The organism is Bacillus sp. T17B1, assembly GCF_026796395.1.
Classification (GTDB): Bacteria; Bacillota; Bacilli; order Bacillales; family Bacillaceae; genus Bacillus; species Bacillus spizizenii_A.
This window is the reverse complement of the sequence record NZ_JALAYA010000019.1, coordinates 57672-170889: the sequence shown is the minus strand read 5'-3', so window position 1 is coordinate 170889 and position 113218 is coordinate 57672. Positions and strand designations below refer to the sequence as shown.

The following is a 113218-nucleotide window of genomic DNA, read 5'->3' as shown; positions in this document are numbered from 1 at the left end:
ATGAAATTAAAAAAGCTTATCGAAAGCTGTCAAAAAAATATCATCCTGACATTAACAAAGAAGCCGGATCAGATGAAAAGTTTAAAGAAGTCAAAGAAGCATACGAAACGCTGTCTGACGATCAAAAGCGGTCTCATTACGATCAATTTGGCCATACTGATCCTAACCAAGGCTTCGGTGGCGGCGGTTTTGGCGGCGGCGATTTCGGCGGTTTTGGTTTCGATGATATTTTCTCAAGTATTTTCGGCGGTGGCACAAGACGAAGAGATCCAAACGCACCGCGCCAAGGTGCAGATTTGCAATATACGATGACCTTGTCGTTTGAGGATGCCGTTTTCGGTAAAGAAACAACGATTGAAATTCCGCGCGAGGAAACGTGTGATACATGTAAAGGCTCAGGTGCAAAACCTGGAACAAAACCGGAAACGTGCTCGCACTGCGGAGGATCCGGCCAGTTAAACGTGGAGCAAAATACGCCGTTTGGAAAAGTTGTGAACAGACGGGTTTGTCACCACTGTGAAGGTACGGGAAAAATTATTAAAGACAAATGTGCGGATTGCGGCGGCAAAGGAAAAATTAAAAAACGCAAAAAAATTAACGTGACAATTCCAGCCGGTGTAGATGACGGGCAGCAGTTGCGTCTCTCAGGACAGGGTGAACCAGGCGTAAACGGGGGCCCTGCCGGGGATCTATTTGTCGTGTTCCATGTGCGAGCCCACGAATTCTTTGAGCGTGACGGAGATGATATTTACTGTGAAATGCCGTTAACGTTTGCTCAAGCCGCTCTTGGAGATGAAGTGGAAGTTCCGACGCTTCACGGGAAAGTGAAATTGAAAATTCCTGCCGGTACACAAACAGGAACAAAATTCAGATTAAGAGGCAAAGGCGTTCAAAATGTCAGAGGCTATGGTCAGGGTGACCAGCATATCGTCGTCCGTGTTGTCACACCGACAAACCTGACAGATAAACAAAAAGACATTATCCGCGAATTTGCCGAGGTCAGCGGAAACCTGCCTGACGAACAGGAAATGAGTTTCTTTGATAAGGTAAGACGCGCGTTTAAAGGCGATTAATTATTGGATGAGGAGTTGGTAGTTTTGAAATGGTCCGAATTAAGCATTCACACAACACATGAAGCGGTCGAACCTATCTCAAATATATTGCATGAAGCTGGTGCGAGTGGGGTTGTGATAGAGGACCCGCTTGATTTAATTAAAGAACGTGAGAATGTGTACGGGGAAATCTACCAGCTCGACCCCAATGATTATCCGAACGAGGGTGTCATTGTCAAAGCATATCTGCCGGTCAACAGCTTTCTTGGAGAAACGGTAGAGGGCATTAAAGAAACAATTAATAATCTGCTCCTTTATGATATTGATTTGGGCAGAAACCATATTACGATTTCCGAAGTGAATGAAGAGGAATGGGCGACTGCTTGGAAAAAGTATTACCACCCTGTGAAAATTTCTGAAAAGTTTACGATTGTACCAACGTGGGAGGAATATACGCCGGTCAATACAGATGAACTGATTATAGAAATGGACCCTGGTATGGCTTTCGGCACAGGCACACACCCGACAACCGTACTCTGCATTCAGGCGCTTGAACGCATTGTGCAAAAGGGTGATAAGGTGATTGATGTCGGTACAGGTTCCGGAATTTTAAGTATTGCGGCTGCAATGCTTGAGGCTGAATTGGTCCATGCTTATGATCTTGATCCCGTGGCTGTAGAAAGTGCACGCCTCAACCTCAAGCTGAACAAAGTGAGCGATATTGCTCAAGTAAAGCAAAACAATTTGTTAGACGGGATTGAAGGGGAACATGATGTGATTGTTGCCAACATTTTGGCTGAAGTCATTCTTCGCTTTACCTCACAAGCGTACAGCCTGTTAAAAGAAGGCGGCCATTTTATTACGTCGGGAATCATCGGGCATAAAAAACAAGAAGTTAGAGAAGCACTGGAACAAGCTGGCTTTACCATTGTAGAAATTCTTTCAATGGAAGATTGGGTCAGCATTATTGCGAAAAAATAACAGTTAGTAGGTGTCACAGCGTATGCAACGATATTTTATCGAGCTCACGAAGCAGCATATGGAGGAAGCGCCGGCTTTTTCGGTTACCGGCGAAGATGTTCATCATATTGTGAACGTGATGAGAATGAATGAGGGAGATCAGATTATCTGCTGCTCTCAGGACGGCTTCGAGGCAAAATGTGAACTTCAATCTGTTTCCAAAGATAATGTGTGCTGCCTTGTGGTAGAATGGACGGATGAAAACAGAGAGCTTCCGATAAAGGTCTATATTGCGAGCGGCCTCCCGAAAGGAGATAAGCTTGAATGGATTATCCAAAAGGGGACAGAGCTCGGAGCTCACGCCTTTATTCCTTTTCAAGCCGCGCGTTCTGTTGTTAAGCTGGATGACAAAAAGGCAAAGAAAAAGCGGGAAAGATGGGCGAAAATTGCAAAGGAAGCGGCTGAACAATCGTACCGTAACGAAGTGCCGCAAGTGTTGGATGTCCATTCTTTTCAGCAGCTTCTTCAACGGATGCAAGATTTCGATAAATGTGTCGTTGCATACGAGGAGTCATCGAAGAAAGGTGAAATAAGCGCATTCAGCGCAGTTCTAAGAAGCCTTCGGAAAGGATCATCCCTTTTGATCGTATTTGGTCCCGAAGGCGGTTTAACAGAAGCGGAGGTTGAACGGCTCACAGAGAAAGACAGTATGCCGTGCGGCCTTGGACCGAGAATTTTAAGGACAGAAACCGCTCCGCTATACGCGTTGAGTGCGATTTCTTATCAAACAGAGTTATTAAGAGGTGATCAGTAATGGCAACCGTTGCTTTCCATACGCTTGGCTGTAAGGTCAACCATTATGAAACAGAAGCAATCTGGCAGCTTTTTAAAGAAGCGGGCTATGAAAGAAGAGACTTTGAACAAACAGCTGATGTATATGTCATTAATACATGTACGGTAACAAATACGGGGGATAAAAAAAGCCGCCAAGTGATCAGACGCGCCATTCGTCAAAATCCTGACGGTGTCATCTGTGTCACAGGCTGCTATGCGCAAACCTCGCCTGCTGAGATTATGGCGATCCCTGGTGTCGATATTGTAGTCGGAACGCAGGACCGGGAAAAAATGCTCGGCTACATCGACCAATACCGTGAAGAACGCCAGCCGATTAACGGTGTCAGCAACATCATGAAAGCAAGAGTGTATGAAGAGCTTGATGTTCCTGCATTCACTGACCGCACAAGAGCTTCATTGAAAATACAGGAAGGCTGCAACAATTTCTGCACATTCTGTATCATTCCGTGGGCGCGCGGCCTACTTCGCTCCCGTGACCCTGAAGAAGTCATTAAACAAGCGCAGCAGCTCGTCGATGCCGGATATAAAGAAATTGTTCTTACAGGTATTCATACAGGCGGCTACGGCGAAGATATGAAAGATTACAACTTCGCAAAGCTCTTAAGCGAATTAGACACTCGTGTTGAAGGCGTGAAACGAATCAGAATTTCTTCAATTGAAGCCAGCCAAATTACAGACGAAGTGATCGAGGTCTTAGACCGATCAGATAAGATTGTGAATCATTTGCACATTCCTATTCAATCCGGGTCCAACACAGTGCTTAAACGGATGAGACGTAAATATACGATGGAGTTTTTTGCAGACCGTTTAAACAAACTGAAAAAAGCACTGCCAGGCTTAGCTGTTACTTCTGATGTTATTGTAGGCTTCCCTGGCGAAACAGAAGAAGAATTTATGGAAACCTATAACTTTATTAAAGAACATAAATTCTCTGAACTGCATGTCTTCCCTTACAGTAAACGTACAGGAACGCCAGCCGCGCGAATGGAAGACCAAGTGGATGAAAACGTAAAAAATGAACGTGTACACCGCCTGATTGCTCTATCTGACCAGCTTGCGAAGGAATATGCATCTCAGTATGAAAGTGAAGTCCTTGAGATCATCCCTGAGGAAGCGTATAAGGAAACGGAAGAAGAGAACATGTTTGTCGGTTACACAGACAACTATATGAAGGTTGTTTTCAAAGGGACGGAAGATATGATCGGCAAAATCGTGAAAGTCAAAATCCTAAAAGCAGGCTATCCTTACAACGAAGGGCAATTTGTCCGTATTGTTGAGGATGAAATTACTGAACACATGCGTTTGTCTTCTTAATCTAAAACCGGTGCATCTACATGTACCGGTTTTTTATTTAGCTGGAATAAGAAAGTGAATCAAGCGGTAAAACAAGTTTGTAAGCGGAAGAAATAAAAGAGCTGTCACCACGTTAAATAAAAGGCTGAAATGGGCGATCCTTTGTGCGGGATCAGGTGATAACCGTTCTACAAAGCCGGTCGCTGCCGCCAAAAAAGGAAACAAAAGAGCTACGCCCAGCACGTTAAACACCACATGGGCATACGCTGTCTGTTTCGCCGCATATCCGCCGGATACAGCAGCCATGACAGCTGTAATGCATGTCCCGATATTTGAACCAAGCACGACGCTCATCGCCTGTGCCAGTCCGATCATACCTTCATTCATAAAGCTCATCAAAATGCCGATACAGGCAGAGCTTGAGTGGATGATTGCAGTTAGCACCATACCGATAAACAAGGCGGACCAGTTTGAATCGTTAACATGGTATAGAACATCAGCTCCCGTTTTCAGCTTTGTGAGCGGTCCTGCTAGATGGCTGAACCCGCTGATGCAAAAAAAGATGATGCCGAGACCGAGGAAGCTCGTTCCAAGCTGTTTCAAAGGATACCTGCCAGTCAGAAAAAACAATAAACCGCCTATCAAAAGAATCCAAATCAAAACATCCATTTTGATAGCAATAAATTCAGTTGTAAAGGTAGATCCGACATTTGTTCCGAGTATCATCGGTATCGAACGCTTAAAAGAAAGAACGCCCGCACTGACAAAGCCGATGACAATAACCATAAAGGCTGAACTGCTCTGAAGAATCCCTGTAAATACAATGCTGATTAGAAACGCTTTTAACGGATGGTCCGTAAATAAAAGCAAACGTTCTTCAATTTTTGAGTATGCCATTGAAATTAAGCCTTTTCGAAGCATGTTCATGCCTGCGAGAAAGAATAATATAAGAGCAGTAAAGCTAATAAGAATAGACATCCTATTCACCAACCCCTTTCTATCATTATATAGACAGGCAGTCCCACACATGACGGAAAAGTGAATTCACTTAGTTGACCTGACTGATGGCTTATATTATAATGTCAAAGTACATGTTTATATGTGTAACTTAAAGGTAGTCGATTGGTGTATTCGGAGGGAGGGAAAGAGAATGTCAAAAACGGTCGTTAGAAAAAACGAATCGCTTGAAGATGCTCTTCGTCGCTTCAAACGCAGTGTATCAAAGACAGGTACTTTGCAAGAAGCAAGAAAGCGCGAATTTTATGAAAAACCTAGCGTAAAGCGCAAGAAAAAGTCTGAAGCTGCTAGAAAACGCAAATTCTAAAAGAGGGTGGATTTATGAGTCTTCTTGAGCGTCTTAACCAGGATATGAAGCTATATATGAAAAACCGTGAGAAAGACAAACTGACTGTCGTTCGAATGGTTAAGGCTTCACTTCAAAATGAAGCAATTAAGCTTAAGAAAGACAGTTTGACCGAGGATGAGGAACTCACTGTCCTTTCTCGTGAACTTAAGCAACGTAAAGACTCCCTCCAGGAATTTTCAAACGCTAATCGTTTAGATTTAGTAGATAAAGTTCAAAAAGAGCTGGACATTTTAGAAGTTTATTTACCCGAGCAGCTGTCAGAAGAAGAACTGCTTACAATCGTAAATGAAACCATTGCTGAGGTTGGTGCGAGCTCAAAAGCGGACATGGGAAAAGTAATGGGTGCAATTATGCCTAAAGTAAAAGGTAAAGCTGACGGAAGCTTAATTAACAAGCTTGTCAGCAGTCAATTGTCTTAAATGGCGTAAAAAAGGACATCTTTCTAAGAGAGATGTCTTTTTTTATATATAAAAAAATGAAACCTTTGATACATTTGTTACGTATGAAGAAAAGGCACCTATTAAAAATGGAAGGAGGGATACACCGCCCTTGCTTCAAACCAAAGGATTCCGTGCTGCTCTATTGAGTATATTTTTACTTTCTTTATTAGGCGTACAGCTGAACGCCAAAGCAGAAAACCAAACGGTTTATGTGATCCCGGTTGAGAAAAATGTCGAACAGGGCCTCGCCTCGTTTTTGTCCCGTTCGTTACAGGATGCAAAAGAAGCACATGCAGATCATATTATTCTTGATATCAATACGCCGGGAGGATTGGTCAAATCAGCTATTGATATAGCGGACTCGATAACCGAAAGCGAGATACCCGTAACTGCATATGTAAACAAACGTGCATTGTCAGCTGGTGCATATATTGCCCTGCAAGCCGATAACATTTATATGGCGCCCGGCGGAAAAATGGGAGCCGCCGCGATTATTGACGGTAAAGGCAATGCCGCTGACCAAAAAGCTGAATCACTTTGGCTGGCAGAGCTGGAAGATGCCGCAGTGAAAAATAATCGCGATCCAAAATATGCTCTTGCAATGGCTGACCCGGATATAGATGCCAAGGAAGCTGGCGCGCCGAAGGGAGATCTGCTGACACTTAACGCTGATAAGGCAATTGATGTAGGTTATACAGAAGGCACGGCTGACAATTTATCTGTGCTCGTTAAGAAGCTTGGATTCGAAAAGGCGGAAACCATCTATGCAAAGGAAAGCTTTGCAGAAAAGACAGCAAGGTGGCTGACGAACCCGGTTATTGTTCCTATACTGCTGACAATTGCTTTTTTAGGTCTGACAGTAGAACTTTTTTCCCCAGGCGTCGGCATTCCTGGGACGGTTGGATTTATCGCCTTGTTGCTGTTCTTTTACGGGCATCTTGCAGCCGGCTTTGCCGGATACGAGACAGTTCTTCTCTTTATAGCAGGGGTAATCCTCATCCTGCTTGAGATATTCCTTCCGGGAGGAATCATTGGATTACTGGGCTTAGGAGCGATTATTGCGAGCCTGTTTTTAGCAGCGGGGAGCTTCACTGTCATGGCGGTTTCTCTCTTGATCGCCTCAGCTGTTTCTATTACAGCTTTCATCTTACTGACAAGGGTGTTGGGAAAGCGTATGAAATTCTTTAAGAAATTTGTATTAAATGATTCAACAAATACGGAGAGCGGCTACGTATCAAATCAAACGCGCATGGACTTAATAGGCAAAGTAGGTGTAACCTGTACACCTTTGCGTCCTGCCGGTACCGTTATTATTGATGATGAACGCCTTGACGTTGTTTCAGAGGGATCGTTTACAGAAAAGGATAAGAAAGTAAAAGTAGTTAAAGTGGAAGGCTCACGCATCGTCGTGAGAGAAATTTAAACAGAAACGAGGAGAATAGATATGGATCCATCAACACTTATGATTCTGGCTATTATCGTAGTAGGGATCATTGTTTTAGCTGTATTTTTTACATTTGTGCCTGTTATGCTTTGGATTTCAGCATTAGCAGCCGGAGTGAGGATTAGCATATTCACTTTAATCGGAATGAGGCTTCGCCGCGTTATACCAAACCGAGTGGTGAACCCATTGATTAAAGCGCATAAGGCTGGGCTTAATGTTGCCACCAATCAGCTTGAAAGCCATTATCTCGCCGGAGGAAATGTTGACAGAGTCGTCAACGCGCTGATTGCTGCTCAGCGAGCCAACATTGAACTATCATTCGAACGCTGTGCCGCTATCGATCTTGCCGGCCGCGACGTATTGGAAGCCGTTCAAATGAGCGTTAATCCTAAGGTAATTGAAACACCGTTTATTGCTGGTGTGGCTATGGACGGGATTGAAGTAAAAGCGAAAGCAAGAATTACAGTAAGAGCGAATATCGACCGTCTCGTTGGGGGAGCAGGGGAAGAAACCATTGTGGCTCGTGTCGGCGAAGGGATTGTCTCGACAATTGGTTCATCGGAAAGTCACAAAAAAGTGCTTGAAAACCCTGATATGATCTCTCAAACAGTGCTTGGAAAAGGATTGGACTCAGGAACTGCGTTTGAAATTCTTTCGATCGATATTGCGGATGTTGACATTGGCAAAAACATCGGAGCGATTTTACAAACCGATCAGGCCGAGGCTGATAAAAACATCGCGCAGGCAAAAGCGGAAGAACGCCGTGCGATGGCTGTCGCTCAAGAACAGGAAATGCGCGCTCGCGTAGAGGAAATGCGCGCGAAAGTGGTAGAAGCCGAAGCGGAAGTGCCGCTTGCGATGGCAGAAGCTTTGCGTGAAGGGAATATTGGCGTCATGGACTACATGAATATCAAAAACATCGATGCTGATACAGAAATGCGTGATTCATTCGGCAAGTTGACGAAAGATTCGTCTGATGAAGATGGCAAATCATAATCTCTCTAAGAAGGGAGAAATCTGATGGAAGAGATACTGACCAATCCGCTCATTATCGCAGCGGTTATCGGAATCATTTCTATGATTTTCGGTAAAAAGAGCAAAGAGGAAAATAAAAACAGCCAAAACAGAAATAATCCTCAGCAGGTGAAAACTGCTTCTCCTCAACAGAAGCAGTCAAAAGAAGAAGCTCCTATACCTATTCCTAACCGAATAGAACAGGTAAGACGGGAAGCGGAAGAAAGACGCAAGGAAACAGAAAGAAATCTGAAAGGGCTGGAACGTGATCTTACTGCAGTTAAACAAAAAGCAGTATACACAAAACAAAAAATGCTCCAGGTTAATAAAGACACTGTGGTACAGGGAATCGTCTTAGGAGAGGTATTCGGACCTCCAAGGGCAAAAAAACCTCACCATACGATGCGCTCGGCCCGTAAAAATTAAAGTGTTAGAACCTCCTTTCAAATCATACATATGAGATGAAAGGGGGTTCTTTTTGTATGGGGCAAAGAAAGAATCGTATGAAAGCTTGGCTGACAAGAGCATTGGAAATTCCCCCGGACGTTATGATGGATCTGCCGCGGATTACAATGGTTGGCAGACTTCATATCTACATAGAAAACCACAGAGGCCTTTTGCTTTTCAGTGAGAATGAAGTGAGGCTCATGCTGAAGCAGGGCCAGTGCATCATATCTGGTAAAAATTTTGTCATCAAGGCGATTCTTCCGGAAGAAATTCTTTTGGAGGGTACGATTGATGTCGTTCGATATGTTGAGTCATAAAGCCGAGGGGGAAATGTTGTGAAAAATAAATGGCTGTCTTTTTTTTCGGGGAAGGTCCAGCTTGAATTGACGGGAAGAGGTATTGAACGGCTCCTTAATGAATGCACAAGACAGGGAATCCCGGTCTTTCTTGTCAAAAAAAAGAAAGAAGCCGTATTGTTATATATACAGCTTCAGGATGTACATGCCTTTCGGCGGGTGAGAAGAAAATTCGAATGTAAAGCCCGATTTATCAATCGGCAGGGTTTTCCTTTCCTGTTGCTGAAATCAAGGCTGAATATAGGGTTTACGATTGGTTTTGCAATGTTTTTCATCCTTTTGTTTTTGCTTTCCAATATGGTGTGGAAGATTGATGTGACAGGCGCTAAGCCTGAAACGGAACATCAAATGATGCAACATCTTAATGAAATCGGCGTCAAGAGGGGGCGTCTGCAGTTTTTAATGATGTCGCCTGAAAAAATACAAAAATCATTAACCAATGGAATAGACAATATCACCTGGGTCGGAGTTGATCTCAAGGGGACGACTATTCATATGAAAGTCGTGGAGAAAAATGAGCCCGAAAAAGAAAAGTATGTTAGCCCCCGCGATATTGTCGCCAAAAAGAAAGCAACCATTACAAGAATGTATGTGCAAAAAGGTCAGCCGATAGCCGCAATCCACGATCATGTGGAAAAGGGACAGCTGCTTGTTTCGGGACTGATCGGCAGTGAAGAGCATCAGCAGGAAGTCGCCTCAAAAGCAGAAATTTACGGAGAAACCTGGTACAGATCCGAAGTGACGGTCCCTCTTGAGACATTATTTAACGTCTATACGGGCAAAGTAAGGACAAAGCACAAGCTTTCTTTTGGTTCTTTGGCAATCCCAATCTGGGGAATGACGTTTAAAAAAGAGGAAATGAAGCACCAAAAAACAGAACAAGAAAAGCATTCCCTGAATTTTCTTGGATTTAAGCTCCCTGTATCCTATATCAAAGAGCAAACGAGAGAAAGTGAAGAGGCTTTGCGAAAATATACAAGAGAAGAAGCAGTTCAGGAAGGCATTAAATTGGGTAAACAGGATGTAGAGGGTAAAATAGGCGAAGACGGCGAAGTGAAAAGTGAAAAAGTTTTGCACCAGACTGTTGAGAATGGTAAAGTAAAGTTGATTATTCTCTACCAAGTTATAGAAGATATCGTTCAAACCACACCTATTGTCAGGGAGACTGAAGAATGACAGAACATTTACTTGCGATGAATCAAAAACTGAAAAGCCCGGACGAGGCGCTTTCACTGTTCGGGAACCAAGATTCTTTTTTGAAATTGATGGAGAAAGATCTGAATGTAAATATCATTACGCGCGGCGAAACGATTTATGTTTCAGGCGATGAAGAATCGTTTCACATTGCAGACCAGCTGCTGGGATCGCTCCTCGCTTTAATTCGCAAGGGGATAGAGATCTCTGAACGTGATGTGATTTACGCCGTCAAAATGGCAAAGAAGAATGAACTTGAATACTTTGAAAGCATGTATGAAGAAGAAATTACAAAAACCGCAAAAGGCAAACCAATCCGTGTAAAAACGATGGGGCAGCGGGAGTACGTGGCCGCTATGAAGCGGAATGACCTTGTATTCGGCATCGGTCCGGCGGGAACTGGGAAAACGTACCTGGCTGTCGTAAAAGCAGTCCATGCTTTAAAAAATGGACATATCAAAAAGATCATTTTAACAAGGCCTGCCGTAGAAGCCGGTGAAAGCCTCGGTTTTCTCCCAGGTGACCTCAAAGAAAAAGTAGATCCTTATTTGCGCCCGCTGTATGACGCTCTTCATGATGTGCTTGGGGCAGATCATACAGAACGTCTGATGGAAAGAGGCATTATTGAAATTGCTCCGCTGGCATATATGAGGGGACGGACGCTTGATGATGCTTATGTTATACTTGATGAAGCACAGAACACTACGCCTGCTCAAATGAAAATGTTTTTGACGAGACTGGGTTTTGGCTCTAAAATGATCATTACAGGTGACGTTAGCCAAATTGATCTGCCGAAAGGCGTCAAATCGGGACTTGCAGTAGCGAAGGAGATGCTGAGAGGAATAGAGGGCATTTCTATGATTGAGCTAGACCAGACAGACGTGGTCAGACATCCGCTTGTTGCGAAAATTATTGAAGCATACGATAAGCAAAATTAATGCTGAATGACCCGATCGCGCGTTATCGGGTCATTTTTATGATTGCTTATGGGCTTGATGTTTCAAGAGGAGGTTCTTGTGTTGAAAAAGAAGGGGAAGACCAAAAGCAGCTCAAAAAAATGGAGCAGCTTTAAAAATGCCCGCTCCATGCATGTACTGCTGTATCTTCTGCTGGCTGCCATTATGTTTGCTTTGCTCTTTGTACATGTTAAGCCGGAAACACTTGATTTAGACCTATTTTCAGTCAGCGACAAGACCATTTATGCTCCGGCAACCGTGGAAGATCAAAAAGCCACAGAGGAAAAAAAGCAAGCCGCTGAGGACGCGGTTGAAGATCAATATACCTTAAAAAAAGAATATACAGACAATCGGATTGACCTTGTGACATCTATATTTGACAGTATCAGCGAAGTGAAAAAATCATCAGAAGAAGACAGTAAATCACCATCGGAAAAAGCAATGGTTAAGTCTGTGAAGAACAAATTAACGTCAGATGTGAATGATTCCATATCAGAGGATTCCATCAAGACATTGCTGAAAGCAAACAGTGAAGACTTTTCTTTTGTCAGAGATACGGTCATCACAGCAGTGAATACGGTCATGAGCAGTGAAATCTCATCGGATAAACTATCTGATGCAAAGGATAAAGTGGAAAAAGAGCTAAAGGGCAATTCTATCCCATCTAAATACTTGGGAGCTGCGACAGAAATCGGGCGTTTTGCTATTATCCCGAATTACGTCTTCGATCCAAAAGCGACAGAGGCAAAGCGGCAGGAAGCGTCAGACAATGTCCAGCAGGTTCAGATCAAACAGGGGCAGGTGCTCGTGGAAGAAAATGACCTCATTGATCGAGAAGTGTACAGAAAACTTGAGCTGACCGGGTTATTAAATAACTCAAATCTCTTTAAACCGATCAGCGGCCTATTGATTATGATCGGACTTTTCATTGCAACGCTTGTCTATTATTTTGAAAAACAGAAACAAAACCTAAAGTTTAAAAACCAATCCATCCTGCTGTTCTCCATTATCACAACGCTTTTGCTTGTTATTATGGAGGTTGTCAGTTTGTTCCAGAAGATGGAATATCATAATATCGGCTATCTGGTCCCCATTGCGGCCGGCGCGATCTTAATCAAACTGCTGATGAATGAACGCATTGCCATTTTAGGAAGTATCATTCTTGCGATTTGCGGAAGTATGATGTTTAATCAGGGTGTGACAGGAACATTCAATTATGTCATAGGGATTTATTATTTGATCAGCGGGATTTCAGGTGTTTTATTTTTAGGAAAACACAATGCAAGATCTAAGATTTTGCAGACTGGGCTTTTCGTAGCGTTTATTAATATGATTGTCGTTCTTTCCTTGTTATTGATCCAAAACACTGCGCTATCAGGACTTGAAATCGGCACGCTAATGCTGATGGGCGTCGTGTCGGGATTTGCTTCTTCTGTATTGATCATCGGCCTGATGCCGTTTTTTGAGACAGGCTTTGGCATTTTATCCACTATGAGGCTGCTTGAGCTGTCTAATCCTAACCACCCGCTGCTGCGAAAAATATTAACAGAAACACCAGGTACATATCATCACAGTGTAATGGTCGCCAATTTGTCAGAGGCAGCCTGTGAGGCTGTTGGAGCCAATGGTTTGCTTGCAAGAGTCGGCGCGTATTATCATGATCTTGGAAAAACAAAGCGTCCGCAATATTTTATTGAGAACCAAATGAATATAGACAATCCGCATGACAAGCTGTCTCCTCAGTTGAGTAAAAATATCATCATTTCTCATACCACTGACGGTGCGAATATGCTGAGAAGCTATAAATTTCCGAAGGAGCTTGTCGACATTGCTGAGCAGCATCATGGAACGTCGCTTTTAAAGTTCTTTTATTATAAAGCGAAGGAAAAAGGAGACCAGATTACTGAAGAAGAGTTCCGTTATCCAGGACCAAAGCCGCAGTCAAAGGAAGCCGCGATTATATCAGTTGCTGACAGTGTTGAAGCGGCCGTCAGATCCATGCATAATCCAAATCCTGAACGAATTGAAAAGCTTGTCCGGGGTATTATATCCGATAAGCTTCAGGACGGACAGTTCAGTGAATGCGATCTGACATTTAAGGAGCTGGATACAATCGCAAAAACGCTCTGTGCAACATTAAAAGGAATTTTCCACTCCCGGATTGAATATCCGGAGGCTACTAAGAAGGTGAAATAGATGAGTTTACTGATTGATATCGTTGATGAAACGGGGAGTGTCTCTGAAGAGATGCTCAAAGAAGTAGAAAAGCTGCTTCAATTTGCCGCTGACCGTGAAGGCGTTCAGGATCAGGCTGAAGTTTCTGTCACGATTGTTACCAATGAAGACATTCAGCAGATCAATAAAGAATACCGAGGAAAGGATACGCCGACAGACGTCATCTCATTTGCTCTTGAAGAAGAGGGAGAAGACGAGGTTGAAATCGTGGGCGCAGAAATGCCGCCGGTTTTAGGTGATATTATCATCAGTGCGGATCGCACAAGGGAGCAGGCAGAGGAGTATAATCATTCTTTTAAAAGAGAGCTCGGATTTCTTGCCGTGCATGGATTTCTGCATCTTTTAGGATATGACCATATGACGAAAGAGGAAGAAGAGGAGATGTTTACTAAGCAAAAGGATTTGCTGGACGCCTATGGACTCAAGAGATCATAGAAATGAGCTGCAGCGGTTCTTCAAAAGCTTCGTGCATGCAGGCCGGGGCATCTGGGAAACAGCGCGGACGGAGCGGAATTTCCAATTTCATCTCGCAGCCGCCTGCGCTGTTCTTATTTGCGGCTTCCTCGTGGAGCTCAGCCCGATTGAATGGGTGATTATTTTCTTTTTGATCGGAGGAATGTTTTCGCTGGAGCTTTTAAATACAGCCGTTGAGCATACGGTTGATTTAATTACAGACAAACATCACCCTCTTGCTAAAGCGGCTAAGGACGCTGCCGCCGGGGCTGTTTGCGTTTTTGCCGTCATTTCGGGTATCATTGGCTTACTTATTTTTTTGCCAAAGCTGTAATGGCTGAAGATTCTTACATTTATTTTACATTTTTAGAAATGGGCGTGAAAAAAAGCGCGCGATTATGTAAAATATAAAGTGATAGCGGTACCATTATAGGTAAGAGAGGAACATGTACACATGAACAAACAAGAATTAATAACAGAAGCTTTAAAAGCACGTGATATGGCATATGCGCCGTACTCCAAATTTCAAGTAGGAGCCGCTCTTCTTACCAAGGATGGAAAAGTGTACAGAGGCTGCAACATCGAGAACGCGGCATACAGCATGTGCAATTGCGCTGAGCGTACCGCTTTGTTTAAAGCTGTTTCCGAAGGAGATACAGAGTTTCAGATGCTGGCCGTTGCGGCTGACACCCCAGGACCGGTATCTCCGTGCGGAGCCTGCCGCCAGGTGATTTCTGAGCTTTGCACAAAGGATGTTATTGTTGTACTGACTAATTTAAAAGGACAAATAAAAGAAATGACTGTGGAAGAATTATTGCCAGGCGCATTTTCATCGGAGGATTTACATGACGAACGAAAGCTTTAAATCAGGATTTGTATCCATTATCGGAAGACCAAACGTAGGAAAATCTACATTCTTGAACAAAGTCATTGGACAAAAAATCGCAATTATGAGCGATAAGCCCCAAACGACGAGAAACAAGGTGCAAGGAGTTTTGACGACAGGCACATCACAAACGATTTTTATTGACACACCAGGGATTCATAAACCTAAGCATAAGCTTGGGGACTTTATGATGAAAGTGGCGCAAAATACATTAAAAGAAGTTGATTTGATCTTGTTTATGATCAACGCCGAGGAAGGCTACGGGAAGGGCGACGAATTCATCATTGAGAAATTGCAGAAGATGTCTACGCCTGTATTTTTAATCGTAAACAAAATTGACAAAATTCATCCCGATCAATTGCTTCTGTTAATTGACGAATACCGCGGACGTTATCCTTTTAAGGAAATTGTTCCGATTTCTGCTTTAGAAGGAAATAATATCGAAACATTGCTCGCTCAGATTGAAGCATATTTGCCGGAAGGGCCGCAATTCTATCCGAGTGATCAGGTAACCGACCACCCAGAGCGCTTTATCATTTCTGAATTAATCAGGGAAAAGGTACTGCATCTGACGAGAGAAGAAATCCCGCACAGCATTGCGGTAGCCATCGGATCCATCAAAGCACAGGACAACGGTTCTGTGCACGTAGCGGCAACGATTGTGGTCGAACGGGATTCCCAAAAAGGCATTGTGATTGGAAAAAAAGGAAGCCTGCTGAAAGAGGTTGGAAAAAAAGCGAGAGCGGATATTGAAGCACTGTTAGGCTCCCGTGTCTACCTTGAATTGTGGGTCAAAGTGCAGAAAGACTGGCGTAATAAAATGTCCCAGCTTCGCGATTTTGGCTTTAAAGAGGACGAATATTAATCTCCTTGCTGTGTCATTTTCTCACAGCAAGAGGGATACATTAGCAAATATTGTTTAACATGAAATGGAGGACATCTGGTCAAGATAAAGGTAAGAATTTGGAATTTAGGTAAGCTAGTTTAACTACAGAAAGGTGGGTTTCTTGTGTTGAATTTTACCTGGAACGTATTTTCTCAAACAGGAAATGTTGATACGTATCTTCTTTTTAAAGAACTGGAAAAAGAGAACATGGAAAGACCCGAAGAACTAGAAGATGAGCTAGCCCGATTTGATTATCCAATTTTATAAACCTCTTGGCCGCTCCTGCTTTAGGAAGGTGCGGAAATGCTGACAAAATGTGAAGGAATCGTTCTTCGCACAAATGATTACGGAGAGACGAATAAAATCGTTACATTACTGACAAGAGAACACGGAAAAATAGGTGTTATGGCAAGAGGCGCCAAAAAACCGAACAGCCGTTTATCAGCAGTCAGCCAGCCCTTTTTGTATGGTTCGTTCCTAATGCAAAAAACATCGGGCCTCGGAACCCTTCAGCAGGGTGAAATGATCCTCAGCATGAGAGGCATCAGGGAAGATTTATTTTTAACAGCATATGCTGCGTATATTGCTGAGCTAGTGGACAAAGGCACAGAAGAAAAGAAGCCAAACCCTTATTTGTTTGAATTTATTTTAGAATCGTTTAAACAGCTGGATGAAGGAACAGATCCGGATGTCATCACCTTCATTGTTCAAATGAAGATGCTCGGTGTCATGGGGCTGTATCCTGAGCTGAATCACTGTGTGCTTTGCAAAAGCCAGGACGGGACCTTTCATTTTTCTGTTCGTGATAACGGTTTTATTTGCCATCGCTGCTTTGAAAAAGATCCTTACAGGGTTCCAATTAAACCGCCAACGGCAAGGCTTTTGAGACTGTTTTATTACTTCGATCTGTCTAGGCTGGGCAATGTGTCCTTAAAGCAGGAAACAAAAGCTGAGTTAAAGCAAGTAATTGATTTATACTACGAAGAATATTCAGGGTTATATTTAAAGTCAAAGCGCTTTTTAGATCAAATGGAAAGCATGAAACATCTAATGGGTGAAAACAAAAGTTGACATCTGGTCCATCTTTTTATATGATCATTTATTATAAAATATGTTGCAGTGAGAGAAAGAAGTACTTGCGTTTACCTCATGAAAGCGACCTTAGGACGGTGTAAGCTAAGGATGAGCACGCAACGAAAGGCATTCTTGAGCAATTTCAAAAAAAGAGGCTGGGATTTTGTTCTCAGCAACTAGGGTGGAACCGCGGGAGAACTCTCGTCCCTATGTTTGCGGCTGGCAAGCATAGAGACGGGAGTTTTTTGGTTGCTGCCGCAGTCATTTTATGAAGGAAAAGTGGAGGTGCTTGAAATGAATATTCAAGACATGATTCTAACATTGCAAAAGCATTGGTCCAGTCAGGGCTGTGTGCTTATGCAGGCTTACGATGTAGAAAAAGGGGCCGGCACGATGAGCCCGTATACGTTTTTGCGCAGTATCGGTCCGGAGCCGTGGAAAGTGGCTTATGTAGAGCCTTCCAGACGCCCTGCAGACGGCCGCTACGGGGAGAACCCGAACAGACTGTATCAGCATCATCAGTTTCAGGTCATTATTAAACCGTCTCCTGACAACATTCAAGAGCTGTATTTAGATTCCTTGCGCGCTCTTGGAATTGATCCCCTTGAGCACGATATTCGCTTTGTTGAAGACAATTGGGAAAACCCATCTTTAGGCTGCGCAGGTCTTGGCTGGGAAGTATGGCTTGACGGAATGGAAATCACACAATTTACGTATTTCCAGCAGGTCGGAGGACTAGAGTGTAAACCGGTTTCTGTAGAGATTACGTACGGAATTGAGCGTCTCGCGTCTTATATCCAGGATAAAGAAAATGTTTTCGACTTGGAATGGACGTCAGGGTTTACAGTAAAAGATTTATTCATGATGGCGGAATACGAGCATTCCGTTTATACGTTTGAAACGTCAGATGTTGATATGCTGTTCCAATTGTTCAGCACGTATGAAAAAGAAGCGATTAAGCAAATGGATAACGGACTTGTTCATCCTGCATATGACTATGTGCTGAAATGCTCGCACACCTTCAACCTGCTTGACGCCAAAGGTGCGATCTCTGTTACCGAACGGACAGGCTATATTGCAAGAGTGCGAAATTTAGCGAGAAAAGTAGCAAAAACCTATTATGAGGAACGAGAAAAACTAGGGTTCCCAATGCTTAAAGGGGAGGGTTCTTCTCATGAGTAAACAGGATTTACTTTTAGAGATCGGTTTAGAGGAAATGCCGGCGCGCTTTTTAAATGATAGCATGGTTCAGCTTGGTGAGAAGCTGACAGGCTGGCTTAAAGAAAAAAATATCACACACGGTGAAGTGAAGCTCTTCAATACACCAAGACGCCTTGCTGTCTTCGTAAAGGATGTAGCAGAAAAGCAGGATGATATAAAAGAAGAGGCGAAAGGGCCTGCGAAAAAAATTGCCCTTGATGCAGACGGCAACTGGACAAAAGCGGCAATCGGCTTTTCAAAGGGCCAAGGCGCAGACGTTAAAGATCTGTACATCAAAGAAGTAAAAGGCACAGAGTATGTATTTGTGCAAAAGTTCCAAGCCGGCCAAGAAACGAAATCGCTTCTGCCGGAACTGAGCGGTTTGGTTACTAGCTTACATTTCCCGAAAAACATGCGCTGGGGAAATGAGGATTTGCGTTATATCCGGCCAATCAAATGGATTGTCGCTTTATTTGGACAGGAGGTCATTCCATTTTCGATCACAAACGTTGAGTCTGGACGGACAACACAAGGACACCGTTTCCTTGGACATGAAGTGTCAATTGACTCACCTTCAGCTTATGAAGAGCAGCTGAAAGAACAGCACGTTATTGCTGATCCAAACGTCCGGAAACAAATGATTCAATCTCAGCTGGAAGCGATGGCTGCAGAAAACAATTGGAGCATTCCAGTTGACGAAGATCTTCTTGATGAAGTGAATCATTTAGTAGAATACCCAACAGCTCTTTACGGTTCATTTGAATCTGAGTTTCTGTCCATTCCTGAGGAAGTGCTTGTCACGACAATGAAAGAGCATCAGCGCTACTTCCCAGTCAAAGACAAGAACGGAGAATTGCTCCCTCACTTTATCACAGTCAGAAACGGGAACAGCCACGCGATCGAAAATGTGGCCCGAGGCAATGAAAAAGTGCTGCGTGCGCGTTTATCTGATGCTTCATTCTTCTACAAGGAAGATCAGAAACTAAACATTGATGCAAATGTGAAGAAGCTTGAAAACATTGTTTTTCATGAAGAGCTTGGTTCTCTTGCTGATAAGGTTAGAAGAGTTACTTCAATCGCAGAAAAGCTTGCCGGCCGTCTACAGGCTGATGAAAATACATTAAAACATGTGAAGCGGGCTGCTGAAATTTCTAAATTCGACCTCGTTACGCATATGATATACGAATTCCCTGAGCTTCAAGGAATTATGGGTGAAAAGTATGCGAGAATGCTTGGCGAAAATGAAGCTGTGGCTGTGGCAGTCAACGAACACTATATGCCTAGATCAGCAGGCGGAGAAACGCCCTCTACTTTCACCGGAGCTGTTGTAGCAATGGCGGATAAGCTAGACACAATCGTTTCATTCTTCTCTATCGGTGTTATTCCGACCGGTTCTCAGGATCCTTATGGGCTGCGTCGCCAAGCGAGCGGTATTGTTGCGATTCTTCTTGACCGCAACTGGGGAATTTCGTTTGAAGAGCTGCTTACTTTTGTACAAACGGATAAAGAAAATGAACTGCTTGATTTCTTCACTCAGCGTCTGAAGTATGTCTTAAATGCTGAACAGATCAAACACGATGTCATCGATGCCGTGCTGGAAAGCTCTGAGCTTGAGCCGTACTCAGCGCTGCATAAAGCACAAGTTCTGGAACATAAGCTTGGTGCACCGGGATTTAAGGAAACAGCTGAAGCATTAGGCCGAGTGATCTCTATCAGTAAAAAAGGAGTCCGAGGAGACATTCAGCCTGATTTGTTTGAAAATGAATACGAGGCCAAACTGTTTGATGCCTACCAAACAGCGAAGCAAAACCTGCAGGAAAACTTCAGCAAAAAAGATTATGAGGCGGCACTTGCTTCACTTGCAGCCTTAAAAGAACCGATCGATGCTTACTTCGATCATACAATGGTTATAGCAGATAATGAGACATTAAAGGCAAACCGTTTGGCGCAAATGGTAAGCTTGGCGGATGAGATCAAGTCCTTTGCGAATATGAATGCCCTTATTGTAAAATAAAGATAGAAAAGGCGGTTGCTGTGTAATCGGTAATCGTCTTTTCCCCATTTATAAGTTTTTTGTTTGATTACAAGATATTTACGATATAATATGGATTATTATTTCTTTACATAGATATGAAGTAAAAAGGTGGTGAGTACGATCGAACTAAATAAACGGCAAGAACATATTTTGCAGATTGTAAAAGAAAACGGGCCGATTACAGGGGAGCATATTGCAGAAAAGCTGAACCTAACCAGAGCAACATTGCGTCCGGATTTAGCCATACTCACCATGTCAGGATTCCTTGAGGCGCGTCCGAGAGTCGGTTATTTCTACACTGGAAAAACCGGAACACAGCTTTTGGCGGATAAACTCAAAAAGCTTCAGGTGAAAGACTTTCAATCTATCCCCGTCGTGATTCATGAAAATGTTTCTGTGTACGATGCGATTTGCACCATGTTTTTAGAAGATGTAGGTACTCTGTTTGTGGTGGACCGTGATGCTGTATTAGTCGGGGTGCTTTCACGAAAAGACTTGCTGAGAGCGAGCATAGGCCAGCAGGAGCTTACATCTGTCCCTGTTCACATCATCATGACAAGGATGCCGAATATTACGGTGTGCAGACGCGAGGATTATGTGATGGACATTGCAAAGCATTTGATAGAAAAACAAATTGATGCACTGCCTGTCATCAAAGATACCGATAAAGGCTTTGAAGTAATCGGGAGAGTGACAAAAACAAATATGACAAAAATACTTGTCAGTTTATCTGAAAATGAAATCCTATAAGATCGCAAACTAACGGGGGGATAATATGAATAACCGCATCATCTATGTTGTATCGGATTCCGTCGGTGAAACAGCTGAATTGGTAGTAAAAGCAGCGCTCAGCCAATTTAACGGTTCAGCGGACGATACACATGTCAGAAGAATTCCTTATGTTGAAGATATAGGCACTATCAATGAAGTGATTTCACTTGCAAAGGCAGACGGCGGCATTATCTGTTTCACACTAGTTGTGCCCGAAATCAGAGAATATTTGATTGCCGAAGCGGATAAAGCAAATGTTTTATATTATGATATTATCGGCCCGTTAATTGATAAAATGGAAACAGCCTACGGTTTAACGGCGAAATACGAACCGGGGCGGGTGCGCCAGCTTGATGAAGACTATTTTAAAAAAGTGGAAGCGATCGAGTTTGCAGTTAAATATGATGATGGACGTGATCCAAGAGGGATTTTAAAAGCTGATATCGTTTTGATCGGGGTATCCAGAACGTCTAAAACCCCGCTGTCTCAATATCTCGCCCACAAGCGCCTGAAGGTTGCAAATGTTCCGATTGTTCCCGAGGTTGACCCGCCGGAAGAACTCTTTAACGTTGATCCGAAAAAATGCATTGGCTTAAAGATTAGCCCAGATAAACTGAATCATATCAGAAAAGAACGGTTAAAATCACTTGGGCTTAATGACAAAGCGATCTATGCAAATATCAACAGAATCAAAGAGGAACTGGAATATTTCGAAAAAATTGTGGACAGGATCGGGTGCCAGGTTGTTGATGTTTCAAATAAAGCGGTTGAAGAAACAGCAAATATTATCCATCATCTCAAAACAAAAAATATGTAACTCAGGACGCTCTATCCTGGGTTTTTGGCTATGCAAATAGGGAATAATGAAAAATAATAGCATCTTTGTGAAGTTTGTATTATAATAAAAAATTGTGATAAAATGATTAATTTTAGGTTTAAGGTTCGTGTGATACGAATAAACTATTATGGGTAAGATGTCAAGAATTTCTCCCGGAAATTTTTCGACAAATTCATATACGTCCGCATTGATAAAGGATGTGCGATTTTGCTTGCTTTTATGCAGGAGTTTAATGGAGGGATGGAGAATTACTCTTCTTAATGAACAAGAAAAGACGATTTTTGTCGATGCAGATGCTTGTCCGGTAAAAGATGAAATTTTACAAACAGCATCTGAGTATGAAGTTGAAGTTCTTTTTGTCGCTTCATTTGAACATTATCAGCTTTCCAGAAGCAATGAAGAAAAATGGAAATATGTTGATCCTCATAAAGAAGCTGCTGATTTATATATCGCAAATCACGTAAAACCGGGAGATATTGTTGTGACGCAGGACATCGGGTTAGCATCCCTGCTGTTGAACAGAAATGTCTCCGTCATGTCGGAAAGAGGGCGTCTTTACAAAGAAGGCACGATTGATTTTGCTCTTGAGAGCCGTCATTTTTCCGGCAAACAAAGGAGAAAAGGCATATACGCCAAAGGGCCTAAAAAATTGAATAAAGAAGATCGAGAACGATTTATTACTCTGCTGCAAAAAATCCTGTCGAATGATGAAGGGATTTTGCACTAAAGCATCGAATAATGTACGACGGAGTGTTATAAGATGGGAAATCGGATACCAGATGAAATTGTGGATCAGGTGCAAAAGTCGGCAGATATCGTTGAAGTCATAGGTGATTACGTTCAATTAAAGAAGCAAGGCCGAAACTACTTTGGACTCTGTCCTTTTCATGGAGAAAGCACACCTTCGTTTTCCGTATCGCCCGACAAACAGATTTTTCATTGCTTTGGCTGCGGAGCGGGCGGCAATGTTTTCTCTTTTTTAAGGCAGATGGAAGGCTATTCATTTGCCGAATCGGTTTCTCACCTTGCTGACAAATACCAAATTGATTTTCCAGATGATATAACAGTCCATTCCGGGGCCCGGCCAGAGTCTTCTGGAGAACAAAAAATGGCTGAGGCTCATGAGCTCCTGAAGAAATTTTACCATCATTTGTTAATAAATACAAAAGAAGGTCAAGAGGCGCTGGATTATCTGCTTTCAAGAGGCTTTACGAAAGAGCTGATTGATGAGTTTCAGATCGGCTATGCTCTTGATTCTTGGGACTTCATTACGAAATTTCTCGTAAAGAGAGGCTTTAGTGAGGCGCAAATGGAAAAAGCGGGTCTCCTGATCAGACGAGAAGACGGAAGCGGATATTTTGACCGTTTTAGAAACCGCGTCATGTTTCCAATCCATGATCATCACGGAGCTGTTGTTGCTTTTTCAGGCAGGGCTCTTGGCAGCCAGCAGCCTAAGTATATGAACAGTCCTGAAACACCGCTCTTTCATAAAAGTAAACTGCTTTACAATTTTTATAAAGCCCGCCTTCATATCAGAAAGCAGGAAAGAGCGGTCTTATTTGAAGGATTTGCCGATGTCATATCGGCTGTAAGCTCGGGTGTAAAAGAAAGCATAGCTACAATGGGAACGTCTCTGACAGATGATCATGTCAAGATCTTGAGAAGAAATGTCGAAGAAATCATTCTTTGCTATGACTCTGATAAAGCCGGTTATGAAGCCACTTTAAAAGCTTCAGATCTTCTGCAAAATAAAGGCTGCAAAGTCAGAGTTGCAATGATTCCTGACGGATTGGACCCTGACGATTACATCAAAAAGTTCGGCGGGGAAAAATTTAAAAACGACATTATCGACGCCAGTGTCACCGTAATGGCGTTCAAAATGCAATATTTCCGCAAGGGAAAGAACCTGTCTGATGAAGGAGACCGCTTAGCTTACATTAAAGACGTACTGAAAGAAATCAGCACGCTTTCAGGGTCCCTTGAGCAGGAAGTCTACGTAAAACAGCTTGCTTCAGAGTTTTCGCTTTCACAGGAGTCTTTAACCGAGCAGCTGTCTGTTTTCAGCAAGCAAAATAAACCTGCTGACAATGGCGGTGAAACGAAAACACGGCGAGCGCATCTGACGACAAAAGCAAGGCAAAGACGTCTGCGTCCGGCGTATGAAAATGCAGAAAGGCTGTTACTCGCCCATATGCTTCGAGATCGGAGCGTTATCAAAAAAGTGATCGACCGCGTAGGCTTTCAATTTAACATTGATGAGCACCGCGCATTAGCCGCCTATCTTTACGCTTTTTATGAAGAAGGTGCCGAGTTGACGCCTCAGCATCTGATGGCCAGGGTGACGGATGATCAAATTAGCCAGCTCTTGTCAGATATACTAATGCTTCAGATTAATCAAGAGCTCAGCGAAGCCGAGTTATCAGATTATGTAAAAAAAGTGTTGAATCAAAGAAATTGGTCAATGATAAAAGAAAAAGAGGCGGAAAGAGCCGAAGCCGAAAGACAAAAAGATTTTTTAAGAGCTGCTTCTCTGGCTCAAGAAATCGTTACATTGAACCGATCTTTAAAATAACTGAAAAACCGGTGAGGAGCATTTATTGGCAATGATTCCTTGCGGAGGAGCAAATAGATCGCTTAACCTCATCATGAATTGTCATTTCATTATTCGCACATTATTAAAGGCAGTTCACATAGAAAACGCCTGAATGGACCGAATAAGAATCATACCGCTTATAGAATTCGTTGCAAGCTTTGGAAGGAGGGATCCATAATGGCTGATAAACAAACCCACGAGACAGAATTAACATTCGACCAAGTGAAAGAGCAATTAACAGAGTCTGGTAAAAAACGTGGCGTTTTGACATATGAAGAAATTGCCGAGCGTATGTCCAGCTTTGAAATTGAATCAGACCAAATGGATGAGTATTATGAATTTTTAGGTGAACAAGGTGTTGAATTAATTAGTGAGAATGAAGAAACAGAAGATCCTAATATTCAGCAGCTTGCCAAAGCCGAAGAAGAATTTGACCTTAATGACCTAAGTGTACCGCCTGGCGTCAAAATCAATGACCCAGTTCGTATGTATCTAAAGGAAATCGGCCGGGTTAACCTTCTTTCTGCAAAAGAAGAAATCGCCTACGCTCAAAAGATTGAAGAGGGTGACGAAGAATCTAAACGCAGATTGGCTGAAGCGAACCTACGGCTTGTTGTCAGTATCGCAAAACGGTATGTCGGACGCGGAATGCTGTTTCTTGATCTGATCCAGGAAGGTAACATGGGTCTGATGAAAGCCGTTGAAAAATTTGATTACCGTAAAGGTTATAAATTCAGTACGTATGCTACATGGTGGATCAGACAGGCGATTACTCGCGCCATTGCCGATCAGGCGAGAACGATCCGGATTCCCGTTCATATGGTTGAAACCATTAATAAATTAATCCGTGTGCAGCGTCAACTGCTACAAGATTTAGGCAGAGAGCCAACACCTGAAGAAATTGCGGAAGATATGGATTTAACACCTGAAAAAGTACGTGAAATTTTAAAGATCGCACAAGAGCCGGTATCGCTGGAAACACCGATCGGTGAAGAAGATGATTCGCATCTTGGTGATTTCATTGAAGACCAGGAAGCAACTTCACCATCAGACCATGCCGCATATGAGCTATTGAAAGAGCAGCTGGAAGATGTACTTGATACGTTAACTGATCGTGAAGAAAATGTATTGCGTCTTCGATTCGGTCTTGATGACGGCCGTACAAGAACATTAGAAGAGGTCGGCAAGGTATTTGGAGTAACGAGAGAGCGTATTCGACAAATCGAAGCCAAAGCGTTGCGGAAACTAAGACATCCTAGCAGAAGTAAACGTTTGAAAGATTTCCTCGAATAAGATGGAACGGGTCTTGCAGATCCGTTCTTCTTTTTTTCAAAAATGTATATGGATAATATGCCTTTATTTTACTGAAAAATGATGTCATTTGCAAATGGACAATGTGATGAAAAATTTCAAATATGATTCCATATTTTCTATTGTAAGCGTATACAATGCATTATACAATAGAATAAGATGGATATCAGAGAAATAGGCATGTTTCTATTCAATTTTGTATAAATTGTGAATAAAAAACTTTTGAATAGCAATCCATTTACTTTTTGTAAAAATAAGTTAGAATTAGAAGTGTTTACATAGGGGGAAGGATCAAAAAGGGGGAAGGGAAATGAAATGGAACCCGCTTATTCCATTTTTATTAATCGCTGTTTTAGGAATTGGTCTAACTTTCTTTTTATCAGTAAAGGGGCTTGATGACTCTCGGGAGATTGCAAGCGGCGGAGAAAGTAAATCTGCTGAAAAGGAAGATGCAAACGCTTCACCGGAGGATATTTACAAGGCAAACTGTATCTCGTGCCATGGTGAAAATTATGAAGGTGTTTCCGGTCCGAGCTTAAAAGGTGTAGGGGATAAAAAAGATGTCAGTGACATTAAAACAAAGATCGAAGAAGGTGGCAATGGAATGCCTTCCGGTCTTGTTCCGGCTGATAAGCTAGATGATATGGCAGAGTGGGTGTCAAAAATTAAATAAAAAATCTACCTTTCTCCTAATACGTTCTCAGGCCGCCGAGATGTTCTCGACAGCCTTTTATTTTTGTCTGCGTATGTAGACACACATGAAAAGAAAAGACTGAAAATCGTTCGCTCAGCTTGGATTCCGGGCTGATTTTTTATATGATAGTATAGGAAAAAATGATTGAGAAAAGTTGTGATGAAAAGTGAACGAATTAAATTTATCTAAACGGTTGCAAACAGTAGCGAAATACATACCGAATGGAGCGGTGATGGCCGATATCGGGTCTGATCACGCTTACCTTCCTTGTTATGCAGTGCTGAATCATAAAGCCAGCGGGGCAATTGCGGGAGAAATAACAGACGGCCCGTTTTTGTCTGCCAAGCGGCAGGTTGAAAAATCAGGTTTAAGTACGCACATTTCTGTAAGACAGGGAGACGGCCTGGAAGTCATTAAAAAAGGTGAAGCCGATGCCATTACGATTGCAGGAATGGGCGGTTCTTTAATCGCTCACATTTTAGAAGCGGGTAAAGACAAATTAACGGGGAAAGAACGTCTTATTTTACAGCCGAATATTCATGCTGTTCATATCAGGGAGTGGCTTTATAAAGAAGGATATGCGCTGACAGATGAAGCGATCTTGGAAGAAGACGGAAAGTGCTATGAGGTGCTTGTCGCTGAAGCGGGAGACAGAGATGCGGCTTATGCCGGTATTTCTTTATCAGCTGGTATGCTCGTCGGCCCTTTCTTGGCAAAAGAAAAGAGTGCTGTCTTTTTGAAAAAATGGACACAAGAGCTTCAGCACACGCAAAACATATATGAACAGATCAGCCGAGCTGCAAGTACAGAGCAAAATAAAGAGAAATTAAAGGAGCTCGCCGATCGAATGCAACTGCTAAAGGAGGTTATCAATCATGGCTAAAAGCGAAAATGGACAGCAGATTATCCAACTGTTTGAACAATTTTCCCCGAAAGCCTATGCGGTCGAAGGCGATAAAATCGGCCTGCAAATCGGCACTTTAAATAAACCGATTAAAAATGTGATGGTTACACTTGATGTGTTGGAGAGTGTTATTGATGAAGCGATTGAAAAAGAGGTTGATTTGATTATTGCACACCATCCTCCTATTTTCAGGCCGCTCAAGCATATTTCAACAGATCAGCCTGCAGGTAGGTTAATTGAAAAGTGTTTGAAGCATGATATCGCTGTTTATGCAGCCCATACAAATTTAGACATTGCGGACGGCGGCGTAAATGACTTGCTTGCTGAAGCATTAGAGCTGAGTGAAACGGAGGTGCTGGTTCCTACTTATACTGATCCTCTGAAAAAGCTGGCCGTATACGTGCCGAAGGAATATGAAGAGAAGGTCAGAACAGCGCTTGGAAATGCGGGAGCCGGCCATATCGGCGAATACAGCCATTGCGCATTCTCATCTGAAGGAATCGGCAGCTTTAAGCCATTGGACGGCGCTAAGCCTTTTATCGGTGAAGTGGGAGAGCTTGAGCTTGTTCATGAAGTTAGGCTAGAGACTGTGTTTCCTAAAAGCATCGAAAAAGCTGTTATAAAGGCAATGATAAAAAGCCATCCATATGAAGAAGTCGCTTACGACATCTATCCTGTCGAACAGTCTCCTGCCGAAAAAGGGCTCGGCCGTGTCGGAACACTTAAAAATGAGATGACGCTTAAGGAATTCGCTTTATTTGTAAAAGACAAGCTTGAAGTGAATGGCGTCAGAATGGTGGGTGAAGCTGACAGCTTGGTGAAGAAGGTAGCTGTTCTAGGCGGAGATGGGAACAAGTATATTCATCATGCGAAACGAAAGGGCGCCGATGTTTACGTCACAGGAGATTTATACTTCCATGTTGCTCATGATGCGATGATGCTAGGCCTAAATGTTGTTGATCCGGGCCATTATGCGGAAAAAATCATGAAAGAAGGCGTCACGAGAAAATTGACGTCAATGTGCAAGGATAAAAAGCTGGACGTAAATATCTTTGTTTCTGAAACAGATACAAATCCATTTGCATTTCTATAAAAAAACTGAGGCTTATATAGCCTCAGTTTTTTGCTTTTACTTTCGGGAGTATTTTTTTGAGCGGTATATTGTGTTCCGTTGTCCAAGTTGATGGATCTTCATGCTTATATTGCTCTAAAAAGCGAATGACTTCTTTTGTGATCGGAGTTGGTGTTGAAGCCCCCGCAGTAACTGCAACGGTATTAACGCCTTTCAGCCATTCGAGCTTTAATTCGCTTAGGTCGCCGATTCGGTATGCTTTTGTGCCGGCTATTTCCTCTGACACTTGAGCGAGCCTATTTGAATTGTTGCTTTTCGGATCGCCGACAACGATTGTTAAGTCAGCTTTTTTCGCTTGTTCTGATACAGCTTCTTGCCGTACTTGAGTAGCGAGGCAAATCTCTTGATGATATTCGACATGAGGATATTTCTCTTTGACAAGCTCCATGATGTCGTGAACATCCCATTGAGACATCGTTGTCTGATTGGTCACGATTAATTTCTCTGCTTTGATATCAAGGTTTTTCACATCTTCTTCTGTTTCAACTAAGTGAACGATCTCAGGCGCTACACCAACGGCTCCTTCAGGCTCTGGATGCCCTTTTTTGCCGACATAGATCACGTGGTAACCTTTATCTTTCATCTCTAGAATTAAATTGTGAGTTTTTGTCACATCTGGACATGTAGCATCAATTGCGACTAATCCTTTTTCCTCAGCGATTCTTCTGACTTCGGGAGAAACACCATGCGCAGTGAAAATAACAGTTCCTTTTTCAACCTGCTTCAGGATGTCCAGACGGTTAGCACCGTCCAAAGTAAAGATTCCTTCCTCTTCAAACGCATCAGTGACGTGTTTATTATGAACAATCATCCCGAGTATATAGATGGGCCTTGGCAAGCTTTTATCTAGTGACGCGTTTTTGGCAATGACCATAGCATCAACTACGCCATAGCAATAGCCGCGCGGCGAAATTTTTATTACGTCCATTTCCGGTTGTCCTCCAATACTGAAGTGAGTAAAGGCAATATAAAAAGCCGTAATCAAACGGCTCTATTCTTGCATTCTTCTAATTTCATTATAGCCAATCTTACTTCAGATATCAAAGAATGTTAAATATATAATCTTGGCTTTGAACTGCTTGATGTTCTTTTCGGAGAAGGAGAGGCATCTTCATTTTTCTTCGGAGCAGATGTTTTTGATTTCTTAGATAGAGAAGAACTTTTAGATTGTGATTTTTTGTTCCCATCTGAGATTTTGGCTTGAACCTCGTTCTCTGTTTTTGAGGTTTCTTGTGAATCTGTTTGATTTTCATTTTCCACATTGTTCTCAGTATCATCACTTTTACTTAATTGGCTGTACAGCTTCATCATTGCCGGCAGATTGCGGACTAATGGGCCGTACTGCTGAATCATGGGGGTGACTTGCTGTGCCATGCCGAGCACTTTTTGCACATTCCCAAGCATACTGGATAAAGATGCAGGATTGGCGATATTTTGAATGCTTTGCAGACCTGTTCCCCCGCTCGCTGCTGCGCCTGCTCCTGGTGCTCCGGCGCCGCCAGCGCCTCCTCCGCCGGGTAAGAACCTTGACAGCATCCCCTTTAAGCCTCCGCCGGCACCATTTCTCGCCCCGGCATTTGCCTGAGGAAGAAATTGTCCGGATTGCTGAAAACCTTGCTGCTGCGGTCTAAATGAAGGTCTTGGCATATTAGGCGGTCTTCTGCCCATCATTTGCTGATTTGGCATGGGGCGGGGCGGTCCAGGCTGCGGATAATTTCTCATCGGCTGCTGCGGTGAAAACATACTTGTACCTCCTTTCAGCTCTCTCTGCTATTAGAATATGCATGGGCTGCGGTATTTGCTTTACATAACTGAATAAAACAAACGCCTTGCAAACGTGGTGTTTTTAAGCAAAATCGGGTATAATGTGATGATGGACACATAATGTGCCGCTTTAAGGAGCTGGGAAAAATGAAAGAAACGAAATTTGAACTTTATGAATTGAAACCATTTATTATAGATGCAGTACACCGTCTAGGTTTTTACGAACCGACTGATATTCAGAAAAGGCTGATTCCTGCAGTGTTAAAAAAAGAAAGCGTCATCGGCCAGTCACAGACGGGAACTGGAAAGACGCACGCTTATTTACTTCCTTTAATAAACAAAATTGATCCTGGCAAGGATGTCGTTCAGGTTGTCATTACGGCTCCGACTAGAGAGCTTGCCAACCAGATTCATCAGGAAGCGCTTAAAATCACACAGGGTGAGGAAGGCAGCCAGATTCGCTCGAAATGTTTTATCGGAGGCACAGATAAACAAAAATCGATTGATAAATTGAAGACACAGCCGCATCTTGTAGTCGGTACACCCGGCCGGATTGCCGATTTAATCAAGGAACAGGCGTTAAGTGTTCATAAAGCAGAATCTCTCGTCATTGATGAAGCGGATTTAATGCTGGACATGGGATTTATTGCAGATGTAGATTATATTGGTTCCCGCATGCCTGAGGATCTGCAGATGCTTGTGTTCTCAGCAACGATACCGGAAAAGCTGAAACCATTTTTGAAAAAATATATGGAAAATCCGAAATACGCCCACGTGGAGCCGAAACAGGTGACTGCTGCGAAAATCGAGCATATTCTCATTGCTTCAAAACATCGTGACAAGGACAAGCTCCTTTTTGACATCATGTCTCATCTGAATCCATACTTGGGCATTGTGTTTGCCAATACGAAAAACACTGCTGACCATATCGCTCAATATTTAACTGGTAAAGGTCTGAAAATCGGGCTGCTGCACGGCGGACTAACGCCTCGTGAACGAAAAAAAGTCATGAAGCAAATCAATGATTTGGAATTTACTTATGTCATTGCAACTGATCTTGCCGCAAGAGGCATTGATATTAAAGGTGTCAGTCATGTTATCAACTATGAGCTGCCGGATGATCTCGATTTCTATATTCACCGTGTGGGCAGAACGGCTCGCGCCGGTTCATCAGGACAAGCGATGACCATTTACGAGCTTTCTGATGAGGATGCATTAGCCAGACTTGAGAAAATGGGCATCGAATTTGATTACTTAGAGCTTGAAAAGGGCGAGTGGAAAAAAGGCGATGACCGCCAGCGCCGCAAAAAACGCAAAAAAACGACGAACGAAGCGGATGAAATTGCACATCGTCTTGTGAAAAAGCCGAAAAAGGTAAAGCCTGGATATAAAAAGAAAATGAGCTACGAGATGGAGAAAATCAAGAAAAAACAGAGAAGAAACCAATCTAACAAAAGAAAGTAGGGGAACCTGTTGCTGAGAATAGGCTCACACGTCTCTATGAGCGGAAAACATATGCTTCTTGCAGCTAGCCAGGAAGCAGTCTCTTATGGAGCAAACACGTTTATGATCTATACGGGCGCACCGCAAAATACGCGCCGAAAGAAAATTGAAGACTTAAATATAGAAGCTGGCCGGGCACATATGCAAGAAAACGGCATTGACGAGATTATTGTACACGCGCCTTATATTATTAATATTGGCAACACGACAAATCCGTCCACTTTTGAGCTAGGTGTCGATTTTCTTCGTTCTGAAATTGAACGGACAGCGGCCATCGGAGCGAAGCAAATTGTCCTTCATCCTGGCGCTCATGTGGGAGCGGGAGCTGAAGCAGGCATCAAAAAAATTATTGAAGGTTTAAATGAAGTGATTGATCCGAATCAAAATGTCCAAATTGCATTAGAAACAATGGCAGGAAAAGGATCAGAAATCGGCAGAAGCTTTGAGGAGCTTGCACAGATTATCGATGGCGTTACGCACAATGAGCATTTGTCAGTATGCTTTGACACGTGCCATACACATGATGCCGGATATCAAATTGTCGAAGACTTTGACGGAGTGCTGAATGAGTTCGATAAAATCGTTGGTATTGACCGTATTAAAGTACTTCATATCAATGACAGCAAAAATGTCAAAGGTGCAAGAAAAGACCGCCATGAAAACATTGGCTTTGGCGAAATCGGATTTGATGCACTGCAATATGTTGTTCACCATGAGCAGTTAAAAGACATTCCAAAAATTCTTGAAACGCCGTATGTCGGTGAAGATAAAAAGAATAAAAAACCGCCATACCGTTTTGAGATTGAAATGCTGAAAGAAAAACAATTTGATGACACATTGCTTGAAAAGATTTTACAGCAATAAAAAATGGGGGAGCTATCCCCCATTTTTTAGGTTGTAAATTGTTTGAATAGTTCATTAACAGTTTGGGCTGTTTCTTTTGATGTAATTGCCTCTACTTGTTTCAGCAGCCGCATTCGTTCACTCTCATTAAAAATGTTCACATTTTTTCCGTATAACAGGTTTGCTACTTCAATGGCCTGCGGTCTTGTTAAACTGATTCCGTATTGTTTTGAGTACTTGAGCAAATCGTCAGCAGTAGCCTGATTAAGCCGCTGCAAAATAATTCTTTGAAATAAAATCATCGACCATTCCACCTCCAGACTTAATGTATGGGCAAAACAATAAAATGTGTCAGTGTTTAATGGTAAAATAGATTTATAATGTATTTAAAATAGTTATTGCAGGAAAGGAGATTTTATGACCCCAACAAAACAACATAAGAGAGAAACATTTTCCCACTTTATTTTCAGGGTTTTCATGGTTCTGGCAGGAGCTGCATGTGCGGCTGTAAGTATAGAATTATTTTTAATCCCCAATGATTTTATTGATGGCGGGATCATCGGTGTATCACTAATTTTAGACCACCTCTTTAAGTCAACCCCAATTCTGAATTTCGCTTTATTTGTTGTCATGTTAAACATTCCTTTTATGATCTTCGGATATAAATATATCGGTAAGACCTTCCTTGTCTCTACGATGATTGGGATTGTTGGGCTTGCCGTTATTGAATCATCGCTTCACCATGTAGAAGCCATTACAACTCAGCCTATTTTGGCCACTGTATTCGGAGGTCTTTTACTCGGCTTTGGAGTCGGGCTCGTTATTCGAAACGGAGGTTCAATGGATGGTACAGAAATTCTCGGTATTTTGCTGACGAAAAAGCTGCCGTTTTCAGTAGGTGAGTTCGTTATGCTCATCAATGTATTCATTTTCATTTGGGCTGTTTTTGTGTTCGGTCCTGAGCAAGCAATGTACTCTTTCATGACATATTATATAGCGATGAAAACAATTGATGCCGTCATTCAGGGGCTTGATGAAACAAAAGCTGTTATGATAGTATCAGATCAGTATGATGAGATTTCCGACGCGATTTTGCACCGTCTCGGTCGCGGGACAACCAAGCTGAAGGGGAAAGGCGGATATACGGACGAAGAAAAGGACGTGATTTACGCGGTTGTCACAAGGCTGGAAGTGACTAAGCTAAAATCGATCGTATTTGAAGTCGATCAAAATGCTTTCATAACAATTATGAATACTCATGAAACGAGAGGCGGGAAATTCAAAAACGCAATCCACTAGGCTTTCATTTACTTTTATTCATTTTATGGGTATAATTTTATCTACAGTAGAGAAAATGGCTTGCTGGTCAGACAGCTGCCATTTTCTTTTTCATACATGTGATACGTTCTTAAGAGCATAGCGAAAAGGGGGAACCTTCATGAACGTACAAGAAGCGCTGAACCTATTGAAAGAAAATGGATATAAATATACAAACAAACGGGAGGATATGCTGCAGCTTTTTGCTGATTCAGACAGATATCTTACCGCTAAAAACGTACTATCTGCATTAAATGATGATTATCCTGGCTTAAGCTTTGATACAATCTACAGGAATCTTTCTTTATATGAAGAACTTGGTATTTTGGAAACAACCGAGCTGTCGGGTGAAAAACTCTTCCGATTTAAGTGTTCATTTACCCATCATCATCATCACTTTATCTGTCTTGCCTGCGGTAAAACAAAGGAAATTGAATCATGCCCGATGGACAAGCTTTGTGATGATTTGGATGGCTATCAGGTCAGCGGGCATAAATTTGAGATTTACGGCACATGCCCTGATTGTACAGCGGAAAATCAAGAAAGCACGACTGCGTAATTGCAATGAGAAAAGGAGCCCAGTGTGGCTCCTTTTTCAGTTCCTGACCCGTATGAAGTGATGTTTGTTTTTATTGATCCATTGAACGGCTTCTAGCCAGTTGTTTACTCTGATGATGTTTGAATCAATCGGAAGCTGATTATAAGGGGAATTGAATAAAATGACCGGTATACCGGCTTCTTTCGCGATCATCATCGCGTTTCCGTGATGATCCTCAAAAAACAAGTCGATGTTATGATTTTTAACTGCCTCAACTTTATGATGACCGCCAACGAGTTCGATGTGGTCATAGTGAATGTTTTGCCTCTCAAACCATTCATAGGTAATATCAGTTAAATGAGTCCGTCTCGCTGTAATATAAATAAGCTTGTGCTCCTCTTTGAGGAGGTCAAGTGACTGTTTTGCATGCTGTGCAAGCAATGCTTCCTTATATATGGTTGCTTCATTTTGATTCATCCATTCCCAAAATTCTTCCTGCGAAATGTTTAACAGCTTTGTTAAATCATAATCCGTCATATCGTTTAATGAAATGGAAAGATTAAACGAGCGGTTTAAATATGGGACGAATGTATCCTGAGCCGTAATTGTGCCGTCAATATCTATTCCTAAGCGTAACATGCCCACACTCCTTCAGTTTCATCCCTTCAAGTGTAACATAAACAATTGACATTAACAGAAAAGTTTAGCAAACATGAATCAGGCGAAATAGATCAAACTATAAAAGCTCCTTTAATAAAAACAGAAGGGGGAATTGAAGGTGGCAAACGATTACGAAAAACGTGATAACAACGGTTACTATGTTGATCAAGGTTCTGAAGGAACAAATATAACCCGCGACAATGATGGTTTTTTTGAGGAAACGGCAGCTGAAGTCGCCGAACCTTACCGTGCTGCTGACCGCAGCAATGACCGAGACAATGACCGCAGCGGCGGCAATGTCAATGAAGGACGGGGAATAGGGTATATTGCTCTAGCCTTGTCCATTATTTCATTGTTTGTACTGCCTGTTTTATTGGGAGCTGCCGGTATTATTGTCGGCTATATCGCAAGAAGAAGAGGTGCCCAAGGCCTTGGAGCTTGGGCGATGGGTATCGGTGTCATCTCATTAGTGCTTGGAATATTTATTATTCCTTTCTTCTAACACAAAAAAGCTTGACGGGTTCCCGTCAAGCTTTTTGTGTCTCTTCTGATTTTGCTTTTTCAGCTTCAAGCTTTGCATAGTGTTCCTCAGCAAGAATGTCGATTTCTTTCTTGAGTTCCTCTACCATTGTTTCCTCAGGGACCTTACGGACAATTTTCCCCTTCCGGAACAGCAGCCCTTCGCCGCGAGCTCCGGCGATGCCGATATCAGCTTCTCTTGCTTCACCAGGTCCGTTTACGGCACAGCCGAGAACAGCAACTTTAATCGGTGCTTTTATCTTAGAAATATATTCTTCCACTTCATTGGCAATGCTGATTAGGTCAATCTCAATACGGCCGCAAGTCGGACATGAGATGAGCGTGGCAGCATTGGAAGCTAAACCGAAAGATTTCAGAAGCTCTCTTGCTACTTTTACCTCTTCCACAGGATCTGCGCTTAATGAAATGCGCAGGGTATTCCCGATGCCCTTGCTTAAAATCGCGCCAAGTCCTGCTGCGCTCTTTACTGTGCCGGCAAACAGTGTTCCTGACTCGGTGATCCCGAGATGGAGCGGATAGTCAAATGCTTTCGCCGCTTTTTCATAAGCCTCGATTGCAAGGTTCACGTCAGATGCCTTCATGCTGACAATAATATCGTGAAAATCAAGATCTTCAAGAATTTTAATGTGATGAAGTGCGCTTTCTACCATTCCGTCAGCAGTCGGATAACCGTATTTTTCTAAAATCCGTTTTTCAAGTGAACCGGCGTTTACTCCGATTCTGATCGGAATCCCTTTTTCTTTCGCCGCTTGAACGACCGCTTCGACTTTTTCGCGGCGGCCGATGTTGCCGGGGTTGATTCGGATTTTATCTGCGCCACCTTCAATGGCTTTTAATGCAAGTTTATAATCGAAATGTATGTCAACAACGAGCGGAATGGAAATGCGTTTTTTAATATCCGCAATGGCGTTTGCCGCCCGTTCATCCGGACATGCTACCCGGACGATTTGGCAACCGGCTTCAGCCAAACGGTTAATTTCCGCCACTGTTGCTTCTACATCATGTGTTTTTGTTGTTGTCATGCTTTGGATGACAACTTCATTGTTGCCGCCTATTGTTAAAGGTCCCACTTTGACGGGACGCGTTTTTGTACGATGTGTGATTTCACTCACTTGAATCGCTCCTTCATTGTAGTTGCCGCTTCTAGATATAACAATTCTAGTTTATGTGAATATAGTTTACAAATTATATTGTAACAGTGTCTTCGCCAAACTGACAAGAAATTAACGTTAATTAAGGGTAGACCGGGAATTTGTACGCTGTTCCTGCTTGAATGGCGTTAGCTTTCACATTCGGATTCAGTGCTTCGAAATCCTTTACAATGTCGTCTGGAGAACCTGCTGTTCCGACAATCGACATAACTGTATCACCCGGGTTTACCTTTACTGTTTTATATGATGGTTCTTGTGCCGCCGTTTTTGCTGATGCTTCGTAGACAGGGAGGTCCTGAATGGGTATCGTTCCAATTTTAAGATCATAAAAAAGAATAAAAAGAATAAAAACAAAGCTGCTTACAAAAGTGAGACGCTTCATCGCTTTTCCTCCCGCATACGAAATTTTATACCATAGTATGCTTGTCCAATTAGATTCATGACAAAAGAAAAGAGACTGCCAAGGCAGTCTCGGATTATACAGCAGCTTTTTTGGAAGGAATTTCTTTTAAAACAAGAAACAGGATGACAAAGTTGACAAACCAGTTCAGCAAAAATTCACTAGGAACTGTCACTTCTAACGCACGCATAATCGTAAAGAATACAGTTGAAAGAGTGATGGAATAAGCAGAAAGCTTCCAGAGCTGATGGTAAGACAGATGTTTTTTCTGTGAATTCTTAATGATTACCCCGATAAGCGCTAAAAAGGAAACTTCAATAAATTTCCCTGCGGCTGTTACGAGGAAAATGAGAGCCGAGAGAATAGTTACGATCATCGTTTTATTTTGATTTAAACCAGCAATGATATCTTTTTTCTTTAAATCTGACGGGATCATTGAGTAAGGCATCTCTTGGGCTTGTCCGTCAATGGCTAAAACAAATTTGTTCTGAAGGAGGCCGATCGCGTTTTGCTTTGCTTCAATTTGTTCAGTGCCGTAGGCGTCTGTCGGATCAAACACGATAACGAAACCATTTGCCTGCGATTCCATGGCTTTTTTCTCATCCGTTTGAAGTTTGCCGTTTGAAATTGTGAAATCAGGGAAATCTTTGTTTAAAACGGTTTTAAAGCCGTTCATCGATTTTATGGTCCCTGAGCTTACATAATAAGCGGTTGGTATTGCAAAAAGGACAGAGAGCAAAAATACATAAAGAATCGCTTTTCCGATTCCTTGAAATCTTGTTTTTGCAATATCACGGGGAGAGTATGTACTTTTGATGAAAAGCTGAAATACATTCATTATCTTCACTTCCTAGCTATACTAATATATGTTGCTTATTGTATCGTTGCCTGCGTGTGAATACAAGGAAGACATGAGGGAGATGGATGTAAAAAGGGAGGATGGATGTCATGGAATGGTTGTATTGGCTGGTGATTGCGGCGGTATTTATCATCGCTTTTATCGGACTGGTGTATCCCGTTATTCCAAGTGTAGTATTTATCGTTGCCGGGTTTGTATTGTATGGATTTTTGTTTTCATTCGGTCCGTATTCTTATATATTCTGGCTTATTGAAGCTGTTTTTGCCGCAGTATTATTCGCCGCAGATTACGTGTCTAATCTGCTCGGCGTCAAAAGGTTTGGCGGAAGCAAAGCCGCTATATGGGGAAGCACGATCGGTTTATTAATCGGGCCTTTTGTCATTCCGGTTGCGGGGATTATCTTAGGGCCGTTTATCGAGCGGTTTGTGCAGAACTTATCGTCCATCAAAAGGACTTAAAGTCAGCGTTTAAAATCGGTCTCGGCTCGCTCATAGGCTTTTTAACAGGGGTTATTGCAAAAGGCATCATACAGCTCTTGATGATCGGGTATTTTTTATGGACTGTCCTATAAGAATTGTAGTCGGCAGGTTTAATGGGGCGGATTATCGGTTAAAGTGAAATATGTCCGCTGAAATGAGCCAAAATGTGAGCATTTTCATTGATTACAAAGCATTCTTTTGTTACATTGAATGAAGAAAGGCTTGCTGTGAAGCGGCATTTCAGTACATATATATTAAGGAGGAATTATCATGGCTTACGAACTTCCAGAATTACCTTATGCGTACGATGCTTTAGAACCGCATATCGACAAGGAAACTATGACTATTCACCATACGAAACACCACAACACATACGTTACAAATTTAAACAAAGCGGTTGAAGGAAACACTGCTCTTGCAAACAAATCAGTTGAAGAGCTTGTTGCAGATCTTGATTCTGTTCCTGAAAACATCCGCACTGCAGTCCGCAACAACGGCGGCGGACACGCGAACCACAAATTATTCTGGACACTTTTATCTCCAAACGGCGGTGGCGAACCGACTGGCGCGCTTGCTGATGAGATCAACAGTGTATTTGGAAGCTTTGACAAATTCAAAGAACAATTCGCAGCTGCAGCAGCTGGACGCTTCGGTTCTGGCTGGGCATGGCTTGTTGTGAACAACGGCAAACTTGAAATCACAAGCACGCCAAACCAAGATTCTCCGCTTTCTGAAGGCAAAACGCCTATCTTAGGTCTTGATGTTTGGGAGCATGCATACTACCTTAATTATCAAAACCGCCGTCCTGACTACATTTCTGCGTTCTGGAATGTTGTAAACTGGGACGAAGTGGCTCGTCTATACAGCGAAGCAAAATAAATGACACAAGCAAGGTCCTCAATATAGGGCCTTGTTTTTTTATGTCTTCTTTTTACATATCTCGGTTTGAGTGAGACAGACTAAGGGATAGTAAAGGGGAGTCAGTAATGAACAAACTAAAAAAAGTGATTGGCGATGTAGACGTAAACAAAGGGTTACTCTTTCTGCTGACCATTGGCGGGCTTTACTCGCTGGGAATTGCACTGTCCAACACATTTGTTAATGTGTATCTTTGGAAGCAGTCAGGGAAATTTATTGATTTGGCGATATATAATTTATCGATTGTGACAATGCAGCCGATAACCTTTTATTTCGCTGGACGATTAGCCAAAAAAATAGACAGAGTGTTCATTTTAAGGTTCGGTGTGATTTTTTTAGCTGCCTTTTATTTAAGTGTTCTTTTAGCCGGAGAAACGGCGGCCAGCCGGCTTGTGCTGATCGGTGCGGTGCTCGGAGTGGGCTATGGCTTTTATTGGCTTGCGTTTAACGTGCTGACCTTTGAAATAACAGAGCCGGATACCCGGGACTTTTTCAACGGATTTATGGGCATTCTGTCTTCCTCTGCAGGAATGATCGGTCCGATTGTAGCGGGATTCGTAATCTCGAGGCTTGAAAATAATACGGGTTATACAGTGATTTTCAGTCTCTCCCTGAGTTTATTTGCCTTGGCTGTTGTGATGAGCTTTTTTTTAAAGCGGAGAGAATCAAAGGGCCGATTTATGCTGAGCAAAGTATTTGGAGAGCGTCATAGCAATATGAACTGGCGGAGAATTACGAATGCGCATTTTTTTCAGGGTTTGAGAGAAGGGATTTTTATCTTTTTAATCAGCGTATTTGTATTTATTGAGACAAACAGCGAACTGGCCCTCGGCACATTTGGTCTCGTCAACTCAGCTGTTTCCTTCTTTGCCTACTACTTTGCATCCAGGCTGATTAAGAAAAAAAACAGAAAAAAATCAATTTTGCTGGGCGGACTTATTCTGTATGGAGCGCTGTTTTTGATTCTGTTTCATATGAGTTTTACGACATTATTGACGTACGGCGTATTTATTGCTATAGGCTATCCACTTTTGCTCGTGCCATATGTATCACTTACATATGATGTGATAGGTAGGGCGAGGCATGCCAGAAAAGCAAGAATTGAATATATCGTGCTGAGGGAATTGTATTTAAATGCCGGCAGGATCGTCTCTATTTTATGTTTTCTCCTCATTATGGCCTTGCTGAAAGAGGATGTGGGAATTCCTTTGTCACTTGCGATATTGGGCATAGGACATCCGCTGATTTATTATTTTATCAAGGATATCCGTTTTAAGGAGAAAGAAGAGGAAAATGAAACCATGGAAGAAGACGGCCAAAAACGGGTAACTGAACCGAATCTTTTAAAAGGAGAAAGATAATTTTTTGTCAAAAAGGGGTTATCTGTAGAAAAAAGTCGAAAAAACCTTTAGAATGAAAACTGGCACTCTTACTTGAGTGTCTTTTCTTTCTGTAAATAGAAAAAGGTGATGTTATGAGGAGAAATAAACCAAAAAAGCAACATAAAGAGAAAAAGAAGTCGCTTCCGATCCGGCTGAATATTTTATTCTTGGCTGCCTTTGTCATATTTACCTGGATCATTGTGGAACTGGGCATCAAGCAGATCGTGCAAGGCGATGATTACAGAAATCAAGCTAATAAGCAGGAACAAAGTGAAGTTAGCTCGGCGGTGCCGCGCGGGAAAATTTATGATCGAAACTTTAATGCAATTGTGACAAATAAGGCTCTAAATGCAATTACATACACCAGATCTAAATCGACCACGCAAGAGCAGCGTTTAAAGATCGCTAAAAAGCTGTCTGAAATGATTAAAGTTGACACGAAAAAAGTAACAGAACGGGATAAAAAAGATTATTGGATTTTGACTAGACCGAAAGAAGCGAAAAAGCTGATTACCTCTAAAGAAAGACAGCAGGTTGAAGACAAAAAATTATCCGATGACGATTTATATCAGCTGCAGCTAAAACGCATTACTGATAAGCAGCTCAATGAACTGACCGATAAAGACATGCAGATTCTCGCTATCAAAAGACAGATGGATTCAGGATATGCATTAACCCCTCAATATATCAAAAACGAAGATGTATCAGCGAAAGAAATGGCAGTAGTGAGTGAACATTTAGACGAACTGCCGGGTGTTGATGTCACGTCCGATTGGGAACGTGAGTATCCGTATAAAAACCTTCTTCGCTCAGTGCTCGGAAGTGTTTCCAGCTCTGATGAAGGATTGCCGTCCAACTTGCTCGACCATTATCTGTCTCTTGGTTACAGCCGAAATGACAGGGTTGGAAAAAGTTATTTGGAATACCAATACGAAAGCCTTCTGCAGGGCCAAAAAGCAAAAGTTGAAAATATTACAGATTCAAACGGAAATGTGACGGGAACAAAAACGGTTTCTGAAGGAAAAGCCGGTAAAGATCTCGTGCTTACGATTGATATCGATCTACAAAAAGAAGTGGAAAAAATTATTGAGAAAAACCTCAAATCTGCTAAAGCAAGACCAAGCACTCAACTGTTAGACCGGGCATTCGTCGTCATGATGGATCCAAGAAACGGTGAAGTGCTGACAATGGCGGGCAAGCAAATTAAAAGAGAAAACGGAGCATACAAGTTTGATGATTATGCGTTAGGAAATATGACTTCATCCTATGCCATGGGATCAGCTGTCAAAGGTGCAACTGTTTTGACCGGCCTGCAAACCGGCGCTATTAATTTGAATACGGTTTTTCAGGATGAACCTTTGTATATCGGACAAGATAAAAATGGTAAAAAGTCATGGAAAAACTTAGGTTACGTTGATATTCAAAGAGCTTTAGAGCAGTCTTCTAACGTATTTATGTTTAAAACTGCAATCGCGCTCGGAAAAGGCGAATATAAACCGCATCAAGCTTTACCGATTGATACTACGGCCTTTGATACATTCCGGAATTACTTCAGCCAATTTGGATTGGGTGTCAAAACTGGTATTGATCTTCCGAATGAAATGACAGGCTATAAAGGAACAAACAGATTGACGGGATTCTTGCTTGATTATGCGATCGGCCAGTACGATACGTATACACCGCTGGAATTGGCGCAATACGTATCAACGATTGCAAACGGAGGCTACCGCTTGAAGCCTCAGCTTGTAAAGGAAGTCAGAGAACCTAATGCTGAAAAAGGGATAGGTGCTGTCGTGCAATCCGTTCAGCCGGAAGTGCTGAATAAAATCGACATGAAGAGTGAATACATTAAAGAAGTACAGGCTGGTTTCAGACGAGTGATGACAAAAGGAACAGCAGCCAGCCAATTTGCTTCAGCATCATATCAGCCTGCGGGCAAAACAGGAACAGCACAATCCTTCTATGATGGGCCTGATAAATCAAAAACAGGAACAGGGACTTATAATACGACACTTGTCGCTTATGCGCCGGCTGATAATCCTGAGATTGCGATCTCTGTCGTAGTACCTTGGGCTTATATTGATTATGGCGCTAAATATACCATTACCAACGAAATCGGCAGAGAGGTATTGGATAAATATTTTGAGCTGAAATCGAAGCAGGACAAAGAAGATACACAGCAAAAGAATAAAGATAAAATCAAAGAGAATGCAGAAAACACAACGTCTTCTGATAACTAAAAGAAACGCTCACATGATGTGGGCGTTTTTTTATACAAAAAAACGCATTGATTTACAAAACCTTAACATCCGATTCAAACCCTTTTTACACAGAACCTTTACTCTAGACGTGTAGGACAAATTACACATTATACGCAGGGGGAATTCAAGAAATGAAAAAAAACAAATTGGTGCTTATGCTTCTGATGGCTGCTTTTATGATGATTGCAGCTGCATGCGGAAATGCAGGAGAAAGTGAAAAATCGAATGGCGATTCTGCAAAAGGAGAAGGAAAGGCATCAGGTTCTTTAACCATTTCTGGTTCATCGGCTATGCAGCCATTAGTACTTGCAGCCGCAGAAAAATTTATGGAAGAAAACCCTGATGCAGATATACAGGTACAAGCTGGTGGTTCTGGAACAGGGCTTTCTCAGGTCTCTGAAGGAGCTGTTCAGATCGGGAATTCAGACGTTTTTGCTGAAGAAAAAGAAGGGATCGATGCAAAAGCGCTTGTCGATCATCAAGTCGCAGTAGTTGGCATGGCAGCAGCTGTAAACCCTGATACTGGTGTAAAGGATATTTCAAAAGATGAATTGAAAAAAATCTTCACTGGCAAAATCAAAAACTGGAAAGAGCTTGGCGGCAAAGACCAAAAGATTACACTTGTAAACCGTCCTGATTCTTCTGGTACACGTGCAACATTTGTGAAATATGCGCTTGACGGAGAAGAACCTGCAGAAGGCATTACTGAAGATTCTTCCAACACAGTGAAAAAGATCATTGCTGACACTCCGGGAGCAATTGGATATCTTGCATTCTCATATTTAACAGATGACAAAGTAACTGCTCTATCTATTGACGGCGTAAAACCTGAAGCGGAAAATGTTGCAGCTGGCGAGTATCCGATCTGGGCTTATCAGCACTCTTACACAAAAGGTGAAGCGACAGATTTAGCTAAAGAATTTCTTGATTATCTAAAGAGTGAAGACATTCAAAAAAGCATTGTTACTGACCAAGGCTACATTCCGGTTACTGATATGAAAGTGACACGCGATGCCAACGGGAAGCAAAGCTGATCTTAATATAAAGAGGAGTGCGGGGACAACCGTTTCTCCTCTTAACACATTCATAGGAGTGTAAAACAATGATAAACAATAGAGAAAATATGTCTGTGAGCGAGCGTTTGATCAGCTCAAGGCAAAATCAGCAATTGGATGAAGTCCGAGGAAGAATGATTGTGACAGCTTGTGCGCTTATTATGATTGCGGCATCTGTTGCGATCACTATTTTCCTCGGCGTTAAGGGGCTGCAATCTTTTCTTGTAAATGGTGTAAGCCCAATTGAATTCTTAACGAGCCTAAATTGGAACCCTACAGATTCCGATCCGAAATATGGCGTGCTGCCATTTATTTTTGGATCATTTGCAGTAACGATTCTTTCTGCTCTCATTGCGGCGCCGCTTGGCATTGCAGGTGCGATTTTCATGACAGAAATTGCGCCGAATTGGGGAAAGAAAGTGCTGCAGCCGGTAATTGAGCTTTTAGTCGGCATTCCATCTGTTGTTTATGGATTCATAGGTCTTACAGTATTGGTACCATTTATCGCCCAGTTCAAATCGAGCGGAACAGGGCACAGTTTATTGGCGGGAACGATTGTTCTTTCTATCATGATTCTGCCGACCATCACATCGATCTCTGCTGATGCGATAGCTTCCCTTCCGAAGAGCTTAAGAGAAGGTTCTTACGCCTTAGGTGCGACTAGATGGCAGACGATCAGAAAAGTATTAGTGCCTGCAGCCTTTCCAACATTAATGACGGCTGTTGTGCTTGGTATGGCACGGGCGTTTGGTGAAGCTTTGGCTGTTCAGATGGTCATTGGAAATACAAGAGTATTGCCAGAAAGCCTGTTTGACACTGCTGGAACACTGACAACGATCATCACGCTGAATATGGGCCACACCACATACGGCAGTGTTGAAAACAATACGCTGTGGTCAATGGGGCTTGTGCTTCTGGTAATGTCATTCTTGTTCATCTTGCTTATTCGCTACTTGTCATCTAGGAGGAAAGTGTAATGAACCGCAAAATAACAGATAAACTGGCGACTGGAATGTTTGGGTTGTGCGCAGCCATTATCGCTGCAATTCTAGTAGGCTTGTTCTCCTATATTATTATAAACGGTGTTTCTCAGCTCAGCTTCGACTTTATTACGACAAAATCGAGCGCCATTGCAGCTGGAGGAGGAATACGCGACCAGCTGTTTAATTCCTTTTATATTTTGTTTATTACGATGCTGATTACAATCCCGCTCGGTGTGGGCGGCGGAGTGTTCATGGCTGAGTACGCGCCTAATAACAGAGTGACTGATTTCATCAGAACATGTATAGAGGTGCTTTCATCTCTTCCGTCTATTGTCATTGGGATGTTTGGATTATTGATGTTTGTCAACTTAACAGGCTGGGGATATACGATCATAGGCGGGGCGCTTGCGTTAACTGTTTTCAACCTCCCTGTCATGGTGCGTGTGACTGAAGATGCGATCCGTTCAGTCCCTAAAGATCTGAAGGAAGCCTCTCTTGCTTTAGGTGTATCACGCTGGCATACCGTAAAAACGGTTTTAATTCCAAGTGCGATTCCTTCTATCATCACAGGAGCAATTTTAGCGTCAGGAAGGGTGTTCGGGGAAGCGGCAGCATTATTATTTACAGCCGGTTTGACAACGCCGCGTCTTAATTTTACGGAGTGGAACCCATTTTCTGAAACATCGCCGCTTAATATTTTCAGGCCAGCTGAAACACTTGCGGTCCACATTTGGAACGTAAATACGCAAGGAATCATTCCGGATGCTGAAGCAATTGCCAACGGAGGTTCTGCGGTGCTGGTGATTTCTGTTCTAGTGTTTAATCTCGCAGCAAGATGGCTTGGCACAATGATCTACAAAAAGCTTACGGCAAATTAGAACGGAAAGAGGCGACAAAACATGTCTGTACAAATGGTAATAGAAAAGCCTGAGCGTACTGTATTCGTTCCGAAACAGCGCCACGTGCTCGAAGTGAAAGATCTGTCTATTTTTTACGGCACTAAACAAGCGGTACACCATGTGAATATGGATATTGAAAAGAATGCGGTGACCGCTTTAATTGGGCCGTCAGGATGCGGAAAGTCAACTTTTTTGAGAAATATTAATCGAATGAATGACTTAATTCCGTCTGCAAGAGCTGAAGGTGAAATCCTTTATGAAGGATTAAATATACTGGGTGGCAATATTAACGTTGTCAGCTTAAGAAGAGAAATCGGAATGGTTTTCCAAAAACCGAATCCCTTTCCGAAATCGATCTATGCGAATATCACACATGCATTGAAATATGCCGGGGAGCGGAATAAGGCTGTTTTAGATGAAATTGTGGAAGAAAGCTTAACAAAAGCTGCGCTCTGGGATGAGGTGAAGGATCGTTTGCATTCATCTGCACTCTCGTTATCAGGCGGCCAGCAACAGCGTTTATGTATCGCGAGAACACTTGCGATGAAGCCGGCCGTTCTTCTGCTGGATGAACCAGCTTCAGCGCTAGATCCGATTTCAAACGCAAAAATAGAGGAATTAATTACAGAATTAAAAAGAGAATACTCGATTATTATTGTCACGCACAATATGCAGCAGGCTCTGCGGGTTTCTGACCGGACAGCATTCTTTCTAAACGGCGAGCTTGTAGAATACGGGCAGACTGAACAGATTTTCACCAGTCCGAAGCAGCAAAAAACAGAGGATTATATAAACGGGAAATTCGGATAGGAGGGCAGCAATGAGTATTGCTACCGAAGCTGTAATAAAACAGGAAGTCTATCAAGTCAATGGAATGAATTTATGGTATGGACAGCATCATGCTTTGAAAAATATCAATTTGAGCATTCATGAAAACGAGGTCACGGCGATTATCGGACCATCAGGATGCGGGAAATCGACCTTCATTAAAACATTGAATTTAATGATTCAAATGACGCCGAATGTAAAACTTGCAGGTGAACTAAACTATAATGGCAGCAACATTTTAAAGGGTAAAGTGGATATCGTGGATTTACGAAAAAATATCGGCATGGTATTCCAAAAAGGGAATCCGTTTCCGCAATCTATCTTCGATAATGTCGCTTATGGGCCGAGAGTCCACGGCATTAAAAATAAAAAAAAGCTTCAGGATATTGTGGAGAAGTCATTAAAAGACGTGGCGTTATGGGATGAAGTGAAGGATCGTTTGCATTCATCAGCCCTTTCGCTATCAGGCGGCCAGCAGCAGCGCCTTTGTATTGCCAGAGCGCTTGCGACAAATCCTGATATTTTGCTGATGGATGAACCGACATCTGCGTTAGATCCAATTTCAACGAGAAAAATTGAAGAACTCATTCTTGAGCTGAAAAATAAATATACGATTGTTGTCGTTACGCACAACATGCAGCAGGCAGCACGGGTTTCTGATCAAACCGCCTTTTTCTACATGGGCGAGCTTGTTGAATGCGACAATACCAATAAAATGTTCTCTAACCCGCAGGATCAAAGAACTCTCGATTATATTACAGGAAAATTCGGATGAAAAAAACAGGCTGACAGTCAGCCTGTTTTTTATCGTGTTAACGTTTTTACGATCTTTTTGAAACTCATGTCAGATTTTACTGTAAAGTTGCCGGCGCGGATTTCTTTGTGATAGCCGGCATCAATGACATAGTCGTTAAAGTCTTGAGCCGAGGAGATAATGCCTTCTTTTTCAAGAATAGCAGATACATCTGCAGTGCTCATGCCGTCTTTAATAGTAAGCTTGTACGTTTTGACTTTTTCTGTTTTCGTGTCTGAGCTGCTGTCATCGTTCAAGGATTTCTCTTTTGAATCGAGAAGTTTTTGATATTCATCACGGTTAACAGAAACCATTTTTTTAGAATCAAGGTAATTGTTCACGTCTTGTTCGGTTACTGTTTTATTTTCTTTTACTGCAACGGCTTGATCTTCGTCTGTCAGATAAAAAACAGCTGCAAGAACGGCAGTCGCTAAAATGATGCCGCCAGCAAATGCCTGAATGCCCCGTTTTGTCATACGAGCACCTTCTCGTTATCTTTGATAATCGTATTCACGTCTTCTACTGATACATGCTCAGCTTTAGCAATGGCTTCTGCGGACATGCCGTTATTATATTTAGAAAGTATTTGTTTAGCGATCTTTTGATTAATGTCGCTATGCTTTGATTTGCGGATGACAAGGTTTGTTTCCAGTAATTCTTCCTCAAGCACTGTCATTTTCTTTTTGAGCTTGTAGATTTCCTGCATCGCAGAAAGCTGCAGTGTTTCGAGCTCCTGTTCTACATCTTTCATCGGATCTCTTTGAGAATATGAGAATGCAATTAGCGCTATACTGACGATAAACAACGCAATAATAGCAATTTCCACGTTTCATCACCTTCTATTCTTTTTTTATCCTTCTTTTTTATACCATAAAACCAATGGATTCTAAAGGCATTCGCGAAAAAAACGAGATTTTGTCGAGAAATCTTTCTTTGCTTCGCCTCAATGTAATGGTTTAATAGGAGCACTGAGTGAACGATAGAAAGGAGAATGTTAGAATTCCATGGATAAATACCCATTTCCCTATAATATACGACATAAGCTTTCTTTTTTTAGGGACACATTCGACATGATCATTCAAAACGCTTACACCCTGACTGTAAGCTGGGAAATCTCGGAAGAAACAATGCGGTTGGCTGAAGCGGTACTTTTTGAAAAACCGCAGGATATGATAAAAGAATTGCGCATTGTCATCAAAAGAAAAGACATCGAAGCTGTCAGGACAAAGCGCACAACGTATCGTAAAGGGGATTGGACAATTGGACAGGCGGCTGGTGATGCTATATATCGGGCTGAATATAGAATTGTAAACTCAATGAATGTCTCTCTCAAGCTCGCTGGTACAAAGGACATCTATCTTGCGGAAAATGGGATTCGTGATATAAACAGCTTTCAGACTAATGATGCGCACATCAGGTGGGAAAAGCAATTTTCTGCCTACACATGTTATGGGAGAGGAGAAAAAGAACGATGAACGTTCTCATGCTTTCACTCGAACATCCCCATGAGCCGAAAAGCGGGCTCGGTGTCCATTTAAACCGTCTGATTTCCTATTTGAAACTGCATAAACATTACAGTTTGTACTCCAAGCAGGCCGCTGTTTTCATATGCGCAGTTTGAAGATTTTATAGCTGATGCCAACTTTACTATGGTTCGACATGTATTATCCTGCAATAACCGCTTTGATCTATTCATGCCCATGACGACATGACAGCTCCCGCTGCTTATGATTTGAAACAGCGGCTTGGCCTTCCGTATGCTGCGACAATCCACGGTCTTGAAAGCGAAAGGAAGAAGGCTTGTCAAGAAGCACCACATCCATACAGACTTCAGACCGAACGGCTCCTTATAAAATCCGCTGATGAACTGATTGTATTAAGCACTTTTATGAAACGGTCTCTTGATAAGGCAGCACGGAAAAATTTAACCGTTATCCCGAGCCCTGCATCTATGGAGGAAGTGAGGGGGCAAATATGAACCGTTTGGGCTTGCCGCGCAGGAAAGCATGGAACAAGGTGTGCTGACTGCCGTTTCTCAGTCGGGCGGCTTTTGTGACTATGCCTTTCATGACAAAACGGCAATCGCCGTGGATTTTACGCACGCACAGGAAGCGGCTGACCTGCTGTACAGGTTTTTAAAAGACCGGGAAAAAGCCCGCCGGATAAAAGAAGCCGGCCGCCAACAGGTGATCAAACTTCACCATCCCCGGCTCATCACGGAATCATAATTACGACTTTATGAGCGTATCAACAATAATTCAGCAATTCATTGAAAAACAGCCTAGCATTCCGTCCATTATAGTGGTATTATATATAAGTCTGAATAAGTAAATGATTTTAGTTTGGAGGGAAAATAATGCGCGTTAATATTACTTTGGCTTGCACTGAATGTGGTGAGCGTAACTATATTTCTAAAAAGAACAAACGCAACAATCCAGACCGCGTTGAATTTAAAAAATATTGCCCACGTGATAAAAAATCTACGTTACACCGTGAAACAAAATAACAGCCTAGCTGTTTGAGGTGTGAGAAAAAAGCCAGAGCTTTGAAAAAGGTTCTGGCTTTTTTTCTATTCCGAGGGGGATGAGAAATGAAATCACAATTAAGAAAAAAGACGATAGAGGCACTATCTGCTGTATCAAGTGAAGATCTTATTCAAAAAACAGCACGTATGTACAAGCATTTGTTTTCACTGCCGGAATGGCAAAATGCCAGCACCATTGCCGTCACCATCTCCAGAGGGCTGGAAATACCGACGCGTCCAGTCATTGAGCAGGCTTGGGAAGAAGGAAAACAAGTTTGTATTCCCAAATGCGACCCTGGTACGAAAAACATGCAGTTCCGCACATATCAAACCGATGATCAGCTCGAAACCGTTTACGCCGGACTTCTTGAGCCGATGATTGAAAAAACAAAAGCAATGAAACCATCACAAATTGAATTGATAATCGTTCCGGGTGTTTGTTTCGATACTGACGGGTTTCGGATTGGCTTTGGCGGCGGCTATTATGACCGTTTTTTAAGCGATTATAAAGGGAAGACAGTCTCTTTGCTTTTGGAGTGCCAGTTGTTTGCGCACGTTCCCCGTCAGCCGCATGACATCCCGGTACATAAGCTGATAACAGAGGATCAGATCATTTCTTGTTTTTCATAACTTTCCTGGTCCTTATTCAAGAATAAATAAGAAAGAATGACAAACCCTATTGGCAGGAGGGATATAATGAAAAAAATTATGATTTATGCCATTTTCGCTGTTTCTGCCGTCATGTTTTATCAAAATCGCTATCGTCTTATGAATACCGTCCTCAGCCAGCCGGGCATTAGGCGGTCTTTTATCCATTTATTTCTAAAAATTCCGTTTATCCGTAATAAGTTTATACAGCAAGCTTTCTAAAATCCCGTGAAAAACGGGATTTTTTGCTTTCAGTAGGCGTTCGGAGCGCCAGCTGTTATAATGAGAAAAAACCATTGGAGCGGTAAACATGTATTTGCTGGAGTATACATATTGGAATATCGCGGCGCACCTAATGAAAGGCGGGTATGGCGTCATACAAGCCGGTGAGTCAAATGAAATATGGCTGGAAGCACCGGACAAGTCCTCTCATGATCTGGTTCGCCTTTATAAGCATGACCTTGATTTCAGTCAAGAAATAGAAAGAGATATCGAAGAGCAGGCTGAGCGGGTAGAACGAGTCAGAAAGCAATTTGGCAGACGCAAGATGAAGCTGCTGAATGTATTTTTTTCAGCGGAAGCCCCTGTTGATGACTGGGAAGAGATTGCCGAAAAGCCTTTTGAGAACGGAACTGTGTCAGTTAAGCCGGCGCTCGTGAGGGGAACGATGCTTTGTGATGATCTTCAAGCTGTTTTCCCATCATTTCCTGCAGAAGAATGCACAGAAGCCCATAATTCGTTTGAAGACGTGCAAATGGCGAGAGAACGCTTCCTTTCGCTCGTACTGAAGCAAGAAGAACAGAGAAAAAATGCAGCAGCGGTTTTTCAAAATGGAAAACCAATCTTTACATATATATTCATCGCGTTTCAGGTCCTCATGTTTTTCTTGCTTGAATTAAATGGGGGCAGCACGAATACGGAGACGCTGGTCGCTTTTGGAGCAAAGGAAAACAGTCTGATTGCAGACGGAGAATGGTGGCGGCTTCTAACTCCGATTGTGCTTCATATTGGCATAGTGCATTTAGCGTTTAATACGCTTGCTTTATGGTCGGTTGGTACAGCGGTTGAACGGATGTACGGATCAGTCAGATTTCTGCTAATTTATTTGGCGGCTGGCATTACAGGTTCAATCGCGAGCTTTGTGTTCAGTCCGTATCCTTCAGCGGGCGCTTCAGGAGCCATATTCGGATGCTTAGGTGCATTGCTGTATGTTGCTTTGTCAAATCGGAAAATGTTCTTAAGAACCATTGGAACCAATATTATTGTCATCATTATGATCAACCTTGTCTTTGGTTTTGCGGTTTCGAATATAGACAATTCGGGACATATTGGCGGCTTGATTGGCGGCTTTTTCGCTGCTGCCGCACTCGGATTGCCTAAAGCCGGAGCCTGGGGAAAAAGAGTGTTGTCAGCAGTTTTACTGATTGTTTTGGCGGCCGGGTTTCTATACTATGGATTGCATTCGCCTTCCCGCCAAGAGTCAGCACTGATTCAGCAGGCAAGTGAGCTGTATCAGGAAGGAAAGTATGAAGAAGTAACGGAATTGCTCAACGGAGAAGCGGAGCGAAAGAATGCCTCAGTCGATCTATTGAAAATTCTGGCTGTTTCAGATATTCAAATCGGCGAATATGGTCAGGCGGCTTCCCTTTTGGAAAGGGCAGTGAAAAAAGACCCTAAAGACCATGCCTCATATTATTATTTAGCCTTGCTGTATGCGGAAAAAAATGAGCTTGATCAAGCAGAAACGGCTATCAAGTCGGCTGTAAAATTGAAGCCGAAGGAGCAGCGCTACAAAGAGCAGCAGCAGCGAATTGAAAACAATAAAGAATTATAAGGAAGCAAAATGCCAAGGAAGGAGGCTGGCTTTTTTGTCAGCGTTTTCTTCTTGACTGGCCGCTTCCATATGAATACGCTTATGATAGTTAAGATTAAGAATGGTGAGGAAAATGAATACATTTTATGATGTGCAGCAGCTTTTAAAAACGTTTGGACACATTGTTTACTTTGGGGATAGAGAGCTTGAAATTGAGTTTATGCTAGATGAATTAAAGGAATTATACATGAACCACATGATCGAGAAGGAGCAGTGGGCCAAAGCGACAGCGGTTCTTCGAAAAGAATTGGAACAAACAAAAAAACGGAAGAGATTTATGTAAAGGCTAAGGTGATCAAAATGGATGAAATATGGTTTGCGGGCATTGATCTAGGAGGAACGACAATTAAACTCGCTTTTATTAATCAATATGGTGAAATTCAGCATAAGTGGGAAGTTCCAACTGATAAAAGCGGCGACACCATAACTGTTACAATTGCAAAAACAATCGACAGTAAGCTGGATGAGCTGCAAAAACCGAAGCATATCATCAAATACATCGGAATGGGCGCACCAGGCCCTGTAGATATGGCGGCAGGAGTCGTTTATGAAACGGTAAATTTGGGGTGGGAAAACTATGCTTTAAAGAACCATCTCGAGACAGAAACCGGAATCCCGGCTGTTATAGAAAACGACGCGAATATTGCTGCGCTCGGCGAATTGTGGAAGGGAGCGGGTGATGGCGCCAAAGACGTCATTCTCGTAACGCTTGGCACAGGAGTTGGAGGCGGCATTATTGTAAATGGTGAAATTGCACATGGCATAAATGGCGCCGGCGGGGAAATCGGCCATATTTGCAGCATTCCTGAAGGCGGGGCGCCTTGCAACTGCGGCAAAACGGGCTGTATCGAAACGATTGCGTCGGCAACCGGAATTGTAAGAATTGCAAAAGAGAAAATTGCAAATGCTAAGCAGACGACACGTTTAAAAGCAACTGAACAATTGTCAGCTAGGGATGTATTTGAAGCGGCGGGTAAAAATGACGAAATTGCCCTTGAAGTGGTTGATTATGTGGCCAAGCATCTTGGTTTGGTGCTGGGAAATTTGGCAAGCTCACTTAATCCTTCAAAAATTGTTCTTGGCGGCGGTGTATCGAAAGCCGGAGAACTGCTGAGATCCAAAGTCGAGAAAACATTCCGCAAATGTGCGTTTCCGCGGGCAGCTGAAGCGGCTGATATTTCAATTGCTGCACTTGGAAATGATGCTGGCGTTATCGGCGGCGCTTGGATCGCTAAAAATGAATGGCTGAAACATCAAAATTGTTAAAATTGTGTAAATGAAATTGATTTTTTGTTATGTTCAGGTTAAGATTTAATTTGATGTATTAATGAGAATGTTGGGAATAGACTGATTTTTTGAGCGTGCTGCATAGGAGGGTGAAATGCGAAAAACGTTTTTTTCGAAGATTTCGTTTATGCTGATTGCCATTTTATTGATGTGGCTGAAAACGTATGCTGTTTACAAAACCAGTTTTCATATTAAAATTGACAATCTAACGCAGGAGTTTATTTTATTTATCAACCCATTGAGCTTTTTGCTGCTCATCTTTGGCTTCAGCCTGTTTTTAAAAGGCAAAAACAGAAATCGCTACATTATCGCGATGAGCTGTCTTGTCACGTTTGTATTGCTGGCTAATATGGTTTTTTACCGTTTTTACAACGATTTCTTAACGATCCCTGTCCTTTTTCAAACGAGCAATATGGGTGACCTCGGAAGCAGCATCGGAACACTTCTTGAGCCGACAGATCTCCTATTGGCTGTGGATATTGCGATTTTAATATGGCTTCACATCCGGCAAAAAGCTTTTCGATCGGACATTCCTTCCACGAAAAATGAACGGGCGGCATATTTTCTGTTTGTTGCTTCTGTTTATTTCTTCAATTTAGGCCTGTCTGAAGCGGAAAGACCTCAGCTATTGACACGCTCATTTGACAGGGAAATGCTTGTTAAAAACATCAGCCTGTTTAATTTTCATATTTACGACGGTGTTCTTCAGTCAAAACAGTCCGCACAGAGGGCCTTGGCTGACAGCAACAGCCTGACGGAAATTGAAAACTACGTAACCGCTAATGCGAAAGATGCCAACAAAAGCTTATACGGCGCTGCAAAAGGGAGAAATGTTATTCTCGTATCCTTAGAGTCGACGCAAAGCTTTGTGATTAATGAAAAGCTGAAAGGTGAAGAAATTACGCCTTTTCTGAATGATTTTATAAAGCAGAGCTACAACTTTAATAATTTTTACCACCAAACCGGCCAGGGAAAAACATCGGATTCGGAATTCATCGTGGACAATTCATTGTATCCGCTTGGACGAGGGGCCGTGTTTTTTACAAATGCGGGCAATCAATACATGGCCGCACCTGAGATTTTGAAAAAGAGCGGTTATTATTCAGCGGTGTTTCACGCTAATAATAAAAGCTTTTGGAATCGTGATTTAATGTACGACTCATTTGGATATGATTCGTTTTTTGATATTAACTCGTATGACGTAACTGACAAAAATTCTGTAGGCTGGGGACTCAAGGATAAAGAATTTTTTGAGCAGTCTTCAGAACTGATGAAAAATCTGCCTCAGCCGTTTTACTCGAGGCTGATCACACTGACGAACCACTTCCCGTTTGATCTTGATGAAGAGGATCAATTGATTGATGAATATGATTCAAGCAGCCAGACGCTAAATAAATATTTCCCGACAGTGCGCTATCAGGATGAGGCGCTGAAACGGTTTATCGAAAAGCTGAAAGAAGACGGGTTATACGACAACTCTATTATCGTTTTATACGGTGACCATTATGGGATATCAGAAAACCATAATGAAGCGATGGGGCAATTTTTAGGGAAAGAGATTACACCATTTGAAGAAGTGCAGCTCCAAAAAGTGCCGCTTGTCATTCATATTCCCGGTATTACCGATAAAAAGCCGCAAACCTTTGAAACAGTAGGCGGGCAGATTGATATCAGGCCGACGCTGATGAATCTTTTAGGAATTGATACGAAAGATTACATTCAATTCGGAAATGATCTGCTTTCAGATGAAAAACTGGACTTTACGGTACTGAGGGACGGGAGCTTTATTACGGATCAGGTTGTTTATACAGATGGTGCTTGTTATGACAAAGAAACCGGAAAGCCGCTAAAAGAGGCAGAACAATGTGAAGCATTTGCTGATAAAGCGAAACAGGAGCTATTACTTTCTGATGAAATCATTTACGGGGATTTGTTACGATTTTATGATCAGAAAAGGCTACATTCGTCAAAACGAAAAGAAGGACAAATGCTAGATAAGGCATCGTAATCACAAAGTCTTCCCGCATCAAAGTGGCGGGAGGCTTTCTTTTTTTTAATACGCTGTCATATAGTAAAGAAAAAAGGAGGATGATGATGGCGTTGATTACGGTGAAACCTGAGATCAAGCATAATTTGGCCAGAGTGGCGAGAGAGCTGAAGATAAACGAAGTACTGCTTAGAAGTTCAAATCAATCCGCACAGAAACATCAATTGTATTGTCCTGGTTATGTTATAGAAGAGTATAACGATAAAGAGCTCCAAACCATTCAGGACATAATAAGCTTTTTACAGCCTCGGCAGCTGGACCTTTCTGATAACTGGGTGAAGCAAGAAAAAATCTATGATGCTTCAGCTGTTGATCAGGAAATAAAGAAGATCATTGATGTGTTTCCGTTTGTCTCATGCCGAGAAATCGGACGTTCTGTACTCGGCAGGCCAATTTGGGAGCTGAAAACTGGCGGGGAGCATGCCGCAAATAAGGTTCATATGAACGCCTCATTTCATGCGAATGAGTGGATTACAACGTCTGTCCTGCTGAAATGGTTTAAGGAATACTGTATATCATTATGCTGCAACTCGCCTTTTTTCGGCTATTCTCCCATGAAGCTGTTCAGCAGTACATCATTGTCTCTCGTACCTCTTGTGAATCCGGATGGTGTTGATCTTGTCTTGAACGGATCAGAAGGCATGGGAGCCAGGAAAGATGAGCTTGAAAGGCTAAATGATCATCGTCCGAATTTTAATGAATGGAAGGCAAACATAAATGGGGTCGATTTAAATAAACAATTTCCATCGTTATGGGAAATTGAAAAATACCGCAAACCGAAAGCACCTAGCTACCGCGATTTTCCGGGAATCTCTCCGCTTACGGAGCCGGAATCCATTGCGATGTACCGGCTGATAACGGAGAATCCGCCTGACAGACTGCTGGCTCTCCATACTCAGGGGGAGGAAATTTATTGGGGCTATAAAGGCCTCGAACCTGAAGAATCTGCTGCTGTCATAAAGGATTTTGAGAAGGTAAGCGGGAACATTTATAAAGGAATACGGGATATAGACAGCTACGCGGGATTTCGCGATTGGTTTATTCACCATTATTTTAAAGAAGGGTATACGGTGGAACTTGGAAAAGGCCAAAATCCTTTGCCGTTTCAGCAGTTTTCACATATTTATAACACCACAAACGGCATTTTGTGGAGAGCGTTATTTTTTCATGAGTAACTGAAATTTTTTCTTTTTTCTGCCGAAGTAAATATGAGACAATAAAGATGAACGGAGGGGAAGGCTGATGAGATCAGTTTGTTTCATTCTGCTGTCGGCATTGCTGTTTAGTTTATCGGCATGCGAACCATCTCATCAGCAGCAAAAACAGGCATCAGCGGCAAAAGATGAGGAAAAAGACATCATACCGCTTTCCGCGGAAAAAACGGACGGAGCGGAAGGGTGGCTTAATAATAGCACAATTTTGTATACCGCGTCTGATCCGACGAAAACGGACCTTTTTGCGTACAGTATCTTTACCGGCAAATCGAAAAAGCTTTATCAAACGGATGGTCAAATCGTTGATGTTCAAATCAATCCGAGGGAGCAGATGATTCTGCTGCAAATCACTCACAGTCAAAAGACAGCAGTGGTTTTGCTTAATGCAAAAGGAGAGACACTTTACCAAAAAGATTACGAAACGTATGAGCTCGAGGCTGCTTGGAATCAATATGATCCTTATCAAATGATGGTCACGGTATTCACTGAAAACTGGGATTTCCATACATATCAGGTGGATGCTAAAAAAGACGTGTCTTCCTTAAGCCCGGTTCAGGTTCCGTTTATTCATTGGACATCCAAAAACACATTTGATTATGTAAAAGAGGGAAGAGACGATAAGTCAGGGCCTTTATATACGTTTGATACAGCCTCCAACACGGCACAGAAGCTCGAGGATGACGTTCTCTTCAGTGATTCTTTCCATCAAATGAGTTTCACTGTCAAACCAGCTTCCGGAGAAAAAGGGACGTACCAGTTTAAAACGCCGCAAACAAAATCGCCAGTTACTGCGGAATGGCCGCTCCAAATGAAATATACAAGTTTGGCCCCGATGGAGTATGACTATGATGAAGGAAAAGGCCTGTTTTATACGTTTAAAGAAAGCGGCGATGAATATAAGCTCGCAGCTGTCAATGTGACATCGGGAAAGACAAAAGATCTTTTCTCGCTGCCGGAAATGGAGCCGATTCAAATTTCTCCGAACGGGAAATATGCATTATACGGATTTCATTTTGAGAAGATCATTTTATTGAAATCACATGAAACGAAGCAACTCATCATTGATCAAAAGGAGATGGAATAACGATGGCTATCGCAGATGTGACTATTATCCCAATTGGTACGGAAACACCTAGTGTAAGTGCTTACGTGGCCGATGTGCAAAAGATTTTAGAAGAGTATAAAGCTGAAGGGAAAATCAAATATCAGCTGACACCGATGAATACGCTGATCGAGGGAGAACTCAGTGACCTTTTCACAGTCATACAGGCCATTCACGAAGCGCCGTTTCAAAAAGGGCTGCACAGAGTGGCAACGAACATCCGCATCGATGATAGGCGTGACAAAAAAACGACGCTTGAAAGTAAAATAGAAAGTGTCAATAAACATTTACAGCAATAAAAAATAAACCTGTATCCGATCGGATACAGGTTTTAATGTGCAGTTGGATAGCCGCTGTTTATCACGGTCATCACGGTAAACCAGCCAAAGACAAATAAGGTGGCTCCGGCCAATAAAAATCCAAGTATATTTCTATTTTTAACAGAACGCAAGACTCCCCATAAAGCGAAAAGAGCGACAAGGCCGAAAATCACAACAAGTAACATTACGCAGCCCCCTTTTACATTGAAAAACCTGCAATTCTTTCCATTTTTATTCTACCTGTTTTTTATAGGTTTGTCGATAGCGTTTTCATTGCGATTGATTGAATCTTTTTGAAAAAACCCTCATAATAGGAACATAAAAAGAAAGAGGTGATATAAGTGAAATGGAGACGAATGCCAGTGGGGCCGATTCAAGCGAACGCATATTTTCTCATCAATGATGATCAATGCCTGATTTTTGATCCGGGCGGCGAAGGAAATAAAATCAATCAATACATAAAAGAAAAAGGGCTGACGCCTTTAGCCATTTTGCTGACACATGCCCATTTTGACCATATAGGGGCACTTGATGAAGTGAGAGAAAAATGGGATATTCCTGTTTACCTGCATCAGAATGAAAAGAATTGGCTTACGGATGCCTCTTTAAACGGCTCAGGCATGCTGCGAGGGATAGAAGTTACTGCTAAGCCTGCAGATCATCTGATTGAAGGAGACGGTGAGTTGAATATCGGACCGTTTCATATAGAAACATTATTTACGCCGGGACATTCGCCAGGCAGTGTTTCTTACTACGTGAAGGATGCAGACTTGGTGATCTCCGGTGATGTCCTGTTTCAAGGCGGCATAGGGCGTACTGATTTAATTGGCGGCGATCAAGAGACGCTGCTGACGTCCATTCATGAAAAACTGCTAACGCTGCCGGAGCACACGCTGGTGTTAAGCGGCCATGGTCCTGAAACAGACGTGCAGACAGAGCAGGATCAAAATCCGTTTTTAAATGGGTTTTCATTGTAATAATTGTGAAAAAGAGACAAACCAATAAGGTTTGTCTCTTTTTCAATTTAATGGCCGCCGCCGGGCATCATGATAAAAATCGAGTAATATGTAAAGCCGGCGAAGAAAATCGTTAAATATGCTCCGAAAATATAAATATACATGCGTTCGGTTAAGTTCAAATACGATAGAAATACAAATAAGATCGTCTGTCCAAAAAATAAAAGGGAAGCATCTTTCATATCACCTAAATAAAACATGACTGCAAAAATTCCCGTCCAAAATCCTAACACCCGGAACATGCGATTCATTTTTATCCCCTCCCGAGAGTCCCTCTGACTGTTATTATAATAGATCACACCTATAAATGTAAACATTTTCATTATTGATATACAAATGGAATTTATTCCTTTGATTGTGTTTTCTATTATATGAATGATCTTTTAAAATTAATCCGAAAAAAGTTTCTGTAAATGGTTTAAACGAAAAATGATCCGGGTAGTTATTCTACAAAGAGATGGTTAACTGAGGAGGAAAATACAAATGGAACAATTAATTTTTTATTCATATCCAAGCTGCACGTCATGCCGAAAAACAAAACATTGGCTTAAGGCGCATCAAATTGAATTTAACGAACGGCACTTATTCAGAGAAACCCCGACAGTGGAAGAATTAAGGTACATCTTATCATTAACGACAGAAGGAATTGATGAAATTTTAGCGACAAGAAGCCAAACCTTCAAAAATTTAAACTTAAACATCGAAGAGATGACGGTAAATGAGGTGCTGGAACTTTTAGTCGAGAAGCCGAAGCTATTGCGACGTCCGATTCTTGTGGATAACAAAAAGCTGGTAATTGGTTATAATCCGGGAGAACTGTTGAAGTTATCGAAGAAGAAAACAGTTCATCAATCTGCATGATGAAAAACCGAAGATCCGCTGATTTATAAAATCAGCTTATCTTCGGTTTTTCACCTGTTCAGAAACTGGGCTAGCTGGATTCGAACCAACGATCACGGAGTCAAAGTCCATTGCCTTACCGCTTGGCTATAGCCCATTGAATGTAAACATAGTATGTGTAGAGGCAGACGGGTTATACATATGAAGCATATATTTTTTTAAAAAACAGGAGGTAGCTCATTAAAATGATAGCTCTTGATCAGCATGTAACAGAGCACAAAGAAGATATAATGAAACAATGGCTGGATACTTGCTCGTCAAAAAGAAGCTGGCTGCATACCGCTAAAGATCAGCAAAAATTAGAACAAAAGTTAAAAGTCCAGAACGAATCATTAGTGACCATCGTGGCGAAATCCCTTAGAAAAGCAGAAGACGTAAAGGATGAGCTCAATCGATGGTCTCTTCAATGCGCAAGAGACCGTGCCGTTCATGAAGTGACTGTAACTGAAAGTGTTGGGCAGTTTAACGCCTTCAGGCATATCATGTTTGAATGGATTCAGAAATTCAGCGAATCCTACTCTCAAGAAATCAGCATCCAGGACATTTGTGAGTGGAGCAAAATTTTGAATCAAACCATTGATGAGATCATCGAAGTGTTTACTGAAGAGTATTACCAGGTCACTATGATACAATTAAACGCGCAAAAAGAGATGATTAATGAATTGAGTGCGCCGATTATGCCGATATCTGAGGGGATAGGGATTCTTCCGCTGGTCGGTGAAATTGATACGTACAGAGCGAGGACAATTTTGGAGTCGGTGCTGCAGCAGTGCTCAGCGTTAAAGCTCTCGTATTTATTTTTAGATATTTCGGGCGTTCCCATCGTTGATACAATGGTGGCTTATCAAATTTTTAAAGTGATTGACAGCACCAAACTGCTCGGCATTGAGACAATTATTTCAGGAATTCGACCTGAAATTGCTCAAACTGTGGTGAAGCTGGGTCTGGATTTTTCGAATGTGAAAACCGAGCAAAGTCTTGCTAAAGCCCTGGCCAATAAGGGATTTAAGATAAAAGAGTGTTGATGACATTGTGATGGTCCTCTGGAAAAAGCAGCTGAACAGCCTCCCTCGGGCTATTCAGCTTTTTTTACTTCTATAAATAAAATGTGATGACTGTCGATGTCTTTTACCTTAAAAGAGTAGCCGCCATATACAATAACACTTTCAGGCTTGGCGTCTATGTTTTGTGTGAGAAACCAGCCGCCCAAGGTGTCCACTTCTGCGTCTGACAGGTCTGTTCCAAGCAAGTTATTTACATCGCTGATTAATAATTTAGCATTTAATAAGTAGTGATTCTTTCCGAGCTCGCGAATATGAGGCACTTCATCGGCATCAAATTCATCACGGATTTCTCCTACAATTTCTTCAATAATATCTTCGGCAGTGACCAAACCGGAAGTCCCGCCATATTCATCAATGAGGATTGCCATATGAGTGCGTTCCTTTTGCATTTTCAGCAGTAATTGATAAATCGGAATTGTCTCAATAACGTGGATAACAGGCTGAATGAAAGGTTCAATTTGCTGTTTTTTAAGTGAAAAATCTTTTGACAGCATTGAAAACAGCACTTCTTTCATATTAATTACGCCAATGACATTATCTTTATCCTCCCTGACAACTGGGTACCGTGTATATTTTGTTTGCTTCACTGTTTCCTGCAGATTTGGAATGGAGTCTTCATCAAGTGACAAACTGACCATTTCATTTCGCGGCACCATGATTTCCTTTGCCATTCGTTTATCAAAGGTAAAGATATTATTCATGTATTTTAATTCGCTTTTTCTGATTTCACCGCTTTTATAGCTTTCAGCCAAAAGAACCCGCAGTTCTTCCTCCGTATATGCCAACTCATGCTCCGATGCCGGCTTCAGTCCAAACGCCCCTGTAATCAACCGGGCTGAGTGGTTCAGCAGCCAAATGAATGGAAACATGATCTTATAAAACCAAATAAGCGGTTTGGCGAGCATCAATGTAATGCTTTCCGCTTTTTGAATGGCGAAACTCTTTGGCGCCAGCTCCCCGATGACGACGTTTAAATATGTCACCGTCAAAAAGGCGATGACGAGTGATAGAAGGTGGGTCAGCGATTCATTTAAGCCTGCTTTATGAAAAAGCGGCTTAAGCAGAGTTTGCACAGTCGGTTCCCCAAGCCAGCCCAGTCCTAAAGCTGCAACTGTGATGCCCAGCTGACAGGCTGATAAATATTCATCAAGGTGAGTGATGACGTGCTTTGCTGCTTTAGCACCTTTCTTTCCTTTTGCGACAAACTGATCAATTCTGGATCGCCGCACTTTTACGATTGAAAATTCTACGGCAACAAAAAATCCTGTTAACAAAATAAGAATAGCGACTGCTAGTAAATTGATAAATTCCAAAACAACTGCCTTCTCCAAGGAAGGCATGCACCTCCCTTTTCCAATGTCTTTCTACATTCCATACCACCGGAATTTGCTCACAAAACATGCGTTGGAGCGGCTGACTGGTTTAGTAGTGCCTTTCTTTGGGCATTAAAGAATAAAGAACAAAAGTTTGGAGGAGCTTGACATGAAGGCACATACGGGAAAGGAATGGTTTTGGTACCAAATGGGACCTCAGGAGAGAGATAAGGCAAGAGATCTGATCCATTTTTCTCACTGGCCTCAATGTGAAAAGTGGTTTGAAAATAACCATCATATTAATTTTTTGCGCGTAGACACGACTGAAACGGAAAATGAAGCGGTATTTGGCTCAATTGTATATGATCAGGGGCTGGATGAGGAAAAAGACCATACCGTTTTTCACTTTTATATAACCAGGCAATATTTTTTCACCATTAACTTTGATTTTTCAATTTTGAAGGAGATTAAGGGAAAACAAGTTGTCCAGCAAATGGAAAAAGCGGATAGTACCATGGAGGGATTTTTGATCCTTCTCGGCGAGTTAATGAATGCGTATCTAATCGGTTTAGATGAATTTGAAGTAAAGCTGAGAAAGCTCAGATGGCAAATCAAAGACGATAATAGCAAAAGCATTTTAAACCGTGTACATCGCCTGCACCATGAGCTGATGAGTTGGAAAAACTTAATCCTAGGCACTAAAAAAATTGAAATGGCATTGAAAGAAACCTTTTTGCCCCAAAATGAAAGTAAAAATGTTTATCAGCGGATACAACTTAAAATTGACAGGGGATTTACATACATCAGTGAATTTGAAGGGGAGCTTAATAGTCTGTTGCATTCAGAGGAAGTCATTACCTCTCACAGGGGAAATGAAATATTCAAAGCGCTGACCATTTTCACGACGCTCTTTACGCCGGTTACAGCACTCGGTGCCCTTTGGGGAATGAACTTTTCAGTGATGCCTGAGCTGAATTGGAAATACGGATATCTCTATTCTCTCTTATTGATTCTCACTTCCACGGTTCTGATCTACCTCTATTTGAAGAAGAAAGGGTGGACGGGAGATATGCTGCAGGAGCGGAAGAAGAAAAAGAAAACCCGAAAAAGGCGGACACTGTAGGATGTTCCATTTTTTGTTCAGCTGGTAAAGAATAAGAGTATTAAGTGAAATTTCTAAATCAGCATAGAAGGATGGAGTGAAGCAGGCATAGCAGGCATGATGATCATCATGCCTGCTTTTTTATTGGGAAAATAGCGAAATCAATGAGGTACATTCAGTTGAAATAATCTTTTCTGTCAGCAGGAATTGATTTTTCTGCATATAAAATCTCCAGAAATCACTTTTCCACGGTTTGATTACAGATTCTTCTTTTTTTACAATACGCATTGAAAGGAGAGGGATTTAAATTGGATTCAATAGAAAAGATAAGCAGGGCCTTGATTGAAGAGGCATATATAACAAAGGCTTCTGACATTCACATTGTACCGAGGGAGCGGGACGCCATCATTCATTTTCGGGTTGATCATGCCTTGCTGAAAAAAAGGCACATGAAAAAAGAAGAGTGCGTAAGGCTGATTTCACACTTTAAATTTCTCTCAGCGATGGACATAGGGGAAAGGCGGAAGCCGCAAAATGGTTCGCTTACGTTAAAGCTAGAAGAGGGACATGTTCATTTAAGAATGTCAACACTCCCCACAATTAATGAAGAAAGCCTCGTGATCAGAGTGATGCCTCAATACAATATCCCTTCGATCGATAAACTGTCATTATTTCCGAAGACGGGAGCCACTTTACTCTCATTTTTAAAACATTCGCATGGCATGCTCATTTTTACAGGGCCGACTGGCTCAGGGAAGACCACCACACTATACTCTCTCGTTCAATATGCAAAAAAACACTTTAATCGAAATATTGTCACACTGGAAGACCCTGTTGAAACAAGGGACGAGGATGTTCTTCAGGTGCAGGTGAATGAAAAGGCCGGTGTGACATATTCGGCAGGTCTGAAGGCTATTTTGCGCCATGATCCGGATATGATTATTTTAGGTGAGATCAGAGACGCGGAAACAGCTGAAATCGCAGTACGGGCAGCGATGACGGGGCATTTGGTGCTGACGAGCCTTCATACGAGAGATGCGAAGGGCGCGATTTACAGGCTGCTTGAATTCGGCATCAATATGAATGAAATCGAACAGACCGTCATTGCGGTAGCGGCTCAGCGCTTGGTTGATTTAGCTTGCCCGTTCTGTGAAAACGGATGTTCATCGGTGTATTGCCGCCAGTCGCGAAACGCCAGAAGAGCAAGCGTTTATGAGCTGCTTTACGGAAAAAACCTTCAGCAATGCATTCAAGAGGCAAAAGGAAATCATGCAAATTATCAATATCAAACGCTTCGGCAAATTATTAGAAAAGGGATTGCGCTTGGCTACTTGACGACAAACAATTATGACCGGTGGGTTTATCATGAAACAGATTAGAAAAACATGGCCTTTAAAGGATCAAGCTCAGTTATTGAAGCGGCTCGGTGAAATGACGGCGGGCGGGTATACACTTCTGGACGCCTTACGCCTGATGGAACTCCAGATGAACAAGAGGCAAGTGGCTGATTTGATTGACGCAGTCACTCGTTTGGGGGAAGGGGCGCCGTTTTATCAAGTGCTAAAAAGTTTGTCATTTCATAAGGAAGCTGTAGGCATTTGTTACTTTGCTGAAACGCATGGGGAACTGCCTGCATCCATGATACAAAGCGGAGAGCTGCTGAAACGAAAAATTGCACAGGCAGACCAGCTGAAAAGGGTGCTGAGATATCCGCTTTTCCTCATCTTTACGGTCGCTGCCATGTTTTATATGTTACAGTCCATCATCATTCCTCAGTTTTCCGGTATTTATCAATCGATGAATATGGAAACCACACGTTCAACTGACATACTTTTTGCTTTTTTTCAGCACGTTGATCTTTTAATTATTTTGGCAGCTCTTTTTGCAGCAGGTTTCGGGCTTTATTATTGGCTTGTGTTTAAGAAAAAATCACCTGTCCGGCAAATGCTTATTTGGGTAAGAATTCCTTTGGCCGGAAACCTTGTCAGGCTGTTTAACAGCTACTTTTTTTCCTTGCAGCTAAGCAGTCTTTTACAGTCGGGTCTTTCAATATATGACAGCCTTAACGCATTTAAACATCAAACGTTTCTCCCTTTCTACCGCTGCGAAGCTGAACAAGTGATTGAACGGCTAAAAGCTGGTGAATCACTAGAGACCGCTCTTAGCGGAAGCCCTTTTTATGAAGCTGATCTTTCAAAAGTCATATCTCACGGCCAGCTGAACGGCCGACTGGATCGGGAGCTTTTCACATACAGTCAGTTCATATTGCAGAGGCTGGAACTCAAGGCGCAAAAATGGACAGGAATCCTTCAGCCAATGATTTATGGATTTGTTGCTGCGATGATTTTAGTTGTGTATTTATCTATGCTCTTGCCTATGTATCAGATGATGAATCAAATGTGAAAGGAAGAGGCTGATGAATGAGAAAGGATTCACACTTGTTGAAATGTTGATTGTGCTCTTTATTATTTCAATCTTGCTTTTAATTACGATACCGAACGTCACGAAACATAATCAAACCATTCAAAAAAAGGGTTGTGAAGGCTTGCAAAACATGATTAAGGCACAAATGACTGCATTTGAGCTTGACCACGAAGGACAGACACCGAGCCTTTCAGATTTACAATCAGAGGGCTATGTGAAAAAGGATGCAGTTTGTCCAAATGGGAAGCGCATTATCATCAGTGGCGGAGAAGTCAAGGTTGAACATTAAAGTAAACAAGGAGAAGGGTTTTACCCTTCTAGAGAGTTTACTTGTGTTAACCCTCGCCTCTATCCTCTTGATTGCCGTATTTACTGCACTTCCCCCTGTTTATACCAATACTTCTGTTCGCCAGGCGGCATGGCAGCTGAAAAACGACATTATGCTTGCACAGCAGACTGCAATTTCCAGTCATCAAAGAACCAAAATTCTCTTTCAGAGAAAAGAATATCAATTAGTTATGGGTGATACGGTAATTGAACGGCCGTATGCCAAGGGACTTTCTATAGAACCGCAGACATTAAAAGACCGTTTGGAATTTAATGAGAAAGGGCACCCGAATGCAGGCGGAAAAATACGCATAAAAGGACATACTTCTTATGACATGACGATTTATTTAGGGAGCGGAAGAGTCAATGTGGAGAGAAAATAAAGGCTTTTCTACAATTGAAACAATGTCTGCACTAAGTTTATGGCTGTTTCTGCTGCTGACAGTTATCCCCATGTGGGACAAGCTGTTAGCTGATGAAAATATGGCGGAATCACGAGAAATTGGTTACCAGTTAGCGAATGAAAGCATTAGCAAATATATGATGACTGGTGAAGGAGCTGTGTTAAAAACAGTAACAAAGAACAATCATATTTATAAGCTGAAGTGGGAGGAGGAGGGGGAATATCAAAACGTATGCATATCAGCGGCAGCTTATAAAGAAAAAGCATTTTGCCTCACCATTCTGCGGACAGACTGGCTATACGCTTCTTAATGTATTATTTTCGCTCTCTGTATTCTTGCTCATATCTGGATCGTTAGCTATGCTCTTTCATCTGTTTTTGTCACAGCAGCAGGAACATGACGGTTTCACACAACAAGAATGGATGATTTCGATGGAACAGATGATGAACGAATGCAAGCAGTCACACGCAGTCAAGACAGCCGAGCATGGGAGCGTGTTGATCTGTACCAATCCTTCTGGGCAAGATATACGTTTTGAAATTTATCATTCAATGATAAGAAAAAGGGTAGATGGCAAAGGGCATGTTCCGATTCTAGATGATATAACAGCCATGAGAGCCGATATCAAAAATAATGTTATTTTCCTGGAAATAGAGAGTGAGCACCAAAAAGTGTATCAAACTGCTTTTCCGGTCTATTCGTATTTAGGAGGAGGATAAATGGACAGCACGAAAGGGTTTATTTATCCCGCTGTTCTTTTTGTGTCTACGCTAGTGCTGCTGATTGTGAACTTTACTGCGTCTCAATATATTTCACGCTGCATGTTTGAAAAGGAAACAAAAGAGTTTTACACAGGAGAGAATTTGCTTCAGAATGGCGCACTTCTGTCAATTCGGCATGTTCTAGAACAGCGGAAAGGCCAAAAGGATTCAAAGCAGTTTCCATATGGGCGGGTTTCTTATTGCATTCACGATACATCGATAAAAGAGCAAAAAGAAATCAACATAACAGCGTTGACGGAATCGGGAACAGAAAGAACTGCACAGATCGTATTTGATCAAAAACAGAAAAAACTGCTGAGCTGGACAGAATAAAGCAAAGCAAAGGGTATAAAAAAAGTCATGTGAGCCAACACTTCATAATAATTGAATGATGAGGTGATCACGTGAAAACGAATGATTATGTCAAATATATGACTCAGCAATTTGTCAAATATATAGATACTCCGAGAGATGAGCGAAAAGAACGAAAAGAGGTGCGTAAAGAAACAAAAACGCCCGCTTCACAGCATTGGTTCGGTATTTTACCCTATGGTTTCAGGCTATGGCTGAAACGAAAAAAATAACCGCAAATATAACAAATAAGGTCCTTCAAACATGGAGGACCTTATTGATATTCTTCTAATATGACAACTTTATTAACCTTTTGGCTATAGGGATCAAATGAAATCGTGACAAATACGCCGAATTCCTTTGATCCTTCCCTCAGGGTTAAATGGTATTGCTTTACTGCTTCATCTTTTCTTTTGCGGTCCCATACTTTCTGTTTGAACAGTACCTGTGCGAGCGGGTACCTTTTTTTTGCTTCTTTTACTGCAAGCTCTTCCCATTTGGACATCTGGCGGGCGGTCACAAGCGGTGCTTCTTCTGCGTGAGCGGCAGCGGTGCCGAGAACGAGAAGAGAAAGACAAATCACACATTGTTTGATCATCATGCTGTCACCCTTTCTTTGTTTATTATTGCCAAAACATATTTTGGTATGCGTTCAATTTTTCACATAATAATACCAAAAATTTCAAAAAGATGAGCAATACTGAGTAAGGCTTTGTAATATGACGAAATATTCTCTTAAACGAACAAAATGGTCAATTTTGGTGTTTTTCAATCGACTGAACGTTGATTATACTTTATTTATAATATTCTTTAAAAAGAACGATCGTTGATCAAGTGGTGTTTTACAGGAGGTAAGATATGTTTCGATTGTTTCGCAATCAGCAAAATGCGAAGACGGAAATGAAAGTTATACTTATTTTTCAGCTATCGGTCATTTTCAGTCTGACTGCCGCGATATGCTTACATTTTTCCAGTGATACAAGCGCTGCTTTTCATGATATTGAAACATTTGATATCTCGCTTCAAACGTGCACAGACTTTCAGCATACAGATAAAAACTGCCATTATGACAAAAGATGGGATCAAAGTGATTTGCACCTGACAAATCAAACGGATACGAAAGGCATTGTATGCTCACCTATTTCTCTGTTTGCTGAGATCGAAAATACAGGCAAGGAACTCAGGAAATCAAAGTGGAAGTGGGAGCTTCATAAGCTGGATAATGCCCGCAAACCGTTAAAGAATGGGAACGTCATTGAAAAAGGGTTTGTCTCGAAACAAATCGGCGTTTCACTTTATAAAATTGAGACGAAGAAAAAAATGAAACCCGGCATTTATGCATTTAAAGTATATAAACCGGCCGGGTACCCTGCAGACGGCAGTACATTTGAGTGGTCGGAGCCTATGACGCTTGCAAAGTGCGATGAAAAACCGACAGTCCCGAAAAAAGCAACGAAGCCGGCCGTCAAAAAGGAGAAGGAAACATCACAAAAGGATATACAAGAAAAATCAAATAAAGAAGGTCTATCCCAAGAAACTGTAGCAGAAGAAAAAGAAACTCAATCAGTTCAAAAGGAAAGCGGGGAAGAGGATGAAAAAAGCAACGAAGCTGATAAGTAATATTCTCTATGTGATCATCTTTACTCTCATTATTGTGCTGACACTTGTCGTGATTTCAACACGTTCATCCGGGGGAGAGCCGGCAGTGTTTGGATACACGCTGAAATCAGTTCTGTCAGGTTCGATGGAGCCGGAGTTCAATACAGGTTCTTTAATATTGGTCAAAGAAATCACTGATGTGAAGGAGCTCCAAAAGGGTGACGTCATTACATTTATGCAGGATGCAAATACGGCGGTCACCCACAGGATAATTGACAAAACGAAGCAAGGAGACCATTTGTTATTTAAAACAAAAGGTGACAATAACGCAGCAGCTGATTCAGCGCTAGTATCGGATGAAAATGTCCGCGCGCAATATACAGGTTTTCAGCTTCCATATGCCGGCTATATCCTTCATTATGCCAGTCAGCCGATCGGAACTGCTGTTTTACTGATTGTTCCCGGCGTGCTGCTGCTGGTGTACGCTTTTGTGACGATCAGCATGGCCATTAGAGAAATCGAAAGAAAGACTAAAGCCTTGGAAACAGATACAAAGGACAGCACCATGTCCACTTAACATCAGTTGTAAACCTGGCAACAGGTTTCGATATAATATCATTCAATAAAAGGGGAGTTTGCCATGGGTATGAAAAAGAAATTAAGTTTAGGTGTTGCATCTGCGGCACTAGGATTAGCTTTAGTTGGCGGAGGAACATGGGCAGCATTTAACGACATTAAATCAACGGATGCTACTTTCGCGTCAGGTACACTTGATTTATCTGCTAAAGAAAATTCAGCGAGTGTGAACCTGTCAAATCTAAAGCCGGGAGACAAATTGACGAAAGATTTCCAATTTGAAAATAACGGCTCACTTGCAATTAAAGAAGTATTAATGGCGCTGAATTACGGTGAATTTAAAGCAAATGGCGGCAGCAATACATCTGCAGAAGATTTTCTCAGCCAATTTGAAGTGACCTTATTGACAGTTGGAAAAGAGGGTGGCAATGGATATCCGAAAAATATTATTTTAGATGATGCCAATCTTAAGGATTTGTATTTAATGTCCGCTAAGAATGATGCAGCGGCCGCTGAAAAAATCAAAAAACACATCGACCCTAAATTCTTAAATGCAAGCGGTAAAGTCAATGTAGCAACAATTGACGGTAAAACAGCTCCTGAATATGATGGTATTCCAAAAACACCGACTGATTTCGACCAAGTTCAAATGGAAATCCAATTCAAGGATGACAAAACAAAAGATGAAAATGGGCTAATGGTCCAAAATAAATACCAAGGCAACTCCATTCAGCTTCAATTCTCGTTTGAAGCGACACAATGGAATGGTTTGACAATCAAAAAGGAACATACTGATAAAGACGGATACGTGCAAGAAAATGAAAGAGCGCACAGTGAGGATAGAAATTAATTACAGAAATAAAGAGACGGTCCAGTATGTCATATATTGGGCCGTCTCAATGTTTATTGACAAAAGAGGAGTTAGTGCCTCTGCTCAGGCACTACTCCTCTTTTTGGGATTTTCTCCATTTTTGATAATCTAAAAATTCACGAAATTGTTTTTTCGATACCCCGGATGTCATTGCATCGCGAACCAATTTCTCCCATTCACTATCTAATTGACCATCGTATTCGGTTTCATGTCTCTCATCGAGCAAAGTATGAACCGAGACGTCCAGAACAGCGGAGACTTTTTCGAGAAATTGAATGGAGGGGTTCGTTTGTAGATTTCGTTCTATTGAGCTTAAATAAGACTTCGCTACCCCAGCTTTTTCAGCTAGTTCCGATAGTGAGTAGCCTTTTTCTTTACGGTATTGTTTAATACGCTGGCCAATCAATGTCATCACCTTCCTTGTGATATTATAGCACATTCAGAAAGGATTTACGGTATGACTTCTGGCTGCCGGACCAGGATGAGCAGACTTTTTGTCTAAAAGTAAATATTTTCGTATTTCTTCCAAGCTGATATTTGCCTCTTTGGCTTCCATCATTAATTCAACCCATTCTTGATCTAATTCAAAGTGCTCTTGTTTTGCATTTTTCATGCAGTTCTCCTCCTAAAATACTTGTTTATGTATTTCAGCCAGTCCGGCCATGGCTCATTGTATGCTGCATTGGTCTCTGGAAGTTATTTGCTATAGTAATTGCCAGAATTTTTTTAAATGTACCTTTATTATAATCGCAATTTTTCAAAAAAAACGAGAACGATGTCGAATGGTAAAAAAAGTTAGACTGAAATATTGCTTTGCAGATAAAATAATCCGCCATTTTCAATTTCAACTGATATCTTTGGTTGATACAAGGCTTTCAGCGCCTGTTTCTCTAGATGATACTCTTCTGGTTTTTCTTCTATATGCTCATAAAACTTGTCAAGCAATGTCGTATCATTTTTCCATCTGTTTACCGCCTGTTCTGCCCAGTCTGACGGTTCCTGCATGGCGGATTTGGCAATGTAGTTTTCCATCCGCTTAAGGCCGCTTTCTGGTTTGATCATAGGCGATATGGTGAAGCAATAGTCACATATTTGAGATGTGAGTGGCAGCTGTGTCAGTTTAAAGTGAAAATCTTCAATTATGGTTCCAGAGACTAGGTGAAGACCTAGTGACAATAGTTTATCTTTTTTCATGTCGGACTGGTATGAAATCGTGACATTTATACCAAGCCAAGGCTGAAGTGAGACTTTAGCTCCGGCTGATTCAATTTTCTCATACATTCTGGTAAATCTCCCATTTTGTTTAACAGCTTTAAACATTTGAAAAAGGCGCGGCGCCCCAAAATAAATAAATTCGCCGTCTAGGTCTTTTGGGGCAGATTCTTTATCTGTAATAAAAGTGATTTTCATCGGATTCGGATCGCCGCCTGTCTTCTCGCGCCAGTGCCAGTAGAAAGGGCGGTTCATGATCTGTTTGTCCATTTCAACTGTAAGCTGCACTGTCATATAGCCTGAACCTTGATCGACAATTTGGCAGCTGTTTGCCTGAAAAAAACGAAGCAGAAACTCGTGAACCTCTTGCTGTCTCACTTATAAAACCTCCTTACAGGCTAAGATCCTCTTTTTTCAGCAGGATGCTGTTTTTTATAAGACAAAAATGAGGTTAAGTTATCCATTTTTAATTTCATTTCTTCTTCTGTTGCTGAATGGTACAAAATATCGTGCAGGTGCTCTTCAAAATTATTCACTTGAATTTTCGTTAAAATATCATCAAGTTCGCCGACAACTTTTTCAAACAAATGAATCTTTTCATATAGCAGCTTTAAAATATGCTCTTCCACCGTATGTTTTGTCGCCATGTTGTAAATGTGCACGTCACGCTCCTGCCCGAGCCTGTGAATTCTTCCGATTCTCTGCTCAAGACGCATTGGATTCCATGGCAGGTCATAGTTGATCATGTGATTGCAAAATTGCAGGTTGATCCCTTCGCCGCCTGCTTCAGTTGCAATCAGGACTTGGACTTTTCCGCGAAAAAGATCCTTCATCCAGTCCTTTTTCCCGCGTTTAAATCCGCCTCTAAACGGTACAGAGCTGATACCGTTTTGCTGAAGAAACCATTGCAGGTAAATCTGGGTGGCTCGGTACTCTGTGAAAATAATGACTTTATCATCTATCTTTTTAATCAGGTCAACCACTTGAAGCGCTTTAGAGTTTTGTGTCACTTGATTGATGCGGTCTATTAAAACCGAAATGGTATGTTCATCAATGGCCGGTGCTTGCTTCTCTTTTTGGTCAAGCATTTTTTTCAGCGTCATGTACACAGCTTCCCTGCTCGAACAGCATTCTCTTTGCAGGGTCATAATAGAGAACATGCTGGCTGGCTTATTGATGACTTCCTTCAGGCTGGAAATTTCATCGTAAAGCGCCTGCTCTGATGGAGAAAATTCAATTGGCACTGTTTCAACATGGCGCTGTTTCCAATTCAGCCCGGTATCATGCCGCCTGTTGCGGATCATGACTTTATTCACAAGATCTTTTAAATGCTCATGAGCTTCTAAACTGTTTTTCTTCTTGGCAAACTCTTCCTGGAAATGATTCTGACTGCCTAAATGGCCAGGCTTTAATAAGGACACCAAATTGAAAATTTCTTCGATACGGTTTTGAATTGGCGTCGCAGTAAGAAGCAGGCAATATTTTTTTACAAGATTCCGGACAAATTCATAGTTCTTCGTTTTACTATTTTTTAATTTGTGTGCCTCATCAATAATGACGAGATCATATGGGATTGACAGCACAATTTCACGGTGGGGCGATCGCTTTGCAGTGTCGATTGAAGAGACGACAATATCGCATTGCTCCCACACATAGCTTTTCTTTTGTTCAACAGCCGGGATCAAAAATTTTTCCTGAAGCTCTTTGACCCACTGAGACACAAGGGAAGCGGGCACAAGGATCAAAATCTTTTTGGCTAAACCGCGAATCATGTATTCTTTTAGAATCAGTCCGGCCTCAACCGTTTTCCCGAGACCCACCTCATCTGCTAAAATCGCTTTCCCGTTCATTTTTTCAACCACTTTTTGCGCTACCTCCAGCTGGTGGGGAAGCGGTGTAAAGGAAGGCAGGTATAAAGGGGCTCGTAAGCCTTCAAATTCAGGAATGGCTAATGTTTTCTGGATTTCTGCAGAGAGTTTGTACAGTTCCCAGTTCGCCCACGGGCCATCGTTTTTCAGTCTTTCAGCGAATGTTTCAGGCCATTTTGCATCGTAGATCATTTCTGGATTCATTGCTTTGAACCGCCTTTCTTATTCTTCGATTCTTAAAATGAATAATATAAGAAAAATCTGCCCAAATTGCTGTTGCCCAGCATATAGTGATGATGGTAGGATATGAGTATGTATTTGATGTAAGATTTTGCTATAGTATGTCCATAACAGCATGAAAATATGAGCGAATGACAGCAAGGGGAGAGACCTGACCGAAAACCTCGGGATACAGGCGCCGAAGGAGCAAACTGCGGAGTGAATCTCTCAGGCAAAAGAACTCTTGCTCGACGCAACTCTGGAGAGTGTTTGCGCGGATGCGCAAGCCACCAAAGGGGACGTCTTTGCGAACGCAAAGTAAACTTTCAGGTGCCAGGACAGAGAACCTTCATTTTACATGAGGTGTTTCTCTGTCCTTTTTTGTATGTTTTTTAGCCGCGCCGTTGAAAAAGGGGAGGAATTCGATGCTGAAAAGAACGCCGTTATTTGAACTGTATAAGGAGTATGGAGGGAAAACGATTGATTTCGGGGGCTGGGAGCTTCCTGTTCAATTTTCTTCTATAAAAAAGGAACACGAGGCTGTCCGAACTGCGGCCGGACTGTTTGATGTATCTCATATGGGAGAAATCGAAGTGTCAGGAGCCGATAGTCTGTCTTTTTTGCAAAGGCTTATGACAAATGATGTTGCCTCATTATCGGCAGGCCGTGCGCAATATACGGCGATGTGCTATCCAGATGGCGGAACCGTCGATGATTTACTTGTCTATCAAAAGGGAGAGAACCGCTACCTGCTGGTCGTTAATGCGTCTAATATAGATAAAGACCTGGCTTGGATGAAAGAACATGCAGCTGGTGATGTGCAGATTGACGATCTGTCAGATCAAATTGCGCTCTTGGCTGTACAGGGGCCGAAAGCAGAAACTATCTTAAAAAATCTGACAGCTACAGATGTGTCTGCATTAAAGCCGTTTGGGTTTATTGACAACGCTCATATCAGCGGCTGCAAAGCACTTATTTCGCGCACCGGCTATACGGGTGAGGACGGGTTTGAAATTTACTGCCGCTCTGTTGATGCTGTTCATATTTGGAAACAAGTCATTGATGCAGGGGAAGTATACGGACTGGTTCCATGCGGTCTCGGCGCACGTGATACGCTCCGGTTTGAAGCGAAGCTCCCGCTCTACGGCCAGGAGCTGACCCGGGATATTACACCGATTGAAGCAGGTATTGGCTTTGCCGTAAAGCACAAAAAGGAATCTGATTTTTTCGGCAAGTCAGTATTGAGTGAACAGAAAGAAAACGGAGTGAAGCGAAAGCTTGTCGGACTCGAAATGACCGAAAAAGGGATACCGCGGCACGGATATGAAGTGTTCCATAATGGCAAGTCTGTCGGAAAGGTGACAACCGGCACGCAGTCGCCGACATTAGGAAAAAACGTCGGTCTTGCCCTAATTGCTGCAGAAGTGAGTGAAATCGGAACAGTTGTAGAGGTGGAGATTCGTAAAAAATTAGTGAAAGCAAAGGTTGTCAAAACACCATTTTATAAACGCTAATATTTTTTCTTGGGGAGAGGGTCAACACATGAAGCACCGTTATTTGCCTGCAACAGAAGAGGATAAACAGGAAATGCTTGCCACTATCGGCGTAAGCGGCATTGATGAATTATTTGCTGATATACCGGAAAATGTCAGATATAAAAAAGAGTATCAAATCAAACAAGCGAAATCAGAAACGGAATTAACAAGAGAACTGACAAAGCTGGCTTCTAAAAATCGTGATACGGTACAACACGCGTCTTTCTTAGGAGCAGGTGTATATGATCACTACCAGCCTGTCATTGTAGATCATGTCATTTCACGCTCTGAGTTTTATACGGCGTATACTCCTTATCAGCCGGAAATTTCACAGGGGGAGCTTCAGGCTATTTTTGAATTCCAAACGATGATTTCTGAACTGACAGGAATGGATATTGCCAACTCCTCTATGTATGATGGCGGAACAGCCTTGGCGGAAGCCGCAATGCTTGCTTCAGGCCACACGAAAAAGAAAAAAATCGTTGTGTCAAAAACCGTGCATCCCGAATCGAGAGAAGTGTTGAAAACGTACGCAAAAGGTCAGTATATTGAAGTCGTTGAAGTTCCCGCTGCAGATGGCGTTACCGATCTGGATGCTTTGCGCCAGACCGTTTGCGAGGACACCGCCGCCGTAATCGTTCAGTACCCGAATTTTTTTGGCCGGGTCGAACCGTTACAGGATATTGAGCCTATCGCTCATCAAGGGATATCTATGTTTATTGTGTCAGCCAACCCGCTTGCGTTAGGTCTCCTCACTCCACCGGGCAAGTTTCAGTCTGATATCGTCGTCGGTGATGCGCAGCCTTTTGGCATTCCTTCAGCATACGGAGGCCCGCATTGCGGCTTTTTTGCCGCCATCAAAAAATTAATGAGAAAGGTGCCGGGCCGCCTCGTCGGACAAACGGAAGACGAAAACGGAAAAAGGGGCTTTGTCCTTACTTTACAAGCTAGGGAACAGCATATCCGACGGGATAAAGCGACATCAAATATATGCTCAAACCAGGCTTTAAATGCGCTGGCAGCTTCTGTCGCCATGACTGCTTTCGGAAAAAACGGCGTAAAAGAAATCGCCCGCCAAAATCTTTTAAAAGCCAACTATGCAAAGCAAGAAGCAAAAAAAGCAGGCCTTGCCGTTATGTTTGACGGACCGATGTTTAATGAGTTTGTCATCAGATTGGATGAACCGGTGAAAGCTGTGAACCAGCGTTTGCTGGCAAAAGGCATCATCGGCGGATATGATCTTGGGCTGACGTATCCGGAGTTGGACTGTCATATGCTGATTGCTGTTACGGAGCTGAGAACAAAAGACGAAATCGACGCACTCATTCAGGAATTGGGGGATCACCATGAATAATCAGGATCAGGCACTTATTTTTGAGCTTTCCAGAGAAGGCCGTATCGGCTACAGTCTGCCGGAACTCGATGTACCGGAAATCGAATTGGAGGAGCTATTGTCAGACGACTATATTCGTGACGAGGACGCAGAGCTGCCGGAGGTGTCCGAGCTGGATATTATGCGCCATTATACAGCGCTGTCCAAACGTAATCACGGGGTGGATTCCGGCTTTTACCCGCTCGGTTCTTGCACAATGAAATACAATCCGAAAATAAATGAAAAAATCGCGCGAATTCCCGGTTTTGCTGCGATTCATCCTCTTCAGGATGAAGACACGGTGCAAGGCGCTTTAGAGCTTTTATATGATTTAAGCAAGCACCTTGAGGAAATAACGGGAATGGATGAGGTCACGCTTCAGCCCGCTGCCGGAGCGCATGGTGAATGGACAGGGCTGATGATGATCCGCGCCTATCATGAAGCGCGTGGGGATTTCAAGCGGACGAAGGTCATTGTTCCTGATTCCGCGCACGGGACGAATCCTGCTTCAGCGACAGTAGCAGGCTTTGAAACGGTTACGGTGAAATCAAATGAAAATGGGCTTGTCGATCTAGAGGATTTAAAAAGAGCAGTGAATGAAGAAACTGCTGCTCTTATGCTGACGAATCCGAACACGCTCGGTTTGTTTGAGGAACAGATCACCGAGATGGCGGAAATTGTTCACCAAGCGGGGGGGAAACTGTACTATGACGGCGCTAATTTAAATGCGGTTTTAAGCAAAGCGAGACCAGGAGACATGGGATTTGACGTGGTGCACCTCAATCTGCATAAAACATTCACTGGCCCTCATGGCGGCGGCGGTCCCGGCTCAGGCCCTGTCGGCGTAAAGAAAGATTTGATTCCTTATTTGCCAAAACCAGTTTTAATCAAAAAGGAAGGGCACTTTACATTTGATTTTGACCGCCCTCACTCGATCGGCCGCGTGAAGCCGTATTACGGCAACTTCGGCATCAATGTCAGAGCGTATACGTATATCCGCTCCATGGGGCCTGACGGATTAAAGGCCGTTACTGAGAACGCAGTGTTAAACGCGAATTATATGATGAGAAAGCTCGCGCCTTATTATGATCTTCCGTTTGACCGTCATTGCAAGCATGAATTTGTATTGTCAGGAAAGCGTCAGAAAAAGCTAGGAGTGCGTACACTAGATATTGCAAAACGGCTGCTCGATTTTGGCTATCATCCGCCTACGATTTATTTCCCGCTTAATGTTGAAGAATGTATTATGATTGAGCCGACAGAGACGGAATCAAAGGAAACACTGGATGCGTTTATCGACGCTATGATTCAAATTGCAAAGGAAGCGGAGGAGAATCCGGAACTCGTCCAGGAGGCGCCGCATACGACGATTGTAAAAAGAATGGATGAAACAAAAGCGGCGAGGCAACCGGTGCTCAGGTACGAGAAGGAAGAGAGATAAATAAAAACAGCTGTCTATGACAGACAGCTGTTTTGCTTTAATTCTTCGCTTTAATCTTTCCGCCCCATTTTTTAAAGCCGCCTTTTAGGTTGTAAATCTCAGTGCAGCCGTTTTTGCGCAGGGTTTGTGCCGCACGTCCGCTGCGGACACTGTTTTGGCAGTACAGATAGACAGGCTTGTCCGGACGGATTTCATTTTTTCTCTGTTTTAGCTGGGAAAGCGGAATGTTGCGGGCGCCTAAAATATGTCCGCCCTCAAACTCATTCGGTTCACGAACGTCAATGAGCTGCGCTTTTCGGTAACCCGCTCGGAATTCTTCTTCCGTAAGTGTTTTCATAATTCGCTGCTGATAGACATATGAAGCAATCATATAGATGATAAACGCAGCAAAAATAATCAAAACGATCATATTAGACAATGTAATTCTACTCCTTTAGCATATAAAATCAAAACCTTGCTTCTAAAAACAAGGTCATAGAGCCGTTTTCGACAAATACTATTATAGTAAAGCACAGCATAATTGTCATCTATAATGGAACTAAAATATTTTCATTTTCCCGGCAGTTTGATAAACTGATTCTATTAAAACGGTAAGGAAGGTCTCAAAATGGAAAAAGAAACTTGGCGGTTTATAGACTCAGGTAATGCAAATCCTGCATTCAATATGGCGCTTGATGAAGCGCTTTTATATTGGCACAGTGAAAAGAAAATTCCTCCGGTTATCCGTTTTTACGGCTGGAATCCGGCGACTCTTTCTGTAGGTTATTTTCAAAATATTAAAAAGGAAATCAATTTTGAAGCAGTACATAAGTATAAGCTCGGATTTGTCAGACGCCCGACTGGCGGGAGAGGTGTGCTGCATGATCAGGAATTGACATACAGCGTGATTGTTTCGGAAGAGCATCCTGAAATGCCGGCGACTGTTACTGAGGCATACCGGGTCATTTCAGAGGGCATACTTCAAGGCTTTAGAAATCTTGGTCTGGACGCTTACTTTGCCATCCCGAGAACCGAAAAAGAAAAAGAAAGCTTAAAAAACCCGCGGTCATCCGTTTGTTTTGACGCGCCTTCGTGGTATGAGCTGGTGGTCGAGGGACGCAAGGTGGCGGGAAGCGCGCAAACGAGACAAAAAGGCGTGATTCTCCAGCATGGCTCCATTCTGCTTGATTTGGATGAGGACAAGCTGTTCGATCTGTTCTTGTATCCGAGTGAAAGAGTCAGAGAGCGGATGCAACGCAATTTTAAAAATAAAGCGGTTGCCATTAATGAACTTACTGATAAGCGGGTGACGATGGATGAGGCCCGTAAAGCCTTTAAAGAAGGTTTTGAAAAAGGCCTTAATATTCATTTGGAGCCATACGAACTGTCCCAGGAAGAGCTTGATTTTGTTCATCATTTGGCAGAAACGAAATACGCCTCAGATGACTGGAATTATAAGCGGTAAAAAGGGCTTTTGTCCCGCGGAGCATCCTTGTTTTTTCAAGTTCATTAGTGTAAACTTGTAATGGTTTATAAAGTTAAGGTGCTTTTTGGGAGGGTTTCGATGACAACACCAAGTATGGAAGATTATATTGAACAGATTTATATGCTGATTGAAGAAAAAGGATATGCACGGGTTTCCGATATCGCGGAAGCATTGGCAGTCCATCCCTCCTCTGTAACAAAAATGGTTCAAAAACTAGATAAAGACGAATATTTAATTTATGAAAAATATCGCGGTCTCGTGTTAACGTCTAAAGGAAAAAAAATAGGCAAACGGCTAGTATATAGACATGAATTGCTTGAGCAGTTTTTAAGAATCATTGGTGTTGATGAAGAGAAAATATATAACGATGTTGAAGGGATCGAACATCATTTAAGCTGGAACAGCATTGATCGCATCGGGGATCTTGTTCAATATTTTGAAGAAGATGATGCCCGTAAAGAAAATCTTAAAACAATCCAAAAAAAAACAGAACATCATAATCAGTAAAAAGGCGGCCTCAAAGGAGGCCGTCTTTTTTGATGCGCTGCGCATCGCGTCATTCGTTGGTCTATTTCTTCGCGTGTTTTCTTAAAATGATAGTAAACGATCGGCTAAAGGGGGAGAGAATGAGATGTATATTGATGGTGTGTTTTCCGGCGGAGGAGTAAAAGGCATTGCGCTGGCAGGCGCTTATGAAGCGCTCGAGAAAAAAGGCTTCCGCTTTAAAAGGGTTGCGGGTACAAGCGCTGGCGCAATTATTGCCGCATTCATTGCGTCAGGTTACACCAGCAAGGAAATCCACGCTTTGATTGAAGAAGTGGACGGAGAGAAATTGCTGGACCAGCGATACTCATTTCACCCCTTAAAGATGCTCCAGTGGGTGTCCATCTACTGGCGTCTCGGCTTATACAAAGGCGACACGATAGAGAAATGGATTGCTGACCTGTTAAGAGTGAAAGGCATAAGGGTTTTTGGTGATTTGCAGAAAGGGTCTCTGCGACTTATCGCTTCTGATCTGTCAAACGGCACCATGATTGTTTTGCCGGACGATTTGGTCCGTTACGGGTTAAATCCCGATATGTTTCCTGTTGCCCGAGCTGTAAGAATGAGCTGCAGCATTCCGTATTTCTTTGAACCGATAAAATTAAAAACGGACACAGGCACCGCCACGGTAGTTGACGGAGGGGTGTTAAGCAATTTCCCCATCTGGCTGTTTTCAAAGGAAAGAAAACGCCCTGTAATCGGTGTAACGCTTGCGCCGCGGGAAAGGGAACGGCCGAAAAAAAATATCCGCAACGCTTTCGAACTGTTTGGCGCCCTGTTTGAAACGATGAAGGATGCACATGACGCAAGGCATATTGCGTCACGCTATGAACAAAACATCATTTTTCTGCCGGTAGACGACGTAATGGCGACCGATTTTCATTTAACACAACAAAAAAAACTAGCCCTGATTGAGCTAGGTAAAAAACAGACAGAGCAGTTTTTAAAACAGTGGACCTATTAAAAAAGCGCTCTGTTTTTCTTTTTATTTTTTTTCCCTTCTATAACAGTCAGTTGAGTCTGGCTTTTTTTCTTTAGAATCATCGGCTTAGGTTTGCTGGCGCTCGGAACGCTTCGCAGGTGGCTGACACGTCCTTTATGTCCGGCGCGGTGCTTTGCTTTTTGTTCTTTCATCCGGCGCCGTGATTGTTTCGCCGCTTTTTTGAAGGCTGCTCCTTCGCTGCCCGCATTTCGATTCATTACATATTTCACAATAAGATAGATAATGATACCTGCCACGATGACGGTTACCGCCATTTTTGCCATTTCTCCGGGATTGGATACCAACACATATAGAAAACCGAACGCTCCCAGCGCAATTAATACAGCAATAATAGGTTGTACACGATGATTCATAACTGTCCACCTCCGAAAGTAATAGCAGGGCAACGGATACTAGATGACGTTGTGAGAAGGCTTCTTATTCTGTTCAGACATTTCTTCAAGCCTGAGAAGCTCGTTAAAGCTTTCGATAGCAACTTCAACCTGGTCATCCTTGGGTTCTTTTGTTGTTAACAGCTGCAGCCAGAGACCCGGGTAGCCAAGGAATTTCAGTCCGGGAATATCACGAACTTTGTTTGTCAGCTGCAGAACTTCAAAGGATATGCCGAGTACGACCGGTATCAGTGCAACACGATCTATAACACGCAGCCAAAGCGGATCTGTCGGAACAAGTAAATAGACAAACATGCCGACAATAATCGTAAACAAAATAAAGCTTGATCCGCAGCGGTAATGAAGCCGGGACTGGTTTTGAACATTTCTCACTGTAATTGGCAAATTCTGTTCATAACAGTTTATGACTTTATGTTCGGCTCCATGATATTGAAACACTCTTTTAATGAGCGGTGTCATGGACAAAAGATAAATGTAACCGAGCAGCAAAATCAATTTAAACAGGCTTTCAACCGCAATTTGCGCTATGTCTGTAGAGAAAATCGGCCTTGTCAGTTCGGCTAAGAAAACAGGAACCAATGTAAATACGAATTTACTGAACAAAAATGATAAGACGCCGATTACCGCGAGGCTGAGATACATAGATAGCCCAGAGGATTTTTTCTCTTCCTGCTCAAGTGTCTCGTCTTCAGCTGGATCAAGCCCGTAACGTTCGCTTGAAAAATTCAAATGCTTGGTGCCGTTTGCGCTCGCTTCAATAATGGCCGCGATTCCCCGTAAAAACGGTATCTTTTTCACGATATTCAGTTTGGGATTGTGTTTGCGGGGAAGCTTAAAGAAGTCAATGCTTCCATCCGTTCTTCTGATGGCCGTAACGTAATGATGCTTTCCCCCAAACATAACGCCTTCCACAACTGCCTGCCCGCCGTAAGCGGGCGGAATTTTATGTTTTGACATATTATCAACCTGCCTATTTCTTTAGGATTGCTAACCATTTCCTTTCACTCTATTGTACAGGAAACAGCGCTAAACCTCTAGAATGACAGGCTGAAAAATTGTCATAGCCTTGCTTTTTCTACATGCATTATACCCGTTAATTTCAAATTTTACTCACTGCTGTCAAAAAGTGTGAGCTTTTTTATTGACATTTAATTTTTTGGGCACACTTTAACTGGAGGTGCCATGATGACAAGCGAAAAAGATACAGAACAAGATCAACAATTGAATGAGAAGCAAGGGCCGCCTGTTCCGATGGCTGGAAGGGTGGCTGCAACAGGCTTTTGCGGAGGCGTATTATGGAGTTTCATTGCTTATATTGCATATTTATTTCATTTTTCTGAAATCAGCCCGAATATGATTTTACAGCCGTTTGTGCTCGGAGATTGGAAAAAGCATGGACTGGGAACTGTAATCAGCATCATTTTGATCGGACTTCTTTCAATTGGCGCAGCGTTTCTTTATTTTTTTCTATTGAAACGTTTGAAAACAATGTGGCCAGGTGTTTTATACGGCTTGCTGCTTTGGCTGCTCGTATTTTTTGTTTTTAATCCGATTTTTCCTGATGTGCGTGCGGTGACCGAACTGAAAGCAGATACAGTTATTACATCCATTTGCATCTATTTGCTATACGGGCTGTTTGTCGGTTACTCTATTTCATTTGAATACAATGAGCTGAATTCGGAAAAGCTGGCACGTGCGCTGGGAACGCATAGAGAATAGTGTATTATCCTTTTGCAGTATGATAAAATGTTCACGAGAAGTGAACATTTTTTACATGAGAAACCCTCGCGAAAAGGAGAGATTCGTGTGCCTCATTTTTTAATTTTGAACGGGCCGAATGTCAATCGGCTAGGGAAACGTGAGCCGGAGGTATTCGGTCGCCAGACACTGACCGATATTGAAACAGATCTTTTTCAACTTGCAGAAGCCCTACATATCCAACTCACTTTCTTCCAGTCTAATCACGAAGGTGATTTGATAGATGCGATACATGAGGCTGAGGAGCAATACGACGGGATTGTTCTGAACCCTGGTGCCCTGAGTCATTACAGCTATGCGATCAGGGACGCTGTTTCAAGTATCAGTCTTTCTGTGGTTGAGGTGCATTTATCAAACTTATACGCTAGGGAGGAATTCAGGCATCAGTCGGTTATCGCTCCGGTTGCGAAAGGGCAGATTGTCGGTCTTGGAGCTGAAGGCTACAAGCTTGCTGTTCGCTACTTAATAAGCCAGCAAGGGGGAGAATAAAGATGAAGCTAGAGAAAATAAGAAACCTGTTTGGACAGCTGGGGATTGATGGAATGCTGATTACGAGCAGTACGAATGTACGCTATATGACCGGATTTACAGGTTCGGCGGGCTTGGCTGTTATATCAGGTGACAGGGCAGCGTTTATTACGGATTTTCGTTATACAGAGCAGGCGAAAGTTCAGGTAAATGACTTTGAGATCATTGAACATGGTGGCAGCTTGATTCAGACCACTGCCGACACGATTGAAGCGTTCGGCATCAAGCGCCTCGGCTTTGAGCAGAACAGCATGACATACGGCACATACGCCTCGTACAGCGCGGTTGTCAGTGAGGCTGAATTAGTCCCTGTGGCTGAATCCGTAGAAAAGTTGCGCTTGATTAAGTCTAGTGAAGAGATTAAGATATTAGAGGAAGCTGCGAAGATTGCAGATGATGCCTTTAGACATATCTTGACGTTTATGAAACCCGGCATTTCTGAAATCGCTGTTGCCAATGAGCTGGAGTTTTATATGAGGAGCCAAGGAGCTGACAGCTCTTCTTTCGATATGATTGTCGCCTCGGGGCTTCGGTCAAGCCTTCCGCACGGTGTGGCCAGTGACAAACTGATTGAAAGCGGAGACCTTGTTACACTTGATTTCGGCGCTTATTATAAAGGATATTGTTCTGATATCACCCGTACGGTCGCTGTAGGTCAGCCCAGTGATCAATTGAAGGAGATTTATCAGGTCGTATTTGATGCTCAGGCACTTGGCGTCGCACATATTAAGCCGGGGATGACAGGAATAGAGGCTGACGCCCTTACAAGGGATCACATTGCTGCAAAAGGCTACGGTGAATATTTTGGCCATTCAACCGGGCACGGGCTCGGCATGGAAGTTCATGAATCGCCGGGATTGTCCGTCAGATCTTCAGCTATCCTTGAACCGGGCATGGTGGTCACAGTGGAGCCGGGCATTTACATACCAGAAACAGGCGGTGTCCGCATAGAAGATGACATCGTGATTACAGAAAACGGCAACCGGACAATCACCCATTCCCCAAAAGAACTTATTATTTTGTGATTGGAATATAGGAGGACATTAAACATGATTTCAGTTAACGATTTCCGTACAGGATTAACAATCGAAGTAGATGGCGGCATTTGGCGCGTCGTTGACTTCCAGCACGTAAAACCTGGTAAAGGTGCGGCGTTTGTCCGCTCTAAACTCCGCAACCTTCGCACTGGCGCGATTCAGGAAAAAACATTCCGCGCTGGTGAAAAAGTAGCGAAAGCGCAAATCGAAACAAAAACAATGCAATACCTATATGCAAACGGAGATCAGCACGTATTTATGGATACTTCTTCTTATGAGCAGCTTGAACTGAGCGCGACTCAAATCGAAGAGGAATTAAAATACCTGCTTGAAAACATGTCTGTGCATATCATGATGTACCAAGATGAAACGCTCGGTATCGAGCTTCCAAACACAGTTGAGCTGAAAGTTGTTGAAACTGAACCTGGCATTAAAGGTGATACAGCATCAGGCGGTACAAAACCTGCGAAAACTGAAACTGGCCTTGTTGTAAACGTGCCTTTCTTTGTAAATGAAGGCGACATACTTGTTGTCAATACATCAGACGGTTCTTACGTTTCTAGAGCATAGAAAGAAAAAAGAAGTCTGTTCCCAAAAGGGAGCAGGCTTTTTTTTTGTGCCCAAAAACAGAATCTTTCTTTTATACGAAAATGACAAGACTACTTCCGCAAGCTAGAGCATATCATATAAAAAAATGGGAGGTTGGGAGAGTGCTATGAAATTTTTGCTTGGAAATATCAATTCTACTGTTTTAACAATGGCCGGCTTGCGAGTTTTGTCCTCTATGATTGAGCTGACGGCAGCGATTATCATGCTTGTAACAAATGATGTCCGGAAGGCGGTTGTGGTTAACAGCATTCTCGCTATTGTCGGTCCGCTGATTTTTATTGTCACCATGACTGTTGGAATCTATCAAATTGCCGGGCAGCTATCGTATGCAAAGCTGATTCTGATTTTCACGGGTGTTGTTTTAATTTTGGCGGGTGTTCATAAATAAAGAGAGGCTTGTCATAAAGTCTGCCTTACATCATACATTTTAAAGAAGCCAATCGGTAGAAAGGAGGAGGCTCTGTTGAATGAAATCGCTGAGGTTCTCCCTGAATCCATGAAAAATGCCCTTTCTGAAATACCGGAACAACAATGGCTGGAAATCGAAGAGGTCAGAATTCGAGTCAACCGCCCTGTAGAATTGATTCGAAGAGGACAACCTGTTTTTTTGTCTTATGCCGGCACGGTCGAGGATGCCCATCTGATCCTCAGCCGGCTCAGCAACTATAGTATGTATACGCTCGAAGAAGAGCTGAAGAAAGGGTATGTCACGATCAGAGGCGGCCACAGAGTCGGACTGGCAGGCAGAGTCATCACGGAAAACGGAGGGGTGAAAGGCCTACGTGACATCACATCTTTTAATATACGAATTGCCAGGCAAAAGCTGGGGATTGCGGAGCCGCTGCTTCCATTCTTATATCGAGACAGCTGGCTGAATACACTGATTATCGGTCCGCCGCAAACCGGTAAAACAACACTTCTTCGGGACCTTGCGAGACTCTCAAGCACCGGCAAAAACCACATATTGCCCGTAAAAACAGGAATCGTCGACGAACGGTCAGAAATTGCCGGATGCCTGCGCGGCATTCCGCAGCATCAATTTGGACAGAGGATTGACGTATTAGACGCCTGTCCAAAGGCTGAAGGGCTGATGATGATGATTCGCTCCATGAGCCCTGAGGTAATCATTGTCGATGAAATCGGGCGTGTGGAAGATACAGATGCACTTCTTGAGGCGCTGCATGCAGGTGTTTCAGTTATCGTCTCGGCGCATGGCTGGAGCATATCCGACCTGATGAAGCGTCCTTCATTGAAGCGTTTGTGGGAAGAAAGAGCCTTTGACCGCTATTTGGAATTATCGAGAGCAAAGGGACCGGGCACAGTAAGCCGCATTTATGACAAAGACGGAAATGTGCTGTCTGGGACGATTGGCGTGAAGACATGCTGAAGCTGCTGGGCGCTGTATTCATTGTGGTGGCGACAACATGGACAGGTTTTGAGATGGCGAAGATTTATACAGAACGGCCGCGGCAAATCCGCCAGCTGCGTGCGGCGCTCCAATCCCTAGAGGCTGAAATCATGTATGGCCATACACCGCTTCATATCGCTTCACAGCAGATCGCCAAGCAGCTGGCACAGCCTGTTTCAGCTCTTTTTATCACGTTCAGTGATCAGCTGGAAAAGGGAAGTGATTCTGCGAAAACGGCGTGGGAGCAAAGCTTAAAGAAGGTGTGGGATACCATGTCTTTGAAAAAAAGCGAATATGAAGTGCTGAAGCAATTTGGTGAGACGCTCGGGATTCATGATCGAATCTCGCAGCAAAAGCACATCAAGCTGGCGCTGACACATTTGGAAGCCTCGGAAGCGGATGCTGAGCAGGCACAAGCGAAAAATGAAAAAATGATAAAAAGTTTGGGCTTTTTAGCGGGCTTGTTACTCATTCTTCTATTGATGTAAACGTGAGGGGAGCAAAAATAAAATGGGAGTAGACGTGAATGTCATATTTCAAATCGCCGGAGTGGGAATCGTGGTTGCATTTTTACACACGATTTTGGATCAGATGGGCAAAAAAGAATACGCCCAGTGGGTGACGCTGTTAGGTTTTATCTATATTTTATTTATGGTCGCAACGATTGTAGACGACCTTTTTAAAAAGATAAAAGCTGTGTTTTTATTCCAAGGATAGGGGGGGCTTACAGATTGACATTGTTCAAATTGTAGGTTTAGGGCTGATCGCCACCTTCCTATCTTTGATTGTAAAAGAACAAAAGCCGACTTTTGCGTTTTTAATTGTCGTGTTTGCCGGATGTACCATTTTTCTTTATTTGGTAGACCAAATTTACGACATTATTCGAATGATAGAAAAAATCGCGATTAATGCAAATGTCAACATGGTCTATGTTGAAACCATTTTAAAGATTATCGGAATCGCCTATATTGCTGAATTCGGGGCGCAGCTCACAAAAGATGCCGGGCAAGGGGCCATCGCCTCGAAAATAGAACTGGCGGGGAAAATTTTAATTCTCGTTATGGCTGTGCCTATTTTAACCGTCATTATCGAAACGATTCTCGGACTTATACCTTCTATGTCATAACCGAAAGGAGGCGGTAGATTGAAGCGTTTTCGATGGGCTTTGCTTCTGGCCGTGCTGATCATAACAGGACGTACAGACATTGTACAAGCAGCCGGCGACGCCGAACAAACGGAAGACCATGCTGAAACGGCTGAGCAATTAGCGGAAAGGACAGCGGCCACGCTTGAAACAGACAAGATTGGCGAATTTTGGAATGATATTATGACAGAGTACGGCGGACTGCTGCCGGAAAGTCAAAAAGGCAGCTTAATTGAGTTTATCAAAGGTGATAAATCGTTTTCACCGCAAGAATGGCTGAAAGCTCTCTTCTCTTATTTGTTTCATGAAGTGCTTGCCAACGGAAAGCTGCTTGGCACATTGATTTTGCTCACGATATTCTGCGTTATCCTGCAGCTTCTGCAAAATGCGTTTCAACAAAGCACCGTCAGCAAGGTCGCTTACTCAATTGTGTACATGGTGCTGATTATTCTTGCGCTAAACAGTTTTCATGTAGCAATCAATTATGCGACAGAGGCCATTCAGACGATGACCAGCTTTATATTGGCGCTCATTCCGCTCCTCTTAGCGCTTTTGGCTTCGTCAGGCGGAGCTGTATCTGCAGCCTTCTTTCATCCTGTTATCCTCTTTCTGATGAACACGAGCGGTCTTTTGATTCAGAATATTGTCATGCCGCTCATTTTCTTATCAGCGATTCTGAGCATTGTCAGCACAATGACCGAACAATACAAAGTAACGCAGCTGGCCAACCTGCTCAGAAATATCGCCATCGGTTCTCTCGCCGTCTTCCTCACCATCTTTCTCGGCGTCATCTCTGTTCAGGGAGCCTCAGCTGCAGTGACAGACGGAATTACGCTCAGGACGGCTAAATTTATAACCGGAAACTTTATTCCTGTACTTGGCCGAATGTTTACAGACGCGACAGATACAGTGATCAGCGCTTCCTTACTGCTGAAAAATACAGTGGGAATTCTCGGAGTGGCTATTCTAATCTGTATTGCGGCTTTTCCGGCAATCAAAGTGCTTTCCCTCGCTTTTATTTATAAGCTGGCAGCCGCGATTCTTCAGCCGCTTGGAGGCGGGCCCGTCATAACTTGCCTCGACGTCATCAGCAAAAGCGTCATCTATATTTTTGCAGCTCTCGCCATTGTGTCTCTCATGTTTTTTTTAAGCCTTACTGTCATAATCACAGCCGGAAACCTCACGATGATGATGAAATAAAGGAGGCTGGCAGATGAGTTTTTTAACTGAATGGCTTACCACCATCGTGTTGTTTATCCTTTTTGCAATTGTGATTGATATGCTGCTGCCAAGCTCCAGTATGCAAAAGTACGCAAAAATGGTAGTCAGTCTGCTCTTGATTGTCGTCATGCTCACGCCGATTTTTAAGCTTTTCAACACAGACCCAGCAGTCATCTTTGAATACCTCACAAAAAACGGGCAGTCAGAGTCTGCCGACATAAAAAATCAAATCAATTCAAAAAAAATAGAAATACAAGCTTCCCAGCGCGCATATATTTTAGAAGAAATGGCTGTCCAACTAAAAAAGAAAGCGGAGGAGAGATTCAGTCATGAGGAATACAAAGTAGGCCACATCAAACTCACGGCAGGAGAAAAGGTAGATTCAGAAGAGGATATCAAAACAATCAGCGTGTATATGGCCCCGTCTTCTGAAAAAACGGTCCAAACGGTCGCGCCGGTCAACATTGATACAGATCATGCATACGTAACGAAAGAAGCAGCCGAACAGAAAGAAGCCAAACAGATCCAGTCGCAGCTTGCGGACATTTGGGAAATCGGAAGTGAGAAAATTACGGTTCATATGGAAGGCGGGGAGAGTGTCGGCAATGAATAAAAACGGATTATGGAATGTATTGAAAAAGCAGTTTCTTCCGGGGCAAACGAAGGACGGTGAAAAGCCGAAGCTGACCAAATATCATTACTTTCTGTTCGTTTTTGTTCTCGGAGTTTCCTTTATGCTTGTCAGTCAGCTGTTTTCTTCACCTGAGAAAACAGAGAACGCCAAAACAATAACGGCAGTATCATCACAAGATACCAAAGACAGCAAAGAGAAAACAGCCGAAGTGTTTAAAGCCTCAAAATCTGATGAACCTAAGAACTCGATCGATGATTATGAAAAAGAATACGAAAATCAGCTGAAAGAAATTCTTGAAACGATCATAGGTGTGGACGATGTCTCTGTAGTCGTCAATGTTGATGCAACGTCGCTGAAAGTATACGAAAAAAACAAATCAAACAAAAATACAACGACTGAAGAAACAGACAAAGAAGGCGGAACTAGGAGCGTTACAGACCAGACATCAGAAGAAGAAATTGTCATGATCAAAAACGGCGATAAGGAAACACCCGTCGTCGTCCAAACGAAAAAGCCTGATATACGCGGTGTACTCGTTGTTGCTCAAGGAGTGGACAACGTTCAAATAAAACAAACCATAATTGAAGCGGTGACACGGGTCCTGGATGTTCCAAGCCACCGGGTTGCGGTTGCCCCTAAAAAAATAAAGGAGGATTCATAAATGCTCAAAAAACAAACCGTTTGGCTATTAACAATGCTCAGTCTTGTCGTGGTGTTAAGCGTCTACTATATCATGTCGCCGGAAAGCAAAAATGCCGTGCAAATGCAAAGTGAAAAAAGCGCGTCTGACAGCGGAGAGGTCGCAACTGAAAAAGCGCCTCCCCAGCAAGACACAAAGGAAAAAAACGGTACAGAAACTGAAACAGAAAAAGAAGATGGAACAAAGGGCACAAAAGATTCATCAGCAGACAAGGAGACATCCGCTGAAGCTAGTGAAAAAGGAACTGTTGTAACAGAAACAGCTGATGATGATCTGTTCACGACGTACCGTCTTGATTTAGAAGATGCCAGAAGCAAAGAAAGAGAAGAGCTCAATGCCATTGTGTCAAGCGATGATGCAACAGCAAAAGAGAAAAGCGAAGCATATGATAAAATGACGGCTCTCAGTGAAGTGGAAGGAACTGAAAAACAGCTGGAAACGCTTATTAAAACACAAGGCTACGAAGACGCGCTTGTCAATGCTGAAGGAGATAAAATCAACATTACAGTCAAATCAGACAAACATTCCAAATCAAAGGCGACAGCCATTATAGACCTTGTGGCAAAAGAAATCAAAACAATGAAAGACGTCGCTGTCACATTTGAACCATCCAAGTAAAAAAGAGGAAAAACACGCCCGCTTACAAAGCGGGCTTTTTGGCGTGCCAATCATAATTAGAGTTGAATTCAAAAGTCCGCTCCTGTAAGATGAACATAGTATGTACTTTTAGTAGTAACCTATAAAAAAGAAATTTCATACATAGGAGTGCGATTGAATGTTAAATATTAAAGAAATCCACGAGCTGATTAAAGCAATTGACGAGTCTACAATTGACGAATTCGTATATGAAAATGAAGGTGCATCCTTAAAATTGAAAAAACATGAAGCAGGCACTGTTCAAGTCATGCAGCAGGCGCCGGCAGCACCTGTACAGGCACAGGCTCCGCAGGCAGCTCAGCCGCAAGTGCAGCAAGCAGCGCCTGCACCTGCCCAAGAAGAACCTAAGCAAGATGAGAATTTGCATAAAATCACTTCACCAATGGTAGGAACATTTTATGCATCTTCATCTCCGGAAGCTGGCCCGTATGTAACGGCTGGATCAAAAGTAAATGAGAACACAGTTGTCTGCATTGTAGAGGCGATGAAGCTTTTCAACGAAATCGAAGCGGAAGTAAAAGGCGAAATCGTTGAAGTATTAGTAGAAAACGGCCAGCTGGTCGAATACGGACAACCTCTATTTCTTGTAAAAGCAGAGTAAGGAGACTTAACATGATTAAAAAGCTATTGATCGCCAACCGAGGAGAAATTGCTGTCAGAATCATCAGAGCCTGCAAAGAGCTCGGAATTGAGACTGTCGCTGTTTATTCAGAAGCTGATAAAGATGCCCTTCATGTTCAAATGGCCGATGAAGCTTTTTGTATCGGACCGAAAGCATCAAAAGACAGCTATTTAAACGTTACAAACATTGTGAGTGTTGCGAAGCTGACAGGCACGGATGCTATTCATCCGGGATATGGGTTTTTAGCTGAAAATGCTGATTTCGCCGAATTATGTGAAGAAGTTAACGTCACATTTGTCGGTCCGAGTGCTGACGCCATTTCAAAAATGGGAACAAAAGATGTGGCGCGGGAAACGATGAAACAGGCGGGCGTGCCGATCGTACCGGGTTCACAAGGAGTTATAGAAAATGTGGAAGAAGCGGTTTCGCTAGCTAATGAAATTGGGTATCCTGTTATTATAAAAGCCACCGCAGGCGGAGGCGGAAAAGGAATTAGGGTTGCCCGCACCGAAGAGGAACTGATTAACGGCATTAAGATTACCCAGCAGGAAGCTGCAACTGCATTTGGAAATCCAGGTGTTTACATCGAAAAATACATAGAGGATTTTCGTCATGTTGAGATCCAAGTGCTTGCCGATAACTACGGAAATACCATCCATTTAGGGGAACGCGACTGCTCGATCCAAAGACGCCTGCAAAAGCTTTTGGAAGAATCACCATCTCCTGCGCTTGATTCAGAAATTAGGGAGCAGATGGGCGATGCGGCGGTAAAGGCTGCAAAAGCAGTTGGCTATACAGGCGCTGGAACAGTTGAATTTATATATGACTACAATGAACAGCGCTATTACTTCATGGAAATGAACACGAGAATTCAGGTAGAGCACCCAGTCACAGAAATGGTGACGGGAACTGACCTGATTAAGGAACAAATCAAAGTGGCATCAGGAATGGAATTGAGCCTCAAGCAAGAAGATGTTGAATTTGAAGGCTGGGCCATCGAATGCCGAATCAACGCAGAAAACCCAAGTAAAAATTTCATGCCGTCCCCTGGCGAAATTAAAATGTACCTGCCTCCTGGCGGTCTTGGTGTCCGTGTTGATTCAGCTGCGTACCCGGGCTACTCCATCCCTCCGTACTATGACAGCATGATTGCAAAAGTGATTACATATGGAAAAACGAGAGATGAAGCGATTGCCCGAATGAAGCGCGCATTGAGCGAATTTGTCATCGAAGGAATTGAGACAACAATCCCGTTCCACTTAAAACTGCTTGAACACGAAACATTTGTTGGCGGAGAGTTTAATACGAAATTTTTAGAAACATATGATGTAATGGGCTCATAATTTTTACGGAGGTGAATTGAATGAAAGACAACAGCTTGCTTAAAATGGATCAAGAAGATACGCATTTGGGTAAGGTTGAGATTGCCCCGGAAGTCATTGAGGTCATTGCCGGCATTGCAGCTTCAGAAGTTGACGGTGTTGCCGAAATGCGCGGAAACTTTGCGACAGGCGTCGTCGAACGCTTCGGTAAAGTGAATCATGGCAAAGGTGTCAAAGTCGACCTGGCGGATGACGGAATTACGATTGATGTATACTGTGTCGTTACATTTGGTATTTCGATTCCGAAAGTTGCAGCGTCCGTTCAGGAAAACATTCGTCAAACCTTATTAAATATGACGTCTCTTTCAATTAACGAGATCAATATTCACATCGTCGGCATTCAATTTGACACAAAAGCCCAAGAAGTTCAAATCGACGAAGAAATGTAAATGGCTTAACACGAAACCAAGGGGAGGGCGGCCCTTTGGTTTTTTTACACCTTACCCTTTATTTCAAAGCATGAAGAAAGCCGGCTCAAGGCAGCCGAGTTTCTTCATGATCGTGAAATCCGAATGTTCATAATAAGGTGAATGAAAATATTCGGTAATAGGGTGAAAAAACCTTGATTTCAATATGCGGATACGAAAAAAATATGTTATGATCTCTTTGTGGCTTAACGACAAGCGGATAAAGAGGATCAAAGGAGAAAGAAAATGAAAAGAAGAACAGCAAGAGAAAAAGCTTTGCAGGCACTATTTCAAATTGATGTCAGCGATATTGCAGTAAATGAAGCCATAGAACACGCACTGGATGAAGAAAAAACAGATCCTTTCTTTGAACAGCTTGTACACGGGGTTTTGGAACATCGAGTTCAGCTGGATGAAATGATCTCCAAGCATCTGGTGAATTGGAAGCTCGATCGGATTGCCAATGTTGACCGCGCGATTTTGCGTCTGGCAGCTTACGAAATGGCATATGCAGAAGACATTCCGGTGAATGTCTCTATGAATGAAGCGATTGAACTGGCAAAACGGTTTGGTGATGACAAAGCGACAAAATTTGTGAACGGGGTTCTTTCTAACATTAAATCTGATATTGAACAATCATAGGAGGAAAGAAAATGACTGCAACAATCATCGACGGAAAAGAAACGGCTAGAGAAAAACGCGAACAATTGGCAAAAGAGGTAGAAGAGCTTAAAAAGCAAGGCGTCACCCCTGGACTGGCGGTTATTTTGATTGGAGATGATCCTGCTTCTCACTCTTACGTGCGAGGAAAGAAAAAAGCGGCTGAAACAATGGGAATGAATTTCAAGCTTGATCAATTTGACAGCAGTCTCACAGAAGCTGAACTGCTTTCCATTATCGATCAATACAATCAAGACCCTGAGTTTCACGGCATTCTCGTTCAGCTTCCGCTTCCAGACCATATTTCTGAAAAAGCGGTGATTGAACGTATCTCTCCTGATAAAGATGTAGACGGTTTTCATCCGTTAAACGTAGGGAAAATGCTGCTTGGCGAAGATACGTTTCTTCCTTGCACGCCTCACGGAATTGTTGAGCTTTTGAAGAAAACCAATATTGACCTTTCCGGTAAAGAGGTTGTTGTAGTCGGCCGTAGCAATATTGTCGGCAAACCTGTCGGCCAGCTTTTATTAAATGAAAACGCGACAGTTACTTACTGTCATTCAAGAACACAAAATATTGCCGAACATACAAAAAAAGCGGACATCCTGGTGGTGGCAGTCGGCAGAGCTAACTTCATCAGTGCAGACCAGATCAAAGAAGGCGCTGTTGTCATTGACGTAGGCGTTAACCGTCTGGAAAGCGGAAAGCTTTGCGGAGACGTTGAATTTGAAGGGGCAAAGGAAAAAGCATCCTTCATCACGCCGGTTCCGGGCGGAGTAGGACCGATGACCATCACGATGCTTGCGCATAATACTGTTAAATCTGCGAAACGTACGTTATTATAGATAATTGGAGATATTCACAGGAGGGACGTTTTGCCCGCCGTGAATATGAGCACGATACCCGCTTCTTCAGGCTCCTAAAGCCAGGGCGGGTTTTTCTTTAGTTATGGTGCAGGAATGCTTATGAGAGGAGTTTGAGACATGGGTGAAACAGCGTTTGTTACCGTCTCAGCGCTGACAAAGTATATAAAACGAAAATTCGATGTAGATCCTCACCTTGAAAATATTTGGATTAAAGGCGAATTATCGAATGTAAAAATACACACAAGAGGCCACATTTATTTTACATTGAAAGACGAAAACGCCAGAATGCAGTCGGTGATGTTCGCGAGACAGAGCGAGCGTCTGCCTTTTAAACCTGAAAACGGCATGAAGGTGCTGGTCAGAGGCGGAATTTCAGTATATGAACCGAGCGGAAACTATCAATTATATGCCAAAGAAATGCAGCCTGACGGGGTCGGAGCACTTTATTTAGCGTACGAAGAGTTAAAAAAGAAGCTTGCCGGAGAAGGTTTATTTGACGATCGCTACAAAAAACAAATCCCCGCATTTCCAGCCACAATCGGGGTTGTGACATCTCCGACGGGTGCCGCTGTCAGAGACGTCATTACAACTCTCAAAAGAAGATATCCCCTTGTAAAAGTCATTGTTCTTCCAGCGCTCGTACAAGGCGAAAATGCGAGCAGATCCATCGTTAGCCGCATTAAAGAGGCAAATGAAAAAGAGATGTGTGACGTATTAATTGTCGGAAGAGGCGGCGGTTCGATTGAAGAACTGTGGGCATTTAATGAAGAAATTGTAGCACGTGCGATCTTTGCTTCTAACATTCCGGTCATATCGGCTGTCGGGCATGAGACGGACTTTACGATCAGTGATTTTGTCGCTGATATCAGAGCTGCTACACCGACAGGAGCAGCTGAGATTGCCGTGCCGCATACCACTGATTTAATCGAACGGACAAAAACAGCGGAAGTCAGAATGACAAGAGCGATGCAGCAGCATCTCGGCCAGAAAAAAGAACGGATTCAAACGCTGCAATCCTCGTATGCCTTTCGTTTTCCAAAGCGTTTATATGCGCAAAAAGAGCAGCAGTTTGACCTTGCCTATCAGCAGTTTCAAACCCAGCTGACGGCTCTAATAGATCGGAAAAACAGACAGCTGGAGCGTGAAACGTACAGATTAGAGGCGTTGCATCCTCATGAACAGCTAAAGCAAGCGAGAACACGATATGAGGAACAAACAAATCAGCTTAGAAAAAATATGAATATCCAAATGAAGCAGCTGCATTCCCAATTTCAAACGGTTCTTGGCAAGCTGAATGCCTTAAATCCTCTTCAAGTGATGGAAAGAGGATATAGCTTGGCTTATAAAGAAGACGAACTCATTAAAAGTGTCAGTCAAATAGAAGAGAAGGACCAGCTTGAGGTTAAGTTGAAGGATGGCGTGCTGACCTGTGAAGTATTAGAAAAGAGAGGGGAAGAGTAATGACAGACGTGAAAAAAAATGAAAACATGACATTTGAAGATGCAATGAAAGGGCTTGAGAGCATTGTATCAAAGCTTGAAGAGGGCGATGTGCCTTTAGAGCAAGCAATTAACTATTTTCAAGAAGGCATGGCTCTTTCAAAAATGTGTCACGAAAAGCTGCAGAAAGTCGAAAAACAAATGGACTTCATTTTAAAAGAAGACGGCGAACTGGCACCTTTCAGTGTTCAGGAGGAAGACGAAGGTGACAAATAAAATAACGAGCTTTCTGGCGGAGCGAAAAAAAACGATTGAAAATCAGCTTTCTATCTATACAGAGAATCTCGATATGCCGGACTCATTAAAAAAATCTATGCTGTATTCACTTGAGGCTGGCGGAAAGCGGCTTCGTCCTCTCATTGTACTAGCCGTTTTAAACGCTTACGGGAAAAGTGAAAAGGACGGCATTCCGGTCGGGTGTGCTGTCGAAATGATTCATACGTATTCATTAATTCATGATGACCTTCCTTGTATGGATGATGACGATTTGCGCCGCGGGAAGCCGACAAACCATAAAGTGTTCGGTGAAGCGACAGCAGTATTAGCGGGTGACGGGCTCCTGACGGAAAGCTTTAAGCTGATCACCTCCCACGTGTCAGACGAGGTGTCAGCAGAAAAGCGCCTTCGGCTTGTGAATGAACTCATTTCAGCGGCAGGCACTCAAGGAATGGTCGGGGGACAAGTAGCTGATATGGAAGCGGAAAACCGCCAAGTCACGCTTGAAGAACTGGAATCCATTCATGAACGGAAAACCGCCAAGCTCCTCGGTTTTTGCGTCATCGCCGGCGCAATTTTGGCGGATGCACCTGAGGAAGATATCGAAACCCTGCGTTCCTTCAGCAGCCACATTGGAATCGGCTTTCAAATCAGAGACGATATTTTAGATTTAGAAGGCAGTGAAGAGAAAATCGGCAAACGTGTCGGCTCGGATACCTTAAACGAAAAATCGACTTACCCGTCACTTCTTTCACTGGAAGGGGCCAAACATAAGTTGGATGTTCACATAAAAGAGGCGAAGCGGTTGATCGGCGGACTCTCTCTTCAAAAAGATCTTTTATTTGAGCTTTGTGATTTAATTGCGGCAAGAGATCACTAACCAATCCTAATTTGAAGCGGCTGCACGAGATATGGTAAAATGTAAGCAGTTTATATGAAAAAAAGGAAAAGCGCATTTGTCTTTTTTTATGTCTTAGAGCTGGCTGCTGTCCAGCTCGACATGCAGAAGACATGTATCATTGCAGAAATTCATGCTGAAAGTGAGTTGATCCGCTTTGGATCTTTTATCAATACAGGACCCGTCGTTTTTAAAAAACATGTCCATTGATGAATTAGAGAAATTAAGTGATGAAATCCGTCAATTTTTAATTACAACTTTATCCGCTTCCGGCGGCCACATCGGCCCAAACTTAGGTGTCGTAGAGCTTACTGTTGCGCTGCATAAGGAATTTAACAGCCCGAAAGACAAATTTTTGTGGGATGTAGGCCACCAGTCGTATGTCCATAAGCTGCTGACAGGACGCGGAAAAGAATTTGCGACGCTTCGCCAGTACAAAGGACTTTGCGGATTTCCAAAGCGGAGTGAAAGCGAGCATGATGTTTGGGAAACCGGGCACAGCTCAACTTCTCTGTCAGGCGCGATGGGAATGGCAGCTGCGCGTGATATTAAAGGAACGGATGAATTTATTATACCGATTATTGGTGATGGCGCGCTGACTGGCGGAATGGCGCTTGAAGCCTTGAACCACATCGGCGACGAGAAAAAAGACATGATTGTTATCCTAAATGATAATGAAATGAGTATTGCGCCGAATGTCGGTGCCATTCATTCCATGCTCGGACGTCTGCGCACTGCCGGGAAATACCAGTGGGTCAAAGATGAGCTCGAATACTTGTTTAAAAAGATTCCGGCAGTTGGAGGCAAACTTGCCGCCACGGCGGAACGGATCAAAGACAGCCTGAAATACATGCTCGTCTCCGGAATGTTTTTTGAGGAGCTTGGTTTTACGTATTTAGGCCCGGTGGACGGACATTCTTATCATGAGCTGATTGAAAATCTTCAATACGCCAAAAAAACGAAAGGCCCTGTTCTCCTGCATGTCATCACGAAAAAAGGGAAGGGGTACAAACCGGCTGAGACCGATACGATTGGAACATGGCACGGCACCGGCCCATATAAAATCAATACCGGTGACTTTGTAAAACCGAAGGCAGCAGCTCCTTCATGGAGCGGCCTGGTTAGCGGCACTGTGCAGCGAATGGCGCGCGAGGACGGACGCATTGTAGCCATTACACCGGCTATGCCTGTCGGCTCAAAGCTAGAAGGCTTTGCAAAGGAATTCCCTGACCGCATGTTCGACGTAGGTATCGCAGAACAGCATGCCGCAACGATGGCTGCAGCAATGGCAATGCAGGGGATGAAGCCGTTTTTGGCGATTTATTCAACCTTCCTGCAAAGGGCATATGATCAAGTGGTTCATGACATCTGCCGCCAAAACGCCAATGTGTTTATTGGAATTGACCGTGCAGGACTTGTAGGTGCTGACGGTGAGACACATCAAGGGGTGTTTGATATTGCGTATATGCGCCACATTCCAAACATCGTCTTAATGATGCCGAAAGATGAAAATGAAGGACAGCATATGGTTCATACAGCTCTCAGCTATGACGAAGGCCCGATAGCGATGCGTTTTCCGCGCGGAAATGGACTTGGCGTAAAAATGGATGAACAGCTGAAAACGATTCCGATCGGCACGTGGGAGGTTCTGCGTCCGGGGAATGATGCTGTCATCTTAACATTTGGAACAACAATCGAAATGGCGCTTGAAGCAGCTGAAGAGCTGCAAAAAGAAGGCCTTTCCGTGCGCGTTGTAAATGCGCGTTTTATTAAGCCGATTGATGAAAAGATGATGAAGGGAATCCTAAAAGAAGGCTTGCCAATCTTAACGATTGAAGAAGCGGTCTTAGAAGGCGGTTTCGGAAGCTCGATTTTAGAATTCGCTCATGATCAGGGTGAATATCTTACGCCGATTGACAGAATGGGTATCCCGGATCGGTTTATCGAACACGGAAGCGTAACGGCGCTTCTTGAAGAGATTGGACTAACAAAACAGCAGGTGGCAAACCGTATTAGATTGCTGATGCCGCCAAAGACACACAAAGGAATTGGATCATGACGTCAAAGAAAGAACGATTAGATGTATTACTAGTAGAAAGAGGGCTGGCGGAAACGCGGGAAAAAGCTAAGAGAGCCATTATGGCAGGGATCGTCTATTCAAATGAAAACCGCTTGGACAAACCCGGGGAAAAGATTGACCGTGACCTTCCGTTAACCGTCAAAGGAAACCCGCTCAGGTATGTGAGCAGAGGCGGTTTAAAGCTTGAAAAAGCGCTGAAGGAGTTTCCTGTCTCTGTTAAGGATAAAGTTATGATTGATATTGGCTCCTCCACCGGCGGTTTTACGGACTGCGCTTTGCAAAACGGAGCTAAACAGTCATATGCGGTCGATGTAGGCTACAATCAGCTTGCGTGGAAGCTTAGACAGGATGAACGTGTCGTTGTGATGGAACGGACAAACTTCCGTTACGCGACACCAGCAGACTTCACAAAGGGCATGCCGGAGTTTGCCACAATTGATGTGTCCTTTATTTCACTGAGGCTCATCCTGCCTGTCCTCAAAACATTGCTTGTACCGGGCAGTGACTGCATGGCTCTTGTTAAGCCGCAGTTTGAAGCGGGACGGGAATCCGTCGGCAAAAAAGGAATTGTCAGAGATCCTAAAGTGCATGCTGATGTTCTCAAGCGAATGATCAGTTTTTCTGCGGCTGAAGGCTATATTTGCAAAGGCCTGTCATTTTCACCAATCACAGGAGGAGATGGAAATATAGAATTTCTCCTTCATTTGCATTGGCCGGGAGAGGGGCAGGAAGGACAGGAGCTGCCGGAAGAAGAGATCATCCGCGTTGTAGAAGAGGCACATAAGACGTTAAAAGAAAAAAAAGCAGAAGTACCGGAATAATAGGGCGCTATTATTCCTTTTTTCTGCATTCATGTACAATTTGCAGAGAATCATATAACATAAAAGAACAGATAAGCTGGAAATAGAGGTGCTTACATGAACAAAGGCCAGAGGCATATTAAAATCAGAGAGATCATTACAAGCAATGAAATTGAAACGCAAGATGAATTGGTCGACATGCTGAAGCAGGATGGATACAAAGTAACACAAGCCACGGTTTCACGGGATATCAAAGAACTTCACCTTGTAAAAGTGCCTACGAATAACGGCTCTTACAAATACAGTCTTCCGGCAGACCAGCGTTTCAATCCATTGTCCAAGCTGAAGCGGGCATTGATGGACGCATTTGTGAAAATAGACTCGGCAAGCCATATGATTGTGCTGAAAACGATGCCGGGAAACGCCCAGGCAATTGGCGCGCTGATGGACAATTTGGACTGGGATGAAATTATGGGAACCATTTGCGGAGATGACACGATTTTAATAATTTGCCGGACTCCTGAAGATACAGACGGCGTAAAAAACAGGCTGCTTGAGCTGCTGTAACAGAAATCTAACAAAGATAAGAGGTGTAATGCTGTTTGTTAGCTGAACTATCGATTAAAAACTTTGCCATTATTGAGGAACTGACGGTTTCTTTTGAACGCGGACTCACTGTTTTAACAGGAGAAACCGGAGCCGGCAAATCCATCATCATAGATGCCATTTCTCTTTTAGTCGGAGGCCGCGGATCATCTGAATTTGTCAGATATGGGGAGACAAAAGCCGAGCTTGAAGGGCTTTTTCTATTGGATAGCGGCCATCCCGTTTTTGACGTATGCACTGAGCAGGGAATCGACGTTTCAGACGAAATGATCGTCATGAGAAGGGATATCAGCACGAGCGGAAAAAGCGTTTGCCGTGTTAATGGCAAGCTTGTCACGATTGCTTCGCTAAGAGAGATCGGCAGGCTTTTATTAGATATTCACGGGCAGCACGATAACCAGCTGTTAATGGAGGACGAAAATCATCTCCAGCTTTTGGACAAGTTTGCCGGAGCCGAAGTAGAAAGCGCGCTTCAAGCGTATCAGGAAGGGTACCAGCGGTATATGAAGCTGCTTAAAAAGCTAAAACAGCTTTCTGAAAGCGAACAGGAAATGGCCCACCGCCTGGACCTCATTCAATTTCAGCTTGAAGAAATCGAATCGGCAAAGCTTGAGCTTAATGAAGATGAACAGCTCCAGGAAGAGCGCCAGCAAATTTCAAACTTTGAGAAGATCTATGAATCGCTGCAAAATGCATATAACGCGCTTCGCAGTGAGCAGGGCGGATTGGATTGGGTCGGAATGGCATCAGCGCAGCTTGAAGATATATCCGATATTAACGAACCGCTGAAAAAACTGTCCGAAAGTGTGTCGAACTCCTACTATCTTCTGGAGGACGCTACATTTCAGATGAGAAATATGCTGGATGAGCTTGAATATGACCCGGAACGCCTGAATTATATTGAGACGCGTCTTAATGAAATTAAACACCTAAAACGAAAATACGGTGCAACTGTTGAGGACATTTTGGAATATGCTTCTAAAATTGAAGAAGAGATTGACCAGATTGAAAACAGGGACAGCCATCTTCAAAGCGTGAAGAAGGAGCTTGACTCAGTCGGAAAAGATGTTGCGGTAGAAGCGGCAAATGTTTCACAAATCCGGAAAGCATGGGCGAAAAAGCTGGCCGATGAGATTCAGCGCGAATTAAAAAGCCTCTACATGGAAAAATCAACATTTGATATGGAATTTAAGGTCAGAACAGCGTCTCACAATGAGGAGGCGCCGATTGTAAACGGCCAGCCTGTTCAGCTGACTGACCAAGGGATTGATCTGGTCAAATTTTTAATTTCAACCAACACAGGCGAGCCTCTGAAATCCCTTTCGAAAGTTGCTTCCGGAGGAGAGCTGTCCCGGGTGATGCTTGCCATAAAAAGCATTTTTTCTTCGCAGCAGGATGTGACGTCGATTATATTCGATGAGGTGGATACCGGTGTAAGCGGCAGAGTTGCACAGGCAATCGCTGAAAAGATCCATAAAGTCTCAATAGGATCACAAGTGCTGTGTATTACACACTTGCCTCAGGTGGCTGCCATGGCCGATACGCATCTTTATATTGCGAAGGAGTTAAAAGACGGCAGAACCACGACACGTGTCAAGCCGCTGTCTAAGCAGGAAAAGGTAGTGGAAATCGGGCGCATGATTGCCGGAGTCGAAGTAACAGACTTGACGAAACGCCATGCGAAAGAACTTTTAAAACAAGCAGATCAAGTGAAAACAACTGGGTAAGCTGCGCGAGAAGCGCAGCTTATTTTTTTTGCACACATCCATTCGTTCATCAGTATATCCAATGTTTTTCTTTATATGACAGTTATAAATAAGGTGCCAGAAGGCAAAATTAAAGATGTAGCAGCAAGACATAAAGAAGGTGTGGGATAGGAGCGAGGAGAGTGAAGTAGTGAATGCCCGATAACATCAGAAAAGCAGTAGGTTTAATTCTCCTTGTTTCGTTATTAAGTGTAGGTTTATGCAAACCGCTAAAAGAGTATTTACTGATTCCAACGCAAATGAGAGTATTTGAAACCCAAACACAAGCGATTGAAACGGGTTTATCGGTAAACGCTCATGCACAAGAATCATCTGAAGCGTTTACAGTAAAGAAAGACCCGCATGAAATCAAGGTGACAGGCAAAAAATCAGGTGAGTCAGAGTTAGTCTACGATCTTGCCGGATTTCCAATCAAAAAAACAAAAGTGCAAGTTCTTCCTGATTTAAAGGTCATACCTGGCGGACAATCAATCGGTGTAAAGCTTCATTCCGTCGGTGTTCTTGTCGTCGGTTTTCATCAAATCAATACAAGTGAAGGCAAAAAATCTCCAGGAGAAACGGCCGGTATTGAAGCGGGCGACATCATTATTGAGATGAATGGACAGAAAATTGAAAAAATGAACGATGTGGCCCCATTCATTCAGAAAGCCGGTAAAACCGGAGAATCTTTAGATTTGCTCATAAAACGTGACAAACAAAAAATCAAAACAAAGCTCATTCCCGAAAAGGATGAAGCAGAAGGCAAGTACAGAATTGGTTTATACATCAGGGATTCTGCTGCTGGCATCGGCACGATGACATTTTATGAACCGAAAACCAAAAAATACGGAGCACTTGGCCACGTGATTTCCGACATGGACACAAAGAAACCAATCGTAGTGGAGAATGGAGAAATCGTCAAATCAACTGTAACATCCATTGAAAAAGGGACAGGCGGAAATCCGGGAGAAAAACTGGCGCGATTTTCCTCAGAACGCAAAACGATCGGGGATATAAACAGAAACAGCCCATTTGGCATTTTCGGCACACTGCATCAGCCGATTCAAAACAATATTTCAGATCAAGCCTTGCCGGTTGCGTTTTCTACAGAAGTCAAAAAAGGGCCTGCTGAAATTTTAACGGTCATTGATGATGACAAAGTAGAAAAGTTTGATATTGAAATCGTCAGCACGACGCCGCAAAAATTCCCTGCGACAAAAGGATTGGTCTTAAAAATAACCGATCCAAGGCTGCTAAAAGAAACAGGCGGCATCGTACAGGGGATGAGCGGGAGTCCGATCATTCAAAATGGAAAAGTGATCGGCGCTGTCACCCATGTATTTGTAAATGACCCGACAAGCGGATACGGCGTTCATATTGAATGGATGCTGTCAGAAGCAGGAATCGATATTTATGGAAAAGAAAAAGCAAGCTGACTGCCGGTATTTCCGGCAGTTTTTTTGTTTTGATCCCTCTTCACTTCTCATAATACATACGGTAAAATATACAAAAGAAGATTTTTCGACAAATTCACGTTTCCTTGTTTGTCAAATTTCATTTTTAGTCGAAAAACGGAGAAAAACATAGAATAACAAAGATATGCCACTAATATTGGTGATTATGATTTTTTTTAGAGGGTATATAGCGGTTTTGTCGAATGTAAACATGTAGCAAGGGTGAATCCTGTTAACTACATTTGGGGAGGAAGAAACGTGGAGAAAATTAAAGTTTGTGTTGCTGACGATAATCGAGAGCTGGTAAGCCTGTTGAGTGAATATATAGAAGGACAGGAAGACATGGAAGTGATCGGTGTTGCCTATAACGGACAGGAATGCCTGTCGCTGTTTAAAGAAAAAGATCCCGATGTGCTCGTATTGGATATTATTATGCCGCATTTGGATGGACTTGCGGTTTTAGAGCGGCTGAGGGAATCAGATCTGAAAAAACAGCCGAATGTCATTATGCTGACAGCCTTTGGACAGGAAGATGTCACGAAAAAGGCCGTCGATTTAGGCGCTTCCTATTTTATTCTCAAACCGTTTGATATGGAAAACCTTGTCGGTCATATTCGCCAGGTCAGCGGAAATGCCAGCAGCGTGACGCATCGCGCGCCATCATCGCAAAGCAGCATTATACGCAGCAGCCAGCCTGAACCAAAGAAGAAAAATCTCGACGCGAGCATCACAAGCATTATCCATGAAATCGGCGTCCCAGCCCATATTAAAGGCTACCTCTATCTGCGCGAAGCAATCTCAATGGTATACAATGACATCGAATTGCTCGGCAGCATTACAAAAGTCCTCTATCCGGACATCGCCAAAAAGTTTAACACAACCGCAAGCCGTGTAGAAAGAGCGATCCGCCATGCGATTGAGGTGGCATGGAGCAGAGGGAATATTGATTCCATTTCCTCGTTGTTCGGCTATACTGTCAGCATGACAAAAGCCAAACCTACCAACTCAGAGTTCATTGCGATGGTTGCGGATAAGCTGAGATTAGAACATAAAGCTTCTTAAGCATGAGGATATTATCGGATGATTAAATAAACGTCTTTTATTTATTAGTTTACGCTGATAAATAGGAGGCGTTTTGTTTTGGGTACATTTACTTCATGTTCCGCAAGGAGGAGTGATACAGGTGTTTGAAAAATACCGACTGTTCATGTCGTTATTTATGCTGGCGCTTTGCGACATCAATTTCGAGCATCTTTACAAAACAGAATCACACATACTAGGCACCATGATGACTTTATCTCATATGCAGTCATCGTTTCATGTGTTTTCACCGCTTGGATCATAAAAAACAAATAAACAGGAACACATTGAAACCTTTTCCCAGTAAAATCGTAAGTAAGGAAGCATTCGTGAACAAAGGAGACGTACGAATGAAAAGAAAAAAAGCCAGAAAGCGTGACGGATTTCTCCTAGATTTGCTTCCCGAAGCAGCTGGCGAGCTCCTTCTCTTACTGTTTAGATGTTTGCATAAATTGATTTAAAGTTAAAAAAAGACTGCCGAATTATTTCGGCAGTCTTTACACATTAATCTTTATAAGGCACCCAGCCAGGCGTGTTCACAATGGCTTGCCATAGCGGTTCAGGCAAGTGATATTTTTCTTTGTCAGTGCCTTTTATGACGGTTTCAATTTGTTTTTCGCGGCCTTCTTTTACTTTCACTGTCCAGTCAGGGTCAACTAAAATTTCGCGTCCCATAGCGACTAGCGGAATACCGTTTTCGATCACAGCCAGTGCGTCATCTGCGGAATGAATAGAACCGACGGCGATCAGCGGCACTTTGTTTCCGACACGTTCATTCAATAAGTCCATGCGTGTGCGAGTCGGATCTGCACCGCGGCGCGCTTTTGAGTTTACGTCCATCAGTGAGATATGAAGATAGTCCAATTCTTTATCCCCTAAAGCATCAACAAGCGTAAAGGTTTCAGTCATTGTTAATCCTGGTGTCTCAGGTTCTTCCGGAGACAGACGGTAGCCGACTAAGAATGCACCCTTCGCATGTTCTGCAGTAGCTTTTTTAACTTCATCAACAATAGCAAGCGGGAAGGCTAATCGTTTCTCATCGCTTCCTCCCCAGCGGTCTGTGCGCTGATTGGTTTTCGGAGAATAAAACTGCTGAATCAAGTAGCCGTTTGCGCCGTGAATTTCAACACCGTCAAAGCCGGCTTCAATGGCGCGTCTTGTCGCTTCTCCAAATGCCTTCACGATGTTTTCCACTTCTTCGCCTGTTAAGGCACGGGCAATTTGCTTGCCTTCATCAAACACGTCACTTGGCGCTACAACATCATGTTGCGGAACGAGCTCAGACGGGCATTCAATGCCGCCGTGATGAATTTGCACAACGGCTTTAGCGCCTTGCGCCTGAATGGCTTGCGCTAACTTTTTTAAACCTGGAATGTTGGAGTCATCATGGATGGCCGGCTGCCCGGGAAATGCTTTTCCGTCCGGTGTGACATTTGCGCAAGCTGTAATCACCATTCCCATCTCTTTTGAGCGGGGGATGATATAGTCAAGCTCTGCTTCAGATATCGTACCGTCTTCATTAGAAGCGTAATGAGTCATTGGTGCAACTGTGATCCGGTTGTCGATTGTAACGCCGCTTTTAAATGTAAATGGTTCAAACAGCGATTTATACTTAGGGTTCATTTGATCATCTTCTTTCGTTTGGTTTCGCACATATTTTAGCCTACATGTAAAAATTAATGCAATTGATCTGCTTTACCGGCTGAATATCTTGAGAACAGAGTGATGTTTTCTGCGCTCTTTTTCGGGGGCTTTGTAGCCGCCGGTGATTTGGTGGCCAATGGTGCAAGTGATGACCGCTGCAGTGAGCAACACTACGAATTTTTTCATGACTGTAACTTCTTTCTGTAAAGTGTATATTCTTTAAAAGGTTACGTCTGGCTGGTCCACCCACCCGTCAAACGATTTGCTCACATCATTCCTCAAATTTTTTAAAATGAATAAAAAGTTGCTTCTCTCCGTTATTTTTTTCTAATTTGCGCCTCAATTAGAGCCATCCTCATAGACAAATACGATTGTTTTCTTTCTAGCAACAGGAAATAATCAGGTCGGATAGCCCTTTTGAAAAATGTGGATTCTCAGTGCCGTCTTTCGCATCGGCTTTACAAATCTGCCATTCTGGTCAAAGATAGAAGCCAAACGTCAGGAAGAGGTGATTTTGTGAAACAATCGGCTCTTTTGCTGTTTACTGTGCTGCTTCTCTCAGGGTGCAGTATTGCAAGTGCGGATGACTCAGTCCCAAAGTTTACCTAAGAGGGAAAATACATTGGCTCGGCTGATCCTCATACGATTGCGGTTTCTTTGAATGGAGAAGAAACCATGATACAGGTTCCGCAGGATAAACGTGAGGAATGTGAATCACTGCCAGATCACACAAATGTCCTGGTAAAATATACAAAGAAGGATAATGGAATGTTACAGCTGCAAGATATTCAGCTGCAGAAGAACTCGTCATAAAAGACCGGAGGGAGAAGTTGAGAATGTTATGGAGGAGCTTGACGCTGTGCGGATTGGCATTGACGCTCACGCCTTGTGCACAGGCGGCAGAGCCGATAGAAGGGAAAACAGTGTATATTGATGCCGGACACGGCGGTGAAGACAGTGGAGCGGTCGGAAACGGACTCTTTGAAAAAGATATTAATTTAGCAGTTTCCGAGTATGTGACGGATAAGCTGAAAGCGGAGGGAGCCAACCCTGTTGCGTCCCGGTCTGATGATCATTTTCTGACTTTGGAAGAAAGAGTGGCAAAGGCAAGTGCTAATCAGGCCGATCTTTTTGTTAGCATTCATGTGAATTCAGGGGTTGCTACAGCTTCGGGAACAGAAACGTATTTTCAGTCTGATTATGAAGGGGAAAACAGCCGGCGTCTGGCGTCAGATATTCAGTCCCAGCTGGTTTCATCCTTACAAACGAGAGACAGGGGCGTGAAAGAATCAGATTTTTACGTCATTACATATTCACAGATGCCGAGTGTGCTGGCGGAGCTTGGATTTATGACAAACAGCGCTGACGCGAACAAGCTTGGAAGCGAAGAATACCAGCAAAAAGCCGCAGATGCGATTGTCACCGGCATTGACTCTTATTACGAACAGTAAGATTGAAACAGCCTTAATCCTAGAGTGGAATCGCCAAAATCAGTATAATGGAGAAAACTTTAGGGCTTGAGGTGAAACGATGACAAAGATTTTTGCCCATCGGGGGGCATCAGGTCAATATCCCGAAAATACTATGCTTGCATTTGAAAAAGGAATTGAAGCCGGCGTGGATGGAATTGAGCTTGATGTGCAGCTGACAAAAGACGGGCGCATGGTTGTGATTCATGATGAAAGACTTGACCGGACAACATCGCTCAAAGGATTCGTGAAGGATACAGTGTATGATGTCATCATGACTGCGAATGCGGCCGCTGGTCACGATCACACGTACAGTGATATCAAAGTGCCGCTGCTTGAAGACGTGCTCTCATGGGCATATAAAAAGGATTTTCTCATCAACATTGAATTAAAAAACAGTGTGATCCGCTATGAAGGAATGGAAGAAAAAGTGCTGGAGGCAGTGAAACGATTCAATATAGAGGAAAGAATCATTCTGTCCACTTTTAATCATGAAAGCTTGGCGCTATGCGCCCAGCTCGCTCCCCATATCGAACGGGCGGCATTGACTTCAGATGTGCTTTATCAGGCTGATCAGTATATCACATCTATTCCAGCTTCCGGCTACCACCCGAAGCTGAACAGCCCGGGGACAGCAGATGAAGTACTGAAGAAAATGAGGAACAGTTCGATCAAGGTAAGGCCATATACAGTCAATCGGCCGGAAGATATGAAGCGCCTCTTTGAAGCGGGGGCAGACGGCATTTTCACTGATTTTCCTGCAAAGGCTTTGGAATTGCTAAAAAATAAATAGTTGTTATAGAAGGAGGCTGTTGACGCAGCCTTCTTTTTTCATTCATTCATGCCCGTTTGAAAGCATACATTCATAGAAGACAACTAGAAATTGTAAGCGCTGTCTATCTTCTGAATGAGGTGAAACCATGAGGAAAACAGTCATTGTAAGTGCCGCAAGAACACCATTTGGCAAATTCGGCGGAGCGTTGAAAGAGGTGAAAGCTGCTGAGCTTGGGGGCATTGCGATGAAGGAGGCGTTACATCGCGCTGGAGTATCTGGAGATGAGGTGGAAGGAACTGTGATGGGCATGGTTGTCCAAGCCGGCTCAGGGCAGATTCCTTCCCGCCAAGCTGCCCGTCTGGCCGGAATGCCTTGGAGTGTGCCGTCAGAAACGCTGAATAAAGTCTGCGCATCCGGACTGCGCGCAGTCACCTTGTGTGATCAAATGATTCGGGCGCGAGATGCGGACATTCTTGTTGCCGGGGGAATGGAAAGCATGAGCAATATTCCGTATGCCGTTCCCGCCGGTCGCTGGGGAGCGCGGATGGGAGACGGTGAGCTTAGGGACTTAATGGTTTATGACGGGTTAACGTGCGCGTTTGACGAGGTGCATATGGCTGTTCACGGAAATACAGCCGCCAAGGAATATGGAATTTCACGCAGGAAGCAGGATGAATGGGCGCTAAGAAGTCATGCGCGGGCAGCTAAGGCAGCCGATGAAGGAAAGTTTCAGGATGAAATCGTTCCCGTAAGCTGGACCAACCGAAAAGGAAAAACAAATATGGTTGAAAAAGATGAAGCGATTCGGCGTGACACAAGTCTGGATCAGCTCGCAAAACTTTCTCCGATTTATACAAGTGACGGTTCCATCACAGCCGGTAATGCTCCCGGGGTCAATGACGGGGCCGGTGCGTTTGTGCTGATGTCTGAGGACGAAGCGGCTGGACTTGGCAAACGGCCTCTGGCTACAATTCTTGGTTTTTCAACTATGGGAATGCAAGCGTGCGAGCTAGCGGCAGCTCCGGGGTTTGCAATTAACAAACTCCTAAAAAAGAACGGTTTAACCGTCCAAGATATTGACTTGTTTGAAGTAAATGAAGCGTTTGCTTCTGTTGTTTTGACATGTGAAAAAATTGTCGGTTTCGATCTTGAAAAAGTAAATATAAACGGCGGTGCGATCGCCCTCGGCCACCCGATCGGCGCAAGCGGGTCGAGAATTCTCATGACGCTTGTTTATGAATTAAAGCGCCGGGGAGGAGGACTGGGAGTTGCCGCCATCTGCAGCGGTGCGGCTCAGGGAGATGCCGTCTTAGTGCAGGTTCATTAAAACAATGATGAAAAAGGGGATTTCAATGGAGATGAAACATGTTATGGTGGCCGGTGCCGGTCAGATGGGAAGCGGAATCGCTCAAACAGCTGCCGATGCAGGCTTTTATGTGCGGATGTACGATGTGATTCCCGACGCTGCGGAGGCAGGATTGAAGCGATTGAAGAAACAGCTGACCCGTGACGCTGAAAAAGGAAGAAAGACCGAAGCGGAAGTGAAGGGTGTAATCAGCCGCATTTCGCTTTCTCGAACGCTTGAGGATGCAAAGCATGCGGATATTGTAATTGAGGCTATTGCAGAAAACATGACAGCGAAAACCGAACTGTTTAACACACTTGATCACATTTGTCCGCCTCATACGATTTTGGCCAGCAATACATCTTCCTTGCCTATTACAGAAATCGCTGCTGTGACAAACCGGCCTGATCAAGTCATTGGCATGCATTTTATGAACCCCGTTCCTGTGATGAAGCTGGTTGAAGTGATTCGCGGCTTGGCTACGTCAGAAGTAACAGCCTTAGAGGTTAAGAAATTAGCGGAAAAGATGGGGAAAACCCCAGTAGAAGTCAATGATTTTCCGGGGTTTGTTTCCAATCGCATTCTTCTTCCGATGATTAATGAAGCCGTCTATTGCGTGTATGAGGGGGTGGCGAAGCCGGAAGCAATAGACGAGGTGATGAAGCTGGGCATGAATCATCCGATGGGCCCGCTTACATTAGCGGATTTTATCGGGCTGGATACGTGTTTATCGATTATGGAAGTTCTTTATTCCGGCCTTGGCGATTCCAAATACCGTCCTTGCCCGCTTCTCCGCAAATATGTCAAAGCGGGCTGGCTTGGCAAAAAGAGCGGACGCGGTTTTTATCAATATGAGGAGAGGGCTTTCTGAAGTCAATTCATCCGGGGGTGGCCGAGTTGCATGTAACCCAAGAGCAAGTCATGATGCGAAAAATGGTACGTGATTTTGCCCGAAAAGAAATTGCTCCCGCTGCTGAAATCATGGAAACAACAGACGAATTTCCGTTTCAGTTGATCAAAAAAATGGGTGAACACGGCTTGATGGGAATACCGGTGCCGGAACAATACGGCGGCGCAGGGGCGGATGTTGTTTCTTATATTTTGGCGATTCATGAAATTTCTAGAATCAGCGCGGCTGTCGGTGTCATTCTTTCCGTTCATACCTCGGTCGGCACAAATCCGATTCTGTACTTCGGCAACGAAGATCAGAAGATGAAATATGTGCCGAAGCTCGCTTCAGGAGACCATTTGGGCGCATTTGCATTGACAGAGCCTCACTCAGGGTCGGATGCTGGAAGCCTCCGCACAACAGCCATCAAAAAGAACGGCAAATACCTATTAAACGGATCGAAAATATTCATTACAAACGGTGGAGCCGCCGATATCTATATCACCTTTGCTTTAACAGCTCAAGATCAAGGCAGGCACGGGATTTCGGCTTTTATCATTGAAAAAAGCACACCCGGTTTTACCGTTGGAAAAAAAGAAAGAAAGCTGGGGCTCTACGGTTCCAATACTACGGAACTGATTTTTGATAATGCAGAAGTGCCTGAAGAAAATTTGCTTGGCAAAGAGGGTGATGGCTTTCACATTGCCATGGCGAATTTAAATGTCGGCCGCATCGGCATTGCGGCCCAAG

At 43.0% G+C, this 113218-nt stretch carries 129 protein-coding genes, 1 tRNA gene, 4 pseudogenes and 1 riboswitch (2 of these 135 only partly in view); of the genes and pseudogenes, 110 read left to right on the top strand and 24 right to left on the bottom strand.

Annotation, left to right across the window (positions count from 1 at the left end; genetic code table 11):
• The 4 genes in view from dnaJ to mtaB are tightly spaced (at most 24 nt apart) and all read left to right on the top strand, a layout consistent with a single transcriptional unit that may run on beyond the window.
• Window positions 1–1073, top strand: partial view of a molecular chaperone DnaJ gene (gene dnaJ / locus MOF34_RS10605; RefSeq protein WP_268400121.1) — the 3' portion only. 55 nt of this gene lie to the left of the window's left edge; only the last 1073 of its 1128 coding nucleotides appear in the window; the start codon falls outside the window, past its left edge; the stop codon is at window positions 1071–1073.
• Between the two features lie 24 nt (window positions 1074–1097).
• Window positions 1098–2033 carry a 50S ribosomal protein L11 methyltransferase gene (gene prmA / locus MOF34_RS10600; protein WP_268400120.1) on the top strand — a complete coding sequence of 312 codons (936 nt, stop codon included), beginning with the start codon at window positions 1098–1100 and terminating at the stop codon, window positions 2031–2033.
• 22 nt (window positions 2034–2055) lie between these two features.
• A complete protein-coding gene (locus MOF34_RS10595; protein WP_268400119.1) occupies window positions 2056–2826 on the top strand; it encodes a 16S rRNA (uracil(1498)-N(3))-methyltransferase in 771 nt (256 codons plus the stop codon).
• Entirely contained in the window at window positions 2826–4181 is a 1356-nt protein-coding gene (mtaB, locus tag MOF34_RS10590) for a tRNA (N(6)-L-threonylcarbamoyladenosine(37)-C(2))-methylthiotransferase MtaB (RefSeq protein WP_268400118.1), read from the top strand. Before MOF34_RS10595 ends, mtaB begins: the two co-directional genes overlap by 1 nt.
• Before the next feature lie 33 nt (window positions 4182–4214).
• On the opposite strand, the gene MOF34_RS10585 is transcribed toward mtaB, so the two are convergent.
• Window positions 4215–5138: a Na/Pi symporter gene (locus MOF34_RS10585; protein WP_268400117.1), complete on the bottom strand. Its 924-nt coding sequence runs from the start codon at window positions 5136–5138 to the stop codon at window positions 4215–4217.
• Between the two features lie 172 nt (window positions 5139–5310).
• Here MOF34_RS10585 and rpsU point away from each other — a divergent pair, with 172 nt between their 5' ends.
• From rpsU to MOF34_RS10460, 25 genes are all read left to right on the top strand, one after another.
• Window positions 5311–5484 (top strand): 30S ribosomal protein S21, encoded by a 174-nt coding sequence (gene rpsU, locus MOF34_RS10580; RefSeq protein WP_003152957.1) that lies wholly within the window; start codon window positions 5311–5313, stop codon window positions 5482–5484.
• Between the two features lie 14 nt (window positions 5485–5498).
• Window positions 5499–5945, top strand: coding sequence for a GatB/YqeY domain-containing protein (locus MOF34_RS10575; RefSeq protein WP_003226182.1), 447 nt, complete (start codon window positions 5499–5501; stop codon window positions 5943–5945).
• Window positions 5946–6075: 130 nt separating this feature from the next.
• Entirely contained in the window at window positions 6076–7389 is a 1314-nt protein-coding gene (locus tag MOF34_RS10570; RefSeq protein WP_268400116.1) for an NfeD family protein, read from the top strand.
• Window positions 7390–7410: 21 nt separating this feature from the next.
• Window positions 7411–8406 (top strand): flotillin-like protein FloA, encoded by a 996-nt coding sequence (gene floA, locus MOF34_RS10565; RefSeq protein WP_019715020.1) that lies wholly within the window; start codon window positions 7411–7413, stop codon window positions 8404–8406.
• A gap of 24 nt (window positions 8407–8430) precedes the next feature.
• Window positions 8431–8850, top strand: coding sequence for a hypothetical protein (locus MOF34_RS10560; RefSeq protein WP_019715019.1), 420 nt, complete (start codon window positions 8431–8433; stop codon window positions 8848–8850).
• A gap of 56 nt (window positions 8851–8906) precedes the next feature.
• Window positions 8907–9188, top strand: a complete 282-nt coding sequence (gene yqfC / locus MOF34_RS10555) for a sporulation protein YqfC (RefSeq protein WP_003226191.1) — start codon at window positions 8907–8909, stop codon at window positions 9186–9188.
• 18 nt (window positions 9189–9206) lie between these two features.
• The gene (gene yqfD, locus MOF34_RS10550; protein WP_268400115.1) at window positions 9207–10403 is read left to right on the top strand and encodes a sporulation protein YqfD; all 1197 of its coding nucleotides are present in this window, start codon (window positions 9207–9209) and stop codon (window positions 10401–10403) included.
• A complete protein-coding gene (locus tag MOF34_RS10545; protein WP_268400114.1) occupies window positions 10400–11359 on the top strand; it encodes a PhoH family protein in 960 nt (319 codons plus the stop codon). Before yqfD ends, MOF34_RS10545 begins: the two co-directional genes overlap by 4 nt.
• Before the next feature lie 78 nt (window positions 11360–11437).
• A complete protein-coding gene (gene pgpH / locus MOF34_RS10540; RefSeq protein ID WP_080010327.1) occupies window positions 11438–13573 on the top strand; it encodes a cyclic-di-AMP phosphodiesterase PgpH in 2136 nt (711 codons plus the stop codon).
• Window positions 13574–14047 (top strand): rRNA maturation RNase YbeY, encoded by a 474-nt coding sequence (gene ybeY, locus MOF34_RS10535; RefSeq protein ID WP_268400113.1) that lies wholly within the window; start codon window positions 13574–13576, stop codon window positions 14045–14047.
• Window positions 14028–14399 (top strand): diacylglycerol kinase family protein, encoded by a 372-nt coding sequence (locus MOF34_RS10530; protein WP_019715015.1) that lies wholly within the window; start codon window positions 14028–14030, stop codon window positions 14397–14399. The genes ybeY and MOF34_RS10530 overlap by 20 nt, the downstream gene beginning before the upstream one ends.
• A gap of 120 nt (window positions 14400–14519) precedes the next feature.
• Window positions 14520–14930 carry a cytidine deaminase gene (locus tag MOF34_RS10525; protein WP_268400112.1) on the top strand — a complete coding sequence of 137 codons (411 nt, stop codon included), beginning with the start codon at window positions 14520–14522 and terminating at the stop codon, window positions 14928–14930.
• A complete protein-coding gene (era, locus tag MOF34_RS10520; protein ID WP_268400111.1) occupies window positions 14911–15816 on the top strand; it encodes a GTPase Era in 906 nt (301 codons plus the stop codon). The genes MOF34_RS10525 and era overlap by 20 nt, the downstream gene beginning before the upstream one ends.
• A gap of 144 nt (window positions 15817–15960) precedes the next feature.
• The gene (locus MOF34_RS10515) at window positions 15961–16104 is read left to right on the top strand and encodes a YqzL family protein (protein ID WP_003230053.1); all 144 of its coding nucleotides are present in this window, start codon (window positions 15961–15963) and stop codon (window positions 16102–16104) included.
• A 36-nt stretch (window positions 16105–16140) separates the two neighbouring features.
• The gene (gene recO / locus MOF34_RS10510) at window positions 16141–16908 is read left to right on the top strand and encodes a DNA repair protein RecO (RefSeq protein WP_268400110.1); all 768 of its coding nucleotides are present in this window, start codon (window positions 16141–16143) and stop codon (window positions 16906–16908) included.
• 297 nt (window positions 16909–17205) lie between these two features.
• The gene (gene glyQ, locus MOF34_RS10505) at window positions 17206–18093 is read left to right on the top strand and encodes a glycine--tRNA ligase subunit alpha (RefSeq protein ID WP_003226213.1); all 888 of its coding nucleotides are present in this window, start codon (window positions 17206–17208) and stop codon (window positions 18091–18093) included.
• Window positions 18086–20125: a glycine--tRNA ligase subunit beta gene (gene glyS / locus MOF34_RS10500; protein ID WP_268400109.1), complete on the top strand. Its 2040-nt coding sequence runs from the start codon at window positions 18086–18088 to the stop codon at window positions 20123–20125. Before glyQ ends, glyS begins: the two co-directional genes overlap by 8 nt.
• A 132-nt stretch (window positions 20126–20257) precedes the next feature.
• Entirely contained in the window at window positions 20258–20896 is a 639-nt protein-coding gene (gene ccpN, locus MOF34_RS10495) for a transcriptional regulator CcpN (protein WP_003237058.1), read from the top strand.
• 25 nt (window positions 20897–20921) lie between these two features.
• A complete protein-coding gene (locus tag MOF34_RS10490; protein WP_003226219.1) occupies window positions 20922–21734 on the top strand; it encodes a pyruvate, water dikinase regulatory protein in 813 nt (270 codons plus the stop codon).
• A 253-nt stretch (window positions 21735–21987) separates the two neighbouring features.
• Window positions 21988–22482, top strand: coding sequence for a YaiI/YqxD family protein (locus tag MOF34_RS10485; protein WP_268400108.1), 495 nt, complete (start codon window positions 21988–21990; stop codon window positions 22480–22482).
• Between the two features lie 33 nt (window positions 22483–22515).
• Window positions 22516–24327, top strand: a complete 1812-nt coding sequence (dnaG, locus tag MOF34_RS10480) for a DNA primase (protein WP_268400107.1) — start codon at window positions 22516–22518, stop codon at window positions 24325–24327.
• A 198-nt stretch (window positions 24328–24525) separates the two neighbouring features.
• A complete protein-coding gene (gene rpoD, locus MOF34_RS10475) occupies window positions 24526–25641 on the top strand; it encodes an RNA polymerase sigma factor RpoD (RefSeq protein WP_003226225.1) in 1116 nt (371 codons plus the stop codon).
• Window positions 25642–25969: 328 nt separating this feature from the next.
• Window positions 25970–26332, top strand: coding sequence for a cytochrome c550 (gene cccA / locus MOF34_RS10470; protein WP_019715007.1), 363 nt, complete (start codon window positions 25970–25972; stop codon window positions 26330–26332).
• A gap of 253 nt (window positions 26333–26585) precedes the next feature.
• Window positions 26586–27236: a tRNA (adenine(22)-N(1))-methyltransferase TrmK gene (gene trmK, locus MOF34_RS10465; protein ID WP_268400180.1), complete on the top strand. Its 651-nt coding sequence runs from the start codon at window positions 26586–26588 to the stop codon at window positions 27234–27236.
• Window positions 27229–28350, top strand: a complete 1122-nt coding sequence (locus tag MOF34_RS10460; protein WP_268400106.1) for a Nif3-like dinuclear metal center hexameric protein — start codon at window positions 27229–27231, stop codon at window positions 28348–28350. The genes trmK and MOF34_RS10460 overlap by 8 nt, the downstream gene beginning before the upstream one ends.
• Window positions 28351–28372: 22 nt before the next feature.
• Here MOF34_RS10460 and MOF34_RS10455 read toward each other — a convergent pair whose 3' ends face one another.
• Window positions 28373–29317: a 4-hydroxy-3-methylbut-2-enyl diphosphate reductase gene (locus MOF34_RS10455; RefSeq protein WP_019715004.1), complete on the bottom strand. Its 945-nt coding sequence runs from the start codon at window positions 29315–29317 to the stop codon at window positions 28373–28375.
• 122 nt (window positions 29318–29439) lie between these two features.
• Window positions 29440–30132 carry a VrrA/YqfQ family protein gene (vrrA, locus tag MOF34_RS10450; protein ID WP_268400105.1) on the bottom strand — a complete coding sequence of 231 codons (693 nt, stop codon included), beginning with the start codon at window positions 30130–30132 and terminating at the stop codon, window positions 29440–29442.
• 168 nt (window positions 30133–30300) lie between these two features.
• On the opposite strand from vrrA, the gene cshB reads away from it, so the two are divergent.
• On the top strand, window positions 30301–31617 hold the full coding sequence (gene cshB / locus MOF34_RS10445) for a DEAD-box ATP-dependent RNA helicase CshB (protein ID WP_019715002.1): 1317 nt from the start codon (window positions 30301–30303) through the stop codon (window positions 31615–31617).
• A gap of 9 nt (window positions 31618–31626) precedes the next feature.
• Entirely contained in the window at window positions 31627–32520 is an 894-nt protein-coding gene (locus tag MOF34_RS10440) for a deoxyribonuclease IV (protein WP_019715001.1), read from the top strand.
• A gap of 26 nt (window positions 32521–32546) precedes the next feature.
• Here MOF34_RS10440 and MOF34_RS10435 read toward each other — a convergent pair whose 3' ends face one another.
• Window positions 32547–32801 (bottom strand): DUF2624 domain-containing protein, encoded by a 255-nt coding sequence (locus MOF34_RS10435; RefSeq protein ID WP_019715000.1) that lies wholly within the window; start codon window positions 32799–32801, stop codon window positions 32547–32549.
• Window positions 32802–32916: 115 nt separating this feature from the next.
• On the opposite strand from MOF34_RS10435, the gene MOF34_RS10430 reads away from it, so the two are divergent.
• The gene (locus MOF34_RS10430) at window positions 32917–33798 is read left to right on the top strand and encodes a YitT family protein (RefSeq protein WP_268400104.1); all 882 of its coding nucleotides are present in this window, start codon (window positions 32917–32919) and stop codon (window positions 33796–33798) included.
• Between the two features lie 139 nt (window positions 33799–33937).
• Window positions 33938–34375, top strand: coding sequence for a zinc uptake transcriptional repressor Zur (gene zur, locus MOF34_RS10425; RefSeq protein WP_019714998.1), 438 nt, complete (start codon window positions 33938–33940; stop codon window positions 34373–34375).
• A gap of 36 nt (window positions 34376–34411) precedes the next feature.
• Here the strand turns inward: zur and MOF34_RS10420 are convergent, their stop codons facing one another.
• Window positions 34412–34993, bottom strand: a complete 582-nt coding sequence (locus MOF34_RS10420) for a nucleotidase (protein WP_019714997.1) — start codon at window positions 34991–34993, stop codon at window positions 34412–34414.
• Between the two features lie 133 nt (window positions 34994–35126).
• On the opposite strand from MOF34_RS10420, the gene MOF34_RS10415 reads away from it, so the two are divergent.
• The gene (locus MOF34_RS10415) at window positions 35127–35516 is read left to right on the top strand and encodes a DUF308 domain-containing protein (RefSeq protein ID WP_080010326.1); all 390 of its coding nucleotides are present in this window, start codon (window positions 35127–35129) and stop codon (window positions 35514–35516) included.
• 25 nt (window positions 35517–35541) lie between these two features.
• Here the strand turns inward: MOF34_RS10415 and ispG are convergent, their stop codons facing one another.
• From ispG to MOF34_RS10400, 3 genes are all read right to left on the bottom strand, one after another.
• The gene (gene ispG, locus MOF34_RS10410; RefSeq protein WP_080010325.1) at window positions 35542–36672 is read right to left on the bottom strand and encodes a flavodoxin-dependent (E)-4-hydroxy-3-methylbut-2-enyl-diphosphate synthase; all 1131 of its coding nucleotides are present in this window, start codon (window positions 36670–36672) and stop codon (window positions 35542–35544) included.
• Between the two features lie 115 nt (window positions 36673–36787).
• A complete protein-coding gene (locus tag MOF34_RS10405; protein ID WP_019714994.1) occupies window positions 36788–37087 on the bottom strand; it encodes a LysM peptidoglycan-binding domain-containing protein in 300 nt (99 codons plus the stop codon).
• Window positions 37088–37181: 94 nt separating this feature from the next.
• The gene (locus MOF34_RS10400; protein ID WP_268400103.1) at window positions 37182–37943 is read right to left on the bottom strand and encodes a DUF1189 domain-containing protein; all 762 of its coding nucleotides are present in this window, start codon (window positions 37941–37943) and stop codon (window positions 37182–37184) included.
• Window positions 37944–38053: 110 nt separating this feature from the next.
• Between MOF34_RS10400 and MOF34_RS10395 the strand changes: the two are divergent.
• The 9 genes and pseudogenes from MOF34_RS10395 (at window position 38054) to pstB (MOF34_RS10355) (ending at window position 47544) form a co-directional block, all read left to right on the top strand.
• Window positions 38054–38535 (top strand): annotated as a pseudogene (locus MOF34_RS10395) (DUF456 domain-containing protein).
• A 178-nt stretch (window positions 38536–38713) separates the two neighbouring features.
• Window positions 38714–39322, top strand: a complete 609-nt coding sequence (gene sodA, locus MOF34_RS10390; RefSeq protein ID WP_041905668.1) for a superoxide dismutase SodA — start codon at window positions 38714–38716, stop codon at window positions 39320–39322.
• Window positions 39323–39429: 107 nt separating this feature from the next.
• Window positions 39430–40722, top strand: coding sequence for an MFS transporter (locus MOF34_RS10385; protein WP_268400102.1), 1293 nt, complete (start codon window positions 39430–39432; stop codon window positions 40720–40722).
• A gap of 113 nt (window positions 40723–40835) precedes the next feature.
• Window positions 40836–42983, top strand: coding sequence for a penicillin-binding protein 2A (gene pbpA / locus MOF34_RS10380; protein ID WP_268400101.1), 2148 nt, complete (start codon window positions 40836–40838; stop codon window positions 42981–42983).
• Between the two features lie 152 nt (window positions 42984–43135).
• Window positions 43136–44038: a phosphate ABC transporter substrate-binding protein gene (locus MOF34_RS10375; protein ID WP_019714986.1), complete on the top strand. Its 903-nt coding sequence runs from the start codon at window positions 43136–43138 to the stop codon at window positions 44036–44038.
• A 68-nt stretch (window positions 44039–44106) separates the two neighbouring features.
• Window positions 44107–45036 (top strand): phosphate ABC transporter permease subunit PstC, encoded by a 930-nt coding sequence (pstC, locus tag MOF34_RS10370; RefSeq protein ID WP_268400100.1) that lies wholly within the window; start codon window positions 44107–44109, stop codon window positions 45034–45036.
• Window positions 45036–45920: a phosphate ABC transporter permease PstA gene (gene pstA / locus MOF34_RS10365; protein WP_003226265.1), complete on the top strand. Its 885-nt coding sequence runs from the start codon at window positions 45036–45038 to the stop codon at window positions 45918–45920. The genes pstC and pstA overlap by 1 nt, the downstream gene beginning before the upstream one ends.
• Window positions 45921–45941: 21 nt before the next feature.
• Window positions 45942–46751: a phosphate ABC transporter ATP-binding protein PstB gene (gene pstB, locus MOF34_RS10360; RefSeq protein ID WP_268400099.1), complete on the top strand. Its 810-nt coding sequence runs from the start codon at window positions 45942–45944 to the stop codon at window positions 46749–46751.
• 10 nt (window positions 46752–46761) lie between these two features.
• A complete protein-coding gene (pstB, locus tag MOF34_RS10355; protein ID WP_268400098.1) occupies window positions 46762–47544 on the top strand; it encodes a phosphate ABC transporter ATP-binding protein PstB in 783 nt (260 codons plus the stop codon).
• 29 nt (window positions 47545–47573) lie between these two features.
• Here pstB (MOF34_RS10355) and MOF34_RS10350 read toward each other — a convergent pair whose 3' ends face one another.
• Window positions 47574–48038: an endolytic transglycosylase MltG gene (locus tag MOF34_RS10350; RefSeq protein ID WP_019714981.1), complete on the bottom strand. Its 465-nt coding sequence runs from the start codon at window positions 48036–48038 to the stop codon at window positions 47574–47576.
• A complete protein-coding gene (locus tag MOF34_RS10345; protein ID WP_003226272.1) occupies window positions 48035–48388 on the bottom strand; it encodes a hypothetical protein in 354 nt (117 codons plus the stop codon). The genes MOF34_RS10350 and MOF34_RS10345 overlap by 4 nt, the downstream gene beginning before the upstream one ends.
• 178 nt (window positions 48389–48566) lie before the next feature.
• Here MOF34_RS10345 and MOF34_RS10340 point away from each other — a divergent pair, with 178 nt between their 5' ends.
• The 12 genes and pseudogenes from MOF34_RS10340 (at window position 48567) to MOF34_RS10285 (ending at window position 58556) form a co-directional block, all read left to right on the top strand.
• Window positions 48567–49037, top strand: a complete 471-nt coding sequence (locus MOF34_RS10340) for a hypothetical protein (RefSeq protein WP_268400097.1) — start codon at window positions 48567–48569, stop codon at window positions 49035–49037.
• Window positions 49034–49790: pseudogene (locus MOF34_RS10335) on the top strand (glycosyltransferase). The gene MOF34_RS10340 and the pseudogene MOF34_RS10335 overlap by 4 nt, the downstream one beginning before the upstream one ends.
• 128 nt (window positions 49791–49918) lie before the next feature.
• Complete coding sequence (gene rpmG, locus MOF34_RS10330) at window positions 49919–50068, top strand: 50S ribosomal protein L33 (RefSeq protein ID WP_003153056.1); 150 nt, start codon at window positions 49919–49921, stop codon at window positions 50066–50068.
• 84 nt (window positions 50069–50152) lie between these two features.
• Window positions 50153–50716 carry a 5-formyltetrahydrofolate cyclo-ligase gene (locus MOF34_RS10325; protein ID WP_268400096.1) on the top strand — a complete coding sequence of 188 codons (564 nt, stop codon included), beginning with the start codon at window positions 50153–50155 and terminating at the stop codon, window positions 50714–50716.
• 66 nt (window positions 50717–50782) lie between these two features.
• Window positions 50783–50956, top strand: a complete 174-nt coding sequence (locus MOF34_RS10320) for a hypothetical protein (RefSeq protein WP_268400095.1) — start codon at window positions 50783–50785, stop codon at window positions 50954–50956.
• A gap of 88 nt (window positions 50957–51044) precedes the next feature.
• Entirely contained in the window at window positions 51045–52568 is a 1524-nt protein-coding gene (gene yqgP, locus MOF34_RS10315; RefSeq protein ID WP_268400094.1) for a rhomboid protease YqgP, read from the top strand.
• Window positions 52569–52680: 112 nt separating this feature from the next.
• Window positions 52681–52897 (top strand): annotated as a pseudogene (locus MOF34_RS10310) (YqgQ family protein).
• Between the two features lie 10 nt (window positions 52898–52907).
• Window positions 52908–53873, top strand: coding sequence for a glucose kinase GlcK (gene glcK / locus MOF34_RS10305; RefSeq protein WP_268400093.1), 966 nt, complete (start codon window positions 52908–52910; stop codon window positions 53871–53873).
• A 115-nt stretch (window positions 53874–53988) separates the two neighbouring features.
• Entirely contained in the window at window positions 53989–55902 is a 1914-nt protein-coding gene (locus MOF34_RS10300; protein WP_268400092.1) for an LTA synthase family protein, read from the top strand.
• Between the two features lie 83 nt (window positions 55903–55985).
• The gene (locus MOF34_RS10295; RefSeq protein WP_080010324.1) at window positions 55986–57116 is read left to right on the top strand and encodes a M14 family metallopeptidase; all 1131 of its coding nucleotides are present in this window, start codon (window positions 55986–55988) and stop codon (window positions 57114–57116) included.
• A 67-nt stretch (window positions 57117–57183) separates the two neighbouring features.
• Window positions 57184–58239 carry a hypothetical protein gene (locus tag MOF34_RS10290; RefSeq protein ID WP_268400091.1) on the top strand — a complete coding sequence of 352 codons (1056 nt, stop codon included), beginning with the start codon at window positions 57184–57186 and terminating at the stop codon, window positions 58237–58239.
• A 2-nt stretch (window positions 58240–58241) separates the two neighbouring features.
• A complete protein-coding gene (locus tag MOF34_RS10285) occupies window positions 58242–58556 on the top strand; it encodes an MTH1187 family thiamine-binding protein (protein WP_019714973.1) in 315 nt (104 codons plus the stop codon).
• A gap of 32 nt (window positions 58557–58588) precedes the next feature.
• On the opposite strand, the gene MOF34_RS10280 is transcribed toward MOF34_RS10285, so the two are convergent.
• Window positions 58589–58762, bottom strand: coding sequence for a DUF2759 domain-containing protein (locus tag MOF34_RS10280; RefSeq protein WP_014114408.1), 174 nt, complete (start codon window positions 58760–58762; stop codon window positions 58589–58591).
• A gap of 156 nt (window positions 58763–58918) precedes the next feature.
• Here MOF34_RS10280 and MOF34_RS10275 point away from each other — a divergent pair, with 156 nt between their 5' ends.
• Window positions 58919–59554: an MBL fold metallo-hydrolase gene (locus tag MOF34_RS10275; protein ID WP_019714972.1), complete on the top strand. Its 636-nt coding sequence runs from the start codon at window positions 58919–58921 to the stop codon at window positions 59552–59554.
• A 47-nt stretch (window positions 59555–59601) separates the two neighbouring features.
• On the opposite strand, the gene MOF34_RS10270 is transcribed toward MOF34_RS10275, so the two are convergent.
• Window positions 59602–59844, bottom strand: coding sequence for a DUF2626 domain-containing protein (locus MOF34_RS10270; protein WP_019714971.1), 243 nt, complete (start codon window positions 59842–59844; stop codon window positions 59602–59604).
• A gap of 232 nt (window positions 59845–60076) precedes the next feature.
• On the opposite strand from MOF34_RS10270, the gene mgsR reads away from it, so the two are divergent.
• Entirely contained in the window at window positions 60077–60454 is a 378-nt protein-coding gene (gene mgsR / locus MOF34_RS10265; RefSeq protein ID WP_019714970.1) for a transcriptional regulator MgsR, read from the top strand.
• A gap of 65 nt (window positions 60455–60519) precedes the next feature.
• On the opposite strand, the gene MOF34_RS10260 is transcribed toward mgsR, so the two are convergent.
• A tRNA-Gln gene (locus tag MOF34_RS10260) sits at window positions 60520–60590 on the bottom strand.
• Between the two features lie 88 nt (window positions 60591–60678).
• On the opposite strand from MOF34_RS10260, the gene MOF34_RS10255 reads away from it, so the two are divergent.
• Window positions 60679–61518, top strand: coding sequence for an STAS domain-containing protein (locus MOF34_RS10255; protein ID WP_019714969.1), 840 nt, complete (start codon window positions 60679–60681; stop codon window positions 61516–61518).
• Between the two features lie 50 nt (window positions 61519–61568).
• On the opposite strand, the gene MOF34_RS10250 is transcribed toward MOF34_RS10255, so the two are convergent.
• The gene (locus MOF34_RS10250) at window positions 61569–62897 is read right to left on the bottom strand and encodes a hemolysin family protein (RefSeq protein ID WP_268400090.1); all 1329 of its coding nucleotides are present in this window, start codon (window positions 62895–62897) and stop codon (window positions 61569–61571) included.
• Between the two features lie 142 nt (window positions 62898–63039).
• On the opposite strand from MOF34_RS10250, the gene MOF34_RS10245 reads away from it, so the two are divergent.
• From MOF34_RS10245 to MOF34_RS10205, 9 genes are all read left to right on the top strand, one after another.
• Window positions 63040–63993 carry a magnesium transporter CorA family protein gene (locus MOF34_RS10245; protein ID WP_268400089.1) on the top strand — a complete coding sequence of 318 codons (954 nt, stop codon included), beginning with the start codon at window positions 63040–63042 and terminating at the stop codon, window positions 63991–63993.
• A gap of 287 nt (window positions 63994–64280) precedes the next feature.
• Window positions 64281–65351 (top strand): competence protein ComGA, encoded by a 1071-nt coding sequence (gene comGA / locus MOF34_RS10240; RefSeq protein WP_268400088.1) that lies wholly within the window; start codon window positions 64281–64283, stop codon window positions 65349–65351.
• Window positions 65338–66375, top strand: coding sequence for a competence type IV pilus assembly protein ComGB (gene comGB / locus MOF34_RS10235; protein WP_268400087.1), 1038 nt, complete (start codon window positions 65338–65340; stop codon window positions 66373–66375). The genes comGA and comGB overlap by 14 nt, the downstream gene beginning before the upstream one ends.
• Before the next feature lie 13 nt (window positions 66376–66388).
• Window positions 66389–66685 (top strand): comG operon protein ComGC, encoded by a 297-nt coding sequence (gene comGC / locus MOF34_RS10230; protein ID WP_268400086.1) that lies wholly within the window; start codon window positions 66389–66391, stop codon window positions 66683–66685.
• Window positions 66675–67106, top strand: a complete 432-nt coding sequence (gene comGD, locus MOF34_RS10225; RefSeq protein WP_268400085.1) for a competence type IV pilus minor pilin ComGD — start codon at window positions 66675–66677, stop codon at window positions 67104–67106. Before comGC ends, comGD begins: the two co-directional genes overlap by 11 nt.
• Entirely contained in the window at window positions 67090–67437 is a 348-nt protein-coding gene (gene comGE, locus MOF34_RS10220; protein ID WP_268400084.1) for a competence type IV pilus minor pilin ComGE, read from the top strand. The genes comGD and comGE overlap by 17 nt, the downstream gene beginning before the upstream one ends.
• A 25-nt stretch (window positions 67438–67462) precedes the next feature.
• Complete coding sequence (comGF, locus tag MOF34_RS10215) at window positions 67463–67846, top strand: competence type IV pilus minor pilin ComGF (protein ID WP_268400083.1); 384 nt, start codon at window positions 67463–67465, stop codon at window positions 67844–67846.
• Window positions 67847–68221: a competence type IV pilus minor pilin ComGG gene (gene comGG, locus MOF34_RS10210; protein ID WP_268400082.1), complete on the top strand. Its 375-nt coding sequence runs from the start codon at window positions 67847–67849 to the stop codon at window positions 68219–68221.
• A 71-nt stretch (window positions 68222–68292) separates the two neighbouring features.
• Window positions 68293–68472, top strand: a complete 180-nt coding sequence (locus MOF34_RS10205) for a YqzE family protein (protein WP_003226330.1) — start codon at window positions 68293–68295, stop codon at window positions 68470–68472.
• 41 nt (window positions 68473–68513) lie between these two features.
• Here MOF34_RS10205 and MOF34_RS10200 read toward each other — a convergent pair whose 3' ends face one another.
• Complete coding sequence (locus MOF34_RS10200; RefSeq protein WP_019714959.1) at window positions 68514–68840, bottom strand: YqzG/YhdC family protein; 327 nt, start codon at window positions 68838–68840, stop codon at window positions 68514–68516.
• Window positions 68841–69097: 257 nt separating this feature from the next.
• On the opposite strand from MOF34_RS10200, the gene tapA reads away from it, so the two are divergent.
• From tapA to tasA, 3 genes are all read left to right on the top strand, one after another.
• Complete coding sequence (gene tapA / locus MOF34_RS10195; RefSeq protein ID WP_268400081.1) at window positions 69098–69859, top strand: amyloid fiber anchoring/assembly protein TapA; 762 nt, start codon at window positions 69098–69100, stop codon at window positions 69857–69859.
• The gene (sipW, locus tag MOF34_RS10190; RefSeq protein WP_268400080.1) at window positions 69831–70415 is read left to right on the top strand and encodes a signal peptidase I SipW; all 585 of its coding nucleotides are present in this window, start codon (window positions 69831–69833) and stop codon (window positions 70413–70415) included. Before tapA ends, sipW begins: the two co-directional genes overlap by 29 nt.
• 63 nt (window positions 70416–70478) lie before the next feature.
• Window positions 70479–71264, top strand: a complete 786-nt coding sequence (gene tasA / locus MOF34_RS10185; RefSeq protein WP_019714956.1) for a biofilm matrix protein TasA — start codon at window positions 70479–70481, stop codon at window positions 71262–71264.
• Window positions 71265–71355: 91 nt separating this feature from the next.
• Here tasA and sinR read toward each other — a convergent pair whose 3' ends face one another.
• From sinR to MOF34_RS10165, 4 genes are all read right to left on the bottom strand, one after another.
• On the bottom strand, window positions 71356–71691 hold the full coding sequence (sinR, locus tag MOF34_RS10180; RefSeq protein WP_019714955.1) for a transcriptional regulator SinR: 336 nt from the start codon (window positions 71689–71691) through the stop codon (window positions 71356–71358).
• Window positions 71692–71724: 33 nt separating this feature from the next.
• A complete protein-coding gene (gene sinI, locus MOF34_RS10175) occupies window positions 71725–71898 on the bottom strand; it encodes an anti-repressor SinI (RefSeq protein ID WP_019714954.1) in 174 nt (57 codons plus the stop codon).
• 182 nt (window positions 71899–72080) lie between these two features.
• The gene (locus MOF34_RS10170; RefSeq protein WP_019714953.1) at window positions 72081–72875 is read right to left on the bottom strand and encodes a YqhG family protein; all 795 of its coding nucleotides are present in this window, start codon (window positions 72873–72875) and stop codon (window positions 72081–72083) included.
• Window positions 72876–72895: 20 nt separating this feature from the next.
• Window positions 72896–74569 carry an SNF2-related protein gene (locus tag MOF34_RS10165; protein ID WP_268400079.1) on the bottom strand — a complete coding sequence of 558 codons (1674 nt, stop codon included), beginning with the start codon at window positions 74567–74569 and terminating at the stop codon, window positions 72896–72898.
• 167 nt (window positions 74570–74736) lie between these two features.
• A riboswitch (glycine riboswitch) is annotated at window positions 74737–74838 on the top strand.
• A 171-nt stretch (window positions 74839–75009) separates the two neighbouring features.
• Between MOF34_RS10165 and gcvT the strand changes: the two genes are divergently transcribed.
• Genes gcvT through gcvPB form a run of 3 tightly spaced genes read left to right on the top strand, consistent with a single transcriptional unit; the run spans window position 75010 to window position 78932 of the window.
• Window positions 75010–76098: a glycine cleavage system aminomethyltransferase GcvT gene (gene gcvT / locus MOF34_RS10160; protein WP_268400078.1), complete on the top strand. Its 1089-nt coding sequence runs from the start codon at window positions 75010–75012 to the stop codon at window positions 76096–76098.
• Between the two features lie 28 nt (window positions 76099–76126).
• Window positions 76127–77473, top strand: coding sequence for an aminomethyl-transferring glycine dehydrogenase subunit GcvPA (gene gcvPA / locus MOF34_RS10155; protein ID WP_268400077.1), 1347 nt, complete (start codon window positions 76127–76129; stop codon window positions 77471–77473).
• The gene (gcvPB, locus tag MOF34_RS10150) at window positions 77466–78932 is read left to right on the top strand and encodes an aminomethyl-transferring glycine dehydrogenase subunit GcvPB (RefSeq protein WP_268400076.1); all 1467 of its coding nucleotides are present in this window, start codon (window positions 77466–77468) and stop codon (window positions 78930–78932) included. Before gcvPA ends, gcvPB begins: the two co-directional genes overlap by 8 nt.
• A gap of 37 nt (window positions 78933–78969) precedes the next feature.
• Here gcvPB and MOF34_RS10145 read toward each other — a convergent pair whose 3' ends face one another.
• Window positions 78970–79350 (bottom strand): rhodanese-like domain-containing protein, encoded by a 381-nt coding sequence (locus tag MOF34_RS10145; protein ID WP_268400075.1) that lies wholly within the window; start codon window positions 79348–79350, stop codon window positions 78970–78972.
• Window positions 79351–79539: 189 nt separating this feature from the next.
• Here MOF34_RS10145 and lipM point away from each other — a divergent pair, with 189 nt between their 5' ends.
• The 3 genes from lipM to MOF34_RS10130 all read left to right on the top strand — a co-directional run bounded on the left by lipM (window position 79540) and on the right by MOF34_RS10130 (window position 81904).
• On the top strand, window positions 79540–80376 hold the full coding sequence (gene lipM, locus MOF34_RS10140; RefSeq protein ID WP_268400074.1) for an octanoyltransferase LipM: 837 nt from the start codon (window positions 79540–79542) through the stop codon (window positions 80374–80376).
• Between the two features lie 99 nt (window positions 80377–80475).
• Complete coding sequence (mntR, locus tag MOF34_RS10135) at window positions 80476–80904, top strand: transcriptional regulator MntR (RefSeq protein WP_268400073.1); 429 nt, start codon at window positions 80476–80478, stop codon at window positions 80902–80904.
• Window positions 80905–81028: 124 nt separating this feature from the next.
• Window positions 81029–81904 carry a patatin-like phospholipase family protein gene (locus MOF34_RS10130; RefSeq protein ID WP_268400072.1) on the top strand — a complete coding sequence of 292 codons (876 nt, stop codon included), beginning with the start codon at window positions 81029–81031 and terminating at the stop codon, window positions 81902–81904.
• Here the strand turns inward: MOF34_RS10130 and MOF34_RS10125 are convergent.
• Both MOF34_RS10125 and MOF34_RS10120 read right to left on the bottom strand, forming a co-directional pair.
• On the bottom strand, window positions 81901–82296 hold the full coding sequence (locus tag MOF34_RS10125) for an SA1362 family protein (RefSeq protein WP_268400071.1): 396 nt from the start codon (window positions 82294–82296) through the stop codon (window positions 81901–81903). The two genes, MOF34_RS10130 and MOF34_RS10125, sit on opposite strands and share 4 nt — an antisense overlap.
• A 39-nt stretch (window positions 82297–82335) precedes the next feature.
• Window positions 82336–83292: a DUF1385 domain-containing protein gene (locus tag MOF34_RS10120; RefSeq protein WP_268400070.1), complete on the bottom strand. Its 957-nt coding sequence runs from the start codon at window positions 83290–83292 to the stop codon at window positions 82336–82338.
• A 225-nt stretch (window positions 83293–83517) separates the two neighbouring features.
• Here MOF34_RS10120 and MOF34_RS10115 point away from each other — a divergent pair, with 225 nt between their 5' ends.
• The 28 genes from MOF34_RS10115 to MOF34_RS09980 all read left to right on the top strand — a co-directional run bounded on the left by MOF34_RS10115 (window position 83518) and on the right by MOF34_RS09980 (window position 106611).
• On the top strand, window positions 83518–84054 hold the full coding sequence (locus tag MOF34_RS10115) for a YqhR family membrane protein (RefSeq protein WP_080010323.1): 537 nt from the start codon (window positions 83518–83520) through the stop codon (window positions 84052–84054).
• An 87-nt stretch (window positions 84055–84141) separates the two neighbouring features.
• The gene (gene aroQ / locus MOF34_RS10110) at window positions 84142–84582 is read left to right on the top strand and encodes a type II 3-dehydroquinate dehydratase (RefSeq protein WP_268400069.1); all 441 of its coding nucleotides are present in this window, start codon (window positions 84142–84144) and stop codon (window positions 84580–84582) included.
• A 2-nt stretch (window positions 84583–84584) separates the two neighbouring features.
• Window positions 84585–85646, top strand: coding sequence for an aminopeptidase PapA (gene papA, locus MOF34_RS10105; RefSeq protein ID WP_019714939.1), 1062 nt, complete (start codon window positions 84585–84587; stop codon window positions 85644–85646).
• A gap of 24 nt (window positions 85647–85670) precedes the next feature.
• Window positions 85671–86228, top strand: coding sequence for an elongation factor P (gene efp, locus MOF34_RS10100; protein ID WP_019714938.1), 558 nt, complete (start codon window positions 85671–85673; stop codon window positions 86226–86228).
• Between the two features lie 145 nt (window positions 86229–86373).
• Complete coding sequence (locus MOF34_RS10095; RefSeq protein ID WP_268400068.1) at window positions 86374–86655, top strand: YqhV family protein; 282 nt, start codon at window positions 86374–86376, stop codon at window positions 86653–86655.
• A gap of 75 nt (window positions 86656–86730) precedes the next feature.
• Window positions 86731–87654, top strand: coding sequence for a stage III sporulation protein AA (gene spoIIIAA, locus MOF34_RS10090; RefSeq protein WP_268400067.1), 924 nt, complete (start codon window positions 86731–86733; stop codon window positions 87652–87654).
• Window positions 87648–88163, top strand: coding sequence for a stage III sporulation protein SpoIIIAB (spoIIIAB, locus tag MOF34_RS10085; RefSeq protein ID WP_268400066.1), 516 nt, complete (start codon window positions 87648–87650; stop codon window positions 88161–88163). The genes spoIIIAA and spoIIIAB overlap by 7 nt, the downstream gene beginning before the upstream one ends.
• Before the next feature lie 22 nt (window positions 88164–88185).
• Window positions 88186–88392 carry a stage III sporulation protein AC gene (gene spoIIIAC / locus MOF34_RS10080; RefSeq protein WP_003153142.1) on the top strand — a complete coding sequence of 69 codons (207 nt, stop codon included), beginning with the start codon at window positions 88186–88188 and terminating at the stop codon, window positions 88390–88392.
• Entirely contained in the window at window positions 88370–88801 is a 432-nt protein-coding gene (gene spoIIIAD, locus MOF34_RS10075) for a stage III sporulation protein AD (protein ID WP_268400179.1), read from the top strand. Before spoIIIAC ends, spoIIIAD begins: the two co-directional genes overlap by 23 nt.
• An 18-nt stretch (window positions 88802–88819) precedes the next feature.
• Window positions 88820–90019, top strand: a complete 1200-nt coding sequence (gene spoIIIAE / locus MOF34_RS10070; RefSeq protein WP_268400065.1) for a stage III sporulation protein AE — start codon at window positions 88820–88822, stop codon at window positions 90017–90019.
• Window positions 90020–90032: 13 nt separating this feature from the next.
• Complete coding sequence (spoIIIAF, locus tag MOF34_RS10065; protein WP_268400064.1) at window positions 90033–90653, top strand: stage III sporulation protein AF; 621 nt, start codon at window positions 90033–90035, stop codon at window positions 90651–90653.
• A complete protein-coding gene (spoIIIAG, locus tag MOF34_RS10060) occupies window positions 90646–91335 on the top strand; it encodes a stage III sporulation protein AG (RefSeq protein WP_019714933.1) in 690 nt (229 codons plus the stop codon). The genes spoIIIAF and spoIIIAG overlap by 8 nt, the downstream gene beginning before the upstream one ends.
• On the top strand, window positions 91336–91992 hold the full coding sequence (gene spoIIIAH / locus MOF34_RS10055; RefSeq protein WP_019714932.1) for a stage III sporulation ratchet engulfment protein SpoIIIAH: 657 nt from the start codon (window positions 91336–91338) through the stop codon (window positions 91990–91992). It begins immediately after the preceding gene.
• Window positions 91993–92149: 157 nt separating this feature from the next.
• Complete coding sequence (accB, locus tag MOF34_RS10050) at window positions 92150–92632, top strand: acetyl-CoA carboxylase biotin carboxyl carrier protein (RefSeq protein WP_019714931.1); 483 nt, start codon at window positions 92150–92152, stop codon at window positions 92630–92632.
• A gap of 11 nt (window positions 92633–92643) precedes the next feature.
• Window positions 92644–93996: an acetyl-CoA carboxylase biotin carboxylase subunit gene (gene accC / locus MOF34_RS10045; protein ID WP_019714930.1), complete on the top strand. Its 1353-nt coding sequence runs from the start codon at window positions 92644–92646 to the stop codon at window positions 93994–93996.
• Window positions 93997–94016: 20 nt separating this feature from the next.
• Window positions 94017–94424, top strand: coding sequence for a fatty acid biosynthesis protein YqhY (yqhY, locus tag MOF34_RS10040; RefSeq protein ID WP_003226398.1), 408 nt, complete (start codon window positions 94017–94019; stop codon window positions 94422–94424).
• 264 nt (window positions 94425–94688) lie between these two features.
• A complete protein-coding gene (gene nusB, locus MOF34_RS10035; RefSeq protein WP_019714929.1) occupies window positions 94689–95084 on the top strand; it encodes a transcription antitermination factor NusB in 396 nt (131 codons plus the stop codon).
• A gap of 11 nt (window positions 95085–95095) precedes the next feature.
• Window positions 95096–95947 (top strand): bifunctional methylenetetrahydrofolate dehydrogenase/methenyltetrahydrofolate cyclohydrolase FolD, encoded by an 852-nt coding sequence (gene folD, locus MOF34_RS10030; protein WP_019714928.1) that lies wholly within the window; start codon window positions 95096–95098, stop codon window positions 95945–95947.
• 138 nt (window positions 95948–96085) lie between these two features.
• A complete protein-coding gene (xseA, locus tag MOF34_RS10025) occupies window positions 96086–97429 on the top strand; it encodes an exodeoxyribonuclease VII large subunit (RefSeq protein ID WP_268400063.1) in 1344 nt (447 codons plus the stop codon).
• A complete protein-coding gene (locus tag MOF34_RS10020; RefSeq protein WP_268400062.1) occupies window positions 97429–97683 on the top strand; it encodes an exodeoxyribonuclease VII small subunit in 255 nt (84 codons plus the stop codon). Before xseA ends, MOF34_RS10020 begins: the two co-directional genes overlap by 1 nt.
• Window positions 97673–98563 (top strand): polyprenyl synthetase family protein, encoded by an 891-nt coding sequence (locus MOF34_RS10015; protein ID WP_268400061.1) that lies wholly within the window; start codon window positions 97673–97675, stop codon window positions 98561–98563. The genes MOF34_RS10020 and MOF34_RS10015 overlap by 11 nt, the downstream gene beginning before the upstream one ends.
• A gap of 175 nt (window positions 98564–98738) precedes the next feature.
• Window positions 98739–100640, top strand: a complete 1902-nt coding sequence (gene dxs / locus MOF34_RS10010; protein WP_268400060.1) for a 1-deoxy-D-xylulose-5-phosphate synthase — start codon at window positions 98739–98741, stop codon at window positions 100638–100640.
• Entirely contained in the window at window positions 100637–101482 is an 846-nt protein-coding gene (locus MOF34_RS10005) for a TlyA family RNA methyltransferase (RefSeq protein ID WP_019714924.1), read from the top strand. The genes dxs and MOF34_RS10005 overlap by 4 nt, the downstream gene beginning before the upstream one ends.
• A gap of 96 nt (window positions 101483–101578) precedes the next feature.
• Window positions 101579–102028, top strand: a complete 450-nt coding sequence (argR, locus tag MOF34_RS10000; protein ID WP_014114358.1) for an arginine repressor ArgR — start codon at window positions 101579–101581, stop codon at window positions 102026–102028.
• Window positions 102029–102063: 35 nt separating this feature from the next.
• Complete coding sequence (gene recN / locus MOF34_RS09995) at window positions 102064–103794, top strand: DNA repair protein RecN (protein WP_268400059.1); 1731 nt, start codon at window positions 102064–102066, stop codon at window positions 103792–103794.
• Between the two features lie 173 nt (window positions 103795–103967).
• Complete coding sequence (spoIVB, locus tag MOF34_RS09990) at window positions 103968–105248, top strand: SpoIVB peptidase (protein WP_268400058.1); 1281 nt, start codon at window positions 103968–103970, stop codon at window positions 105246–105248.
• Window positions 105249–105524: 276 nt separating this feature from the next.
• Window positions 105525–106328 (top strand): sporulation transcription factor Spo0A, encoded by an 804-nt coding sequence (spo0A, locus tag MOF34_RS09985; RefSeq protein WP_003226427.1) that lies wholly within the window; start codon window positions 105525–105527, stop codon window positions 106326–106328.
• A 121-nt stretch (window positions 106329–106449) separates the two neighbouring features.
• Complete coding sequence (locus MOF34_RS09980; protein ID WP_268400057.1) at window positions 106450–106611, top strand: hypothetical protein; 162 nt, start codon at window positions 106450–106452, stop codon at window positions 106609–106611.
• Between the two features lie 239 nt (window positions 106612–106850).
• On the opposite strand, the gene MOF34_RS09975 is transcribed toward MOF34_RS09980, so the two are convergent.
• Window positions 106851–107969: an NADH-dependent flavin oxidoreductase gene (locus MOF34_RS09975; protein ID WP_268400056.1), complete on the bottom strand. Its 1119-nt coding sequence runs from the start codon at window positions 107967–107969 to the stop codon at window positions 106851–106853.
• Window positions 107970–108041: 72 nt separating this feature from the next.
• The gene (locus tag MOF34_RS09970; RefSeq protein WP_268400055.1) at window positions 108042–108176 is read right to left on the bottom strand and encodes a hypothetical protein; all 135 of its coding nucleotides are present in this window, start codon (window positions 108174–108176) and stop codon (window positions 108042–108044) included.
• 330 nt (window positions 108177–108506) lie between these two features.
• Here MOF34_RS09970 and MOF34_RS09965 point away from each other — a divergent pair.
• From MOF34_RS09965 to MOF34_RS09940, 6 genes and pseudogenes are all read left to right on the top strand, one after another.
• Window positions 108507–108803 (top strand): annotated as a pseudogene (locus MOF34_RS09965) (hypothetical protein).
• A gap of 17 nt (window positions 108804–108820) precedes the next feature.
• Window positions 108821–109441, top strand: coding sequence for an N-acetylmuramoyl-L-alanine amidase (locus tag MOF34_RS09960; RefSeq protein WP_268400054.1), 621 nt, complete (start codon window positions 108821–108823; stop codon window positions 109439–109441).
• A 79-nt stretch (window positions 109442–109520) separates the two neighbouring features.
• Entirely contained in the window at window positions 109521–110252 is a 732-nt protein-coding gene (locus MOF34_RS09955) for a glycerophosphodiester phosphodiesterase (protein WP_268400053.1), read from the top strand.
• A gap of 127 nt (window positions 110253–110379) precedes the next feature.
• On the top strand, window positions 110380–111561 hold the full coding sequence (locus MOF34_RS09950; RefSeq protein WP_019714914.1) for an acetyl-CoA C-acetyltransferase: 1182 nt from the start codon (window positions 110380–110382) through the stop codon (window positions 111559–111561).
• A gap of 25 nt (window positions 111562–111586) precedes the next feature.
• Window positions 111587–112450, top strand: a complete 864-nt coding sequence (locus MOF34_RS09945; RefSeq protein ID WP_268400052.1) for a 3-hydroxybutyryl-CoA dehydrogenase — start codon at window positions 111587–111589, stop codon at window positions 112448–112450.
• A 26-nt stretch (window positions 112451–112476) separates the two neighbouring features.
• A protein-coding gene (locus tag MOF34_RS09940; RefSeq protein ID WP_268400051.1) for an acyl-CoA dehydrogenase crosses the window boundary here: on the top strand, window positions 112477–113218 show its 5' portion. It continues 398 nt past the right edge of the window; only the first 742 of its 1140 coding nucleotides appear in the window; its start codon is at window positions 112477–112479; its stop codon lies beyond the right edge, outside the window.

Coding starts and splice junctions, on each gene's coding strand:
- MOF34_RS10245 (WP_268400089.1), top strand. CDS start 63,040: ATGAAGGCACATACGGGAAAGGAATGGTTTTGGTACCAAATGGGACCT.
- MOF34_RS10525 (WP_268400112.1), top strand. CDS start 14,520: ATGAACAAACAAGAATTAATAACAGAAGCTTTAAAAGCACGTGATATG.
- spoIIIAB (WP_268400066.1), top strand. CDS start 87,648: ATGCTGAAGCTGCTGGGCGCTGTATTCATTGTGGTGGCGACAACATGG.
- spoIIIAF (WP_268400064.1), top strand. CDS start 90,033: ATGAGTTTTTTAACTGAATGGCTTACCACCATCGTGTTGTTTATCCTT.
- accB (WP_019714931.1), top strand. CDS start 92,150: ATGTTAAATATTAAAGAAATCCACGAGCTGATTAAAGCAATTGACGAG.
- trmK (WP_268400180.1), top strand. CDS start 26,586: ATGGCCGATATCGGGTCTGATCACGCTTACCTTCCTTGTTATGCAGTG.
- MOF34_RS10300 (WP_268400092.1), top strand. CDS start 53,989: ATGCGAAAAACGTTTTTTTCGAAGATTTCGTTTATGCTGATTGCCATT.
- accC (WP_019714930.1), top strand. CDS start 92,644: ATGATTAAAAAGCTATTGATCGCCAACCGAGGAGAAATTGCTGTCAGA.
- pbpA (WP_268400101.1), top strand. CDS start 40,836: ATGAGGAGAAATAAACCAAAAAAGCAACATAAAGAGAAAAAGAAGTCG.
- MOF34_RS10095 (WP_268400068.1), top strand. CDS start 86,374: ATGAAATTTTTGCTTGGAAATATCAATTCTACTGTTTTAACAATGGCC.
- MOF34_RS10420 (WP_019714997.1), bottom strand. CDS start 34,993: ATGTTACGCTTAGGAATAGATATTGACGGCACAATTACGGCTCAGGAT.
- MOF34_RS10400 (WP_268400103.1), bottom strand. CDS start 37,943: ATGAATGTATTTCAGCTTTTCATCAAAAGTACATACTCTCCCCGTGAT.
- MOF34_RS10585 (WP_268400117.1), bottom strand. CDS start 5,138: ATGTCTATTCTTATTAGCTTTACTGCTCTTATATTATTCTTTCTCGCA.
- tasA (WP_019714956.1), top strand. CDS start 70,479: ATGGGTATGAAAAAGAAATTAAGTTTAGGTGTTGCATCTGCGGCACTA.
- rpmG (WP_003153056.1), top strand. CDS start 49,919: ATGCGCGTTAATATTACTTTGGCTTGCACTGAATGTGGTGAGCGTAAC.
- mtaB (WP_268400118.1), top strand. CDS start 2,826: ATGGCAACCGTTGCTTTCCATACGCTTGGCTGTAAGGTCAACCATTAT.
- spoIIIAH (WP_019714932.1), top strand. CDS start 91,336: ATGCTCAAAAAACAAACCGTTTGGCTATTAACAATGCTCAGTCTTGTC.
- comGG (WP_268400082.1), top strand. CDS start 67,847: ATGGACAGCACGAAAGGGTTTATTTATCCCGCTGTTCTTTTTGTGTCT.
- MOF34_RS10435 (WP_019715000.1), bottom strand. CDS start 32,801: ATGATTTTATTTCAAAGAATTATTTTGCAGCGGCTTAATCAGGCTACT.
- recO (WP_268400110.1), top strand. CDS start 16,141: ATGCTGACAAAATGTGAAGGAATCGTTCTTCGCACAAATGATTACGGA.
- MOF34_RS10575 (WP_003226182.1), top strand. CDS start 5,499: ATGAGTCTTCTTGAGCGTCTTAACCAGGATATGAAGCTATATATGAAA.
- MOF34_RS10130 (WP_268400072.1), top strand. CDS start 81,029: ATGTATATTGATGGTGTGTTTTCCGGCGGAGGAGTAAAAGGCATTGCG.
- MOF34_RS10200 (WP_019714959.1), bottom strand. CDS start 68,840: ATGATGATCAAACAATGTGTGATTTGTCTTTCTCTTCTCGTTCTCGGC.
- rpoD (WP_003226225.1), top strand. CDS start 24,526: ATGGCTGATAAACAAACCCACGAGACAGAATTAACATTCGACCAAGTG.
- MOF34_RS10350 (WP_019714981.1), bottom strand. CDS start 48,038: ATGACAAAACGGGGCATTCAGGCATTTGCTGGCGGCATCATTTTAGCG.
- MOF34_RS10005 (WP_019714924.1), top strand. CDS start 100,637: ATGACGTCAAAGAAAGAACGATTAGATGTATTACTAGTAGAAAGAGGG.
- MOF34_RS09975 (WP_268400056.1), bottom strand. CDS start 107,969: ATGAACCCTAAGTATAAATCGCTGTTTGAACCATTTACATTTAAAAGC.
- MOF34_RS10295 (WP_080010324.1), top strand. CDS start 55,986: ATGATGGCGTTGATTACGGTGAAACCTGAGATCAAGCATAATTTGGCC.
- MOF34_RS10120 (WP_268400070.1), bottom strand. CDS start 83,292: ATGTCAAAACATAAAATTCCGCCCGCTTACGGCGGGCAGGCAGTTGTG.
- ybeY (WP_268400113.1), top strand. CDS start 13,574: ATGAGTTTACTGATTGATATCGTTGATGAAACGGGGAGTGTCTCTGAA.
- xseA (WP_268400063.1), top strand. CDS start 96,086: ATGGGTGAAACAGCGTTTGTTACCGTCTCAGCGCTGACAAAGTATATA.
- MOF34_RS09950 (WP_019714914.1), top strand. CDS start 110,380: ATGAGGAAAACAGTCATTGTAAGTGCCGCAAGAACACCATTTGGCAAA.
- mgsR (WP_019714970.1), top strand. CDS start 60,077: ATGGAACAATTAATTTTTTATTCATATCCAAGCTGCACGTCATGCCGA.
- argR (WP_014114358.1), top strand. CDS start 101,579: ATGAACAAAGGCCAGAGGCATATTAAAATCAGAGAGATCATTACAAGC.
- spoIIIAG (WP_019714933.1), top strand. CDS start 90,646: ATGAATAAAAACGGATTATGGAATGTATTGAAAAAGCAGTTTCTTCCG.
- gcvPA (WP_268400077.1), top strand. CDS start 76,127: ATGAAGCACCGTTATTTGCCTGCAACAGAAGAGGATAAACAGGAAATG.
- MOF34_RS10375 (WP_019714986.1), top strand. CDS start 43,136: ATGAAAAAAAACAAATTGGTGCTTATGCTTCTGATGGCTGCTTTTATG.
- MOF34_RS10280 (WP_014114408.1), bottom strand. CDS start 58,762: ATGTTACTTGTTGTGATTTTCGGCCTTGTCGCTCTTTTCGCTTTATGG.
- vrrA (WP_268400105.1), bottom strand. CDS start 30,132: ATGTTTTCACCGCAGCAGCCGATGAGAAATTATCCGCAGCCTGGACCG.
- papA (WP_019714939.1), top strand. CDS start 84,585: ATGAAGCTAGAGAAAATAAGAAACCTGTTTGGACAGCTGGGGATTGAT.
- tapA (WP_268400081.1), top strand. CDS start 69,098: ATGTTTCGATTGTTTCGCAATCAGCAAAATGCGAAGACGGAAATGAAA.
- nusB (WP_019714929.1), top strand. CDS start 94,689: ATGAAAAGAAGAACAGCAAGAGAAAAAGCTTTGCAGGCACTATTTCAA.
- MOF34_RS10125 (WP_268400071.1), bottom strand. CDS start 82,296: ATGAATCATCGTGTACAACCTATTATTGCTGTATTAATTGCGCTGGGA.
- MOF34_RS10255 (WP_019714969.1), top strand. CDS start 60,679: ATGATAGCTCTTGATCAGCATGTAACAGAGCACAAAGAAGATATAATG.
- floA (WP_019715020.1), top strand. CDS start 7,411: ATGGATCCATCAACACTTATGATTCTGGCTATTATCGTAGTAGGGATC.
- lipM (WP_268400074.1), top strand. CDS start 79,540: ATGGAAAAAGAAACTTGGCGGTTTATAGACTCAGGTAATGCAAATCCT.
- MOF34_RS10285 (WP_019714973.1), top strand. CDS start 58,242: ATGGCTATCGCAGATGTGACTATTATCCCAATTGGTACGGAAACACCT.
- folD (WP_019714928.1), top strand. CDS start 95,096: ATGACTGCAACAATCATCGACGGAAAAGAAACGGCTAGAGAAAAACGC.
- glyS (WP_268400109.1), top strand. CDS start 18,086: ATGAGTAAACAGGATTTACTTTTAGAGATCGGTTTAGAGGAAATGCCG.
- gcvT (WP_268400078.1), top strand. CDS start 75,010: ATGCTGAAAAGAACGCCGTTATTTGAACTGTATAAGGAGTATGGAGGG.
- MOF34_RS10595 (WP_268400119.1), top strand. CDS start 2,056: ATGCAACGATATTTTATCGAGCTCACGAAGCAGCATATGGAGGAAGCG.
- MOF34_RS10460 (WP_268400106.1), top strand. CDS start 27,229: ATGGCTAAAAGCGAAAATGGACAGCAGATTATCCAACTGTTTGAACAA.
- rpsU (WP_003152957.1), top strand. CDS start 5,311: ATGTCAAAAACGGTCGTTAGAAAAAACGAATCGCTTGAAGATGCTCTT.
- MOF34_RS10115 (WP_080010323.1), top strand. CDS start 83,518: ATGATGACAAGCGAAAAAGATACAGAACAAGATCAACAATTGAATGAG.
- spoIIIAC (WP_003153142.1), top strand. CDS start 88,186: ATGGGAGTAGACGTGAATGTCATATTTCAAATCGCCGGAGTGGGAATC.
- sipW (WP_268400080.1), top strand. CDS start 69,831: ATGAAAAAAGCAACGAAGCTGATAAGTAATATTCTCTATGTGATCATC.
- pstB (WP_268400099.1), top strand. CDS start 45,942: ATGTCTGTACAAATGGTAATAGAAAAGCCTGAGCGTACTGTATTCGTT.
- MOF34_RS09945 (WP_268400052.1), top strand. CDS start 111,587: ATGGAGATGAAACATGTTATGGTGGCCGGTGCCGGTCAGATGGGAAGC.
- MOF34_RS10270 (WP_019714971.1), bottom strand. CDS start 59,844: ATGAATCGCATGTTCCGGGTGTTAGGATTTTGGACGGGAATTTTTGCA.
- MOF34_RS10490 (WP_003226219.1), top strand. CDS start 20,922: ATGAATAACCGCATCATCTATGTTGTATCGGATTCCGTCGGTGAAACA.
- MOF34_RS10250 (WP_268400090.1), bottom strand. CDS start 62,897: ATGCCTTCCTTGGAGAAGGCAGTTGTTTTGGAATTTATCAATTTACTA.
- MOF34_RS10385 (WP_268400102.1), top strand. CDS start 39,430: ATGAACAAACTAAAAAAAGTGATTGGCGATGTAGACGTAAACAAAGGG.
- dnaG (WP_268400107.1), top strand. CDS start 22,516: ATGGGAAATCGGATACCAGATGAAATTGTGGATCAGGTGCAAAAGTCG.
- MOF34_RS09955 (WP_268400053.1), top strand. CDS start 109,521: ATGACAAAGATTTTTGCCCATCGGGGGGCATCAGGTCAATATCCCGAA.
- MOF34_RS10455 (WP_019715004.1), bottom strand. CDS start 29,317: ATGGACGTAATAAAAATTTCGCCGCGCGGCTATTGCTATGGCGTAGTT.
- glyQ (WP_003226213.1), top strand. CDS start 17,206: ATGAATATTCAAGACATGATTCTAACATTGCAAAAGCATTGGTCCAGT.
- MOF34_RS10325 (WP_268400096.1), top strand. CDS start 50,153: ATGAAATCACAATTAAGAAAAAAGACGATAGAGGCACTATCTGCTGTA.
- MOF34_RS10485 (WP_268400108.1), top strand. CDS start 21,988: ATGGAGGGATGGAGAATTACTCTTCTTAATGAACAAGAAAAGACGATT.
- MOF34_RS10020 (WP_268400062.1), top strand. CDS start 97,429: ATGACAGACGTGAAAAAAAATGAAAACATGACATTTGAAGATGCAATG.
- efp (WP_019714938.1), top strand. CDS start 85,671: ATGATTTCAGTTAACGATTTCCGTACAGGATTAACAATCGAAGTAGAT.
- pstB (WP_268400098.1), top strand. CDS start 46,762: ATGAGTATTGCTACCGAAGCTGTAATAAAACAGGAAGTCTATCAAGTC.
- MOF34_RS10290 (WP_268400091.1), top strand. CDS start 57,184: ATGAGATCAGTTTGTTTCATTCTGCTGTCGGCATTGCTGTTTAGTTTA.
- MOF34_RS10405 (WP_019714994.1), bottom strand. CDS start 37,087: ATGAAGCGTCTCACTTTTGTAAGCAGCTTTGTTTTTATTCTTTTTATT.
- MOF34_RS10530 (WP_019715015.1), top strand. CDS start 14,028: ATGGACTCAAGAGATCATAGAAATGAGCTGCAGCGGTTCTTCAAAAGC.
- comGB (WP_268400087.1), top strand. CDS start 65,338: ATGAAACAGATTAGAAAAACATGGCCTTTAAAGGATCAAGCTCAGTTA.
- MOF34_RS09970 (WP_268400055.1), bottom strand. CDS start 108,176: ATGAAAAAATTCGTAGTGTTGCTCACTGCAGCGGTCATCACTTGCACC.
- MOF34_RS10320 (WP_268400095.1), top strand. CDS start 50,783: ATGAAAAAAATTATGATTTATGCCATTTTCGCTGTTTCTGCCGTCATG.
- zur (WP_019714998.1), top strand. CDS start 33,938: ATGAACGTACAAGAAGCGCTGAACCTATTGAAAGAAAATGGATATAAA.
- cccA (WP_019715007.1), top strand. CDS start 25,970: ATGAAATGGAACCCGCTTATTCCATTTTTATTAATCGCTGTTTTAGGA.
- MOF34_RS10560 (WP_019715019.1), top strand. CDS start 8,431: ATGGAAGAGATACTGACCAATCCGCTCATTATCGCAGCGGTTATCGGA.
- MOF34_RS10545 (WP_268400114.1), top strand. CDS start 10,400: ATGACAGAACATTTACTTGCGATGAATCAAAAACTGAAAAGCCCGGAC.
- yqgP (WP_268400094.1), top strand. CDS start 51,045: ATGTATTTGCTGGAGTATACATATTGGAATATCGCGGCGCACCTAATG.
- glcK (WP_268400093.1), top strand. CDS start 52,908: ATGGATGAAATATGGTTTGCGGGCATTGATCTAGGAGGAACGACAATT.
- sodA (WP_041905668.1), top strand. CDS start 38,714: ATGGCTTACGAACTTCCAGAATTACCTTATGCGTACGATGCTTTAGAA.
- MOF34_RS10340 (WP_268400097.1), top strand. CDS start 48,567: ATGGATAAATACCCATTTCCCTATAATATACGACATAAGCTTTCTTTT.
- sinI (WP_019714954.1), bottom strand. CDS start 71,898: ATGAAAAATGCAAAACAAGAGCACTTTGAATTAGATCAAGAATGGGTT.
- MOF34_RS10430 (WP_268400104.1), top strand. CDS start 32,917: ATGACCCCAACAAAACAACATAAGAGAGAAACATTTTCCCACTTTATT.
- yqfC (WP_003226191.1), top strand. CDS start 8,907: ATGGGGCAAAGAAAGAATCGTATGAAAGCTTGGCTGACAAGAGCATTG.
- pstC (WP_268400100.1), top strand. CDS start 44,107: ATGATAAACAATAGAGAAAATATGTCTGTGAGCGAGCGTTTGATCAGC.
- era (WP_268400111.1), top strand. CDS start 14,911: ATGACGAACGAAAGCTTTAAATCAGGATTTGTATCCATTATCGGAAGA.
- pstA (WP_003226265.1), top strand. CDS start 45,036: ATGAACCGCAAAATAACAGATAAACTGGCGACTGGAATGTTTGGGTTG.
- gcvPB (WP_268400076.1), top strand. CDS start 77,466: ATGAATAATCAGGATCAGGCACTTATTTTTGAGCTTTCCAGAGAAGGC.
- yqhY (WP_003226398.1), top strand. CDS start 94,017: ATGAAAGACAACAGCTTGCTTAAAATGGATCAAGAAGATACGCATTTG.
- mntR (WP_268400073.1), top strand. CDS start 80,476: ATGACAACACCAAGTATGGAAGATTATATTGAACAGATTTATATGCTG.
- comGE (WP_268400084.1), top strand. CDS start 67,090: ATGTGGAGAGAAAATAAAGGCTTTTCTACAATTGAAACAATGTCTGCA.
- spoIVB (WP_268400058.1), top strand. CDS start 103,968: ATGCCCGATAACATCAGAAAAGCAGTAGGTTTAATTCTCCTTGTTTCG.
- MOF34_RS10165 (WP_268400079.1), bottom strand. CDS start 74,569: ATGAATCCAGAAATGATCTACGATGCAAAATGGCCTGAAACATTCGCT.
- cshB (WP_019715002.1), top strand. CDS start 30,301: ATGAAAGAAACGAAATTTGAACTTTATGAATTGAAACCATTTATTATA.
- comGC (WP_268400086.1), top strand. CDS start 66,389: ATGAATGAGAAAGGATTCACACTTGTTGAAATGTTGATTGTGCTCTTT.